This window comes from Bordetella genomosp. 5 (assembly GCF_002261475.1).
GTDB lineage: Bacteria > Pseudomonadota > Gammaproteobacteria > Burkholderiales > Burkholderiaceae_B > Bordetella.
In genome coordinates, this window is sequence record NZ_NEVN01000011.1 from 1 (window position 1) to 115,343 (window position 115,343).

Here is a 115,343-nt window from a genome sequence, read left to right on the forward strand (position 1 = left end):
TCAGCTCTGGCGGCTCGCAGAACGTGAGTTCTGGCGGTAACGCTTCCGGCACGCAAGTGTCGAGCGGCGGGCAGCAGACCGTCAGCTCTGGCGGCTCCGCGACAAGCACGGTTGTTAGCTCGGGCGGCACGCAAACCGTCAGCTCCGGCGGTAACGCCAATTCCACCGTGGTCAGCAGCGGCGGCAACCAAGACGTCAGCGGAAACGCCTCCAACACGCAGGTCTCCAGCGGTGGCCAGCAGAACGTGAGTTCCGGCGGTTCTGCGACCAGCACCACGGTGAGCTCGGGTGGTACGCAAACCGTCAGCTCCGGCGGCAACACCAACTCCACGACCGTCAGCAGCGGCGGTTCGCAGAACGTCAGCGGCAATGCCTCCAACACGCAGGTGTCCAGCGGCGGCCAGCAGAACGTGGGCGATGGTGGCACGGCCAGCAACACGACCGTCAGCTCTGGCGGCTCGCAGAACGTGAGTTCTGGCGGTAACGCTTCCGGCACGCAAGTGTCGAGCGGCGGGCAGCAGACCGTCAGCTCTGGCGGCTCCGCGACAAGCACGGTTGTTAGCTCGGGCGGTACACAAACCGTCAGCTCCGGCGGTAACGCCAATTCCACCGTGGTCAGCAGCGGCGGCAACCAAGACGTCAGCGGTAACGCCTCCAACACGCAGGTCTCCAGCGGTGGCCAGCAGAACGTCAGCAGTGGCGGTACGACTAGCAACACGACGGTCAGTTCGGGAGGTTCGCAGAACGTCAGTTCGGGCGGTAACGCTTCTGGCACGCAAGTGTCGAGCGGCGGGCAACAGAACGTCAGCTCCGGCGGCTCGGCGACGAGTACCACGGTGAGCTCCGGCGGTACCCAAACTGTCAGCTCCGGCGGTAACACCAACTCCACGACCGTCAGCAGCGGCGGTTCGCAGAACGTGAGCTCTGGCGGTAACGCTTCCGGCACGCAGGTGTCGAGCGGCGGGCAGCAGAATGTGAGCACTGGCGGCTCGGCCACCAACACGACGGTCAGTTCTGGCGGCTCGCAGAACGTGAGCTCCGGCGGTTCGGCCACGAGCACCACGGTGAGCTCCGGCGGCACGCAAACGGTCAGCTCCGGCGGTAACGCCAACTCCACGGTTGTCAGCTCCGGCGGCAATCAGGACGTTAGCGGCAATGCCTCCGACACGCAGGTCTCCAACGGTGGCCAGCAGAACGTGAGCAGTGGCGGTACGGCCAGCAACACGACGGTCAGTTCTGGCGGCTCGCAGAACGTCAGTTCGGGCGGTAACGCTTCTGGCACGCAAGTGTCGAGCGGCGGCTCGCAGAACGTCAGCTCTGGCGGTTCGGCCACGAGCACCGTCGTTAGCTCCGGCGGCAACCAAACCGTTAGCTCGGGCGGTAACGCCAACTCCACCGTCGTCAGCAGTGGCGGCAATCAAGACGTCAGCGGCAATGCCTCCGACACGCAGGTCTCCAACGGTGGCCAGCAGAACGTGAGCAGTGGCGGTACGGCCAGCAACACGACGGTCAGTTCTGGTGGCTCGCAGAACGTCAGTTCTGGCGGTTCGGCCACGAGCACGGTCGTCAGCTCCGGCGGCAACCAAACCGTCAGTTCGGGCGGCAATGCCAACTCCACCGTCGTCAGCAGTGGCGGCAATCAAGACGTCAGCGGCGACGCCTCCGACACGCAGGTCTCCAACGGTGGCCAGCAGAACGTGAGCAGTGGCGGCACGGCCAGCAACACGACGGTCAGTTCTGGCGGCTCGCAGAACGTCAGTTCGGGCGGTAACGCTTCTGGCACGCAAGTGTCGAGCGGTGGCTCGCAGAACGTCAGTTCTGGCGGTTCGGCCACGAGCACGGTCGTCAGCTCCGGCGGCAACCAAACCGTCAGTTCGGGCGGCAATGCCAACTCCACGGTCGTGAGCTCTGGCGGCAATCAAGACGTCAGCGGCAATGCGTCCAACACGCAGGTCTCCAATGGTGGCCAGCAGAACGTGAGCAGTGGCGGCACGGCCAGCAACACGACGGTCAGTTCCGGTGGTTCGCAGAACGTGAGTTCGGGCGGTAACGCTTCTGGCACGCAAGTGTCGAGTGGCGGGCGGCAGACCGTCAGCTCTGGCGGTTCGGCCACGAGCACCGTCGTTAGCTCCGGCGGCAACCAAACCGTTAGCTCGGGCGGTAACGCCAACTCCACCGTCGTCAGCAGTGGCGGCAATCAAGACGTCAGCGGCAATGCGTCCAACACGCAGGTCTCCGACGGTGGCCAGCAGAACGTCAGCAGTGGCGGTACGGCCAGCAACACGACGGTCAACTCCGGCGGCTCGCAGAACGTGAGTTCGGGCGGTAACGCTTCCGGCACGCAAGTGTCGAGTGGCGGGCGGCAGACCGTCAGCTCTGGCGGTTCGGCCACGAGCACCGTCGTTAGCTCCGGCGGCACGCAGACCGTTAGCTCGGGCGGTAACGCCAACTCCACCGTCGTCAGCAGTGGCGGCAATCAAGACGTCAGCGGCAATGCGTCCAACACGCAGGTCTCCGACGGTGGCCAGCAGAACGTCAGCAGTGGCGGTACGGCCAGCAACACGACGGTCAGCTCCGGCGGCTCGCAGAACGTGAGTTCGGGCGGTAACGCTTCCGGCACGCAAGTGTCGAGTGGCGGGCGGCAGACCGTCAGCTCTGGCGGTTCGGCCACGAGCACCGTCGTTAGCTCCGGCGGCAACCAAACCGTTAGCTCGGGCGGTAACGCCAACTCCACCGTCGTCAGCAGTGGCGGCAATCAGGACGTCAGTGGCAATGCGTCCAACACGCAGGTCTCCGATGGTGGCCAGCAGAACGTGAGCAGTGGCGGCACGGCCAGCAATACGACCGTCAGCTCCGGTGGTTCGCAGAACGTGAGTTCAGGCGGTAACGCTTCCGGAACGCAGGTGTCCAGCGGCGGGCGGCAGACCGTCAGCTCTGGCGGCTCGGCCACCAGCACCGTCGTTAGCTCCGGCGGCAACCAAACCGTCAGTTCGGGCGGCAATGCCAACTCCACCGTCGTCAGCAGTGGCGGCAATCAAGACGTCAGCGGCAATGCGTCCAACACGCAGGTCTCCGACGGTGGCCAGCAGAACGTCAGCAGTGGCGGTACGGCCAGCAACACGACGGTCAGTTCCGGCGGCTCGCAGAACGTGAGCTCGGGCGGTAACGCTTCCGGCACGCAGGTGTCGGATGGCGGTCAGCAGAGCGTCAGCTCTGGCGGCTCGGCGACGAGCACCACGGTGAGCTCCGGCGGTACACAAACCGTCAGTTCGGGCGGCAATGCCAACTCCACCGTTGTCAGCAGTGGCGGCAATCAAGACGTCAGCGGCAATGCGTCCAACACGCAGGTCTCCGATGGTGGTCAGCAGACCGTGAGCAGTGGCGGCACGGCCAGCAACACGGTGGTCAGCTCCGGCGGCTCGCAGAACGTGAGCTCGGGCGGTAACGCTTCCGGCACGCAAGTGTCGAATGGCGGGCAGCAGACCGTGAGTTCTGGCGGCTCCGCGACGAGCACCGTCGTCAGCTCCGGCGGCACGCAGACCGTCAGCTCCGGCGGCAGCGCGACCTCCACGGTCGTAAGCTCGGGCGGCACCCACAACGTCAGCGACGGTGGCAGCGCTTCGGACACCCACGTCTCGAACGGCGGCCAACAGAACGTCAGCTCTGGTGGTTCGACGACGAGCACGGTGGTGAGCTCGGGAGGCCGCCAGACCGTGGACTCCGGCGCAGCGGCAAGCGGGACCACCGTCACCGACGGCGGGTCGCTCAACGTGTCGTCGGGCGGCACGTTGGCAGGTCACACCCTCATTCAGGACGGGGGCCACCTGTCGGGCACGAACATCACCAATCACGGCAATCTCGAGTTCCATCGCGATGGCACGGATAGCTTTGGCGGTGACATCTCGGGCTCCGGCGGCATCACCAAGACGGGCGGCGGCACGCAGACCCTGACCGGCACGATCGATCAGGCGAAGGGCTTCACCGTCGAAGACGGCACGCTCGACCTCAACGGCGGCCGGTACTCGGCGGACGGCGACCTGGTCACGCTCCGCGGCTCCAGCGGGGTCCGCACGGTGCTGTTCCGTAACGGCGCCAGCGCAAGCACGGGAGGCGCCTACTTTGTGGCGGATGCCACCAAGACGGGCCACATTGTCTTCGATCAGGTCAGCCTCGATGCAACGTCCAAGGTGTTGGTCGAAGCCAAGAACGGCAGCGAGCTCAATGTCGATGTGATCGACTCCACGCTCGCCGGCAACCTGCTCTATCGCGACACCAGCACCGGTCTCATCCGCTTGACGCGCAGCCGTCTCACCGGCGTCATCGATCCCGCCGACATGAGCATCGACCGCAGCAGCACGTGGACGATGACGGGCAACTCTGAACTGCGCGACCTGTTCCTGTCGGGCACGATCGACTTCCAGGCGCCGGCTAGCACCTTCGCGCCCAAGAACCTGACCGTTCGCTCACTCGCCGGCGACGGCGGCACCCTCATCCTCAACCAGGTGCTCTCCGACGGCAGCGTGCAAGGGGATCGCCTGACCGTGGATGGCGGCAAGGTCACCGGCAAGACGTTCCTGGCCATTCGCAACTACGCAGGCCTGGGCGCACAGACGCAGGGCGACGGCCTGCTGGTTGTCGAAGCCAAGAACGGCGCCGATACGACGGCGGGCACCACCCGCGACGGCTTCGCACTCAAAGACCCGGTGTACGCCGGCGCCTATGAGTACCGTCTCAAGGCCCAGGATGCCAAGGGAACCGGTCAGAACTGGTACCTGACGTCCTCGTCCGAGAAGGCTCCGGGCACGCTCATGTATCGCCCGGCCGCGGCCTCGCTGGCGTCCACCCTCGACCTGACCTCGATCATGACGCGCGAAGCCATGCTGCGTGCCACCGATCGTCCCGGGCTGGGGGCTGCACCCTCGCTCGATCAGCCGCGCGGCTGGATGAGCGTGATGCATCGCAGCGTCGACGCCAGCGGGTCAGGTGAGACCGCGCCGCAATACAAGGCTTCCATGAGCGGCATCACTGGCGGTGTCGACATCTGGCGCCATCAGAACCGTGACGGCGGCCTCACGCGTGCCGGCCTCTATGGCGCCCTGCTGTCCGGAGACGGTGACGCGCATGGCAAGGCTGGCGGCATCGACGATGCCCTCACCGCCCGCCTGCGGCAGAACGTATCGGTCGCGGGTGCGCACGTTGAGCACCGCGCGCCGTCGGGCGCCTACGTCAAGGCCGCGGCACAGGCGAGCCTGAACAAGGGCAAGGTCAGTGGTTCCGACTCCGCCACCGTGCGCGGATCGGGCACGGCTGCCAGCGTCGAAGTCGGCAAGACCTTCCTGCTCAGCCCCACGGTGTCGATCGAACCGCAGGCGCAAGTGATCTACCAGAACCAGCAATACAAGTCCGTGGGCCTGGCGGGTGACACCAAGGCGCGACTCAACTCTGACGACAACGTCAGTGCGCGCCTGGGCATGAAGTTCGGCTGGTCGCCCCAAGGTCAGCAAGGCGCCACGCAGGTCACCTTCTCGACAGACCTCTGGCATCGAAACGGCAAGCAGAACGTCGAGTTCAGCAAGCCGGGCGTTACCAACAGCCGGACAGCCGCCGACTTCGGTGGAACGTCCGTCGCAGTCGGCGTGGGCCTCGAAACCCGCATCGACGAAAAGTGGAGCCTGAATGGAGCGGTGGGCTACCAGCGCTCTATCGATGGTGCCAAATCAGAAGGAGTGACGGCGCGGATCGGCATCAAGATCAAGTTCTGAACTCCTGACAAACCCTTTTATTCACTTGACTTAGAAACACCATGAATCGACTCAAATCACTCCATATCGGTGCCCTGGCAGTCGTCCTCGCGGCGATCGGATCGAATGCGGCGGCGGCGCCCTCGTCAACGAAAGAGGCTGCCACGCCCGAGGCGATGTACCAGCCGCAATGTGCAGACCAACCGGTGCTGCAGATGCTTGCCAACACCATCCGGTCGGCCAACTCGCTCGACAACGCGATTCGCATGGGTTTCCACGACGTCAAGTCGGCCGACGGCCAAAACAAGAGCAAGGCGAAGGCCGCGAAACCGGCGCTGACCTGCGAAGCGAGCGTGACGCTGGTGGATGAGCAAACGCTGATGCGCACGGATGCGCTCACGGTGCGCTACACCCTCGTGCCGACCGCCCAGCCGAACACGTACGCGCTGAACTTCCAGCCGGTGCGTAATCGCAAATAGGCGCGTCGAGCGTAACGCCTGGCGCGTGTTGCGGCCTCCCGCGACACGCGCCACCGGCGCGGGCATCGCTATGCCTCGATGTCTCAACCGCAGAGGTGCTGGACCAGCCCCGTCATCAGGCGATCGCAGGCCTCGATCTGGGATATCTCGACGTACTCGTCGGCCTTGTGCGCCACTTCGATGCTGCCCGGGCCGCACACCAGCACGGCGGTCTCGTTCCATTGTTGACGAAACAGGCCCCCCTCGGTGCCGAACGCAACTTTGGTCAGCGTGGTGTCCGGTGGCAGCAGCGAGGCGAGCAACTGCACGGCCGGCGCGTCGTCGGGCGTCGACAGGCCCGGATAGGTATTGACCACCTGCACTTCCGGCAGCGCCGCCTCGGGCGAGGCATTCGCGTCAAGCATGCGGGACTGCGTGCGTTCCAGCACCCGCGCCAGGATCTCCGCGGGTTCGTCCTGAGCGACGTTGCGGATCTCGAAGTCGAGCTCGCATTCGGCGGGCACGATGTTGAGCGCCGTGCCGCCGCGGATCGTGCCCACGTGCACCGTGGAATACGGAATCGCGTAGCCCTCCTCGCGCGCGCCGTGCGCGGCCAGGTCTTGCTGTACATCGCGCAGTGCCGCGACAAAGTCGGCCGCGGTCTGGATGGCGTTCACGAAGTTGGGCGCGAGGCCTGAATGCCCTGCCTGTCCGCAGCACAGTGCGCGATAGGCCGCCTTGCCCTTGTGACCGGTGCCGATCTTCATCAGCGTAGGTTCGCCGACCACGCAGAGCGACGGCGCGGGGTTCAGGCCTTCGAGCGCGCGCAGCAGGTGCCGCACGCCCACGCAGCCGATTTCTTCATCGAACGACAGCGCCAACTGCAGCGGCCGCTTCAACGGCTGCTGCGCGGCGTGCACCATGGCCATCACGGCGCAGGCAACGAAGCCCTTCATGTCGGCCGCGCCACGGCCATAGATCCGCCCATCGCGCTCGGTCGCCTCGAAGGCGGGCGAGGTCCACGGCTGGCCCACGACAGGTACGACGTCGGTGTGGCCGGACAGCATGATGCCCGGCTGATCGCCCGGCCCAACACTGGCGAAGAGATTGCAGCGATTGGGGTCCTGGGGATCCGGCACGAGCCGCGACGCGATGCCGGCGGCCGCCAACACCTCCTGCAAGCGCGCCATGAGACCGGCGTTCGGCGTGAGCGAGACAGACGGAAAGGCGATCAACTCGCGCAGCAGGTCCAGGCTGGTCGAAGGAATGGGTTGCGACATGAAGGTCTCTTCAAGAAAGACGGCGAGCGCGGCGGCGGAAGGCGGGTTGGCGTAAGCAGGTGGGCTGCAGTGTAATGCCGCCAGCGCATGCACATGCGACGTCTTCCGCATGATCGAGGCGCCCGGACCGTCGCCACACAGCAAGCGGTGCCCTACTCCACCCGCAGCAGGTTGGGCGACGCGCCCGGGACCGGCTTGGCGTGGATCTTGGGCGCGCGATAAACGAGATTGCGTAACGCGGCTTCGGTCTTCGTCATGCCGTAGGCCTTGAGCCCCGTGGCCTGGCGAAACGACTTCAAGCTCGCCGGGAGGCGCTCGACGGTCAACGAGTCCAGCGAACACATCAGGTCATTCGCGAGGACCTGGCATGTGTCTTCCGCGAGTTTGGGTTGATCGGCCGGCAGCACAAACCCGTCGGTCAGCACCACGTCGCCTTCGGCCAGGGTGATCTCCGCGACGGGCGAGAACGTGAGTTCCGCATCGATGGCGGGGATCTCGATGACCTCGGCCGCGCCGCCCTTGACGGCGCTGCGCGCGCTCATGCCCCAGCGAAACTCGCGCGCTTCTTCCGTGCATCCGTCGCCCACCCGGAGCACCAGCGGGCAACCGGTCCCCATCCCGTCATCGCGCTTCATGGCCTGAGACCAGTGGCCTGTCTTGCGGTAATCCTTCATGTCGAACTCATTGAGGACGGCAACGCCGGCCTTATCCAGGGAGAGGCTGGCCGGCTTGTCATGAGGCGCGGGCTCTCGCATCCCTGGCTGGATGTACGTGATGCGCGCGAGCCGATATCGGCCCGGCTGCACAGCGATCATTTGGTATGTAATGGCGCCGTCGGTCATCTGGAACAGCGGGCCGGTATCCCAGGCTTCGCGTTTGTGCTTGCCGTAGCCGACCGAGATGGCATTGTGCTCGTTCACGTGATGAAGCCAGCGCATCTTCATGCTGCGCTGGCGCACAAAGTCCGCGCGCACGGAAGGATCATCGAAGTTGCGTGGCCCTTGCGCATCAAGATTGATGGTGGGGATCACGAGCAACGCCATGCCCATCTCGCGGGTATCGCCCAGAAACTCGTCGGCCCAGGCCCTTTGGCGCTCCGTACCTTCATCCCATAGCTCGGCGCGTGACTTGTTTTGTTCAGCTTCGGCTGGCGCCTCGGTCTGGGCATGCACGGCGCCATGGACGCAAAGGCTGATCAGGCAAGCGCGCATCAGCGCGGAGGTAAGCGGCATCGTTCGTTCCTTGTGGACTGGCAGAGGGACGGGCGTGTCGCCCCGGAGGCTGCGCGCGTCGGGTCTCGCAAGACCGGGGCGCCTGGGCTGCGGCCGGGACAGCCGACATCTTATCGTCATCTGCTGTCCTGCCTCGCCCACGCCCCACCCGATACGAACCGGCGCGCCATGCTGCACAGCTTGTCCGCTTTGGTAAAAAACGCTCACGACCTTGTGATTGCGGCGCGTCGAGCCGCGGATACACTACGGCCACTTTTTTCAGCCTGTAGCCAAAGAGGGCGCGAGCCGTGCAAAAAGCCGTGATCAGGGTCGGCGACAAGACAAGCCATGGCGGCACGGTCGTGACCGGCGACCCGACGCTCAACGTTTTTGGCCAGCTGGCCGCGCGCAAGGGCGACATGACGTCGTGCCCCAAATGCAAAGGCTCTTACCCCATCGTCGAGGGCACGCAGTCCACGGGCAGCGCGCAATGGCTCGCGCTCGAGGGCATGCGCACCGCCTGCGGCGCCACCCTCATCGCGAGCCAGCACTTCTGGACCGAGGCGCCCTCCGCGGGCGCGGGCGGCGGCGCGTCGAACGCGGGGCCGGGTACCGAGTACCAAGCCGGCGAAGACGAGACCGCCCCCTACCGCGGGCGCTTTCAGGTGATCGACGACAGCAGCCGCGAGCCGGTGGCTGGCCGCGCGTATCGAATCAGCTCAATGAACGGCGCCACGGTCGAGGGCGAGACAGATGCCAACGGCCATACGAGCTGGGTGACGGGCGACTCGCCGGACATGCTCTCGCTGACATTGCTGCCCCCGCCGAAGGAAGATGAAGCATGAGTGACGGCGCACCCAACGCCAGTGGCGGGACCTCGGGCGGACCCGGCACGACCACGCCCGCGGGCACCGGACTGAGCCAGCTATCGCCCACCGATCAATCGGTGCTGTGCAGTGCCATTTGCAAATGTCAGGCCGCGCCGGGTATCGGCAAGGATGGCCGCAGTCTCAATCAGGTCTGCTGCTCGGGCCGGCTCAAGCTGCTCGACGAGACGCTGTATGGCACGAGCCCGTACAAGCCCGAGGTGAACTACGACATGTCGCAGGAGCCGCCCGAGCCCATCATGGACGCCACCGATCCCTCGCGTGCGCACAACTGGCTGCCCGGCTGGATCCGCAAGTATTGGGACGACCCCGAGAAAGAGCGGCCGCCCTTCAAGCCCAACCGCGGCATGATCCGGCGTCCGGACGTGGTGATCGTGAACGATCCGAAGGCGCCACCCACGCAGGACAACATCCGCATGGTGGTGGAGATCAAGTTTCCGAACGACACGCCCGGCGAAGGCCAGATGGCCGCGTACACCCGTATTGCCGGCAACCCCGAAAAAGTGGTGCTGCTCGAGTCATCGGAGTGCGACTGCGGCGAAGTCGAACGGCGCGAAGCGGAGGCCGCGGAAAAGACCAAGTATGCTGCGCCTATCGCCGAAGCCCTCTATGAAATGCTGAGGATGTACACGCGTGGCCGAGTTCCGCCGCTGCCCGGACGCCGCGGCCCCAGCCCTGCCCCGGTGCCTGCCACCCCTTGAGCCCGACGCCATGACCGAATTCGATCCCAACATGAGTCCCGAAGCCTATGCCGCCGCGCTGCGCGAGAACGCGCAGGCGCAGCAGTTTCCGGGCGCGATGCTGATGTCCAAGGGCCCGCGCGATTACGTCGGCGCCGTCATCGCCATCACGGGCACGCTGTTCTTCAGTGGTGGCCATACCAAGGAGCGCCGCGAGGCCATCGCGCAGTGTTTCGACGCGTACCTGAAGCTCGCGACCGATAAGCTCACCTGGCTGTGGCGCAGCGAGCCGCCTTCGGGCCCGCCGTGCATGCCCTATGCCAAGGCCCCGGCGGTGCGCGATCTGCTCAAGGCGCTCGATAGCGACGAGGCCATCGATCTGCACTACAGCAGCGGCGTGAAGCGTCCCGACGCAGGCCCGTATTCGTTTTACGTGAACGCCGCGCCCGACTGGATGGCCAAGAAGGGCCTGCAGCTCGACGTGATGCGTTTCTCGCTGCCGCTCGCGGACGTGATCGAGCATCCCAAGGCATTCCAGGCGCTGTTCGTCATGTGCGCCGACCGGCTCGACGCCCATCACGGTCAGGGCGGCTTCGGCTTCGTGCTGTCGCCGTCCGAGTGGAATAGCGATCAGCCGACCGAGGCCTTCGTGTCGGAGCAGGCGCGCGGCGTGGACGTCGGCTCGCCCGCGTTCTCGGCGGCGCGCCTCAAGCCCAATCGCTTCAAGACCGTGTCGTGGCTCACCGCGATCAATCTCGACATGCTGACCGAAGCGGGCGGACTGACCGCGCTGCGCTCGGAACTCCCGCCCGACTGGTATGCGTTTTACGACTACGGCACCGGCATCGTGATCCAGGCGGGCAACGAACCCGACATCGCCGCCGTGGCGCTGGACGGGCAACCGCCGCAGTACGTGCTGACCAACGCGGCGCTGAAGGCCGTGCGCAGCGAAGACTTCTGGCTGCATCTGGCGGCCAGCGCGGCGGGCGAACCGCGCCTCACCGGTCTGAAGGGCGAAGCGTGGATTCAGCGCTTCGATGTGCCTGACGATGCCTTGCTCGACGTGAAGGCGCGCCTGCTGGATACGCCCAAGCTCGACGCGGCGCACCGGCTCGACAAGGCGCTGTAGACACGCGCGGCCCGGTCGGGCCAGGCCAAGCCAAGCCAGGCCAGGCCCGCACCGCGCTCAACGCAGCAGGTCGAACTCCAGCTTCACGAACTTGGTGGGAAACTCCAGCCGCGCGAAGTAGATCAGCCGCGACGCGTCGCAGGCATAGCGGCGCACTTCCGCAACGCTGTCACCGACGGTCATGTTGAGGGCCCGCGCCGACGCGATACCCGCGCCGGCAATCGTGATCTTCTGCCGCGCCGCGTGCAGGGCGAGATCCGGAATCCGCGCGATCACCGAGGCGGCCGCCGACTTCAGAAATGCCGATCGGTGAGCCTTGAACAAATCCTCGGCCACGAACACGTCGCTATAGCAGACCGGCACGCCGTCCTTCACATGCAGGCGGCACATATGACGGTATGCGCGAGCGAAGGCGCCGTCGTAGTGCATGCCCAGCTCGGGCAGCTCGGCCAGGGCATCGGCGCGTTCGAAGATGCTCTCGGTGCCCAGCACATCGCTGAGCGCCACCGTCTCGTCCCAGTTGGACGGGATCTGCAGCTCGGCCACGGTGGGAATCTTGGCCTGCACGAAGGTGCCGATGCCGCGCCCGCGCCGGATGTAGCCTTCGTCTTCGAGGATGCCGATCGCGTTGCGGATGGTCATGCGCGCCACGCGATACTGCGCCATCAGCTCCTCCAGCGAGGGGATCTGCGCGCCCGGCGCCCATTTTCCTTGTGCGATATTGCTGCGGAACTCGGCCACCAGCTGCAGATAGATGGGCTGCTTGCTGCGTGACAGCACCTCGGAGGCGTGGGCCTTGGGCAGGGCCGGGGATTTCGGGCGATTGGGCATGTGCGGGATTCTACGGCCTGGCGCGCGCCGCCTCGTCGAGCAGGGCCTGCGCTTTCTCTCGCAAGGCGTGCTTTTGCACCTTGTTGGAATTGGCACTCTGCACCATCGGGAACTGCGCCACCAGAACGACCCGCTCCGGCACCTTGAATTTGGCCATCGCGGCACGGCAGGTCTGGATGATCTCCGCTTCGTGCAGCGTCGCATCGGGCTGCGGGATGACGAAGGCCACCGGCACCATCTTGCCCCCGAGCTGCGCGCCCACGACCTGCACCGCCTGCACGCCCGCGATCGATCGGATGAACGCCTCGATCTCCATCGGATTGACCAGGAACCCCGCCAGGCGCAGGTGCTCGCCATCGCGCCCCTGGAAGATGAATGCGTGCTCCGACAAGGTGAAACCGAGGTCACCGGTACGGAAATAGCCGTCCGCCCGTATCGCCTTGCGGGTGGCGTCGGGGTCGTCCAGATACTCGCTCATGAGACTGGGCGCCTTGATCTCGATTTGCCCGATGGCGCCGTGCGGCAGCACCGCCCCCGAGTCCGGGTCGACCGCACGCACGCGGGCGTCGCCTGCGGCCAGCGTGCCCCCCGCGACCCGGCGATACTGCCAGTCCGCGTCCAGCCGCTGGCCGGCCACCAGCGCCTGGAGCTCGCTCGAGCCATACAGCCCGGCAATCGGAATCCCCGCCTGCAGCGCGCGCTCGGGCAGATCGTCCATCGAAGGCGAGAAGCTGGCGTAGCCCACATAGCGCAGCGACGGAAACGGGCGCTGCTCGGCGGGCGCGGCTTGCAGCAGCAGGCCGATGAGCTCGTTGTTGGCGAAGGTGTGCGTGACGCCATACTCGCGGATCTGCCGAACGGTTGTGTCCGCATCGAACACTGCCAGCGACACCAGCGTGGCGCCCGGCACCAGACCGGCCAGCATGGTGGAGAACCCGAACGCGCCGCACAGAGGGGCAGCCAGCAGCACCACGCTGTCGGCCGAGGTGCCATAGGCCTCGGCCGCAATCCTGCCGTGCTGCGTGAGCCCGCGCTGCCGATGCAGCACCAGCTTGGGTGCCGAGGTGGTGCCCGACGTCGTGTACACCAGTGCTCCGTCGTCGCCCTGGCCAGGATCCGGGATCGCCGCGCCGCCCGGCACCACATCCTCGTTGCACAGCGCCGTCAGGCACAGGCCAGGCCACTCGGCGCGCAGCGGCTCCAGATCCGGCGCCTGGCCCGCCACGAACACGCCGGACAGGCGGGAGATTGCCGCGGGGTCTACGCGCTTCAGGATGTCGACGAAGGGCAGGCCCTTGAACGCCGGCCAGAACGCGAGCCACCGGCATTGCCCGCGCGTGAGCAATTGGCCGACCTCATGCTCCTTGAAGCGTGTGTTGACGGCCACCACGATGATGCCCAGCCGGGCGCAAGCGAGGAACGTCACCAGCCAGGCAAGGCAGTTGGGCATCCACAGCGCCAGGCGATCGCCGCGCACCGCGCCTTGCGAGGCCATCAAGGCAGCCACGCGGTCGACCTCGCGCCGCAAGCCGGCGTAATCGATCGTTTGCTCGGGATCGCGGAAGGCGATACGCCCGGGCGCCGACTCGGCATGACGTGAAAGCAGCGAGTAGAAGTCCACGCGTATCTCCTCAGATCGTGGCCACCGGCGTGACGGGCGAGCCGACCGCACCCGGCAGACGCAGCGGTGGCGCGGTCAGCAGGAAGCGGTGCCGCCCGTCTGCATGGAGCGCCTGCGCCAGGTCCTTCAGGTACCAGAGTTCGGCTAGCGGCAATCCGAGCTTGAAGAGGCAATGGTGGTGCAGCGGCAGAAGGGATTTCTTGCCCGGACGTTCGCGCGCGGGATAGGCCTCGACGGCGTAGTTGTCGGCGCAGATGGCGGCGATACCGCTCTCGGTGATCCAGTTCAGCAGTTTCTCGTCGGCGCCGTCCAGGACGCAGCACGCCTGATGCAGCCGCTCGGCGTCGGGTTGCCCGCCCATCTCGGTAATGAGCTCGGCGAAGCCCGTGCGCAGCACGAGCATGTCGCCACGCTCGATGGTGATGCCCTCCTGTGTCAGGATATGTGCCAGCTCGGCATAGCCGATCAGCTTGCGCTCGCGGCCGTAGTAACGCGTGAAGTCGACCAGCACGCCGCGGCCCTGCATGCCGTTCACCGCGAAGTTCTCGATGCCCAGCTTGAGCGCGCCCATGGCGTGCCCGCCGCCGCAGCAGTCCTCGTGCTCGGCGCCCTGCCCGGCATCCAGAATGTCCGTACCCGCCGCAAAGCCGTTGTAGTAGACCTTGCGCGGCTCGCCTGCGCCATCCACATCGAACATCGCGCCCACATGCGCCAGCGCATCCCATTGAGTGGAATACTGCAGCGACATCACCACCTGGTCGTCGCTCAGGATATCGATCGACGACGGATCCAGCTGCTCCATCGGGAAGTTCATATACGGCACCCCGTCTCGCTCGGTGCCGGACAGGCGCGGCGGCTTGCGGCGCGGATTCAGCGCCATGCCGCCGGGCAGGTCCAGCGGCAGCGAGAGGCAGAATGCACGCCCCTGCTTCACCTCCTGCACACCCTTGAGCACCTGCTCGGGCCCCAGCAGATTGATGCGGCCGAGCTGATCGTTCTCACCGAAATCGCCCCAGGTCGACCCTTCGGGCCGCTTCGTCCAACGTTTCATCGCGTGTCTCTCTGTCTCGTGTTTTGCGGGGATAGCGGGACTACGCGGCCCCGATGGAAAGACCGCCGCACACATAGTGCGTCTGCCCGGTCACGAAGCCGCAGCGCGGGTCCATGAAATAGGCGGCCGCGTGCGCCACCTCGTCGGGCCGGCCCACTCTGCGCAAGGGAATGCCGGCAAGCAGGGTCTGGGTGTGGACGTCCGAGGGATCGTTCACGCCCGCGAAAAACTCGGTCTGAATCGGGCCCGGCGCGATCGCATTGACGGTGATGCCGTGCTCGGCCAGCTCCAGCGCCCACGTCCGCGTCATGCCGATCAGCCCTGCCTTGGTCATGCTGTAGACCGAGCGGCCACGCTTGCCCAGCGCCGCGCGCGAGGCGATGTTGATCACGCGCCCTGCCCGCGCCGCCCGCATTCCCGGCGCCAGGGCCTGGGTGAAGCGGATGGCGGTCTCCACGTTGAGCTGCACGGCCTCGTGCAGGTCGGCAAGGCTGATGTCTTCGAGATTGGCGATCGGGACGATGCCGACGTTGTTGACCAGCCCATAGAACGGCTGGTCGCTCAACGCGCTCAGCGCACGCTCGATCGCGCTGTTGTCGGCCAGGTCGGCCGTAATGAATTCGATCCCGGGCGGCAGATCGTCGGGCCGCGTGCGGGCCACGCCCACCACGGCATAGCCATCGCCCGACAGGCGTTCGCAGATGGCGCGGCCGATGCCTTTGCTGGCGCCGGTGACCAGTACCCGTCGTTGCTCTTTCATCGTGTCTCCTCGGCCTTTTCTACGGGAAGGCCATGACGGCGAGCGTAAGCCGCGCGCCGCGCCGCGACCATTAGTACAAACATCTATATATATGAACTATTGCCCGTGACACAGTGGCTCCGACCGGAAAAGGTCCGCGTCGGGCCGGCTTTGCATCGCAACGCCGGCCCCGGCGATGAAAAACCTAGGAGACAAACTCATGAAACTGGCATCCGTATGGCGCCTGGCCGCGTTGTTGAGCGCCGCCCATGTCCTGACCCCGGCAGTGGCCGCCGACTACCCGCAGCATCCGATCTCGCTGGTGGTAGGCTACGGCGCGGGCGGCGGCACCGACGTCTGCAACCGCACGCTCGCCATGGACGTGGCCAAGCACGTCGGCCAGCCTCTCGTAATCGAGAATCGACCCGGCGCGGGATCCTCGCTCTCGGTGAGCTACATCATTCGGCAGCGCCCCGACGGCTACAGCATCGCCTCGCTCTCGACGGGCGGACTGTTGAATCAGGTCCTGACGCCCAGCCTCAAGTACGACGTGACCACGGATCTCACGCCCATTGCCCTGGTGGCGCAGTATCAGGTCGGTCTGCTGGTGCGCGCCGACTCGCCGCACAAGTCCTTCGCGGATCTGGTGGCCGCGTCCAAGCGCAAGCGTGGTCTGAGCTACAGCACGGCCGGTATCGGCACGCCGCAGCACCTCACCTCGGAGCGGCTGGCGCAGGAGATCGGCACGCAATGGACGCACGTACCTTACAAGAGCGGTCCGGAGGCCATCACGGCGCTGATGCGGGGCGACGTGGAATTCATGGCGCAGACGGCCGAGTGGGTGCCCTATGTGCGCGACGGCCGCCTGAGACTGCTGGCGGTTTATACCGAAGAACGCATGAAGGGATTCGACGCGCCCACGCTCAAGGAGCTCGGCCATGATCTGGTCGCACCCAGCATTCTCGGCATTGCCGGGCCCAAGAATATGGAGCCGGCCGTCGTCACCCAGCTGCAGAATGCGTTCAGGCTCGCCACGCAGACGCCGGCGTTCGAGAACTGTGCGGATCAGTTCGGCCTGAAGGTGGACTACCGCGACGCCAAGGCGTTCGGCGCCTACCTCGACGACACGCTCACCACGTGGCGGCCTTTGCTCGAGAAATTTGCCGTGAAGGAGTAAGCCGCGCGGCAAGGTGCGCGGCAGTCGGGAGTCACGCCCCGGGGCACATGCCGTTATTCGGCGGATTGACCCCGCGGGCGCGCTCCTACACTGGGTTTTTCTGGCGGTGCAGACCGCCTCGAGTGCCCGAGAATCGCATGCAGTCCTTGCCGCAACAGCCGCCCACCGACACGCCCCGCGCTCGCACCGACGCCGGCGCGCTGACCAGCATGATGATCCTGGCGATCGTCAGCCTGTTGCTGATTCAGCCCTTCTTCGGCCTGGCCTTCGGGCTCCAGACCGCCCGGGCGCTGATCGCGATCACGCCGGATGCCGCGACGTTGAGCAGTGTCGCGATGGCGCTCGCAGTACTCGCCGCCGGACTGAGCGTCGGGGCTGGTGTGATGATGATCGTGTGGCGCAAGCCCGTCACGCCCCGCGTGATCCTGGCCGCGGCCTGGCTGGGCGGGCCGCTTCTGACGGCGACGCTGCAACTGTTCCTGCTGGGGCACCTGGGCCAACCCTGGACCGGCATTTTCGAGGGCGACATGGCATCGGCAAGCGTGCACATGCTGGTTCAGGCCGTCGTGATCACGCTGTATGTCGTGTACTCGCGCGACATGCGGGCCAGGTTCTGTATGCCGCAAGCGGCATCACGCGCGCCGGGCGAGCAGGCGGGCGAGCCGCCGATCCGATCGACGGCCACCCCCGCGACACTCGACGATCAATAGTAGATATCGACGTAGTCGGTCAGACGATCGCATTCGGTCATCTGCTGCAGGCGCCAGTACTTGCGCTTGCCGGCGGCACGGAACTCATAGTCGCCGGTGCGCTCGCAGCGACGACCCTTGTCAGGCACGTCCACGATCAGGATCGTGCCGCGGAAGGTGAAGCGGTCCGCCGAGATCGACAGCACTTCGCCCTTGAGCTTGAGCGAGCCCTTGTCGGTGGCATAGCCGCCATCCAGACGGACCACGCCATTGTCATCCACCGCGTTGAGCTTGCCGCGCGCATCCGTCCAGAACCATTGCAGGCCGATGCCGCTGTTGTTCAGCAGGCGCTCGTAGGCCGCGTCGTCCTTGACCACCGTGCGCTGGCCCGACTGACCGGCGGGCGCCTGGGTTCGCGGTTGGGCCTGGGGTTGGGCTGGGGGCTGGCCTTGTGCAGGGGCCTGGCCCGAGCTCTGCGTCGGGGCACGCGAGGGCAGCCGATCGGGACTCGGCGCGCTGGCCGGCGCCGCGGTACCCGCGCCGCCACGCGGCGGCAGATCGGCCTGGGCCGAGACCGTGCCCGTCGCCGTCAGGGCAATGCCGAGGGCCAGCGCCTGAAGGCCGGCCGTCCACGTCTTTCCGGGTCGAGCTAACGCGCGATGTGGATTCTTTTGCATGATGAGTAAAAAAGAGAGGAGAAAAGGCACCGCCATCGGAGCTCACTGAGGCAGTCCGCCATGCCGGCGCCATGACCGGGCGCCAGCGCGGGGCTAACTTAGCATGCATCGCGCGCGCCTGGGCGCGCGGCGGTTGCAGTCTGAAGCATCAGACACAACCTTCACGACGACACCAAGCCCTCCGGTCTGCACCCCATGGTTTCAGCCGGTAGTCAGCAACTGCAAAATCCGTTAGACTTTTGCCTGGGTTTCGGTCTCATGTTGAGGCCGGGAGGTTCTTAGCGTTGGTCGGGCCGCCAATGTGGGCTGTTGACGACCCATGAACCTTCGATGCCTCCGGCGTCTGCCGGCTGTTACTCCTTTTGCCCTCCGCATGCCTTCCCGCGATCGACGATCCGGAAGCGCGTCGCATTTCTCCCGTTCCCCCTTCTGTCATTTCGCCAGCAACGCCGCCATCCTGATCGCTCAGGGATTGGCCGGGCGTCGCGCCGTGTCGTCTGAGCGACCCACGCGCGCGCGCTGCGTGCGCTTCGGAGAGTTCCTTTGCATCTAGCCACCGCACTGCTCCTCGCATGGGCGGGCGCACTGGTGGGCTGGCGCGCCGCCACGCTGTCGGGCGCCGTCACCCGCTACCTTCCCGCCCTTCTGCCGTTCCTCCTGTTCGTGTATTTCGCACAGCATGCGCCCGGCATCGCGGCTGGCGCCGTCGTCCACGAAACCTGGGCGTGGGTGCCCGCGGTCGACGTCGACCTCGCGCTCAGACTGGACGGGTTCTCCCTGCTGTTCGCGCTGCTCATCACGGGCATCGGCACGCTGGTGTCGATCTACGCAACCGCCTATTTTTCCGACGCGCCGCGGCGTGAGAACGCGCGGTTCATGTTCCTCATCCTCGCGTTCATGGCGGCGATGCTGGGCACCGTACTGTCCGACAACTTGATCGTCATGTTCGTGTTCTGGGAAGCCACGAGCCTGCTGTCGTTCATGCTCATCGGCTTCGAGCGCCATCGGGCCGACGCACGCAAGGCGGCCCTGCAATCGCTGCTCGTGACGGGCGCGGGCGGCCTGGCGCTGTTCGGCGGGATCCTGCTCATCGGCCTGGCGGTCGACACGTACTCGCTGTCGCTGATCGCCGAGCGCATCGAGACACTGGTGGCCAGTCCGCTGCTGGTGCCCGCGATCGTGCTGGTCATGCTCGGCTGCTTCACCAAGTCGGCGCAGTTTCCGTTCCATTTCTGGCTGCCGCAGGCCATGGCCGCGCCCACGCCCGCGTCGGCATACCTGCATTCGGCCACGATGGTGAAGCTGGGCGTGTATCTGCTCGCCCGCTTCGACAGCCTGCTCCAGAGTGTGCATTGGTATGGCGACACGCTGACGGTCGTCGGCATGGCGACCATGCTGGTTGCCGCGCTGCATGCCGTGCGGGCCACCGGATACAAGGCGGTGCTGGCGCAGTCCACGGTGGCCTCGCTCGGCATTCTGGTGATGCTGATCGGCTTGCGCGGTCCGGTGCCCGCCATGGCCGTCTGCGGCTTCATCATCGCGCACGCCTTCTACAAGGCAGCGCTGTTCTTCTGTGCGGGCACGGCCATTCACGCCACGCACATCAGCGAGCTGCGCAAGCTGGGCGGCCTGGCGCGGTTCCTGCCCTACACGGCCTGCGCGGTCGTGCTGGCCAGCATGTCGATGGCGGGCTTTCCCCCGTTCGTCGGCTTCATCTCCAAGGAGTATTTGTTCGAGGCGCAGCTGGGCAGCGACTGGAACGCGATTCCGGTGATCGTTGCCGTGATCGTCAACAGCGTCATGGTGGCGACCGCCGCGGTCGTGTCGCTGCGCCCGTTCTTCCTGTCGCGTAATCGGCCGAAGTCGATCCACCACGGCGAAACGCCGGGGCTCCTGGCGGGCCCGCTCACGCTGGGCGTGCTGGGCATCTGCGCCGGTCTGGCGCCGGGGTTCTTCTCTTACTACGTGCTCAACCCCGCCGCGTCGGCCTTGCACGGCGCGGCCACCACGCTACCCTTCTCTCTCTGGCACGGCCTCACGCCCATGCTGGCACTGAGCGGGCTGGTCATCACGCTGGGCGCACTGCTCGCCTGGCAGTGGGACCGCCTGCACCATGCGCTCGAGCGCTCGCCGCTGTTCGGCCGGTTCAACGCCGGCAAGACCTACCAGCGCACCGTTGATGGCATCCTCTCGGTCGCCCGGGCCTCGACGGCGCAACTGCAGAACGGCGACATGCGCCGGTACACGCTGATCACCGTCATCGCGCTGCTCGGCATCATGGCGTGGGCGATGGTGCGTTCCGGCGGTGCCTGGACGCTGTCGCCTGCCGGCACCGTGCTGGTGCTACCGACCGCGCTGCTGCTTTTCGGCGTCGTTGGCGGCCTCGTGGCGGCCCGGACGCAGAAGATTCTCGTGGGGCTGGTCGGCGTCGGCATCGTCGGCTATGGCTCGGCGCTTTTCTTCCTGCTGCACGGCGCGCCGGACCTCGCACTCACGCAGTTTGCGGTCGAGACCCTCGTCCTGATCGTGCTGATGGCGGTGATGGTGCGCCTGCCCGAGCGGGCGGAAGGCCGCCGCGAACCCCGCGAGCGACGCACGGACGCTGTCCTCGCCATCGTCTTCGGCGTGGTGGTGTTCGTGGCGCTGTTCAGCATGCTGTCCTTGCCCTTCGACACGCGCCTCTCCGACTTCTTCGGCGCCACGAGCCTGCTCGAGGCCCATGGACGCAATGTCGTAAACGTCATCATCGTCGACTACCGGGCGCTGGATACCTTGGGCGAGATCGCCGTCGTGGGCTTCGCCACACTCGGCGTGTGGGGCCTGTTGCGGGGAATCAATCGCAAGCCCACCAGTGCGTCCCGTAGCCACGGAGGCCCGCAGAAATGAAGTCTTTGATTTTTTCCGCGACCGCCCGGCTGCTGTTCTGGGCAATGTTGACGGCGTCGGTCGTCATTCTCTGGCGTGGCCACAACGAGCCCGGCGGCGGATTCGTGGGCGGCCTGGTCGCCGCGATGGCGTTCTCGCTGGTTGCGCTCTCGGATGGCGCAGCCGCCGCCCGCAGACGGCTGCGGGTGCATCCCGCCGTGCTGGCGGGCGCGGGCGTCTTCATGGCCGTATTGAGCGGCTTGCCGGGCATCGCGGCGGGCGCCGGATTCCTGACGCATCAGTGGCTCATCTTCGACAACGGCTTCAAGCTCGGCACCACGCTGCTTTTCGACATCGGGGTGTATTGCACAGTGATGGGCGGCATGCTGTGCCTGGTCCTGCGCCTCTATGACGAATAAGGGGAAACAATGAATCTTATCTATGCCGGTGGCGTCGCCGCCATCATGGCGATCGGCCTCTACCTCATGCTGTCTCGCAACGTCGTGCGCGTGATCTACGGTGTCATGCTGATCTCCGCCGCCGTGAACCTCGTGATATTCCTGGCGGGCCGGATCGGCGAATTCGCGCCGCCCGTGATGGCGCTCGACCAGACCGCATTGGGCGACGCGTCGGCGAATCCGCTGCCGCAAGCGCTCGTGCTAACGGCCATCGTCATCGGGTTTTCGCTCGTGTCGTTCGCGATCGCGCTGGCGCTGCGCATCCACCGCCGCTTCGGCACGCTGGACGGCCGGGCGCTGACCGCCGCCGAAGCGCTCGGCAGCGCCGCCACCGAGCGCACGCCCGCGCACCGACGCGCGCGGGGGGCCGACGCGTGAAAGACATGCTGTTCAATCACCTCGTTCTCTGGCCGGTCTTCATTCCGCTGATCGGCGCGGCGCTCTGCATGATGCTCTGGCGCAGGCCGGCTGCGCAGCGCCTCGTCCAGCTCATTGCGCTGGCCCTCATGCTGCTGGCGTCGCTCGCGCTGCTGCGCGCCGTCATGGCCGAGGGTGTCATCTCGCTCACTTTCGGCGGCTGGAACGCGCCGTTCGGCATCAGCTTCGTCGCCGACCGGCTAGGCGCGGCGATGGTCACCGTAACGGGCATTCTCGCGGTCGCGGTCGGCGTCTTCGGCATGGCGGCCACTCACCGCAGGCACGTGCACAACGGCGTCTATCCCTTGCTGCTGGGCCTGCTCACCGCCGTCAATGGCGCCTTCCTGACGGGCGACATCTTCAACCTGTACGTCTGGTTTGAGATCATGCTGATCACGGCGATGGGGCTGCTCGTGATCGACAAGAGCCGTGCACAGCTGGACGGCGCGCTCAAATACGCCGCGCTGAATCTGCTGAGCACGCTGCTGTTTCTGCTGGCGATCGCCATCCTGTACGGCGTGACGGGCACGCTGAACATGGCGGACCTCGCGCGCGTGCTGCCGAACACGGACAACAGCCTTGCCCTGGCCGCGTCCTCGGCCTTGTTTCTGGTGGGCTTCGGCATCAAGGCCGGCTACTTTCCGATGTTCTTCTGGCTGCCCGCGTCGTATCACACGATGTCGATCGGCATCCTGGCCATCTTTGCCGGCCTGCTGACCAAAGTCGGCGTGTATGCCTGTTTCCGGGTCTTCACGCTGCTCTTCGCCGGCGGCGAGGCCATGCGTGAAATCATCGCGATCATGGCGGCCGGCACCATGCTGTTCGGCGTTTTCGGCGCCGCCGTGCAATGGGATGTGCGACGCATTCTGTCGTTTCACATCATCAGCCAGATCGGCTACATCCTGCTGGGGCTGGCGCTCGGCACCGCGGCCGCCATGGCCGGTGCGATCTTCTACGTAATCCACCACATCATCGTCAAGGCGAACCTGTTCCTGATCGCTGGCGCCATGCATCGTGTGTCGGGCACCTACGATCTCCGCCGCTCTGGCAGCCTGCAGCGGCGGTTCCCGTTGCTCGCCCTGCTGTTCGCCATTCCGGCGCTGTCGCTGGCCGGCATCCCTCCGCTGTCGGGGTTCTGGGCCAAGTTTCTGGTCATCGACGCGGCATTCGAAGCCAGTTCCGGATGGCTTGCCGCGACGGGCCTGTTCGTCGGCCTGCTCACCATCTTCTCGATGAGCAAGATCTGGATCGAAGCCTTCTGGAAGAACGCGCCCATCGAGCGAACGCGCGAGCGACGTGTGCCGACGGCCATGATCTGCGCCATCTCGGCGCTGGCGCTCATCACGCTGACGATCGGGCTGATGCCCGAGCCCTTGATCGCGTTCTCGCAGCGCGCCGCCGATGCCTTGATGAACCCTGCCGGCTACATCGACGCGACGCTCGCGGGCGCGTCGATGAGTCTGTCCAATCCAGGAGGCGCGCTTTGATGTCGAACCTGCCTCGTCGAATGCTGGCCTGCCTGAAGCTGTCCGGCATCTTCATCCGGGAGTTACTGCTGTCCTCCTGGTCCGTCGCGCGCGCTGCCTTCGCCAAGGAGCAGCGCCTGCAACCGGCCGTCATCCGCTATCCGCTGCGCGTGCGTTCCGATCTCGGCATCGCGACGCTCGCGAACCTGATCTCGCTCACGCCCGGCACGACCTCCCTGCAAGTGAGCGAGGACCGCACGGGCCTGTTTATTCACTGCCTGGATGCCGCCTCGCCCGACGAGATCATCGAGGGCATACGCAAGGCTTTCGAGAACACCATTCTGGAGATCGAACGATGATGGACCTGCTCGATCAGCTGGATCACGCTCGCCAATGGATGTCGCAGGCGTTGCTGATTCTGCTCTGCATTCCGTTGGGCCTGACGCTCTACCGGCTGCTCTCTGGCCCCAGTCACGCCGACCGCTTCGTGGCGCTGGACATGCTGACAGGCGTGGCCGTCACCGGCGCGGCGCTGGCCATGGGCGCGCTGGGCTACCGCGAGTACCTGGATGTGGCCCTGGGACTGGCTGTGTTCGGCTTCCTGGGCACATGCGCACTTGCCGCATTCATCGAACGCAGGGGGAAACAGGCATGCTAGAGCTGGTCATGAAACTGGCCGGGATGCTTTTGCAGATCGCGGGCTTCATATTCCTGATCGCGGCCGCGGTGGGCTTGCTGCGCTTCAGCGATCCGCTGCAGCGCATGCATGCGTCCACCAAGGCAGGAACCATCGGCGCGGGGCTGACCGTGGCCGGCGTGGCGCTGGGCAGCGGCAACGGGCTGGCCATCGCGATCGCGGCACTGACCGTGCTGTTCCTGATCTTCACGGTGCCGGTCGCGGGCCATCTGCTCGGACGCGCCATTTATTTCTCCGGCGAACCGCTGCTCGGGCTGGAGGGCCGTGATGCCCTGCACGACGACGGCGCAACGCTGAAAGAGGATCGCGGCGCGTAGCCATCATGCCGCCGCTGCGCGGAAGGCGCAGTCCAAGATCCGATCACAACGACGACGAGGGGGTCGACGATGGTTGAGTCCGTAGTGGATGTATCCCGCAGCACCTTGGGTCTGGTAACGCCGGGGGCCAACGCCGCCAGCGCCCCGCTCTCGCAGGCCTGGCATTACGTCAGTGTCATCTACGGCGTGGTGGCGGTCGCGGTGCTGCTTGCCGTTCTGGCAATCCGCTACGTTTGGGCCCGCGGCACCATGGACGGCGAGCAACGTGTCGGCCTCGGCCGGCTGTGCGCCACCACGGCCCTCTCGACCTCGCTGGGTGCGTGTGTTCTGCTGAGCCTGCACGGCGTCGAGCCGGTGATCACGCTGGAAGCCGGCGCGGCCGGCGGAGCGAACCGCGAACGGGGCGCCGCGGTGCTGGCACCCTTCATCGCAACGATGATGTGTGTCGTGCTTTGGGCGAAAGCCACATTTGCGCAACGCGGAATGCTTCTGATCTATGGCGGTATCGGCGCGCTGGGCAGCCTTCTCGCCGGACCTGGCCCGCTGTGGACCATTTTCTTGGCGCTGGTGTTGGGCGCGCTCAGCGTCCCCTGCGTCAGCTGGATACTGAGCAAAGCGGAACGTGTGGCCAAGCCCTGAACGCTCCCCCGGACGCATGCACGGTCCGCGGCCCGCTCACACGCGGGCGACTTCGACCCAGAGCCGCGACACGACGACGTGCTTGATGAGTTCGAAGAGGTGGGCAGGGGCATGCGCCGGCACCAGCACCTTGCTGATCAGGGCCTGCACGTCCACACGCAGGCTGGTCGGGCGCGACGCGCCGCTGGCCGCATCGGACTTGAGCGCACGCAGTTTGATTCCTTTTTTGGACGACACGTCGATCTGCAACTGCGTGTCCTCGGGCGGAAGTACCGCCTTCTGAATCGCGTCCAGCGTCGAACACACGTACACCCCATCGGGGTGGGACTGCTCGTCGCGCAAGTCGCAGGTCCATTCCTGAACCCCGAGCAGGGGACTGCGCTGACTGCTGCCGACGACGTCGAAACGCAGCCGGTTGAACTCGAGGAGTTCGACGAGCTCGACAAAGGGTATCTTGCGCACCACCGCCACATCGCGAGTGGCTGACTTATTACCGTTCTCCGGTTTCTTGCGGGCCATGGATGTACCTCTTGTGCAGAGCGCCGAAGCCTCGAGCCAGGCTTCGGCGCCATGATGTTGCAGTGATTACGCCTCGCCGTGAGCCTCGGTCATTGCCTTGACTTTCTTCCGGTTGCGAATCGTGGAGTACGCCAGCCAGATCACGAGTGCGAAGATGGCATAAATGAAACCCGCACTGATCGGACGCGACAGGAACACGCCCATGTCACCCCGCGACAACAGCAGGGCGCGGCGGAAGTTTTCCTCGACCATGGGCCCGAGCACGAAGCCGAGCAGCAGGGGCGCAGGCGAGAACCGCAGTTTCAGGAAGACGTAGCCGATCACACCGATCACGAGCACCATGCCCACGTCGAACAGGCTGTTCTGCGTGCTGTAGACCCCCACGCACACGAAGAACAAAGCCGATGGGAACAGATACTTGTAGGGCACGCGCAGCAGCTTGGCCCACATGCCGATGAGCGGCAGGTTCATGATGACCAGCATGATGTTGCCGATCCAGAAGCTGGCGATCAGGCCCCAGAACAGGTCGGCATGCTCGGTCACCATCTGCGGACCAGGCTGGATGCCGTGGATGATCAGGGCGCCAAGCATGAGCGCCATCACCGAGTCACCCGGAATGCCCAGGCTCATCGTCGGGATGAAGCTGGTCTGCGCCGCCGAATTGTTGGCCGCTTCCGGACCCGCGATACCTTCGATCGCGCCATTGCCGAATCGGTTGGGCGTCTTGGAAACACGCTTTTCCACGGCATACGACATGAAGGAGGCGATCGTTGCACCCGTGCCAGGCAGAATGCCGAGCACGGCGCCGATGGCGCTGCCGCGTGCGATCGGGGCGGCCGATTGGCGGATGTCACCCTGTTCCGGGCGCACCGACATCTTCTTGCCCTCTTCGACCGTGGTCGCCTTGCCGATCCGATTCACGTTGGCAAAGAAGTCGGCCAGGCCGAACAGGCCCATCGCCAGTGCCACCAGCTGGATGCCGTCGCTCAGTTCGATCACGCCAAAACCGTAGCGAATGGTGCCGGTGTTGACGTCGGTGCCCACCACGCCGCACAGCAGCCCCAGGAACACCATGGCGACGCCCTTGATGGCCGAGCCCTTCGCGAGCGTGGCGCCAGCGACCAGGCCGAGCATCATCATGGAGAAGTATTCCGCCGGGCCAAACTTGAAGGCGACCTCCACGAGCAGCGGCGAGAACAGGATCATGATGATGATGCCGACGCTGGCCCCGATGAACGAGGCCAGGATCAGCATGAACAGCGCCGAGCCCGACTTTCCTTTGCGCGCCAGCGGATTGCCGTCAAGGCAGGTCACCGCGTGCGACGGGGTACCGGGCAGGTTCAGCAGAATGCAGGTGATGCCCCCGCCGTACTGAGCGCCGTAATAGATGCCCGCCAGCATCATCAGTGCCGCGACAGGCGTCATGGCATAGGTGAGCGGCAACAGGATCGAGATCGCGGCGAGCACGCCCATGCCCGGCAGCACGCCGATCATGTTGCCCATGAACACGCCGAAGAAGGACCACCAGAGGTTTTCCCACTGGAATGCAACGGTGAACCCGTGCAGTACGTTATCAAGCAGATCCATCACCACCCCCAGCGGAACATCGGAAACTGCAGCTGCAGCGCCCAGGAAAACACCACGGCGCCGAACACAGTCATTGCGAGCGCCAGAATCGCGGCGGACCGCACGCTGTTGGAGGTATCGCCCAGGGCGGACAGGAACACCAGCGCGAACGTGGCGGGCAGGAAGCCGAACAGGCTGCCGATCACGATGAAGGCTGCGAGGCCCGCGGCGATGCATGCCATACCGCGGATGCGCTCGTTGCGCGAGGGCTGCGGCAGGTGTTCGTCGATCATGTCCTCCTGCACTTCGTCAGGATCAGGACTCAGCGGAACCAGAAGGCCCAGGACGACAAGAAAGCAACCCACGAGGAGCGGGAAGTAACCGGGACCCATGCGGGCAAGTTCGCCGACCTGATATGACGAGGCTTCGAGGATGGTGAGCGCGCCGCAGAGTGCAATGAACGCACCTCCCCACAGATCGCGCTTTCTAGAGATTATGGTGCTGCTCAAGGCGTGCTCCCCCTATTTGTTGATGACGCCCTCGGCCCGCGCAGGCGCGCCGAAGGAGGGGGCACTTTAAGGAGGGGCGCTTCCATTCCGCTTTCACGGTCTGGCGCCTCTTCTGCGGGATAACCACTAGCCAATGGCGAGCGGCTCGCCGACGTGATTCGAATGCTGAACATCGTTCACCCACCGATGTTCACAAAAGTGAACAAATGCGGGTGCTAGGCCCTGAAAACAGGCCCTGGCATGTATTTTTCCGTCGGATTTGGCGTTTTCCAAAACTTGCAAAGTTCCGCTGCCGAATGGACGGGCATAATTCGCTTTTGCCGTCTGCTTTCGTATGCTGCGTCTGCCGCTGACCGCGCGGATTCCGCTCGCGGTTTCCCTCCTGTTCCTGCTGATATCCGCGGCGCTGACTTCGTTGGCGCTGCACGGGCTGTCGCGCCAGTTCGACCGGCAGATCACGAATCTCGGGCAGGTGTATCTCGATGGCCTGTCCGCGGCCATCCTGCCGGCGGTGCGCGCCAACGATGAAGCACAGATGGTCGACGTGCTGAACCGCGCGCTCGACACCCATCTGGGGGTCGTCGACCGGACCTTGGCCGTCGTCAGTCCCGCCGGACGTCTGGTCGCGCACGTCGCGCGTTATCCCGACGTGGAGCCGATTCCCGTCGAACGCATCGCAACACCGGCCGGCACGGTGGTGAGCCTGCGCGAAGACGGCGTCTGGACCTGGCGTCTGCTGGACGCCGAGCGGCCTGAGCTCGGCAAGCTGGTCGCCAATCTCGATGTCGCTGACTTTCTGCGCCAACGCACCGAGCTCGGCGTGGAGCTCGTGCTGGTCGGTCTCGCGGTCAGCCTGCTCGGCGCATTGATCTGCTACGGCATGGCGCGGCGCCTGCAGCGTCCCATCATTTCCTTGACGCAGGCGTTGCGCGCCGCCCGCAAGGACCGGCCACGCGCGATGACCGCGCACACCACCGACCCCGAGCTCGGCGAACTCATCGCCGCCTACAACTGGATGGCCGAGAGCGCCTCCGAGCGCGAGGCGCTGTCCGAGCGGCATGCGCGCATCGAAAGAGAGGCGCTGCTGGGCCGCATGTCCGCCACGCTGGCCCATGAGGTGCGCAATCCGCTCGGCGGGCTGCGCACCGCCGTGCAGACGCTGCGGCAGTTCGGCGATCGGCCGCAGGCCCGTGCGGAATCGCTCGACTTCATCGAACGCGGCGTGCAGGCGCTGCAGGGTGTCGTGGACGCCAGCCTGCGCACGTTTCGACCGGGCGACGCCCGCTTGCACGAGGCCGACATCGCCGACGTGCGGCTGTTGGTCAGCGCGCAGGCCGGCAAGCGCGGCATTTCCGTGACGGTGCATTGCGAAGGCGTGGAGGGCGATGGCCTACCGCTACCCGCGGTGAGCGTGCGCCAGTTGTTGTTGAATCTGATGCTCAATGCCATCGAGGCCTCTCCCTCGGGCTCGCAGATTTTTCTGTTCGCGCGTGCCCGCCGCGACGGCTTGATGCTGCATGTCGCGGATGCCGGCCCCGGTCTGCCGGTGCAGGCCAGACGCGCGCTGGCAGGTGAGCAGGCCGAGGGCGACGGTATCGGACTCCGCGTGGTGTTCGATCTGGTGCGGAGTATGGCAGGCCGGCTGCGTGTATCCCGGCCGGCCCTGGGAACCCGCATATCCGTGCGGCTTCCTTTTGATCGATCGGAGCCCATAGCGTGAGCGACATCCAGGTTTTACTCGTCGAAGATGACACCGTGCTGGGCGGCGCGCTGCTGCAGCGTCTTCGATTGGAGGGCATATCCACGCAGTGGGTGCAGAGCTGCGCGCAGGCCGTGGAGCTGTTTCGACGCGCACGCATCCGGCCGATCTTTCTGCTGGCCGACATCAGGCTTCCCGACGGCTCGGGCGAAGACCTCTATCGGCGGTTGATCCCGCATCTCGCCGACACGACCGTGGTGTTCGCGACCGCCTACGGCGACATTGCACAGGCGGTCCGGCTCGTATCGGCGGGCGCCAACGACTACCTGACCAAGCCGTACGACGCGGACGCGCTGGTCTCGCGCATCCGAACGCTGCTCGCACGCCGCCAGAGCCATCTCGGCCCCACCACGATCGAGAATCCATTCGACCTGGATGCGTCGGAAGCCCCGCGTGCGCGTGAGCTCGAGCGCCTCGCCGCCAGCGCGCTGCCGCTGCTCATCGAGGGTGAGACAGGAACGGGCAAAGATCGCGCGGCGCGCTACTGTCATTCGCGGTCCACGCGTGCGGGCGGTGCGTTTGTCGCGGTGAACTGCGCGACGCTCGCCAACGATCTCGCGGAAATCGAGCTGTTCGGTCATGCGAAAGCGGCCTTCAGCGGCGCCGGCGCGGCGCGCGATGGCCTGTTTGCGCAGGCGGAAGGCGGAACCCTCTATTTCGACGAGATCGCGGAGCTGGGTCCGAAGGCCCAGGCCTTGCTCCTGCGCGTGCTCGAAGACGGCGAGTACCGGCCCGTGGGCTCATCGCAAAGCCACCATGCCAATTGCAGAGTGCTGGCCAGTACCAGCGCCGACCTCGAAGCCGCCTGCGCCGCCGGACGCTTCCGGACGGATCTTTTCTTTCGGGTTTCCGTGGCACGCGTCACGATGCCCCCGCTCAAGGAGCGGCAGTCGTCCACCGCAACGCTGGCCCGCACGCTCCTGGACGAGCTGGAAGGCACGCACCTGAGCCTGTCAGGCGAAGCGCTGCAAGCCATGGCCGCGCACGACTGGCCCGGCAACGTGCGCGAGCTGCGCAACCGGCTGGCTCGTGCCATCGTGATGAGCGAAGGCGAGGCGCTGTCCGCACCCGACATCTTTCCGGAACGGCGATTGGTCGACAAGGTCGACCTTGCCGCGGCGCGCACCGACGCCGAACAACGCGCCATCCAGCAGGCCATCCAGGAATCCGGCGGGCACATGGGCCTGGCGGCCAAGAAGCTCGGGATATCGCGCACTACGCTGTGGAAGAAGTTGCGCGCGCAACGGTCTGACTGAGGGTTGCGGCAACGGCCTTGCCACATGTGAAATCCGCGACATCCGCGGACCTTGCCGTGCAGCTCCCTCACTTCTGGCGATGCCCTAGGTCACGACTGCGCTCCGCGCAGGCCCCATGCAGGGGCCCGGCATCCTGTTAAATGACATATGAATCCGGGGGATCAGCGCGCCGAGTGTGCCGCGTTTCGGGTATCCGATGGCGACTCACCGAAAATGGCGCGATAGCGCGCGAGGGAATGGGCCGAATATGCGTAGCCTTCCGCTTCGAACAGTTCGGCGACGGAGTTTCTCGCATTCGATGATGCGCGCAAGGCATCATGCACCGCATGCAGTCTGCGTAGTTTGAGATACCGCGCAGGCGTTAAACCGAAGCAGCGCTGGAAAAAATCATTGCGCGCGCGCTCGCGTAGCGCCAGATCCACCAGTCGATACTCCCGTGGCGAGAGCCCGCGATCATAGGCGCGAAACATCTGGACGGCGGCGGCGCTCAGTTCATGAGGTGACACCTGCGGGCGACCAACAGTGAGCGGGCGAGGCCGCCTCGTCGCGACCAACCCTGCGATGGCGGCCTCGATTCGCGCTCGGCCGAGTGCCCTTTCAAGCGGCTCCCTGGAGGCGCCGAAGAGGGCGGCAACGCGCAGGGTCTGGATCGCGGAGGGACAACATGGAACGATATCCGTCGACCGGCACCACCTCTGAAGCACGTGACCGACATCGTCCGCCGATGAAAACAGGCGAGAGGACAGCGGCACCGCGATGGTCACCCAACCGTTCGGGCCGGCGGCGCGAAAAACAAACTCTTTGTTTGGTGCCAGTATTCCCAGCTTTCCCGGCCCGAATTCTTCGCCGTTAAGCCATGTCGGCACCGGATAGCCATCCGAAATCAGAAAAATGAGGTGGGTGGGCGAGCCCGAGGCCTCGCAGAGGTTTGCCACGGCCTCCGCCCCAACCTGCACGGTAATGCCTTCCACGTCAGCGTGGCCGATATGCCATAGGCCGTCAGCCGGCCCCAATAATCGCACTTTGAGATCTACATCGACTACAGCAGCTTCGAACTCCTCAAATGACTCAAAGCGATGCAGGTCCATGGAGAAATACCCCCAAGTTTCTGACTATATATTGCCGAAATTAGCATGGACTAATTACATTGGCGCGGCAAAAATGAATCGCTTTCTTTCGAAAGTGATCGCGCGGTGTGCAGCAAAAACGGGGACGACATGTCGCAATCGGCGGCTTGCCCGAAAGAGGTGGCCCTGCCGGCTGCCCTGCCTAAGTGTTCTGTCATTTCACGAAGGTGCTGGATGGCAAACTTGCTGGAATCGGGTAAGGATGTTCCGTTCTCGCTCGTCGACGGCGATGCGCTTTCGCGAATTCAACGCCGCCTGGGCGTCATTCCATCCTCCGGACTGGGCCTGAAGCGACGCGCACTGCTTTACGCCATGGTCGCGTGGCTGCCGCTGGTCATCGCTGCCGTCCTGTCTGGAACGAGCCTGCGTGCCGAGCCGCCCGGAGAACCCCTGTTCGGCCATTTCGGCATCCACATCCGTTGCCTTGTCGCCATCCCGCTGCTTGTGCTCGCAGAAGGCGTGGCGCGAGACAACGTCGCGCTTTGCCTGCGGCAGTTCAAGCAGTCGGGCCTCGTCGATGCCGCGCTGGCGCCGAAGTTCGACGCAATCGTGCAAGACATCGTCGCCATCAAGCAGCGCATGCTGCCGTGGGTGATCATCCTTGGGGTGGTACTTACGTGGACCGCGGCATTTCTCGTGTCGCCCAATCCCGACGAAATGCGTTGGTCGGCGACCGACAACGCCGCCATGCAGCTAGGGACGTGGTGGTTTTTGCTGGTGACGCGGCCGATCTTTTCCACGCTGCTGCTTGCCTGGGCCTGGCGGCTGATCCTGCTGGGGCTGCTCCTTTGGCGGATTGCCCGTCTGCCGTTGCGGCTCGCCGTGCAGCACCCCGATAGAATGGGCGGCCTGGGCTTTCTCGAGCGCCTGCCCAAAGTGTATGGCCCGGTTCTCTTTTCGCTGTCCGCTGTCATGGCCGGCGCGTGGGCCCACCAGGTTTTCTATCACGACGTGCCGGTGCCGGCGTTGTATGTGCAGATCGGCACATTGCTGGCCGTGCTGGTGTGCATCGGCATGGCGCCCCTGATGGTGTTCTCTCCGCTGCTGCTGCGTGCCCGGCGCCAGGCGTTGCTCGACTACGGCGCGCTGTTGGCCGCGCACGGCCGGGCGGTGCACGGTCGCTGGATCGAGCGTAAGCCTATTACCGACGAACCGCTGCTCGATGCGCCGGAACTCGGCCCCGTGGCCGACATCCGCGTGCTGTATGAATCGGTCGCGAACATGCGCGCCGCGGTGATCAGCAAGACCGTCCTGTTGAAGATCGTCGTGCCCGCCGCGCTGCCGCTGCTGATCCTGATCGCGACGCAATGGCCCGTTCAGACGACCCTGACCAAATTACTGTTCACGCTGCTTTGACACGCATGCGCTGAATGCGCGAGTCCCCAGGGCGTCCTGCACGTCGTCCTGAAGAATGAAAAGCATCATCGCGAAGTTTCACCAATCGTCGGTTAGGCATGGGAGAGACGCATGAAGCGAATATGGGTGTTTCTGATCGCAGTCCTTGCGCTGGCGCACGCCCCGGCGCATGCGCAGTCCGCGGCGCTCGGCAAGGAACAGCTCGATCAGATGCTCGCGCCGGTCGCGCTTTACCCTGATGCGTTGCTGTCGCAGCTTTTGATGGCGTCGACCTACCCCGACGACGTCAAGGCTGCCGCCGCCTGGGCCGGCGAGCACAGTACGCTACAAGGTGATGCTGCCGTGAAGGCGGCCCAGGACCAGCCCTGGGATCCCAGCGTGATCTCACTGGTCGGCTTCCCCTCGGTGATCGACATGATGGGACGCCAGCCGGACTGGGTGCTATCGCTGGGCAACGCCTTTCTCGATCAACCCGATGACGTCATGGCTTCCGTGCAGCGGCTGCGGCGGCAGGCGCAGAGTGCCGGCAATCTTGCGAGCAACGCGCAGCAGAAGGTCAATACGAGCACCGAGGGCGGCAATACCTACATCACCGTCGAGCCCGCCTCGCCGCAAACCGTCTACGTGCCGACCTACAACCCCGGCACGGTCTACGGCGCCTGGCCCTATCCCGCGTATCCGCCCGCCTACTATCCACCGCCGCCCGGCTCCGCGTTCGCTTCCGCGTTGATGGGCGGCCTGGCATTCGGCACCGGCATTGCCATCGCTGATTCGCTATGGGGTGGCTTCGACTGGGGGCACAACGATGTGGACATCGACGTCAACCGCTACAACAACATCAACGTCAATCGCCGCATCGACGCGAACCGTGCGAACGTGAACTGGAGCCACGACCCGGCCCGGCGCGGCAGCCAGCCCTATCGTGGCGGCGCGACACAGCAACGCTTCGACGCCCAACGGCGGACGGTCCAGGGCGCATCGCGGCCCGCCGACACTCAGCAGGCTCGGCGCGACCATGCGCAGCAAGTCATGCGCGAGCGCAAGACGCCGGACGGCGCTCGACGGGCGGGGCAGTCGCCGGGGCGACAGAACGCGCAGCGTCCCGCCCAGCATCACGCCGCGCCGGACCGGGCGACCCGACCGCAGGCAAATCGCAATGAAGCCCGCAGTGCCGCTGCGGCGCGCTCACGCGACCTCAACCGCGATAACGCATTGCGCGGCGCGGGCGGCCCGCGTCAGGCGGGCTCGGCACCGCACGCGCGTCCGGCCCAGCACGCCCCGCGTGCCACGCCGCATCGCGATGGCGGCGCACGCCACATCGAACGCAGCCACGGGAGAATATGATGCGACGACTCAAGCGTATGGGACTGGCATTGGCGCTTGCCACGGCCCTGGCACCGAGCGCCGCTCAGGCGCAGGCGCGCTACGACAGCCCCGCCGCTGCGGCGGACGCGCTGGTGACGGCGATCGCGACCGGCGACGAAGATGGCTTGAAGCGCAGCCTGGGGCCGCAGTTCCGCCGTTTCGTGCCGCAAGACAGCATCTCGCGCGAGGACGTCTACACCTTCCTGGCCGCGTGGCACGACCATCACGAGGTAGCCGAAACGTCACCAGGCAGGGCCGCGCTGTTCGTCGGCCGGCAGGACTGGACTTTTCCTGCGCCGCTCGTGGAACGCAACGGACGCTGGTCGTTCGACCTGCGCGCGGGTGTCGAAGAGATGCGGGTGCGCCGCATCGCGCGGAACGAGTCGGCCGCTATCGAAACGCTGGTCGCGCTGTGCACCGCGCAGGATCGTTACCGTGCACGCTACGGCCATCCGGCCGCGCGCATCGTCAGCCGGGAGGGCGAAACGGATGGCCTGTACTGGGACGCCGGCAGCGATCCCGAACCCAGCCCGCTCGGAGACGAAGCGCTGGTGATGACGTCCGACACGCCCGCGCCCGACGCTTGGCACGGCTACCACTACGGCGTGACATCGCCGCGGAATGACAGTGGCTGTGCCTTCCGAGCCTGGCCTGCGGCGCCGGGCCAGTCTGGGCAGCGAATGTTCACGATCGATGCGGACCGGACGGTCAAGGAGGCTCGACGCGCCCGGTAGGCCATCGCATCCCCTCATCGACGGCCGCCCTCCGGCGCCGATCCCGCTGCATCATCAAGGAGATTTTCAATGAAGAGCCGATTGGTCGCCTTCTCTCTGGGCTGCTCGATGCTTCTCGCCGGCGTTCCGGCCGCACTGCACGCAGCCTCCGCTTCCCACGCCGCCCTGACGATGCCAGCGCCAGGAATCATCATGCATCCCGAGTATGCCGAAACTATCGGCCGGATGGCTTATGTGTGGGCCTGGCCGATGGTGAACATGCTGAACCGGCGCGACCGCATCACGAAAGCGCCCCATCCCGGCCTGCTGGGGGGCATCCTGCCGGCCGCGCCGCGCGGCCAGATCGGCATGCTGCACGACTACATCACGCCGAGCGAAACATTCGTTACCTGCCCGAACCAGGACGTGGTCTACGGGCTGGGCTTCTTCTCGCTGGACGAAGAGCCGGTGATCGCCCAGGTGCCGGACTTCGGCGACCGCTTCTGGGTCTATGCCCTCTACGACCAGCGCACCAACCAGTTCGGTGAGCTCGGCAAACCCTACGGCTCCAAACCCGGCTTCTATCTACTCGTCGGGCCGAACTGGAAGGGCGAGATGCCCAAGGGCGTCGAGGGCATCATCCGCAGCCCGACGATGCTCGCCAATGCCATCCCGCGGATCTTCATGGATGACACGGACGCGGATCGCGCGGCGATTCAGAGCAAGATCAATCAGGTGGTCTTCTATCCACTCAAGCAGTTCGACGGGAAGATGAAAACCATCGACTGGAAGACCACGTCAGACATCCCCAACCCCAACGCCGACAGCGCGAGCGGCGGCGAGACCCGCTGGGTCATCCCCGAAAAGTTCTTCGACCAATTGCCGCACGTGCTGGAGATGGTGCCGCCGCTGCCTGGCGAAGAGGCCATGTATGCGCAATTCCGTGCCGTTCTCGATGCGGCCGAGAAGGATCCCGCCATCAAGGACGCCTTGCTGGGGGTTGCAAAGGAAACGGAGGAAGAGGTGATCGGGCCGTTTTTCCGCTGGAAGCACAACGGCAAGCCTGCCGGGAACCAGTGGAACCGCTCGGTCAACAACGCGCAGACTGGGCTGGACTACTTCAATCGTACCGGCACGGCCAAGTCCAACATGTTCGACAACCGGCCGAACGAGACCCAGTACTTCTACACCGACTTCGACGGCACCGGTGCACAGCTCGATGGCAGTCAGCGCTACGAGATCACCTTCCCGGCGGGACAGCTGCCGCCGGTCAAGGGCTTCTGGTCCCTGACGCTCTACAACAAGCATCACCTTTTCAGCGAGAACGCGCTGAAAAGGTACTCGCTCGGCACGAAGAACCGCAACCTCGTGCGCGGGCAGGACGGCTCGTTGACGCTGTATGTCGGTCCGACATCGCCGGGCAAGGACAAGGAGGCCAACTGGCTGCCGTCGCCCTCGGAGCCGATCTCGCTCTATCTGCGCGCCTATTGGGGCGAACAGGCAATTCTGGACGGCTCGTGGAAGCCACCCGTCATCAAGAAAGTGCAGTGACCGATTTCGCTCGAGGGGATTCGGACACGAAACGTCCGGCCCCCTTCCGGACGCACGGCAACCTGATTCGAGGACACCATGAACACTCGACTGACTCTCGCGACGGCATTGCTCGCGGCCTGCGCTTCCACCGCCGTGGCCCAGAACGCGACGTCGCCCATGTCGCCGCTGGTACGACAACTCAACGGCGGAAACTGGCTCGACACCAAGGAGGCCGAGAGCCTGCGCGACGAGCTCTTCTATCAGCGCGCCATTTACGCCTACATGACCATGCTACCCGCGCTCAATGTGATCGGGATGCGCGACGGCTCGGAAAAGGCATTCGGGGCAGGCTACCACGTGCTGCCGATCTGGAAGGAGCGCATGGACGCGCGAGCGATGGTGCCCACGCCGAATGCGGACGTGATCTATTCCATGAGCTATCTGGACTTGAAGAAGACCGGTCCGCTGGTCGTCAATGCGCCTGCCAACGTTATCGGCATGTTTACTGATTTCTTCCAACGCACGCTTACCGATGTCGGGGCGGTCGGGCCCGACCGGGCCCGCGGCGGCCTGTATCTGCTGCTGCCGCCCGACTATGACGGCCACGTCCCGAGTGGATACTTCGTGTTCAAGTCGCCCACTTATAACGTGTTTCTCTTCTTCCGCACGATTATGGGCAAGGGTCAGGGCAAGCCGGATCCCGAGCCGGCGGTCAAGGCTGCCGAGTCCACGCGCATCTATCCGTTGTGGGCCGCCGAGAAAGATGTGAAACCCATGGAGTTTCCTGACGGCACCGGCAAGCGCATCGACATGATGTATCCGATCGACCAGGAGTATTGGAACAAGCTCAAGGCGTTCGTCGACTACGAACCCATCGCGGCCATCGATCCGGAGCTGCGCGGCGTGCTGGCCTCGATCGGGATCGTGAAAGGCCAGCCTTTCAAGCCCACGCCCAAACAGCAGGAGCTGTTGAAGAAAGCCGTTGACACCGCGCCGAAGATGATTCTGGCGAACCGGCAGCTCGGCCGCGAGGACAAGCGCAATCTCTATTACAAAGACAGGCAATGGGAGACCACCTGGGCCGGGGCCACCGCGGAATGGTTCCAGGATAGTTATCTGGACGTGGACCAGCGGGCGAGCTTCTTCCAGGTCGCCTACTCGTCGGCACCGGCCATGGTGATGCGCACAACGGGCGCGGGTTCCAAATATCCTCTCACGGTGCGCGATGCGGATGGCGCGTTTCTGAACGGCTCCCATACCTACAAGCTGCGTATTCCCGAGGGCGTGCCCGCCGCCTTGTTCTGGGCCGTGACCGCTTACAACGTGACCGACGGCACCATGCCCGAGACGGACCAGCTCATGCCGTCGACCAACGGCTACTACGACATCCCCAAACAGAAGGACGGGTCGATCGAGATCTGGTTCGGCCCGGAGAAGCCGAACGATGTAGCCGACGCCGCGTTCATCAAGACGGTGCCCGACCGCGCGCTGCTCATCACGTTGCGTCTGTATGGCGCGGAGCACGCGTTCTACGACCAAAGCTGGAAGCCGGACGATGTCGTCAAGGTGAAGTGATGAACCGCGCATGAAGAACAAGCGCTCAACCCATCCGCCGCACGCCGCCCGCCTGCCGGGCCTGCTTCCGATTCTGATCGCGTTCACCATCCTGAGCGTGGGCGTCGGTTTCTTCAACGCGCTGCATGCAAGCCATGCGGTGCAGAAGGAACGTGCGCTGACCCACGCGCTGGACGAGGCGCTCGAGGCCTGGTCGCGTGGCAATAGCAGCGGCGCGATCCTGGCGCTGGATCTGGACCATTTCAAGCGCGTCAACGATACGTATGGCCACGTGGCCGGCGATCGCGTTCTGGTCGAGGTGTCCGGACTGATCAGACGTTCGTTGCGCGAGCGCGACCAGCCCTTTCGGGTCGGTGGCGAGGAATTCATTGTGCTGCTGCCCGGGGCCTCGCAGGACGCGGCCATGGACGTGGCGCAGCGCTTGCGCGCCGCTGTCGCGCAGACAGACATCGAGGGCGTGGGCCACGTTTCGATATCGGGCGGGATCGCCCTTTGGACGCCCGGGCAGTGCAGCGCCGAGTCGGCGTTGGCCCGGGCGGACGAGGCCTTGTACGCATCGAAGGCGCAAGGACGAATCGCATTACGCGCTGGGCCGGCGCTCCCTGAAGATTGATCTGGCGGCGTGACGACCTGGTTTTGCAGTCTTCAACGATCAACGAAGTCGGTCCGGAAACATCGATGAACTATTCCGTGATTCTCTTTGCGCTGGCCGCGGGCTTTTTTCTCTTGCTGCTGCTGGCGCTGCAAATCGGCAAACGACTGGGCCGCGACGCGGACGAGAAAGGCCGCGCGGGCGCCGCCGCGATCGAGGCATCGGTGTTTGCGCTGCTGGGACTGCTCCTGGCATTCACCTTCTCGGGCGCCGCGCAGCGCATGTCGGATCGGCGCGCGGTGCTGGTGCAGGAGGTCAATGCCATCGGCACGGCGTGGCTGCGCATCGATCTTCTCGCTCCATCGGCCCAGCCGGCGTTGCGCGAAGACTTCCGCCGTTACGTGGACGGTCGGATCCTGTACTACCAGCGCGTGGCCGATCTGGACGCGCGTGATGGCATCGCGAACGACGTAGCCAAACTGCAGCAGGCCATCTGGCGCAGATCGATCCAGGCGACGCAGGACAGCGTACCGCCGTATGCCGCTTCGTATATCGCGGCGGTCAACGAGATGTTCGATGTGTCGACGACGCAGACCGTGGCGCAGAAAATCCATCCGCCGCTGATGACCTACATCTTCCTCGGGCTGCTGGCCCTGGTGAGCGCGGGCCTTGCCGGCTTCAATCTCGGGGCGGCCAAGCGCACCGGGCTGGGCCATCAACTCGTTTATGCGCTCGTGATGACTTCCGCCCTTTACATCATCATCGACTATGAGTTCCCGCGTATCGGCACGATCCGCATCGACCAGAGCGATACCTTGCTCATCGCGCAGCGGCAATCGATGGTCGATCCGTGAGGCCTCACCCCAAGGGCAGCGAACATGGTCAAGATCGCGTTGGGCACAGGAACGGGACTCGGGGGTCTGGCTATGCCGGCCCTGGTGGGTCTGCTCATGTTTTCATTGTCGTTCGAGGCCTGGGGGCAAGGCCTGCGATTGGTCAAGAACGACCTGCAAAAGCGCGCGAACGGTGTGCTGGCGCTGATGTCGTTTTCGATCGTGCCCGACATCACCACGAGCTCGCTCAACATCGGGGGAGGCAGCGCGTCCACGTCGGGGGCCAACGAGTTTTTCATGACCCAGCTGGGCGGCGGCGACACCATATCCAAGTCGGTACCGATTTACCTCGAAGGCGTACTGGCCTTCAGCCGCTACGACCCCACCTTCGTGGCGACGCAGGGCGCGGAAACCCGCCGTCTGCCCACCAAGTGGAACAGCGTCTCGGCCACCGGAGGCGTCGGTTGGGACTTCAAACTGACCGACGAGCTCAAGCTGCGGCCCATTTTCAATTTTGCGTTGGGCAACGTGACCAGCGACCTGCGCGCGGCGAGCTGGTATGTGGGCCGGCAAACCGGCACTGACGTCAATTTCCTGGACCGCGGGTCGCTCAATGCATATGGCCTCGGCGGGTCGATCATGCTCGACTACGAACACTATCGCCCGGGCTACGAGGTCGACGTGGAGCTCAGATACTCCGATATTCGTCTGCAGAGTTTCGACAGCTCGGCTGCGGTAAAGGGTCGTGCGACGGCACAGTCCGCCAACCTGTGGGCCCGGTATCGCGCGCCCACCGGCCTGGTCGCGCTGCAGCGGCCGGTGCGCTACGTTCTCGAGCTTACCCATTCGGAGTTTCTGGGCGATCAGCGCGGCATTCTCGGCTTCGACCGGCTGACTTCGCTCGGCGCCGGGCTGGAACTCGATTCGAGCGCATACGAGGTCATCGTCACGCGCACGCGCCTGGTGGGCAGATATGTATTCGGCCAGAATGTGCGCGGCTTTTCGGTCGGGCTCGCCGTCAGCTTTTGACGAATGTCCAGAAGCAGCCTTGCCTTCCGTTGATCATCGTTGCGGACCAGCACGACACGAAAGTCATGAGGCGTCTTCACGGCGCCCGCATCGGCGCCCTTATTACGGCCGCTACGGCCACGCATCCCTCCGCGTTCACACGAACCTGTCTCGCACCTGAAAACGAACACAAAACGAACATTTCGAACAAAACGCGAAAATAAACACAGGGGATTTCCCAGGTTTATTGCGCGTTTTTTTGTGTTTGAATAGCAAGCAAACATCAAATACTTGTCACCAAAGAGACACAGGAGACTACCCATGCAAGCCAAGCGCCTGCTCGCAACCGCCGCATTCACCACGTTCGCCCTGAGCGCGCACTCCGCGTTCGCCGCCGACACGTGCAGCAACCGCGGCGATCTGGACACGATGTTCTGCGATGCCAACAACGATCTGGTCGCCGATCCCCCGACGGACGCCTCCAAGCTCAAGACGCCGTCGACGCTGGTGTTCACCTACACCCCGGTCGAAGATCCGGCGGTCTACGAAGACATCTTCAAGCCCTTCACCAAGCATCTGGCGCAGTGCACGGGCAAGCGCGTGGTGTTCTATCAAGTGCAAAGCAACGCGGCTGAAATCGAAGCCATGCGCTCGGGTCGTCTGCATGTCGGCGGCTTCTCCACCGGCCCCACCGCCTTCGCGGTGAACATCGCCGGCGCGGTGCCGTTCGCGGTCAAGGGCTACGCCGATGGCTTCCAGGGCTACAACCTGATCGTCATCGTCAAGAAAGACAGCCCCTACCAGAAGCTCACCGACCTGAAGGGCAAGAAGCTCGCGCACACGGCGCCGTCGTCGAACTCGGGTCACATGGCGCCGGTCGCCCTGTTCCCGCGTGAAGGCCTCACGCCCGACAAGGACTACAAGGTGCTGTTCTCGGGCAAACACGATCAATCGGTCATGGGCGTGAACTCCGGCGACTACGACGCCGCCGCCGTGGCATCGGACGTGTTCCACCGCATGGCGTCGCGTGGCCAGATCAAGGAAGAAGATTTCCGCATCATCTACACCAGCGAGAAATTCCCCACCTCGTCGTTCGCCTACGCGCACGACCTGGAGCCGAAGTTCCGCGACCAGATGCTCAAGTGCTTCTACGACTACCGCTTCCCCGATGAAATGAAGAAGGCGTTCGATGGCGCCGACCGTTTCTACCCGGTCACCTACCAAAAGGACTGGGCCATCGTGCGCGAAGTCGCCGAATCCGGCGGCGAGAAGTTCAACCGCGCGGCCTACGATCGTGAGTCCGCCAAGAGCAAGGGCAAGCAGTAAGCATGGCAACGTCTCTTCGCATTTCCGGCCTGGTTAAGGAATACCGGGCCGGCACGCCGGTGCTCAATGGCATCGATATTCATGTGGCGGGCCAGGGCCTGACCGCGATCATCGGGCCTTCGGGCACCGGCAAGAGCACGCTGCTGCGCTGCGTTAACCGCCTGATCGAACCCACCCGCGGTGAGATCGTGCTGGAAGGCGCCGACGGCACGGTCGACCTGGCCCGCGTACGCGGCCAGGCGCTGCGCCGTGCGCGTCGCCGCATCGGCATGGTGTTCCAGGAATACAACCTGGTCGAACGCCTGACCGTGATGGAAAACCTGCTCACCGGCCGGCTCGGCTATACCTCGGCGCTCAGCGCCTGGATGCGCCGCTTCGAGGCCGCCGACATCGAGCGCGCCTACCAGTTGCTCGACACCGTGGGTCTGGCCGGCTTTGCCGATCAGCGCGCCGACGCGCTGTCGGGCGGCCAGCGCCAGCGCGTGGGCATCGCCCGCGCCCTGATGCAAGGTCCGCAGCTGCTGCTGGCCGACGAGCCCACCTCGTCGCTCGATCCCAAGACCTCCGTCGAGATCATGGAGCTGCTCACCGCACAGGGCAGCGCCAACGGCATTCCGGTGCTGGTCAACATCCACGACGTCGAACTCGCACGCCGCTATGCCACGCGCATCATCGGCATGTCGGGCGGCCGCGTGGTGTACGACGGCGATGGACAAGGGCTGGACGCCAACATGCTCAAGTCCATCTACGGAGGCGAGTCATGGCTGCAGTGATACCGGCCGGCGCCCGCCGGCCGTTCGCGCTGTCGTGGCAAACGCGCACGATCGCGCTGCTGGTCTTTCTGTATGCGGTGTATGCCGCGCTGCAGCTCGATGTCAGTCCCGCGCGCGTTCGCGCCGGTCTCGATCATGCCGGCACGTTCCTCGCGCGGATGTTCCCGCCGAACTTCGAAAAGCCCGACACGCTGATCAAAGGCATCGTAGAGAGCCTCGAGATCGCCGTGCTGGCCTCGGTGCTGGGCATCTTCCTGGCCCTGCCCGTGGGCCTGCTGGGCGCGCGCAACCTGATGCCCGCCTGGGTGTCGTGGCCGGCCCGCGCCATCGTCGCACTGTGCCGCTCGCTGCATCCGGTGATCGTGGCCATCCTGTTCGTCAAGGCCGTGGGCTTTGGCGCGCTGGCCGGCATTCTCGCGCTCACCGTCGCGTCGATCGGCTTCATCGGCAAGCTCTTCACCGAATCGATCGAAGAAATCTCGCTCAAGCAGGTCGAGGCCGTGCGCGCCACCGGCGCCTCGTTCGTCAACGTGATCACGTTCGGCGTGCTGCCGCAGGTGTTCGCGCGCTTCGTCGGCTTCGCCACCTATCAATTCGACTCGAACCTGCGCAACTCCACCATGGTGGGGATCGTGGGCGCGGGCGGTGTGGGCGGCACGCTGTTCTCGGCGTTCCAGCGATTCGACTACGACTTCGTGTCGGCCATCCTGCTCACGCTGATCGCCATCATCATGCTGGGTGAAATCCTGGCGGGTGTCGTGCGCGCCGTGCTGCTGGACAACCTGGGCTTCGACCGCATCCTGCAACGCCGCATGGCCGCCGCACGCGGCCTCGGCAGCAGCAACGGAGGCAAGCCATGACCGCGAGCACCGCAATGCCCGCGGCCGGCACGCCGCGCACCTGGGAACGCTATACGTTCGGTCAGCGCATGCTGCGATTCGCACTGTATCTGGTGCTGGTCGTGGCCGTGGTGCAGGCCGCGCGTGGGGTGGAGATCATCCCCGAGTTCCTGTACGACGCCCCCGAACAGATGGGCGACCTGCTGTCGCGCATGTGGCCGGTGGATTGGGGCTATTACTGGGAAGGCGTGCACGCGCCGCTGGTCGAAACCCTGCACATCGCCACGCTCGGTACGCTGTTGTCGATCGTGCTGGCCGTGCCGGTGGGCCTGCTCGCCGCGCACAACCTCACGCCCAGCCGCACCATCAACCAGCTCGCGCGCCTGATCCTGGTGTCGAGCCGGTCGGTCAACTCGCTGGTGTGGGCGCTGCTCTTCATCGCCATCTTCGGACCCGGCGCACTGGCGGGCACGCTCGCCATCGCGTTCCGGTCGATCGGCTTCGTGGGCAAGCTGGTGGGCGAAGCGATCGAGGGCGCCTCGCGCGGCCCGATCGAAGCGCTCACGGCCACGGGGGCCAGCAAGGGCGCGGTGATCTGGTACGGCTACTGGCCGCAGATCCGGCCGGCGTTCTGGTCCATCGTGCTGCTGCGCTGGGACATCAACGTGCGCGAGTCCGCGGTGCTGGGTCTCGTGGGCGCGGGGGGTATCGGCATGGCGCTCGATACGGCGCTGAACCTGTTCCAGTGGGATCGTGTCGCACTGGTGCTCGCGGCGATCTTCGCCGTGGTGGTGGTCGCCGAGATCGTCATCACCCAGGCTCGCCGACGCATCTTGTAACCAAATCGCGATATCGTCCGGACGACAAGGCCGCCCTCTGGGGCGGCCTTGTTTTTTGCGGCGATTTAAGCGCGCGCAAGGCCCGAGACCCGTATTTCGGATTTATGACAGGTCATCACTGATCTGGCATGGCACCATTACTATCCCTGGTTTTGTCTGTGGGCAGTGCCGTCATGTCAGAACAAGAGTTGAAGCTACACGTCCCGGCCTCGGCCATCGCGGCGATACGCCGTGAGCTCGGTCAGCGCCAATCCAGCCGTATCCGGCTACGGGCCTTGTACTTCGACACGCCCGAACGCGAACTGGTCCACGCACGCATCGCGCTGCGGCTGCGCCAGGAAGGCCGCCAATGGGTGCAGACGGTCAAGATGCCGGGCGCCAACGCCATCACGCGCATCGAGCTCAACCACCCTCGCCCCGGCCCGGTGCTGGACCTGTCGCTGTACGCCGGCACCGAAGTCGGCGACGCGCTGGCCCGCATCCAGGGCGAGCTCGGCGTGCGCTACGAAACCGATGTGTCGCGCCAGCTCTGTAAGCTTCGCAGCCGCTACGGCACGGTCGAAGTCGCGCTCGATACCGGCCTGCTGCGCGCGGGCGCGCTGGAGCTGCCGATCTCCGAAATCGAATTCGAGCTGGTCTCGGGCCGCCCCGAAGCGATCTTCGCCGTGGGCCGGCAATGGCAGAAGCGCCATGGCCTGGTCCTCGACGTGCGCAGCAAATCCGAACGCGGCGACGCGCTGGCCGAAATGGCGCAGACGCTCGCCAACCTGCCCGACGGCGACGAGGCCGAGGCGGCGCGCAAAGAGGCCGTGAGCCGCTTCTGGGCGCCGCGGGGAGCACGCAGCGTGAAGCTGCGCCCGGAGCAGGACGCCGTGCAGGCGCTCACGACGATCGCGGGCGAATGCCTCGAACAGATCGTGCGCAACGCCGCGGCACTGGCCGAGGTCGACACCGCCGGCGTGTACGCCGCCGGTTCGCCCGAACACGTGCACCAGCTGCGCGTGGGCATGCGACGCCTGCGCTCCGCCTGGAAGCTGTTCGAAGGGTGGGTCGCGCCGCCTGCCGCCACGCTCGATGCCGGCATCCGCGAATACTTCGGCGCCTTCGGCGCGAGCCGCGACCAGGACGTGCTGGCCGATACGGTCGTGCCGCTGCTCGAGCGCGCGGGCATGCCACCGATCCCGGCCGAGCCTGTCGCGCGCGGCGCCGACGCCCATGCGCTGGCCGCAAGCCCCGCCTTCCAGGCCTGGCTGCTGGAGCTGTTCGAATGGAGCATGAATATCGCGCCGCCGCCCGCCGCCGAAAGTGAAGCCTCGCAGCCGGCGGCCGCCGACGGTGCAGCCCGCTCAGCCTCGGTGCCGGCCGATGACGAGCACGGCGCCAGCGAGCGCATCGTGCCCACCATCATCGGCCTGAATGCAGGCAGCACCGAGGCCGAGGCGCCCGCCGCGCCGGCGCTGTCGCGGCTGCTCGCCAAGCGTCTGCGCCGCTGGCACAAGTCGGTCGCCAAGGATGGCCAGCGCTTCAGCGAACTCGATCTCGAAAGCCGGCACGAACTGCGCAAGCGCGGCAAGCGCCTGCGCTACAGCCTGTCGTTCGCCGAATCGTTGTTGCCGGCCACGCGTCTGCGCACCTACCGCAAGCAGCTGGCCCATGTGCAGGAGCTGCTGGGCGAGATCAACGATCTGGCGGTGGCTGCCGAGCATTACCGCACCCAGACCGACGCACATCCGCAGGCCTGGTTTGCGCTCGGCTGGATCGCGGCGCGCCTCGAAACGCTGGTGGCGCAGGCCCAGCCCTCGTTCGACGCGCTGGCCCACGCCAAGCCGTTCTGGAAGTGAACAGGACGCCAGCGCGCCGCGCTGGCGTCCAAAGCAAAACAGGCCGTCAATCTGCATTGACGGCCTGTTTTGCTTGATCGGTACGCGCGGGGTCAGTCGGCCAGCAAGGCGGCGGCAAACTCGGACGCGACGAAGGGCTGCAGGTCTTCGAGGCCTTCGCCCACGCCGATCCAGTAGACCGGCACGGGGCGCACGCCCTGGCTGCCGGCGGCCACCGCGGCCAGCGTGCCGCCCTTGGCGGTGCCGTCGAGCTTGGTCACGACCAGGCCGGTGACATTGATCGCGGCGTCGAATGCGCGAATCTGCGTGAGCACGTTCTGCCCCGTGTTGCCGTCGACGACGAGGATCACCTCGTGCGGCGCCTCGGCGTCGGCCTTGCCGATCACGCGGCGGATCTTCTTGAGCTCTTCCATCAGGTGCAGCTGCGTGGGCAGACGGCCGGCCGTGTCGACCATGACCACGCCCGTGCCACGCGCGCGGCCCGCATTGACGGCGTCGAAAGCCACGGCGGCGGGGTCACCGCCCTCCTGCGCGATCACGGTGACGTTATTGCGGCTGCCCCACTCCATCAATTGCTCGCGGGCGGCGGCGCGGAAGGTGTCGCCGGCGGCCAGCAGCACGCTGGCGCCCTGGCGCTGGAAGGCATTGGCCAGCTTGCCGATCGAGGTGGTCTTGCCGGCGCCGTTCACGCCCGCGATCATCACCACCAGCGGCGTTTTGCGCTTGAGATCGAAACCACGCTCGAGCGGACGCAGGTGCTCGGTCAGCAGATCGCGCAGCGCGTCCTTGACCTTGGCGGGGTCTTCGATGCGCTCTTTCTTGACCCGCGCGCGCAGCGCGGTGAGCAGCTCTTCGGTGGCCTCGATGCCCGCGTCGGCCATGATCAACGCCGACTCGAGCTCTTCGAACAGGTTTTCGTCGACCTTCACGCCGACGAACAGGCCGCCCAGGCTCTGGCCGGTGCGCGACAGGCCCTGCTTCAGGCGCGACAGCCACGACGCCTTCTTGGGGGCCGCGGCGGGCTCCGCCACGGGTTCGGGCTGCGGCGCGACTGCGGCCGGGACAGGGGCCAGCGCCGGTGCCGGCGTCGGCACAGGCATCGGCGGCACCGGGATCGGCGGCACCGGGATCGGCGGCACGGGCTCGGGCGCCGGCGGCGCGGGCGGGGGCTTGGGCGTGGGCGTGGGGACCGGCACCGGCTCGGGCGCCGGCGCGATGGGCGGCGCCACCTGCACCGGCGCGGCGGGCGCGGGGGCGGGGGCGGCCGGCACAGGTGCGGGCGTCGGCGCGAAGGCGGCAGGGGCAGCCGGCGCAGGTGCGGCCTGCACAGGCGCGGGTGTCGGCGCGAAGGCGGTGGGCGCAGCCGGCGCGGGTGCCGCCGGCACGGGCGCGGGTGTCGGCGCGAAGGCGGTCGGCGCAGGCGCGGCGGCAGGCAGCGGCGTGACGTGCACGCCCGCCACTTCCTGGGGCCGGACTTCCGGCACCGGATGCGCGCCTTCGAGCGGCAGCGGCGGCACGGCAGGGTCGGCAACGGCGGTCTGGCCGGCGCTCACCTGCACGGGCGCTTCTGGCGCGACCACGGGCACCTCGGCCGGTTTCGGCGCGGGCGGCGGGGATTTTTTCTTGAAGAAGCTGAACATGGTCGAAAGTATATTCGGAACCGCCGCGCCCCGCCCCGGCGGAGCCCACCCGTTTCATGACGCCGCGTAACCGCGCGGCGCCGGCGCCGTCCCTGTCAGAGGCGGCAAAGGACGGTGCTACGCAGTGCCGACGCCTTCCACCCGCGAGCCAGCCTGCGACGGCGCGACGCGGTGCTGGTGCCTTCCGCCTCCGAGCCGGCGCGCGACGGCACGACTCGGCACCGGTGCCCCCCCGCCTCCGAGCCGGCGGGCGACGGCGCTACTATTCGTTCAGCCTTACAAAAATTCTGCCTGGATCTCGATGAAACCCAACCCGAAAGCCGCGTCCTCGGGCTCGCGCACCATCCGCATCGTGGGCGGCGACTTCCGCCGCACGCCGATCGTGGTGCCCGACGTGGCCGGTTTGCGCCCCACCCCCGACCGCGTCCGCGAAACCCTGTTCAACTGGCTCAATCATCTGTGGGCCAACGAGTTCGCCGACAAACGCGTCCTGGATCTGTTCGCGGGCAGCGGCGCCCTGGGACTGGAAGCCGCCTCGCGCGGCGCCGGTCTGGTGCAGATGGTGGAGCAGGACCGGGGCGCCGTGTCCGCGCTGCGGACGCTGCGAGACAAGCTCAAAGCCGACGCCGTCCGCATTCATTCGGGGGACGCGCTGCACGCGCTGTCGCGCATGGACGCGTCGCGCTTCGAGCTGGTGTTGCTCGATCCGCCCTTCGGCCAGGGCTGGCTGGAGCGCCTGTGGCCCTTGCTGCCGCCCTTGCTGGCCCCGGATGCCCTGATCTACATCGAGTCGGAAAGCGCGCTCGCGCCGCCCCCCGAATACGAGATCGTGCGCGAGGACAAGGCCGGCGCCGTGCACTACGGCCTCGTGCAATTTGCTGCATTGCGCAATTAGATCAATAATCCGGTTTCGGAGGATGGTGTTAAACCATATAACAACGGTTCGGAGCTCGCATGATCATCGCTGTATACCCTGGCACATTCGACCCGCTCACCCGCGGTCACGAAGACCTGGTGCGGCGCGCCGCCGCCCTCTTCGACAAAGTGGTGGTGGGCATCGCATACAGCCGCAACAAAAAGCCCTTCTTCAGCATCGAAGAGCGCGTCGAGATCGCGCGTGAGGTGCTGGGACACTACCCCAACGTCGAAGTGCAGAGTTTCGGCGGCCTGCTCAAGGATTTCGTGCGCGAGCAGAACGGCCGTGTGATCGTGCGCGGTCTGCGCGCGGTCTCCGACTTCGAATACGAATTCCAGATGGCCGGCATGAACCGCCATCTGCTGCCCGACGTCGAGACGCTCTTCATGACGCCTTCGGACCAGTACCAGTTCATCTCGGGCACCATCGTGCGCGAGATCGCTCAGCTGGGCGGCGACGTCAGCAAGTTCGTCTTTCCGTCGGTCGAGCGCTGGCTGCACGAAAAGGCCAAAGAGCGCCGCGAGCAGAGCTGGCCCTCGGGCGTCTGAACGCGCCACGCGCGGGCTCGTCTCGAGCCGCCTGGCCGTCACGGCGGCCCCGCGGCCGACGGCGCTACAATCTGACGGCTTGCCCATGCTGGGCAGGCCGTTTTCCATTTGGCGTCCGCGCCCGCCTCTCCCATGGCCCTCCGAATCACCGACGAATGCATCAACTGTGACGTTTGCGAGCCCCAGTGCCCGAACGAGGCCATTTCCATGGGCGCGGAGTTTTACGTCATCGATCCCGACCTGTGCACCGAATGCGTGGGCCACCACGAAGAGCCGCAGTGCAAGGTGGTCTGCCCGGTCGAGTGCATCGAGTTGCACCCACAGTGGCAAGAGGGACAGGAGTCCCTGTTGGCCAAGTATCGCCGCCTCACGGGTGCGGCATGAGCGGCGGGGATCCCGCCGCTTTTACGTCCGACCACCGCCGCAGCGCCAGCGATTTCTCCGTCTCCGCGCTGGTCGCGGGCCTCGTGGCCGTCCTGGTGAGTTTCGGCGGCACGGCGGTACTGATGGTGCAGGCCGGCCACGCCGCGGGGCTCGACGCTGCGCATATCGGTTCATGGCTCGGTTCCATCTGCCTGGCACTGGGCGCGGGCGGCGCGCTGGTCAGCCTGCGTACCGGCGTGCCGGTCGTTTTCGCCTGGTCCACGCCCGGCGCGGCACTGCTGGTCACCGCGCTCATCGGCGTGCCGTTCGATCAGGCCGTGGCCGCGTTCGTGCTGGCGGCGCTGCTCACCATCGCCTGCGGCGTGTTCGGCTGGATCGATCCCATCGTGCGCCGCATTCCGGCCGAGATCGCGGGGGCCATGCTGGCCGGCGTGCTGCTCAATTTCGGCCTGGGCGTGTTCCGCAGCATCGGCGCGCAGCCGGTCCTGGTGCTGGGCATGTGCGTGGCGTATCTGCTGTGCAAGCGCTGGGTGCCCCGCTACGCGGTGCTGGCGGTGCTCGCAGCCGGCATGGTGCTGGCCGCGGCGCTCGGCCTTCTCGATCTGCGCGGCGTGGAATGGGGCTTCACGGAGTTTGTCTGGACGACGCCGCACTTCACCTGGCAGGCCGCGATCAGCCTCGGCATCCCGATCTTCGTCGTGGCGATGGCCTCGCAGAATCTGCCCGGCCTGGCCATCCTGCAGGCCGCCGGCTATCGCCCGCCTGCCTCGCGCCTCATTACCCTGACGGGAGTGGTCGGCGTGCTGGCCGCGCCGTTCGGGGCGCATAGCATCACGCTGGGCGCGATCATCGCGGCCATCTGCGCCGGGCCCGAAGCGCACCCGGACCCCGCGCGCCGCTACGTGGCCGCGGCCACCTACGGCATCGTCTATGTGCTGCTGTCGGTCGTGGCGGGCGCCGTGGCCGTGTTCTTCCAGGCCTTGCCCGCGCCGCTCATCGCCACGCTCGCCGGCCTCGCACTGCTCGCACCGATCATGGGCGGCATGACCAACGCGATGGCCAACGCCGAGCGCCGCGAGGCCGCGCTGGTCACGCTGCTCGCCACCGCCTCCGGCATGAGCTTCTTTGGCATCGGATCGGCGTTCTGGGGCCTGCTCGCGGGCCTCACGGTGCACGCCGTGGTCACCTGGCGCCGCCCGGCAAGCGCCTAATCACCTCGAGGCCATCCCAGAGGGGCACGATCGAGGGCAGGCCGACGGCGCCAAAGCAAAATGGCCATCCCGAGGGATGGCCATCGTCATTAACGGCGCTGAAAACCCGGCCGTCAGGCACTCGCCCCGGGCCATTGCACCGGCGCCGTGTCGGGATGCAGCTTGAGCAGCCGCGCGGGAATGCCGAGGTGATTGGACAGCCACGCCGCCGCCAGCTCGCCCTCGTCGACCACGTCGACGGTCTGCTCACCGACCAGCATCTGGTAGCGCACGCTGTCGTCGTCTTCGATGACATCCAGCGGCACGTCGAGTCGCAGCATGCCGGGCGCGCGGATGACCAGATAGCCGAGCCGCAGCTCGACCGTCACGTCGGCAAGACGCGGCGAGAGCTCGCGCGTGAGCCACTGACCCGCGTCGTTGGCCACGAGCCAGCGGCGGTGATAATCGGCCGCGCGGGCATCGTCGATGACGCCGCATTCGGCAATGGGCTGATATGGCGTGCTCATCGGCCGAGAATACCCTTGATGGCTTGATCGATCGGTGCCGCAACGCCCGAGCCGCTCTTCACGCCGATGGCTTCCTTGAGCTTGTTTTCGAGCGTCTTGCGCAGCGCGCCGGTCACGGCCTGGCGCCACTGCAACGTGTACACCGGCGCATCGAACGCGCCCGTGACCAGCACCGGCACCGTCACGTTCTGCAGGTCGGCGAGGTCTTTGCCGTCCTGGCCCGTGCTGGTGTTGACCACGCGCACGCGGGCCAGCACGTTGAAGGTGCTGTTGGTGAAGTCGATCGTGGCCGGGTCGCCCTGGCTGATGCGCAGCAGCGGCGCGGCGATGTCGAGACGCTTGATCGTGCCGATGCCCTTGGCAATCTGCAGATCGCCTTCCATCGAGCTGAAGTCGGTCTGGCGCTCGGGGCTCGAGGCCACGACCGCGTCATTGGCCTCGCCGCTGAAGGTGGCCTTCAGATCGCGCAGGATCTGCGCGATATTGATGCCCTTGATCGCCCCGTCGCGCAGGCGCACCTGCGCCGTGCCCGCGAGATTGTTCTTGAGCGCGTAGGTATTGGCGCCCACCGTCTTGAGATCGAGCGCGAGATTGCCGGTGCCCGACAGCGTGTGCTGCTTTGCCGCATCGGCCAGCAGCGGCTCGATGGCGATGCCCGTGAGATTCAGTTTGCCAACCATGGCGTTGTTTTCGGCCGCATCGACCGAGAACGAACCGCCCAGCTTGCCGCCGTAGAGCGCCGCGCTGAGGCCGCCGAGCTCGAGCTTGCCCTTGGCGAGCTTGACGTTGGCGCCGACTTCTTCGGCCTTCATGCCGCGCACCACGAGCTGGCCGATCTTGATCGTGCCATTGGCGGACTTGTTCAGCAGACCCGACAGATTCAGCGTGTCATCGGCGGGCTTGGCCGGGGTGGCAGGCTTGGCGGGCGGCTTGGACTCGTCCTGCTTGCCGTCGGCCGGCGGCTTGGCCACCGTCGCGCCCACGGCAGGCGCCAGCTTGTCGAGATCGAGGATGTCGACCGCCAGCGCGAACTTCATTTCGGGCTGGGCCATCAGACGCGTGATGTCGGCGGTGAGGTCGAACTTGCCGCCCTCGAGCACCGCGTTGATGCGGGCGCTGGCCTGATCCTTGAGCAGATTGGCGTTGAGGCTGCCGATCACCGGAATGGCCAGGCTGCCCTTGGGCAGCGCCGGATCGGTGATGTTGACGTCGCCCTTGAGCGCCGAGAGGCCGGCGCTGCGCTGGATCAGATTGAGCGCCACCGGCGAGGCGAACACGGTCTTGACGACGCGCTCGCCCTGCTTGAAGGTGCCGTCGAACTTGGCTTCTTTGGCGTCGAGCTCGTAGGCGTTGCCGCCGATGCCGTTCAGGCCGAAGCTGGCGTCGATACCCTGGGCGCGCACGCGGCCCGTGAGGCCGTCGCCGCTCGCCGCGGACGGCGAGATCGCCAGGCCGGGGGCGTCGAGCGCGAGCTCGAACGGGCCGTCGGGCAGCGCGCCCTTGGCGCGCACGGCGGCCTTCTCGAGCTGGAGCTGGGTCTTGTGCGGATCGATGGACAGACGCGGCACCAGCAAGCTGGCCTCCACGCCGCTCATCTTCGAAGGCTCGGTGACGTCGCCCTGGAAGAACATTTCCAGGCCGGCCACGTCGAGCGACGAGGTCGCGCCATTGAAGGCGACGTTGCCGCGGGCGGTGAGCACCTTGGCCTGCGCGCCGGGGATCTGGCCTTCCATGCGCAGATCGAGCTTCTGGGCCGAATAGCGCTTGGCCGAGGGGTTCAGGCGCAACAGGCCCTGCCCCGTCAGCCCCGCGTCGAAGCGCGGATTGCCGCCTTCGACCCGCGCCGACATGCTGACGTCGAACGGCTGATCGAACGTGACACGGCCGGTATTGGCGTTGAGCCGGCTCACGGTGACCGCCATGCCCGTCATCGCATCCTGCATCTGCAGCTCGCCGTCTTTCAGGTCGAGCCCGGCGATGTCGATCTGCATGTTGCGCGGCGTGTTGGGCGTGCCGCTGACCAGGGCCTGGGCCGCGCCGGCGATGGCGCCCGCGCCGGCTTCCGCCGCGTTGGCGGGCACCGCGGTGCTCTGCACCGAGCCGCCCACGAGGTCTTCGAAGTTGAAGTGGCCGTCTTTGTGGCGCATCACGCGCGCCTTGAAGCCATTGATCGTGACGTGATCGACCACGAAGCTGTTGGACAGCAACGGCCAGACCGCGACGGCCAGCCGCATGCTGTCGATGGAGGCAAAGACGTCGGTGCTGTCCGGCTCGGACAGCGACACGCCCTGCACGGCCAGACCGATGCGAGGAAAGAGCGACAGCTCGATTTCACCGTCGATGCTCAGCGTGCGCTGGTAGCGCTCCTGAACGATCTCCTCAAGCTTGTACTTGTAGGCGTTGGGGTCGAACGTCAGCAGGAAGATGGCCAGGCCGACGACAGCCGCCACCACCAGTACCACCAAGCCGATCAATATGCGCTTGAACCACGTCTTCATTGCTGCCCCGTCGATACCTCGACTTGGATAGAACCTATAAACCCTGCCGGCGGCGCCTGGCAGGCGGGATCGGCGCTGAACACCGAGACGCTACGCGGGCGGCGCGAGGCTGCCTTGCCGACGAAGGCCGCAAGCCCTGGCGCCAGCGTTGCGAATAAAAGTTGGGAGCGTCCGTGCATTGACGAACCGGGCAAACCGGCCCGAGATAGCGCTATCGTAACAAATCAGTGGCAATCGAAGGCGCCCGGTGTGCCCCGATTGGCGTATGAGTCGCAACAGCATGCATCACGAACGTTGCGAAGGCCAGCGCGAGCGGGGCATCGTCACTCATCGAAAGCGCCGGGGCCGATCTGTTCGGCCAGATAGTCCACAAACGACGCAATCCGCGACGAGAGGGCCGTGTTGCGATAGTAGACCGCGTTGATCGGCTGCCGCACATCGAGCGTCTGGCGCGTCAGGATCGGTACCAGACGCCCCGATTGACGGTCCGCCCGTGTCATGAAATCTGACAGACAGACGATTCCCGCGCCCTCGAGCGCGAGGTGGCGCAGGGTCTCGCCGCTGGATGCGCGGATGGTGGGCTTGATGTGCAGCTGCCCGGCATCCGCGTCGCGCAACGGCCATTCGTTCAGGGATTCGGGCTGCGTGAAGCCCAGCAGGTTGTGGCCCGCCAGCTCCTCGACACGCCGGGGCTTGCCGGCGCGCTCGAGATAGGCAGGGCTGGCCAGCACGCGGATGCGGCTGCCGCTGATCAAACGCGCGTGCAGCGTGGAATCCTTGAGGCGGCCGATACGAATGGCCACGTCGGTGCGCCGTTCGATGAGATCGATCACCCCTTCGCTGCTGACCAGCTCCAGTTCGACTTCGGGGTGGCGCTCGCGGTAGCCGTTCACGAGCGGCGCCACCACATGCAGCATGAAGGGAGAGGCCGCGTCCACCCGCAACCGACCGGCAGGTCGCTCGCGGCGCGCCGCCATCTGTTCTTCCGCCCCTTCCACCAGGTTCACGACTTCGCGCGCCTGCTCCAGAAAGGCCGCGCCCTCGCCCGTGAGCTCGAGACGGCGCGTGGTCCGCCGCAGCAGCGTGGTGCGCAGCTTCTCTTCGAGACGCGACAGCGTGCGGCTCGCACCCGAGACGGTCTGGCCCAGCTGCTCCGCCGCTTTCGAGATCGACCCCGCGTCCACCACGGCGATGAACGTCATGAGTTCGTCCAGCGTGGTCTTCATTGTTGACTCCGTGGCAAATGTATTTGGCTTATAGACGACTGTTTCCGCAAATGTAAAGCCCGCATACTGGCCGCCAATCGAATCAAGGAGCGTTTCATGAATCTTCCCGCCATCGGCCTGGGCACCTTCCGACTGCAGGGCCAACCCGTCATCGACTCGGTGCGCAACGCGCTCGAGGTCGGCTACCGCGCGATCGACACCGCGCAGATCTACGGCAACGAAGCCGACATCGGCGAGGCCATCAGCGCCAGCGGAATCGCACGCGGCGAACTCACGCTCACGACCAAGATCTGGACCGACAACCTCGCCGGCGACAAGCTCATCGACAGCCTGAAAGACAGCCTGACGCGCCTGCGCACCGATCACGTCGACCTCACGCTGATCCACTGGCCCTCGCCCGGCGGCGCCGTGCCGCTCGCCGAAAGCCTGCAGGCCCTGGCCGAAGCCCGCCAACAGGGGCTGACGCGCGCGATCGGGATTTCGAACTTCACGATCGCGCTGAGCCGTCAGGCCCGCGAGCTTGCCGGTGCCGACGCAATCGCCACCAACCAGGTCGAGATCAGCCCCTACCTGCAGAACCGCAAGCTGGCCGCGTACGCCCGCGAGACGGGCCTGCACCTGACCTCTTACATGACGCTGGCGTACGGCAAGGTGTTGTCCGACCCGGTGCTCGTGGACATCGCACGCAAGCACAACGCCACGCCGGCACAGGTGGCGCTGGCCTGGGCACTGCAGCTCGGCTACGCCGTCATCCCGTCGTCCACCAAGCGCGAGAACCTCGCCAGTAATCTGAAGGCGGTCGCCCTGACGCTGGACGAGGACGACATGGCCGCCATCGCCGCGCTCGATCGGGGCGAACGCCAGGCCAACCCGGAAGGGCTGGCGCCGGTTTGGGATTGAACGAGGCGTTGTGGCGCGCCGCTGCCCGCGCGTATAGTGTGGGCATGCGCACGCCACGTCACACCGCCCGAATTATTCGCACCATTCTCTGAGTGGTGGGTGCGTGTGCAAGATCAACCCGCCAGAAGGCGGGTTTTTCATTCGTGCTTCTGGCTGTTTTCACCTGGAGCCAGCATGACCGATCACCCCCTGCGTCACATCATCGAAGCCTGCGACCGCGCCATCACCGCGCGGGACTACGACAGCCTGATGCACCACTACGCCGACGACGCCGCGCTCGTCATCCGGCCCGGCCAGATCGTGCGCGGCAAGGACCGCATCCGCCAGGCCTTCGCCGCGATCGCCGCCCACTTCGACCACAAGCTCGTGGTCACGCAGGGTGAGATGCAGGTGATCGAAGGGGCCGGCACCGCGTTGGTCATCATGGAAACCCACCTGGACATTCCCGCCGGCGACACCACGCAGCAGATCACGCGGCGCGCGACCTATGTGTTCCGTCATGATCCGGACGGACAATGGCGCTGCACCGTCGACAATTCGTACGGCACCGATCTGCTGAACCCCGCCTAGCACGTCGCTCCAACAGCCCGGCCACGCGCACATCGACGAAATCGTGCCGCGTCCGACGAAGCAGAAATTCCGCTCGCGCGTGATGGCGTGCGCTGAATGACGAAGGCCTGGGTCCGGTGCGGTACCGGAACCAGGCCTTCGATCTTGTGCGCAGCCGCCCGGTGATCGGACGGCGTCGTTGCGTCAGACGTTGAACAGGAAGTTCATTACGTCGCCATCCTGCACGACGTATTCCTTGCCTTCGGCGCGCATCTTGCCGGCTTCCTTGGCGCCCTGCTCGCCCTTGCAGGCGATGTAGTCGTCGTAGGAGATCGTTTGCGCGCGGATGAAGCCGCGTTCGAAGTCGGTGTGGATCACGCCGGCGGCTTGCGGGCCGGTGGCGCCGATCGGGATGGTCCAGGCGCGGACTTCTTTCACGCCTGCCGTGAAGTAGGTCTGCAGACCCAGCAGCTTGAAGGCGGCGCGGATCAGGCGGTTCAGGCCCGGCTCTTCCATGCCCATGTCGGCCAGGAAGGCCTGGCGGTCTTCGTCGGGCAGATCGACGATCTCGGATTCGATCGAGGCGCAGATGGCCACGACCGGGGCGCCGCGCTCGTTGGCGAATGCGGTCAGGCGGTCGAGCAGCGGGTTGTCGGTGAAGCCGTCGTCGCTCACGTTGCCCACGTACATCGCGGGCTTGGCGGTGATGAAGCACAGCTGCTGGATCACGGCGAGGTCTTCGGGCGACAGGCCCAGCGAACGGATCGGCTTGGCCTGGTTCAGGTGCGCGATGCAGGTCTCGAGCACGCCGACCAGACGTTGCGCTTCCTTGTCGCCGGAGCGCGCGGTCTTGTTGTGGCGGTGCAGGGCCTTCTCGGCCGTTTGCAGATCGGCCAGCGCGAGCTCGGTCTCGATCACTTCGATGTCGGCGATCGGGTCGACCTTGCCGGCCACGTGGATCACGTTGGGATCTTCGAAGCAGCGCACCACGTTCACGATGGCGTTGGTTTCGCGGATGTGCGAGAGGAACTGGTTACCCAGGCCTTCGCCCTGGCTCGCGCCCGCCACCAGACCGGCGATGTCGACGAACTCGACCGTGGCCGGCAGGATGCGCTCGGGCTTCACGATCTCGGCCAGCTTGGCCAGGCGCGGATCCGGCACCTCGACCACGCCCACGTTGGGCTCGATGGTGCAGAACGGGTAGTTCTCGGCCGCGATACCGGCGCGGGTCAGAGCGTTGAAGAGCGTCGATTTGCCCACGTTGGGCAGGCCAACGATGCCGCATTGCAGAGCCATGGAAATCCTGTGTCAGTACGATATTTGCGCGCTGTTGCGCGATTCAGGGTGCAGTTTACCGCCTGTACCCGGGTCGTGCTGGCGTGGCGGCATCCGCCGGCCGGCCGGTCGAACCGGCGCGGCCTGCCCGGCCAGCGGCGGGCAAATCAGGTGGCTGCCTCGGGCAGCCAGCGCATCAGGGCCCAGATCAGCAGGATCGGGCCGGCATTGAACATGGCGTGCAGCAAGACCGCCGCGCCGATGCCGCGGCGCACGCGCATCCAGCCCAGCACCAGGCCGGTCAGATACTGCGGCAAGACCAGCGCGGGCATCAGCCACCAGGGCATGGCGCTGAACTTGAAATTGCTCAGGTGTACCGCGGCGAAACTCAGCGCGCTGATGTGGAACACCCAGAAAAAATGCCGGATATAGAAACGGCGCCAGCGCGTGTTCCAGCCACGCAGACGAGCCGGCGCGTCGCGCAGGCCCCAGCCGGCAAGCAACACCAGCGCGGTCGCCGTGGCGATCACCCAGGTCTTGGGACCGTTGATCACCACCGCCACCATCAGCGGCACGAGCCACAGCGCCTGCAGCGGACGCCGCAGGCCGTAGCGGAACAGCATCTCTTCGACCAGCGGAGCCCAGACCACCGCGGCGAGCCACGGTAGATTGCTCGGATCGAGGCGGTGCATCGCGCCGCCCGCCCCGGCAGCCGCGACCGCGATCGGCCCCAGCACGAACAGATTGATGACCCACAGCAGCGCCGCCCAGGCCAGCACGCGGCCGGGCCGCACGCTCGGCCAGATGTCGCGCTCGAGACCACTGCCCTGGCTGCGCGGACCGATGCGGCCACGCAGGGTGGGCGCACGCAGGAAGCGCCACCAGTCGGCGATCTCCTCACGCAGCGTGAGCGGGCCGGGAGCCGGCAGCGGCGCGCGGCGCGTCACGCCGGATTACCGCCGTGCAGTTGGCGCGTGGCCTGCGCAAAATCGCCGCGCAACATCGCGGGCACGACCGCACGCGAACGGGTGATGACGTCGTCGATGCCGCCCTGCTCTTCGCGGCGCGGCGGATGCAGCACGAAATCCGCGACCTGCTGCTGCAGGTTGAGCGTGCGCGGATGGCCGATGCCGATGCGGAGGCGCCAGAAATTGGGGCTGCCCAGCGCGGCCTGAATGTCTTTGAGGCCGTTATGGCCCGCGTGTCCGCCGCCCTGCTTGAGCTTGGCCTGGCCCGGCAGCAAATCGAGCTCGTCATGCAGCACCAGCACTTCTTCGGGCGTGACCTTGAAGAAACGCGCGAGCGCGCCCACGGCCTGGCCGGAGCGGTTCATGTAGGTGATGGGTTTGAGCAGCAGCACGTTCTCGCCGTCGACGCGCGCCTTCGCCACGAATCCGGAGAAACCTTTCTCGAGATTGAAGGTGGCGCGCAGGTCGTCGGCCAGATGGTCGGCCAGCCAGAATCCGGCGTTGTGACGGGTGGCTTCGTACTCGGGGCCAGGATTTCCCAGCCCGACGATCAAACGTATGGGTGCGGACATGATGCGTGTGTTTAGAACACAAAAAACCCTGCGCATGCAAACGCAGGCGCAGGGTCTGTGCGGGGCGCGACCCCGCGTGCCTGGAACGAGTCCGGGAGAGCCTTAGGCGGCCGGCGCCTCGGCGTCGCCTTCGTCGGCAGCAGCGCCCTTGGGAGCGACAGCCGAAGCGATGACGGGGTCATCCGAACCGTGCACAGCGAAGGTCACGCCCAGCGGCAGCTTGACTTCCGACAGGTGCACCACGCCGCCACCCAGCAGATCCTTCAGATCCACTTCGATGAACTGGGGCAGGTTCTTCGGCAGGCAGGTAACTTCGACTTCGGTCACGATGTGCGAAATGATGTTGCCCGACAGCTTCACAGCCGGCGAACCTTCAGCGTTGATGTAGTGCAGGGGCACCTTGGTGTGCAGAGCCTGGTTGGCATCCACGCGCTGGAAGTCGATGTGCAGGACTTGTTGCTTGTAGGCGTGCCATTGAACCGAGCGCAGCAGAACTTGTTCGTTCTTGCCGCCTTCGATCGCCATGGTCAGGATCGAAGCGTGGAACTCTTCCTTGCGCAGGGCGTGGAAGATTTCGTTGTGGTCGAGCTCGATGTTCAGGGGGGCAGCCGTACCGCCGTAAACGATGGCGGGAACGCGGCCCGCGCGGCGCAGGCGGCGGCTCGCACTCGTACCCTGGACGCTACGCGAAGTGGCATTGAATTTCATGGAAAAACTCCAAACAATCTGGCGAAAAAAAATCCGCCGGTCGATTTCACGCCGCGCAACATGCGCGGCGTGTGATCCGCCTGCTGCCGCGACCAGCAACAGGCAAATGGGGTAATGAGGCCGGAGACCGCGATCGGATCAGTCGATCCGCTCAGCGAGGCACGCCGGCCTGGGGGTGTCTGCCTCAGTCGGCAAACAGCGAGCTGACCGACTCGGCGTTGGAAATACGCAGAATGGTCTCGCCCAGCAGCGCCGCGCACGACAGCTGGCGGATCTTGCCGCAAGCCTGGCCCTCGGACGAGAGCGGAATCGTGTCGGTCACCACGAGCTCGTCGAGCGACGAAGCTTCGATGCGTTCGATGGCACCACCCGACAGCACGGGGTGCGTGCAGTAGGCGTACACGGCGCCGGCGCCGCGTTCCTTGAGGGCCTGGGCCGCCTTGCACAGCGTGCCTGCCGTATCCACCATGTCGTCCATGATGATACAGGTGCGTCCGTCGACCTCACCGATGATGTTCATCACTTCGGAGACGTTGGCGCGCGGGCGGCGCTTGTCGATGATGGCCAGGTCGGCTTCGAGCTGCTTGGCCAGCGCACGGGCGCGAACCACGCCACCGATGTCGGGCGACACCACGACCAGGTTCGAGAAATTGCGGCGCCAGATGTCGCCCAGCAAGATCGGACCTGCGTAGATGTTGTCGACCGGGATGTCGAAGAAACCCTGGATCTGGTCGGCGTGGAGGTCCATCGTGAGGACGCGATCGACGCCGGCCACTTGCAGCATGTTGGCCACGACCTTGGCCGAGATCGACACACGCGCCGAGCGCGGGCGGCGATCCTGGCGAGCGTAGCCGAAATACGGAATCGCGGCGGTGATGCGGCCAGCCGAGGCACGGCGCAGGGCATCGACCATCACCATGATTTCCATCAGGTTGTCGTTGGTCGGCGCGCACGTGGGCTGGAGCACGAAGACGTCTTTGCCGCGGACGTTTTCGTTGATCTCGACCATCACCTCACCATCCGAGAAGCGGCCGACGGTCATCTTGCCGAGCGACATATCGAGATGGTTGACTACGTCCACGGCCAGGCGGGTGTTCGCCGTGCCCGTGAAAATCATGAAGCTATCGTTTGCCATGATGCAGGTGATGGTCGTTTTGAAACAACGAGGCACAAGGCCAGGGGTGGCATTCGCCCGTCCCGCTTGCGCAGACCCCGAAAAACAAAAAAGCCGCTGAACTGGTGCCGGTGTCTGACGGGCTCACGTTCAACAGCTTTTTTATGTATTGGTTTGGCTGGGGAGGAAGGATTCGAACCTTCGCATGCCGGAATCAAAATCCGGTGCCTTAACCAGCTTGGCGACTCCCCAACTAGCTTTCAATCCAGTGCCGCAACGGGTGCTCTGTTAATCCGGCCGAAGCCTTCACCAACCGAAACCCGGGATGCGTTTGGCTGATTGTTTTATCAGCGCCGCGCATTGTAGCGGTAATTTTCTTTTCTGCCAAAATCGCCGATTCGTTTACCGATTCGACAGCTTCTGATTCGGTACCGGGACCCGGGTATTCGGCGTAAAGACACGCACCAGACCCTGACATGCGAACCCGGATTCCCAGGTTTGCCAGCCATCGGACAGCCTCGAAAACCTGAGGAAACTGCCGAAAGACCACCGGCTCCAGATCGTTCTTTCCGAAGAAAGAAGTAGGCGAAGCAAGAAAGTCCGTTATTGTGACGTGTTCGGAATCCCTTGTCAAATCGGGTGCCGAAAAAACTGCGGGTGTGGGCACGCTCGCGTCGGGTTGGGCGATCAGATAGCTCGCCGGCGGCAGGCTGATCGGGCGCAAGGCCTCGCCCACGCCCTCGGCAAATGCCGACTGGCCGAACACAAACACGGGCACGTCGGCGCCCAGCGGCAAGGCCAATGCCATCAGCGCTTCGCGCGACAGACCGGTGTTCCAGAGACGATTGAGCGCGATCAGCGTGGTGGCGGCATCACTCGAGCCGCCGCCCAGCCCGCCCCCTTGCGGAATGCGCTTTTCGAGCCCGATGCGGGCGCCCTGCCGCGCGCCGGTGGCCTGCTGCAAGGCGCGGGCCGCGCGCACGATCAGGTCTTGCTCGGGCGGCACGCCCCGCAGCTCGTAGGCGCGCTCGATCACGCCATCCGGACGCGCCTCGAAGTGAAGCGTGTCGGCGATGTCGATGAAGCGGAACGCCGTCTGGAGCAGGTGATAGCCGTCGGCGCGACGGCCGACGACGTGCAGGAACAGATTGATCTTGGCGGGCGCCGGTACGTCGTAGAGCGTCACGAGCGTATCAGGGCTGATTGACCACCAGCCGCACGATGATGCGGCGGCCCGGCTCCTGGCGCTCGAGCACCAGCAATTGCGGGCCGAGCGTGTCGTAGCGCGAGAGCCGCGCGTTCCAGCCGTTTTGCTCGAACGAGGCCGGACGGCCGAGATCGTCGCGCTGGACGTTTTGGGCGGCGTCGGTATCGCTGGCGAGCTGGCCGCGCAGCCAACTGCGCAGACCGGACACCGGCACGGGGCTGCCGAGGGCGTCTTCGGCCAGCGCATCCGGATTGGGCGCCTGCAGCGTGGTGCCGTTGGCGCGCGTGAGCGTGGCGACGCCGGGGCCGCCCTCGACACGCGCCTCGATGGAGCCCAGCGGATTGGTCAGGTCGAGCACGTACTCACGACCCGTATCACGCCACGTAAACCCGCCCTGCACGGCCTGTTGCTTGCCGTCGGACTCGGTGGCGGTGATCGCGAAGCGGCCATTGCGCGAGAAGGCATCGCCCGCCGGGGCTTTGACTTCGGGCAGCGAGGTACACCCTGCGATCACGCCCAGGGCCAGGACGGCGACGGCACCGCGCATGCGCGCGAACACCGCCATCACGGCTGGACTCCGAGGCGCTCGAAGGTTTCGAGGACCGTGCGGTTTTTGGGATCTTTTTTGTAGCCCGTGCGCAGCAGCTCCATGGCGCGCTCGCGCTGACCCTGCTTCCAGAGCACCTCGGCCAGGTGGGCCGCGATGTCGGCCTCGGGCCGCTGCGCGTAGGCGCGCTTGAGGTACTCGGCCGCCGCGGGCAGCTCGCCCATGCGGTACTTGACCCAGCCCATGCTGTCGAGAATGAAGGGATCATCGGGCGCGAGGTCGAGCGCCTGCGTGATCAGATCGAGCGCTTCGGGCAGGCGCTGGCCGCGATCGGCGAGCGTATAACCCAGCGCGTTGTAGGCGTGGGCATGCTCGGGATCGAGCGCGATCACCTGACGCAGCAGGCGTTCGAGCTGATCGATCTTGCCGACGCGCTCGTACAGCATCGCGAGCTCGTATTTGATCTCGACGGTATCGGGCATCTGCTGATCGGCCTTGGCCAGCATCGCGATGGCCTGATCGACGCGATCGGCGTCGCGCAGGATCTGCGCCTTGGTGAGGATGCCCAACACCTGCTCTTCTTCGTCTTGCGGACCCGCGGCATTGATCAAGGCCAGCGCGTCGTCGACACGGCCCTGACGCGCGCGCAGCGAGGCCTGGCGCATGTGCGCCGAGAACCGCATGGAGGGGTCGTCGATACGGCCGAGCTCGGCGATCGCGTCGTCGAAGCGGCCTTGATCCTCGGCGATGCGAGAGAGCATCACGCGCGCATCGGCCGCGGCGGCGCCCGCATCGGTGGCGCCCGGCACGGTGGCCTGCTGGCGCTGGTTCTGCACGTCCAGATATTGCTGCAGCAGCGTGCGCGCCTGATCCAGGTGACCCGCCTTGTAGGCGAGCTGCGCCTGCATGAACAGCAGATCGAAATCTTCGGGCGAGCGGCGCGACATGGCCTGCAACTCGGCCTGGGCCGCGTCGTAATCGCCGCGCTCGGCCAATTGGCCGGCCAGCATCAGACGCACCTTGCGGGCGTTGGGATTGCGGGCGATATAGGCGCGGGCCTGCTCTTCGGCGCGCTGCGGGTCGACCTTTTCGCCATACTCGAGCACACGCTGGGCAGCCGGCTCGGAACGCGGGTCGGCGGCGAGCGCGGCGCGCGCTTCGGTGAAGGCGCGGCCGTAGTCGCCGGCCGCCTGGGCCACGTCGGCCAGGGCCAGACGCGCGACCGGCTGCTTGCGCACGCTGTCGGAGAGGGCTTCGTCGAGGATGCGCAGCGCGAGACGACGGTCGTTCAGGCGGCTGAGCACGCCCATGGCCTGGGCAATGGCGCCGGCCTTGTCGGGCGTGGCGTCGATACGCTTGCGCAGGGCCTCGGCCAGACCCTTGGTCTGACCATTGGCCGCGGCCAGGGCCAGCTCGGTGGAGCTGGCTTCGATGTCGTTCGGGGCGAGGCGCGACCAGGTGCGGGCCGCCTCGAGCGCGCCCGGCAGATTGCCGCCGGCGAGCTGGAACTCGAGCCCGCGGCGCGCCAGGCGCGGATCGCTGGTTTCGCGCGACAGATTGACGAGCGTGGTGGCGGCGCTGCCGTACATGCCACGCTGCGCGGCGATTTCGGCGGCCAGCACGCGATAGAAAATGTCACCGGTGAGGCTCACCAGCGGCAGTTGACCCGGCCGCAGGTGGATCACTTCGGTTTCGGGCGCACGCTGCTGGGGTACGAGGCGCGGCCCGGTGGCGTCTTTGGGACGCACTTCGGCGGCGAGGGCGGGGACCGCCTGGATACCCGCCAGCACCAAGGCCAGCGAGGCCAATCGGAGATTAATGTGTTTGAGCGACAACTTCACGCGGCCCGTCCGGTTGGTGGCACAATCTTCGTACACGTAATTGATCATCTTACACTGGCTCATGCCGGAACTGCCTGAAGTAGAAACCACGCGTCGGGGAATCGACGCGGTCATCACCGGCCAGACGCTGCGCCGCCTCGTGGTCCGCGAACCCCGCATGCGCTGGCCCGTTCCGCCCGACCTCCCCGCCCTGCTGACCGACCGCGTGGTGCTCGAATGCGCCCGCCGGGGCAAATATCTGCTGCTGCGTTTCGAGCACGGTGTGCAACTGGTGCATCTCGGCATGTCCGGCTCGCTGCGCCGGGTGCCTCAAGACGAAGCGCCGCGCAAGCACGATCACGTCGACTGGGTATTCGACCACGCCATCCTGCGCCTGCACGATCCGCGCCGTTTTGGTGCGGTGCTGTGGCATCCCGCCGAGGCGGGCCCGATCGACACCCATCCGCTTTTGACCACGCTCGGCATCGAACCGTTCGATCCGCGTTTCGACGGCAAGTGGCTGCATGACCAGTTCCGCGGCCGGGCCATGGCGGTCAAGCAGGCCCTGCTGGCCGGCAGCGCCGTGGTGGGCGTGGGCAATATCTACGCCTCCGAGAGCCTGTTCCGGGCCGGCATCGACCCGCGCCTGGCGGCCGGCAAAGTGTCCCGCCCGCGCTGCGACAAGCTCGCGGCGGCCATCCGCCTCACCCTGACCGACGCCCTCGACTCGGGCGGCAGCACCCTGCGCGACTACGTGGGTGCGAGCGGCGAGCCGGGCGCCTACTTCACCATTCACGCGGCCGTCTATGAGCGGGCCGGGCTGCCCTGCCGCCTGTGCGGCACGCCGATCCGCCGCATCGTCCAGGGGCAGCGGGCCACCTATTTCTGCCCGCGTTGTCAGAAGCGGTGAGGGGTCGGAACCCTAGGGAATTCGTTTATAGCGAACGTATTGCACAAAGACTAACGCCGGGATATATTGCCTCCACACCCAGAACAATGTGGCAGGAGACTCCATGAGCAAGCAATTCGCGTCGCACGGCGACCTGCAGGACAAAGTCGTTTCGTTCGAAAAGCTGTCCGACAACGCCTATGCCTATACGGCCGAAGGCGATCCCAACACCGGCATCATCATCGGCGACGACGCCGTGATGGTGGTCGACACCCAGGCCACGCCGGTCATGGCGCAAGACGTGATCGCTCGCGTGCGCGAAGTGACCGACAAGCCGATCAAGTACATCCTGCTGTCGCACTATCACGCCGTGCGCGTGTTCGGCGCCTCGGCCTACAACGCCCAGGAAATCCTCGCCAGCCGCGACACCTATGACCTGATCGCCGAGCGCGGCGAGCAGGACAAGGCCAGCGAGATCGGCCGCTTCCCCCGCCTGTTCCGCAACGCCGAGTCGATTCCGGCCGGCCTGGTCTGGCCGACCATGACCTTCAAGGGCGAGATGACGGTCAACCTCGGCAACCTCGAGGTCAAGCTGCTGCAGATCGGCCGCGGCCACACCAAGGGCGACACCATCGCCTGGCTGCCCGAGCAGAAGATCCTGTTCGCGGGCGATCTGGTCGAGTACCAGTCCACGCCGTATTGCGGCGACGCCTACTTCCGTCAATGGCCGGTCACGCTCGACGCGCTGGCCGCCTTCGGCGCCGAGAAGATGGTGCCGGGCCGGGGGCCGGCGCTCAAGAGCGCCACCGAAGTGCGCCAGGGTCTGGCCGGTACGCGCGCGTTCCTGACCGACCTGTACGCCGTGGTCAACCGCGGCGTGGCCGAAGGCCTCGACCTCAAGACCATCTATCGCCAGGCCTACGACTTCATGAAGCCGCGCTACAGCGACTGGGTGATCTTCGATCACTGCATGCCGTTCAACGTGTCGCGCGCCTACGACGAGGCCACCGGCCACGACGATCCGCGCATCTGGACCGACAAGCGCGACATCGAAATGTGGAAGCAGCTCGAAGGCTGATGCATGCCGGCGCCGCGCTCTGCGCGGCGTCTTGTTTGACCGATACCTATATGAGCAGTCCGCAGGCGGCCCCACCGGGCGCGCCGGGATGACTGCCGTCCGGCCGCGGCCGCGCGCGATGCGCCAGCTCCGGCCCAAGACAAACACACCACGCAGGAGACACTCGTGGGAGACATCGATTACCAGGCGCTGGAGTTCGCCTACCATGCGCACGTCCGTGATACCGCGCCGGCCACGCACCCCGTGGTCATCGTGGGCGCGGGCCCTGTCGGGCTGACCACCGCGATCGACCTGGCGCGCCAGGGCGTACCCGTGCTGGTGCTCGACGACGACTTCCGGCTGTCGACCGGTTCGCGCGCGATCTGTTTTGCCAAACGCACCCTCGAAATCTGGGACCGCCTGGGCATCGGCCAGCGCATGGTCGACAAGGGCGTGTCGTGGAACGTGGGCAAGGTGTTCTTCCGCGACCAGGAGGTGTGGCGCTTCGATCTGCTGCCCGAGTCGGGGCATCGCCGCCCGGCCTTCATCAATCTGCAGCAGTATTACGCCGAAGGCTATCTGCACGAGCAGGCCTGCGCCGAGCCCAACATCGAGCTGCGCTGGAAAAACCGCGTGACCGGCATCGAGCCGCAGGACGACCACACGCTCGTCACCGTCGAAACGCCGGACGGTCCCTATACGCTGGCGGCGCAATGGGTGATCGCGTGCGACGGCGCCCGCTCGCCGGTGCGCAAGCTGCTGGGCCAGGAGGCCCATGGCCGCATCTTCAAAGACCGCTTCCTGATCGCGGACGTGAAGATGAGCGCGCCCTTCCCGGCCGAACGCTGGTTCTGGTTCGATCCGCCGTTTCATCCCAACCAATCGGTGCTGCTGCACATGCAGCCCGACAATGTCTGGCGCATCGATTTCCAGCTGGGCTGGAATGCCGACCCCGTGGAGGCGGTCAAGCCCGAGAACGTGCTGCCGCGCATCCGCGCGCTGCTCGGCGCCGATACCGAATTCGAGCTGGAATGGGTCAGCGTGTACACGTTTGCCTGCGAACGCATGGACACGTTCCGCCACGGCCGCGTGCTGTTCGCCGGCGACGCGGCGCACCGTGTCTCGCCGTTCGGCGCCCGCGGCGCCAACAGCGGCGTGCAGGATGCCGAAAACCTCGCCTGGAAGCTGCGACTCGTGCTGGCCGGGCATGCGCCCGAGGCCCTGCTCGACACCTATGCGACCGAACGCGAGTACGCCGCCGACGAGAACATTCTCAACTCGTCGCGCTCTACCGACTTCATCACGCCCAAGAGCGAGGTGAGCCGGACGTTCCGCAACGCGGTGCTGAATCTGGCGCGCGATCACGCCTTCGCGCGCACGCTCGTCAACAGCGGCCGTCTGTCCTTGCCGGCCACCTATCGCGACTCGCCGCTCAACACGCCGGACGCCGACGCGTTCGCCGGCACGATGGCGCCCGGCGCCGTTGCCGCCGATGCGCCGGTCGCGGGCGGCAATGGCCAGCCCTGGTGGCTGGGTCAGCTCGATACCGCGTTCAATGTGGTGCTGTTCGGCGGCGCCGAGGCGCCCTCTTCCGAGCTCGTGCAGACCTTGCAACGCCAGACCGACCGGCCCGTGCCGGTGCGCGCGATCGTGGTCGCCCCGGCGGGCGCGACGTGGACGGCGCCACCCGGCGTGCTGCGCGTGGAGGACACCGAGGGATTGCTGGCCCGCCGCTACGACGCGCAACCGGGCACCTGCTACCTGATCCGCCCCGACCAGCACATCGCCGCGCGCTGGCGTGGCCACGATGCCGCCACGCTCGACGCCGCGCTCGACCAGGCGCTGGCACGCGCCACCTGCACGCACTGAGGACCGCCATGCCGCTCATCACCACGCCCAACCTGCCTTCGGCCGACGGTTTCTACGAGGCCCTGATCGAGACCCACCGCGACCTCAGCGATGCGCAGAGCCGCGAACTCAACGCCGCGCTGATCCTGCTGCTGGCCAATCACATCGGCGACATGAGCGTGATTGCCGAAGCCCTGGCCCACGCACGCGCCTCGGTCGCCACCGGGGCGGCTTCCGCCTGAGACGACCGCGCTGCCCCGCCGGGCCCGTCGCCCGGCGGACCAAAAGCGGACATGCGCCCCTACAATGGGGCGCATGAGTTCCTGCCCCCTGCTGCACGATCTGCTGCGCGGTGTGCCACGCCCTTATGCGGTGCCAGCCACCCCGGCCGCACTGGCGGACGACGACACCGCCGAGACGGCGCTCGCCCTGGCGCTGGAGCGCACGCGGGCCTGCGTCGACGCGGGCATGGCACCGGGGCCGGAAGAAAAACGCGCCTTCGTCGGCGCGCTGGCCCGCGTCGTGGACGAGGCATGGCAACAGGACCCGGTGTTCCAGGCGCTTCTGTTGCGACAGCGTTCCGCGGAAGTGGCCGAATACGTGAGCCTCGCGGGCGGCGTCAAACAGGACCGGCGCACCGTGCGAGCCATCGTGAACGCCGCGGCCCATCCGGCGCGGCTGCAGCGCATGGCGGACGACGCGGGCCGCGCGGCGCTCTCCCGCCTGCACGCGGCGGCCAGCGAAGAAAACTGGCCCGCGTTGCATCACGCGCTGGCGGCCGTGCTCGCGATGCCGGCCAGCGAAGCGAGCGCGCCGGCGCTGACCGCGCTGCAAAACCTGCCGCAAGACGCCGCGTTTGCCCGCTTGCGCCGCTACGCCGCGCTGGCCGCCCATCCGCGGGTTCAGGCCTATCTGGCGCTGTGCGCCCAACACGGTCCGCAATCCGGCAGCGCCGACGCCTATGCACAGGGCGCCGCATCGCGCCGCCGTGGCAATGTGGCCGAAGCCGCCGCCGCCGACGCGCTCGCCACGCTCGCGCGCGGTCTGACCGCGGCCACCGCCACGCACGTGTATCGCACCGTGCGATCGGCACGCATGCCCGGCTCGCTGGTGGCCAGCACCGATCGCGCCAAGGGCGAGTGGGACGTGCTGGTGCTGCGGCAAGCCGCGGACGCCGGCCCGGATACCGCATGGGAGGTATGCCTGGTGGTGGAGGTCAAGGCCTCGCCCGACGCGGCGGCCACCGACCTCTTTCGGCTGCTGCGCGGCCTGAATCTGCTCGCCGCGGCCGATACGAGCCTCGACTATGCGTTCCAGAGTGCCGACGGCCCCGTGCGCCTGAGCGGCGCGTCGCTGGCCGCGCTGTCGGCGCAGACCGGCAGCCCCGCGCCGCCCATTCTGTACTGCTGCGACTCGCCGCCCGAGCCGGCGGTGCGGCTGCTGACGGCGGCGAGCCGCATGCAATTGCTGTCGGCGCCCGCGACGGTGGCTTACGCCCAGCGGCTCGATGCCGGGCTCTACGCCGACCCGCGTGAACTGGATGCCGTGTGGCGCGACGTGGTCGCCGAGCCGCGCTGGCGTCATGTGTTGCGTCAGTATCTCGAACTGCGGCAGGCGCGCGGCCTGATGGTCTACACCCCGGACCTTGCCGTAACCGTCGGGCATGCCGCGGCGCCAGCCAGCCTGGCCGCGACGTCGAAATGAATGCCGGGCGCGGCGGCGCCGGGCGCAGTTGCGCCGGGCGCCGATGCGCCGGGCGCCGCTGCGCGGCCCAGCCGCCGGCCACCATTCAGACTCGATCGGCGAAGGTCTCGATGATCAATCCGCGCAGCCATTGATTGCCGCCGTCGCGCTGAAAGCGGCGGTGCCAGTACAGATTGGTCTGTAGCGCCGGCACGCGGATCGGCGGCGTCAGGACCTGCAAGCCGAAATGCGGCGCCGCGCTGGCGGCCAGCTTCTGCGGCACGGTGGCGAGCAGATCGGTGGTGCTGACGATGTAGGGCACCGCCGCGAAGTGCGGCACGCTGAAGTGCGCCTCGAGCCGCACGCCTGCGCGCTCGAGCGACTGATTCACCTGCCCGTAGGGCGCGGCCCGCGACACCACCAGATGGCGCTCGGCGCGAAAGGCCTTCAGGCTCATGCCGGCGCGCGCGCTCGGATGCCCGGCACGGAACAGGGTCGCGTAGCCCTGACGGAACAGCATGCGTTGCACCACGCCGCCCGCCAACTCCGCGAAGGCGCCCACGGCCAGATCGACGCGCCCCGCGTCGAGTTCGCGCTGCAGATCCGCGCCCTGCAGCCGCAGCGAGTCGATGCGGACCTCCGGCGCGACGCGCGCGCACGCTTCCATCAGCGAGGGCATGAAATGAATCTCGCCCACGTCGGTCATGGCGATGCGAAAGCGCCGCGTGCTGTGCGCGGGATCGAAAGCCTCGTCGGACTCGTCGACCATATGCGAGAGCAGATCGAGCGCCTCACTCACCGGCCCCGCCATGCGTTCGGCGCGCGGGGTGGGCTGCATGCCCTGCCCGGTGCGCACGAAGAGCTCGTCGCCGAAAGCCGTGCGCAAACGCCGCAGCGCGTTGCTCACGGCGGGCTGCGACAGATCGAGGCGGCGCGCCACGGCGGAGATGCTGCGCTCCTGCAGCAGATGCTGCAGGATCACGAGCAGATTGAGATCGAGCGTGCGCAGGTCGGTCACGGGGCCACTATTCATGATGTGAATAATCTGTATTTATACATTCCCGTATCCAACGATGGGGAATTTGCGCAGAATGACGCATGGTCCGGCGCCACGTCCGGCCACCTCATAACAACCCCGGCCCGCCCCCTCGCGCGGCGCCGCCAGGAGACAACCATGCCCCTGCAATACCAGTCCGGCTTCGGCAATGCCTGCGCCACCGAGGCGCTGCCCGGCGCGCTGCCGCACGGCCGCAACTCGCCACAGCAGTGCCCTTACGGCCTTTACGCCGAACAGCTGTCGGGCTCGGCCTTCACCGCGCCGCGCGCCGAGAATCGCCGCTCCTGGCTGTATCGCATCCGTCCGGGCGTGGTGCACAAGCCCTTCGCGCCGTTCGAGGGCGCGCCGCAGTGGCGCTCGACGTTCGGCGAAGGCCCCGTCACGCCCAATCAGCTGCGCTGGAGCCCGCTGCCGATCCCCGACGCGCCGACCGATTTCGTGGCCGGCGTGCAGACCTGGGGCGGCAACGGCAGCCCCGACGAACAGGCGGGCGTGGGCATTCATCTGTATGCCGCCAACCGCTCGATGGACGGCCGCTTCTTCTATAACGCCGACGCCGAGATGCTGATCGTGCCGCAGCTCGGCCGCCTGCGCCTGGCCACCGAGCTCGGCCTGATCGAGCTCGAGCCCTGCGAGATCGCCGTGATCCCGCGCGGCGTGCGCCTGCGCGTGGAGCTGCTCGACGGCCAGGCGCGCGGATATCTGCTCGAAAACTTCGGCGCGCCGCTGCGCCTGCCGGAACTGGGCCCGATCGGCTCCAACGGCTTGGCCAACGCACGCGACTTCCTGGCGCCGGTCGCCTGGTACGAAGACATCGAAGGCGACTTCGAACTCATCGCCAAATTCACCGGTGGCTTCTGGCGCGCGCCGCTCACGCATTCGCCGCTGAACGTCGTGGCCTGGCACGGCACGCACGCCCCCTACAAGTACGATCTGCGCCTGTTCAACACGGTGGGCTCGATCAGCTACGACCACCCGGATCCCTCGATCTTCACGGTGCTGACCTCGCCGTCGGACACCCCGGGCACGGCCAATCTGGATTTCGCGATCTTCCCGCCGCGCATCCTCGCCATGGAAAACACCTTCCGTCCGCCCTGGTTCCACCGCAACGTGGCCAGCGAGTTCATGGGCCTGGTGCAGGGCGTGTACGACGCCAAGGCCGAGGGCTTCGCGCCGGGTGGCGCCAGCCTGCACAACTGCATGAGCGGCCATGGTCCCGACGCCGACACCTTCGAGAAGGCGAGCGTGGCCGACACCAGCAAGCCGCATTACATCCGCGATACCATGGCCTTCATGTTCGAGACGCGCCGGGTGATCCGCCCGACCGCGCACGCGCTGGCATCGCCGCAGTTGCAGGGCGACTACTACCAGTGCTGGCAAGGCCTGAAGAAGCATTTCAATCCCGAACGGGCATAAGCGCCGGCCTCGCCGCCGGCCCGCGCCCGATGGCTGCGCGGCAATGGTGCGCCATTGCCGCGTTGTCATTGGCAGCGCGCACGACCCCCTCCCTCCTCCTGGAACCGAGACACCGCGACCCATGACTACCCTGAACGAAACCCACGATCCCGCCCTGACCAGCTGGGTCAGCAGCGCCAACACCCCGGCCAACGGCTTTCCGCTGCAGAACCTGCCCTACGCCGCGTTCCGCCGCAAGGGCACGCAGGAAGCCTTCCGCGTCGGTGTCGCGATCGGCGACGCCATCGTCGATCTGGCCGCGCTGGCGGACGCGAATCCGGGCGCACCGTTCGATGGCGACGCCCGGGCCGCGCTGCAGGCCGGCCGCGAAACGCGCGTCAATGCGCTGATGGCGCTGGGCCAGCCGGCCTGGCAGGCGCTGCGCCTGGCGCTCTCGCGCGCGCTGCGCACCGGATCGCCGCTGCAGGGCCTGATCGAGCCGCTGCTGGTGCCGCAGGCCGACGCCGAGTTCACCACGCCCGCCCAGATCGGCGACTACACCGACTTCTATATCTCGGTGCACCACGCCACCGCGATCGGCAAGCAATTCCGGCCCGACAATCCGCTGCTGCCCAACTACAAGTGGGTGCCGATCGGCTACCACGGCCGGGCCTCCAGCATCGGCGTGAACCAGCAATTCCCGCGTCCGGTGGGCCAGCAACGCCCGGCCGCCGAAGGCGAGGCGCCGCAGTTCGGTCCGTGCAAGCGCCTGGACTACGAGCTCGAGCTCGGCGTGTTCCTCGGCAGCGCCAACCCGCTGGGCGAGCGTGTGCCGCTGGATCAGGCGGAGTCGCATGTGTTCGGCATGTGCATTCTGAACGACTGGTCGGCCCGCGATCTGCAGGCCTGGGAATACCAGCCGCTCGGCCCCTTCCTGTCGAAGAACTTCGCCTCGACCATTTCGCCCTGGATCGTCACGCTCGAGGCGCTCGCGCCCTTCCGCGTCGCCTACAGCCGCGACGCCGCCGATCCGCAGCCGCTGCCCTACCTGAGCTCCGACGCGAACCGCGCCGAGGGCGCCATCGACGTGCAGATGGAAGTGCTGCTCACCACCGAGCAATCGCGTGGCGCGAAGCAGGCGCCGGCCAAGTTGTCGTCGAGCAACTTCCGCGATGCCTACTGGAACGTCGCCCAGCTGGTCGCGCATCACACGGTCAACGGCTGCAATCTGCAACCCGGCGACCTGCTCGGCACCGGCACGCTGTCGGGTCCGCAGCCCGACGAGGCCGGCTCGCTGATGGAATTGAGCAACGGCGGCAAGACCGCGGTCGCGCTGCCCTGGGGCGAGTCGCGCACCTTCCTGCAGGACGGCGACGAGATCATCATCCGCGCGCACTGCGAAAAACCCGGCTACCCGCGCATCGCCTTCGGGCAGGCCGCGGGCACGGTGTTGCCGGCACGCGTCTGATCCCGACCGGTCAGGCATGACAAAGCCCCGGGTGGCGCGCCTTGCGAAGGCGCCTCACCCGGGGCTTTTTTGTCGCCGGGCCGCCCCAAAACAAAAAGCCCCCTCGGGGGGCAGCAAGCCGAAGGCGCAGCGTGGGGGCATTTTTTGTCGCCGGGCCGCCCCAAGACAAAGAGCCCCCTCGGGGGGCAGCAAGCCGAAGGCGCAGCGTGGGGGCATTTTTTGTCGCCGGGCCGCCCCAAGACAAAAACGCCCCCCCGGGGGGCAGCAAGCCGAAGGCGCAGCGTGGGGGCAATTTTTGTCGCCGGGCCGCCCCAAGACAAGAAAACCCCGCGCCTGGGCTCAGCGCCGCGCGGCGTCCTGAGGCGGCAGGCGATAGCGTTCCTCGCGATAGGCCCAGCTCGGCCACAGCGCGTGCGCCAGCGCCTCGTCGGCCAGCGCCGGATTGGCCGGCAGCTCGTCGTAGCCTTCTTCGTCCGAGAGCGGCGCGCGGCGGTAGTTGTAGATATGGACCGGCTTGCGCGGCTCGATCACGGCCAGCGTGTCACCCTTGAGATAAGCGAAGTTGTCGCCGTACTGCATGATGGCGCGGTTCGGATCGCGCTGCGTCAGGTCGGCGCCCAGCAGCGGATTGACGTTGTCCAGGCCCATGAGCGAGAGCAGCGTGGGCGCCATGTCGATCTGGCTCACGATGCGGTCATCGCGGCGCGGCGCGATGCTGCCCCCCAGGATCAGCGCCGGGATCTGGAAATGCCGCACCGGCACGAGGTTGGCGCCATACACGCGCGAATCATGGTCGGCGATCACCAGGAACACCGTGTTGTCCCAGTACGGCGCCTGGCGGGCGCGCTCGAAGAACTTGCCCAACGCCCAGTCCGCGTAGCGCACGGTGTTCTCAACCGTGGCGGGATCGCCCTGCGGTTCGATCCGGCCCGCCGGGTACTCCCACGGCGAGTGATTGGTCACCGAAAACGCCAGCGTGAACACGGGCTTGTCGCCATCGGCGCGCAGCAGCCGGTCGACCTGATTGAACATGTCTTCGTCGGAGGCGCCCCACGAGCCCACGAACACCGGATCGACAAACGCCTTGCGATCGACGATCTCGTTGAAGCCGTTGCCCAGGAAAAATCCGCGCATGTTGTCGAAGTGCGATTCGCCGCCGTACACGAAGCGGGAACGGTAGCCATGCGCGCCAAGCACGCCAGCCAGCGTGAAGAAGTTGCTCTGCGAGCGCGGCAGCTTCACCACCGCTTCGGCGACCGTGGGCAGGAAGCCCGCCGTCACGGCCTCGATGCCCCGCACCGAGCGCGTGCCGGTGGCATAGGCGCGGCCGAACATCCAGCCCTGCTGACCGAGCGCGTCGATATTCGGCGTCAGGTCGCGTCCGCCCAGGCTGCCCACGTATTGGGCGCCGAGGCTCTCCTGCAGGATGATCACCAGATTGAGCGGCTTGTCGCGGCGTGTCGTGGCACGCTGCACGTGTTCGCTCGGATAGGCCGGATCCAGCGCCGGGCCGGTGAGGCCGGCGGCCTCGCGCACCAGCGCGTTCATGCGGTCGGTCTCCATCAGCGGATACAGCGCGGCCGATGAGCGTTCGTCGCGCATGCGGTAGGCCGCATCGAAGACGTTATAGAGCGAGTTCAGCGGCAGCGTGTTGACCATGGCGTCGCTGGAGAACGCGACCACCGACGGATTGATCGGCCGGTGCTGCAGCGTGCCGCGCCCGGCCAGCACGCAGACGGCAATGACGGCCAGCGTGACCAAGGGTCGTTTCCACCAGCGCATGAAGCCATCGGCGCGGCCCACCGGGAAAAGCCGGAACCCCAGCCACGCCGCCGCCAGCAGCAAGACCGCCGAGGCGAACAGCACGCCCTTGTAGCCCTCCCAGAGCATGGCCGCCACTTCGCGCGGATGCACCAGGTACTCGAAGTAGAGCCGGTTCGGCCGCGTGTCGTACTCGGAGATGAACTGGGGCGTGGACACCTCGAGCAGCACGAACAGCATCCACCAGATGCGATACCACCAGGCCGTCAGCCGGGCGGCGAGCGGACGATGACCGAACCACGGCGACAGCGCCGCCGGCAGCCCGATCACCATGGCGATCAGGCAGAGGTCGATACGCCAGCCCCCGATGAGGATGGGCCAGAGTCCGCCGGCGTCCTGCACACGCTCCCAAAGCCAGAACGACAGCGCCAGCCGGCTCAGGGTGAGCATGACCAGCACGGAGATGACAAAGCGAACGGTAAGACGGCGCAAAAGCGGCTCCGGGAGTGGCGCCGATGGGGGGTGGCTCAAGCGGCCGATACCAGCGCCCGTTTCAGGGACGCGCAAGCATACCGGCAAGCCGTCAAATTATTGTCAAAAAATGCCCCCACGCTGCGCCTTCGGCTTGCTGCCCCCCGAGGGGGCGCTTTTTGTCTTGGGGCGGCCCAAGACAAAAAAAAACGGCCCGCCGGATCAACGGCGGGCCGCGAGCAGACCGGGCGCTGTTCGCGCCCGGGCAAGGGGAAGATGGTTTTAGCGGGCCAGGGCTTCGGGCTCGACGCCCTTGATCAGGCCAGCCAGGATTTCGACTTCGGCGTCGGTCAGCTCGGTCAGCGGGCTGCGCACCGGGCCGGCCGAGTGGCCCACCAGGGTGGCGCCGGCCTTGATCATGCTGACGGCGTAACCGGACTTGCGGTTGCGCAGCGCGATCAGCGGGAAGTAGAAGCGCTTGAGCAGGTCGTTGACCGTGGCGTGATCGTTGGCGCGGATGGCTTCGTAGAAGCGCACGGCGGTGGCGGGCACGAAGTTGAAGACGGCCGACGAGTACGTGTTCACGCCCATCGCCAGGTAGGCGGGTGCGAAGATTTCGGCGGTGGGCAGGCCGCCCACGTAGACCAGACGATCGCCGATGCGGTTGTGGACCGACATCATCAGTTCGATGTTGCCCACGCCGTCCTTGAAGCCGATCAGGTTCGGGCAGCGGTCGACCAGACGCTCGAGCGCGTCGGCATTGAGCTGCGAGTTGGCACGGTTGTAGACCACGACGCCGAGCTTGGTCGATTTGCAGACCGCTTCGACGTGATCGACGATGCCGTCCAGGCTGGCTTCGGTCAGGTAGTGCGGCATCAGCAGAATGCCGCTCGCGCCGTTGGCCTCGGCGGCCTGCGCGTAGCGGATGGCGGCGCGCGTGCCCTGGCCTACGCCAGCGACGATCGGGGTGTCTTTCTTGCAGGTGTCGGTGGCGGTCTTCACGACCTTGGCGTATTCGTCGACTTCCAGCGAGAAGAACTCACCGGTGCCGCCGGCCGCGAACAGCACCGAGGCGCCGTAGGGCATCAGCCATTCGAGGCGTTGACGGTAGGTCTGCTCATTGAAGTCGCCGTTGGCGGTGAAATCGGTCACCGGGAACGACAGCAGGCCATTGCCCAGGAGGTGTTTGAGGGCGGCGTGGTCGAAATACATGGAATTCTGCTCCGTGGTGTCAAAGCGCCGCGGGCTCCCCCGGAACCGGATGGCGGCGTTCATCGTGTTGGGTCGTGCCACCGGGTCACCCGACCCGGCCTGCATGCAACCAGACGGTGGAACTGCTCGTCGCCGCCTAGTTGTACGACATCGTATATCTAATTTCGGCGCAAGACAAGCGTTGGGCCTGCCGGCGAAAAAATCAGCGGTCCTGGGCGCGGCGCAGGCGCTCGCGGCTGTTGCTCAGGTGCATGCGCATGGCGGCGCGGGCCGCCTCGGGATCCTGGCGCGAGATCGCCTGCCAGATGTCCTCGTGCTCCTGGTTGACCCGCGCCAGGTACTGCTCACGGTCTTCGTGGGCGATGCGGGCCGAATTAATGCGGGTACGCGGAATGATGGCCGAGCCCAGATGCGACATCAGATCGGCGAAGTAGCGGTTTTCGGTGGCCTGCGCGATCAGCAGATGGAAGCGGAAATCCGGGGTGACGGTGTCGCCCCCTTGCGCCAGACAGCCCTTGAACTCGTCGAGGGCGCGCCGCATCTCGCTCAGCTGCGTGTCGCTGCGACGCAACGCGGCCAGGCCGGCCGCCTCGCTTTCGAGGCAGATCCGCAGCTCGAGCAGCACCAGCACGTCGCGCACGGTGGCGATGTCGGCCGGATCCACCCGGAAATCGGTGCCGCCCGAGGGCTCGAGCGCGTAGGTGCCCACGCCGTGGTGCGTCTCGACCAGCCCCGCCGCCTGCAGCCGGGACAAGGCTTCGCGCACCACGGTCCGGCTCACGCCGAACTGGCGCATGATCTCCGACTCAGTGGGCAGCTTCTGCCCCGGCGCGATCTCCCCGCCCCGAATACGCTCGGTGATCGATTCGACCAGGCCCTGCGCCAGATTACGCGGACGACGCTGCGGCACCGCTGCGGTTTGGGAGGCATTGCTCATCGAGGGGGTATCCCGGGGTGGTGTGATGCTGGAGGTTAAAACTTCGCGGCCGATTATACCGCCGGCACGTTGTACGATAACGTACCAGATACCGACCCGCCTCGGGACGCCCGGCGTGCCACTACGACACGCCTGCGACCGGCGCGGGCGTTTCTTCCAGGCACAGCACGAAGCGCGTGCCGCGGCCGGGCTCCGATTGCGACGATTCCACGTGCAGCGTCCAGCCCTGCATGTCGCAGACGCGCTTGGCGATCGCGAGGCCCAGGCCGCGCGGCACCGCGCCGGCGCCGGCCTCGGCGGAGTCGCGCAGCCGCCCGCTGTAATAGCGCTGGAACACGAACGGGAGCTCGTCGGGCGCGATGCCGCGGCCATTGTCGGCCAGCACCAGCGCGCCTCGCACGTCGAGCGAGGCCACCAGTTCCGCCGGCGCCGCGTGCTCCAGCGCATTGCGCACCAGATTGCGTAGTACCGTGAGCAGCGCGTAGCGGTCGAGCATGCGCTCGACGCCGTCCGGGATGGCATTCACGAACTGCAGCCCCGCCTGCTCGGCGTTGACCTCGAAGCCTTGCCAGGCGTCGCGCATGCAGCGCGACAGATCGACGGACTCGGCGGCGCGAGGCTCGTCGCGGGCGAGCGCGCGTGCGCTCTCGAGCGATGCCGACACGCTGTCGACGTGGTCCACGATGCGCTGCAAGCGCTTGCGGGACGCCGCCGGCAGGGTCTCGTCGAGCAACATCATCTCGCCGTCGGAGCGGATGCCCGCCAGCGGCGTGCGCACCTCATGGCTCAGATTGGCGGCAAACTCGCGCTCCCGGGCGATCGAACGGTCGACCTGATTCTGCACGCGATTGAAGGCCTCGATCAGGCGGCCCGCCTCGTCGTCGCGCTGCACGGCCAGGTCGGCCGACCCCGGCGCCCAGGTAGACAGCCGCTGGGTCAGGTCGAGCATGGGGCTCACCGCGATACCGGCCACGCGGCGCGACAGCCCATAGGCCAGCACCACGCAGATGGCGCCGATGCCCAGCACGAACAGACCGAAACTCTGCACGCGCTCCTCGTTGTCGGTGGCGTCGTACAGTAAATAGAGTTTGCCCTGCTGATTGCCGACCGAGGCCACCATGACGTGCCAGGTCTCGGCGCCCGGCTCCAGCAGATGCAGGCCGTTGTCGAGGCCGCGCAGCGGCTCGGGCAGCACCGCATCGCTCTGGTTCGGCTCGATCAGCCACGCGCGCATCGAGCCACCGAGCTCGCGCGGGCCCTGCCGCGCGTCGGGCAGAAAATACTCGCCCGTGCGCAGATGCTGGGCCAGGCGCTCGGTTTCGGTGGTGAGGATGTCGTTGACCAGATCGTCTTCCATCTGGTCGAACGTGAGATAGGACAGCAAGGCGAGGACGGTCACGAACACCGTGACCGTGCCGGTCAGCGCCCACACGACCCGCTGGGTCAACGCTCCGGAACGGCTCATGCCTCGATCCTCAGGCGGCCGGCGACACGAGGCGCCAGCCCGTGCCATGCACGGTCTCGATGCCGTCGAAACCGGCGTCCGCCAGCGCCCGGCGCAGCAGATGCATCTGGCTGCGCAAGGCATCGGAGGCGGGCGGCTCGTCGCCCCACAGCACCGACTCCATTTCTTCGCGCGACACCACCCGGCCCGGGTCGCGCAGCAGGGTCTCGAGGATCAGGGTGGACTTGCGCGCCAGATGCACCGGCGTGCCGGAAACGGTGACGTCGCGCGTGCGGGTATCGAGCGCGAGCGCGCCGCAGCTCAGCACGGCATCCACGACCGCGCCGCGGGCGCGCAGGATCAGCGCCTGCAGGCGCGCGTGCACCTCGGCCAGCGCGAAGGGCTTGGTCAGATAGTCGTCGGCACCATGGGCGAACCCGGCGAGCTTGTCGTCGAGCCCGTCGCGCGCCGTGAGGATGAGCACCGGCACCGGCAGGCGCCGCTCGATGCGCATCGCGTGCAGGACCGCATGGCCGTCCAGGCCAGGCAGGCCCACGTCGAGCACCACGGCGTCGAAGCTGTGTTCTCCCAGCATGGCGAGCGCCGTGCGGCCGTCGTAGGCGGCATCGGGCATGAAGCCCTTGCCCTGCAGATACTCGTAGAGATTGCCCGCGATGGTGAGATCGTCTTCGACGATCAGCACGCGGTAGTTCGGGCCCGCTGGCGCCATGATCCGCTCCTCGCCTGCGTCAGGCCGACGCCTGCAGCACCTTGCCCGGGTTCATCAGGCCATTGGGATCGAGCGCGTGCTTGATCCGCTTCATGAGATTGAGCTCGATCTCGCTCTTGTAGCGCGGCAGCTCGTCACGCTTGAGTTGCCCGACGCCGTGTTCGGCACTGATCGAGCCGGCGAAATCCATCACGCTGCGATGCACGATGTCGTAGACGCCCGGCTGCAGCGCCAGCAGGTCGGCCTCGGTCTGGCCGGGCGCGCGCGCCACGTTGTAATGCAGATTGCCGTCGCCCAGATGGCCGAAGATAACGTTGCGCACGCCCGGGAAACTCGCCTGCAGGGCCGCGTTGGTGGTGTGCACGAAACGCGCGATCGACGAGATCGGAATGGAAACGTCGTGCTTGACGGCCTTGCCGAGCTCCGCTTCGGCCAGCGGAATGCTTTCGCGCAGATGCCAGATGGCCTGGCTCTGCGCCAGATTGGCCGCGATCGCGGCATCGGTCACCAGGCCGTCTTCGATGGCGGCGCCCAGCACGGCCTCGAAGCGCTCGCGCGCGTGCGTCTCGCTCTCGCTGTCGGAGAGCTCCAGCAACGCGAACCAGGGCGAGCGCGTGGCATCGCCCTCGAACGGCAGGCGCTGCTGCGGAAACAGCTTGATCACGGCCTGCAGGCAATCGCCCGCCATCAGCTCGAAGCCCGTGAGCGACGCGCCAAAGCCGGCTCGGGCGCGCGACAGCAGCTCGACGGCGTCGTCAATGCTGTCGAGCGTCAGCAACGCGGTGCACGACGCGACGGGCAACGGAAAGAGTTTGAGCGTGGCCGCGGTGATGATGCCCAGCGTGCCCTCGCTGCCGACATACAGGTCGCGCAGGTCGTAGCCGGTGTTGTCCTTGCGCAGGCCGCGCAGTCCGTGCCAGACCTCGCCATCGGCGGTCACGACTTCGAGCCCGAGCACGAGCTCACGCGCATTGCCGTAGCGCAGCACCTGGGTGCCGCCGGCGTTGGTGGCGAGGTTGCCGCCGATGGTGCAGCTGCCTTCGGCCGCCAGACTGAGCGGAAACAGCCTGCCCGCCTGTTCGGCCGCCTCCTGCACGGCCTGCAGCACGCAGCCGGCCTCGACGGTCATGGTGTCGTTATCGGTATCGATGGCGCGCACCCGGTTGAGCCGGGCGGTGCTCACGATCACCGCATCGCCGCGGTCGTCGGGGGTGGCGCCGCCACACAGCCCCGTGTTGCCGCCCTGCGGCACGATCGGCGCGCCGTGCGCGAGGCAGGCCCGCACCACGGCGGCGACCTCGTCGGTGGAGCCCGGCCGTACCACCGCCAGTGCGCGGCCCCGGTAGCGGCGGCGCCAGTCCTGCTCATAGGGCTCGGCGTCGGCGCCGGTCAGGACGTGGCTCGGTCCCAGGAGGGACTGAAGATCGGTAAGCAGCGACATGATGTTCAGCTCGCACGGAGCCGACGGCGAGAGACCGGTCGGCGGGTCCAGGAATGCGGCCTATTGTAGTGTCAGCGGCGCTGCGACACCGGGGTTCAACTGGCGGCCCGGTGGTCGCTCCAGTCGGTGATGCGATCGAGCCGCGAGCCGGTCAGGCCCGAGCAAAAGGCGGGCGAGGCGATGCGGTTGAGCAGAAAGGCGCGCTCGGGCACCGCCAGGCCGGGCATGTCGCCGATGGCCTGATAGGCGCGCCGCAGCGCGTCGCCGCGGGTCGTGCCGCAAACGACCAGATGGGCATCCGGCCGTCCGGACGCCACGCAGGCGCCGATCCGGACGTCGAGCGTGTGAGCGGAAATCGGCTCGAGCACGCCGGCGCCTTCGTCGGTGTCGTGTTGGAGTGCCGCCTCGAGCACGCGGAACATGCCGGTCGCGTCATCGAGCGAAAAGGCCACGGTGCCCAGCCCGCGCCAGCCACGGTCGCGGGCGATGCCGCAGGCCGCGGCACGGAGTGCCTGCTCGATGCCATAGGCCAGGCGCGGCGCGGGGCACTCGGCGATCAGCACGCGCGCCTCGCGCCACACGCTGCGCTCCCAGGGCCGGCCGGCCTGGGTGACGCGGGCGTCGGAATACACCTGGATGTCGAGCCGGCGTTCGAGCCCGGGCGCGGGCGCGGATTGGCCGTTGGATCCGCCCGGCGGGCGACGCCGGCGGCTCGCGCCGTGCGCGATATCGACCAATGACACGTTGGCACCCATGCGCCACCTCCATTCAAATTCACCTAAAGCGTATCACTTCTCGCGTGACACCTTTGGACACTTGCAAGAAGCGTGCCCGACGCCCCTATGGCGGCGCGTTCGGGCATCCGCACGTCAGGTTTTACGCGCATGCACCAGGATGCGGCATGGCATGGTGCTTGCTTTGCACCGGGTTCGCCCCCCCTTACGCCCCGTGGCATGACGTCGATGCGTCGCCGTATTTCACAAACGCGCCGTGCCCGAATCGGGGATAATCACGTTCATGTACACCGGAGCGCCCAGGAAAATGACGCAGTGGCGCCTGGTGACAACGCATACACCAAGGAATAACCCACGTGTCCAGCAATCCGCAGTTCCCCGCCTCGGTCTATAAAGCCTACGACATCCGCGGTACGGTGCCCGACCTGATCGACGAGCGTTTTGCCCGCGCCCTGGGTGGCGCACTGGCGGCACGCGCGCGCGCGGCTGGCATCGGCGCCCTCGTGGTCGGGCGCGACGGCCGGCTCAGCAGCGAGTCGCTCTCGACCGCGCTTCAGGAAGGCATTCTCGAGGGCGGCGTCGATACGCTGGACATCGGCCAGGTGCCGACCCCGCTGGTCTACTACACGGCTTATGCCGAAAAGACCGGCTCGGGCGTGGCGATCACCGGCAGCCACAATCCGCCCAAGTACAACGGCTTCAAGATGATGATGGGCGGCAGCGCCCTGTATGGCGACGACGTACTCGCCCTGCGCGACGCGATGCACGCGCCCGAAGCCGTCCCGGCCGGCGGCCCCGGCAAGCGGCGCGTGCTCGACGTGGTGCCCGCCTACCTCGAACGCATCGTGTCCGACGTCAAGCTCGCCCGGCCCATGAAGATCGCGATCGACTGCGGCAACGGCGTGGCCGGCGCGATCGCCCCCGCCCTGTTCCGCGCGCTCGGCTGCGAGGTCACCGAGCTGTTCTGCGAGGTCGACGGCACCTTCCCGAACCACCATCCCGACCCCGCCGATCCGCATAACCTCGAAGACCTGATCCGCTGCCTGCGCGAGACCGACTGCGAAATCGGCCTGGCATTCGACGGTGACGGTGACCGTCTCGGCGTCGTCACGAAGTCCGGCCAGATCATCTGGCCCGATCGCCAGCTGATTCTGTTCGCGCGCGACGTGCTCGAGCGCTGCCCCGGCGAAACCATCATTTACGACGTCAAGTGCAGCCGCCACGTAGGCCTGGCCATCGAAGCCGCCGGCGGCAAGCCGCTCATGTGGCAGACCGGTCATTCGCTCGTGAAGGCCAAGCTCGCCGAGACCGGCGCCCCGCTGGCAGGCGAAATGAGCGGCCACATCTTCTTCAAGGAGCGCTGGTTCGGCTTCGACGACGGCCTCTACACCGGCGCGCGTCTGCTGGAGATCGTCTCGCGCCACGCCAATCCGTCCGAACCCCTCGAGGCCCTGCCGCAAGCGGTCAGCACGCCCGAACTCAAGCTCGAGATGGAAGAAGGCGAACCGCACGCGCTGATCGCCCGCCTGCAACGCGAAGGCCAGTTCGACGGCGTCACCAACCTCGTCACCATCGATGGCGTTCGTGCCGAGTACCCCGACGGCTTCGGTCTGGCCCGGGCCTCGAACACCACGCCTGTGATCGTGCTGCGCTTCGAAGCCGAAAACGCCGAAGCGCTGGCCCGCATCCAGCACGACTTCCGTCAACAACTGCTCAAGCTCGCCCCGCACGCGCGCCTGCCCTACTGATCTTCATCCCGGCGCAATGACTTCTTCACTTACCCAAGGGCCTGCCTGGGCCGCATACGTAGACACCGTCCAGTTGGCTCAGGTCCATGGAGAATCGTTGCGCGTGATCGAGGCCGGCGGCCTGCAGGTCGACCTGAGCGCGCAGCCTCAATCCGAGGCGCTCGACCAGGCCGGCCTTGCGCTGCTGGCCCAGCAGGACTTCACCCGCGCGCGCTCGGCATTGTTCGACGGCGGCCAGGCCAACTGGACCGAGCGCCGCGCGGCGTTGCACACCGCATTGCGCGCGTCCGAGCCGCCGCCGTCCGTCGCCCGCGCCATCCTGGGCGAGCGCGAGCGCATGCGCGCCTTCGTGGCGCAACTCGACGCCACCCAGTCGTACCGGCACGTGCTGCATCTCGGCATCGGCGGCAGCGATTGGGGTCCGCGCATGGTGCTGCGCGCCTTGCGGCACGGTGGCGTGAAGCGCGACATCCGCTTCGCCTCCAACGTCGATTCGCACGCGGTGGCGGATGCCATGACCGGTCTCGATCCCCATCAGACCCTGGTCATCATCGCCTCCAAGTCCTTCACCACCACCGAGCCGCTGGCCAACGCGGCCGTGGCCATGGACTGGCTGCGCGCAGCGGGCATCGAAGATCCGGTGCGCCAGGTCGTCGCGATTACCGCGAACACCGACGCCGCGCTGGACTTCGGCATCTCGCCCCAGCACGTGTTCCGGTTCTGGGACTGGGTCGGCGGCCGCTATTCCCTGTGGTCGGTGATCGGCCTGCCGATCGCACTGGGCCTGGGCTGTGACACGTTCGATGCCTTGCTGGCCGGCGCCGCCGATATGGATCAGCACTTCGCCAACGCGGAGCTCTCGCAGAACGCCCCGGTGCAGATGGCGCTCGCGGGGCTGGCCAACCGCAGCGTGCGCGGCTTCGATTCCCTGGCCATTACGCCGTACGATTCGCGCCTGGAGCATCTGGTGCCGTGGGCACAGCAGCTCGAGATGGAATCGCTGGGCAAGGTCGCCACGGCCGACGGCAGCGCCGTGGGCGTGCCGACGGGCCCCGCCGTCTGGGGCATGACCGGCACGGACTGTCAGCACACGTTCTTCCAGTGGCTGCACCAAGACAGCCTGGGCGCGCCGGTCGACTTCATCCTGAGCGCGCGTCCCGATCACGATTACGCTCAGCACCACCAGCTGCTGATCGCCAACTGCCTCGCGCAACGCGCGGCGCTGTTGCGCGGCAAGTCTTTCGAAGAGGCCTTGCGCGAGTCGCTCGAGGTCGAACCCGATCCCGACAGGGCGGAACAACTGGCCCGGCACAAGGTGCATCCCGGCGGCCGGCCGTCGACGCTGATCGTGTTGCCCTGCCTCGATGCGCGCTCGCTCGGCGCCCTGCTCGCCCTGTACGAACACAAAGTGTTCACGCAAGGCGTGCTGTGGGGCATCAATCCCTTCGATCAATGGGGGGTGGAGTTCGGCAAGGCGCTGGCGCGCAACATCCTCGGTGATCTGAACGGCTCGAACGAGGGTTCCGACCAGGACCCCTCGACCCGGCACTGGATCGCCACGCTGGCGGGACCGGGCACGCCTTCGTGCTGAAGCGGGCCCCGGCCCGCGTCGAAGGCCGCGCAACGCGGCCCGGACGGGTCCGGGCCGGCACCGCCCTCACGACTTCGCGATAAGACGCGCGTAAATCTCGAGATGCCGGCGGCAGACGTCGGCGATCGAAAACTCGCGTTCGGCCAGACGCCGCCCGGCGGCACCGAGGGCCTGGCGCCGCGTGGGATCCACCGCCAGGGCCGCGATGGCGCCGGCCAGCGCGGTGGCATTCTTGGGCGGCACCAGCAGGCCCGTTTCGCCGGGCTCGATGGCGTCGCGGCATCCCGGCACATCGGTCGTCACGACCGCACGACCGCAGGCGGCCGCCTCGATCAGCGACTTGGGCAGCCCTTCACGATACGAAGGCAACACGGCGATATGGCTCGCGGCATAGAGGTCGGCCACATCGCGGCGTTCGCCCAGCACCTCGACCAGACCCTCGTCCCGCCACCGCTGCAGTTCCTCCGGCGTGACCGACGCCGGATTGCCCGGATCGATACCGCCCGCCAGGCGCAGGCGCACCGGCAGGCCCTGTTCGCGCAGGAGGCGCGCGGCCTCCACGAACTCGAACACGCCCTTGTCGCGCAACAGGCGCGCGACCATCAGCGCCACCGCCGGTTCGGGGGGCTCCGGCTCGGCACGATACTCGGCCAGATCCACCCCTGAGCCACGAATCATTTCGACCTGGTCATCCCGCACCGCGCCGACCTTGCCGAGCAGTTCGCGATCGTTGGCGTTCTGGAACACGATCTTGCTGTTGCGGTGTCCGAGCGCGAGACGGTACAGCACGCTGACCACGCCACGCACCAGCGCGGCCTTGCCGCCGCGGGCCACGAACACGAAGCCCAGGCCGGAGATCGCCGCGACCATCGCCGGCACGCGCGCCAGCCGCGCCGCCAGCCCGCCGTAGAGCACCGGCTTGATCGTGACGAGGTGAACCAGATCGGGGCGCAGGCGCTTGAACAGGCGCACCAGCGCCATCAGCGTGCCCAGCTCCTGCAGCGGCTGCTTGCCGCTGCGCGTCATGGGAATCGCATGATGGGTGAGCCCCAGCGCCTGAATGTCGGCCACCGCGGGGCCGTCCATCGTGGCCACATGCACGTCATAGCCTTCGGCCTGCGCGGCAAGCGCCAACGGCGCGCGGTGCGACATGAAGAAGGCGGGATTATTGACAACGAAAAGCAGCGTCTTGCTCATGATGCGGCACGTCCTTGCGCGATCTGGCGCCAGACCTCGCCGTATGCCTGCACCATTCTTTCGAGGTCGAAGTGCGTCAGCACCCGCTCGCGGCCGGCGGCGCCGGCCGCCGTACGACCGACCTCGGCCACACGCAGCAACATGGTTTGAATGCCCTCGGCCAGCGCGCGCGCATCCTGGGCCGGCACCACACGGCCGGTGTCGCCCACGATGTGAGCGGCATCACCGACATCGGTCACCACGCAGGGCGTGCCGCAGGCCATGGCCTCGGCCACGACGTTGGGAAACCCTTCGGCGCAGCTCGACAACACATGCAGGTCCAGGCTGTTCATTACCGCGGGCACATCGTCGCTCGGCCCCGCCAGCAGCACGCGGCCGCGCAATCCTTCGCGATCGATCAACGCGCCCAGCTCGGCGTTACCCGGCGCCATGCCGCGGCCCACCAGCACGCAACGCAGGCCCGCGTCGCGGTGTTCGCGCACGAGGTGTCCCACCGCGCCCAGCAGGTTGGCGTGATCCTTGAGCGGATCCCAGCGCGCGACGCAGCCGATGAGCGGGACGTCGGGCGCGACGCCCCAGATCTCGCGCATGCGCGCGCCGGCGGCGGCGTCGGGCGCGTAACGCGAGAGGTCGTAGCCATTGGGAATGACCACCATCCGATCCGCGCGATATCCGAGCTGCTGATGCCGCCGCGCGGCATCGCGCGCGGCGCACACGATGGCCGCGGGCACGCGGCCGGACAGGCTGGCGCACATGCGCAGCACCAGCCGCGCCGAGCGGCTGCTGCGCGACAGGTGCTCGCCGGAATTACGGATGCCCCATGCGACGGCGCGGATGCCCGCCAGGCGGGCGGTGACGCCGCCGATCAGGTCGGCGTGGTACATCCACGTCTGCACGGCGTCGGGGGCCTCTTCGCCCAGCAGGCGGCGCAGGGCACGCACGCCTTCGAAGGTGACGCGCCCGCGCGGCATGTCGAGCACATGCACGGGCACGCCGGCCGCGCGCAGACGCGCGCCGTAAACGCCTTCGTCGGTGAGCGAGATCACGAAATGGCGATCGCGCTGGCCGGTGTGCGTGGCAAGGCGGAACAGCACCGATTCGGCGCCGCCCTGCCCCAGTCCCGTGATGATGTGTGCAATGCGCATGCGCTTTCCTGCTCTCAGGCGGTCACGCGCACTTGCGCGAACAGATCGTCCCATTCGGCCAGCACCGCGGCCAGCGAATACCGGCGGCGGACCGATTGCGCCCCCTGCTGACCCAGCCGGGCCCGCAGGTCGGGATCGCGCATGAGCGACGCCAGCGCCGTGCGCAGACCGTCGCGATCACCGGGCGGCACCAGCAAGGCATCCTGGCCATTGCGGGTGATCTCTTCGGGGCCGCTGGTGCAATCGAACGTCACGGCCGGCAGCCCCACGGCCATCGCTTCGAGCAGCACATTGGGAAAACCTTCGACGGCCGAGGTCAGCACGAAGGCCTCGCCGCGCGCCTGCTCGACCCAGGGCTCGGCGGTGCGGCCGGGCAGATGCACGCGTCCGGCCAGTCCGGCGGCCTCGACCTGCGCCTCCAGCTGCTCGCGCATCGGGCCTTCGCCCCAGATCCACAGATCCCAATCGGGGAAGTCCTGGGCCAGGCCGGCGTAGACATCGATCAACAGGTCGAACTGCTTGTCGGGCACGAGCCGGCCCATCGCGATCAGGCGCTTGCGTTCCTGGGCCGGCGCGCCGACCGTCGTGATCGGTGCGTCGAGCAATTCGGGGGGCAAGGGATTCGGAATGACCTCGAGCCGCTCGATGCCCGGCACATCGCGAGCAAAGGGCTTGGCGGTGGCGTGCGCCTGCACCGTCACCATCGCGGCGCGCGGATAGAACCAGCGGCGCAGCTTGCGCCAGCGCGAGCTCACGGTGCCTTCGGCCACGGGATTGGTGCGCTCGCAGGCGATCACGGGAACCTTGACGCCGAGGGTCGCGATGATCGCGGCCACGTTGACGTTGGTGAGGAAGGACACCACCACATCGGGCTTGCGCTCGCGGATGATGCGGCGCATGGCCCACAGGCGCCGCAGCGCGGTGATCGGGCCGGAAGAGCGCTCGCCGACGACGTCCGCCAGCCACAACAATTCCACCTTGTCCGACAGCGGATAGAAGCAGCTGCCCTTTTCCGAGTAGGTCGGCATGAGCGTCACGGCATCGCCGCGTTCGGCCCAGGCACTGACCAGGGTGGCGGCGACGCGTTCGGCGCCGCCCGCATGCATGGAACTCACCAGCATCAATATTTTCATCGTCCCGCGCCCTCGCTCAGGCGCGGGGCGGGGGGATCCACGGCATCGCCGCGTCGGTGTTGATCGAGCCAGGCCTGCATCATGAGTACTCCCCAGAGATGACTATTCCAGTTGCGATGGCCGCTCTTGTGCTCGCGCCACTTGCGCAGGATGGGTTCGGGCTCGAACCAACCTTCCTGGCGCAATCGCGCGGGGTCGAGCAGCGCCTCCGCCCAATCGCGCAAGGGGCCGCGCAGCCAGGAGGCCAGCGGCACCGCGAAACCGCGCTTGGGGCGATCCACCAATGTCTGCGGCACGTGGCGATACAGCAGCTGGCGCAACAGCCATTTGCCGGTGCCGCCACGCACCTTGTAGTTGAACGGCAGTTGCCAGGCGAATTCGAAGACCCGGTGATCGATGAGCGGCACGCGCGTCTCGAGACTCACGGCCATCGCCGCGCGGTCTACCTTGACCAGGATGTCGTCGGGCAGGTAGGTGACGGCGTCGAGCTTCATCATGGCCTCGAACAACGAGCCCTTGAGCGGATCCTCGAAGATCGAGCGGGGCTCGACGCCCCCCTTGACCACGCGGCCCGGGTCGGCCCAGTAGGACACGAACTGCCGATAGAATTCGCCCTCGTTGTTCGCGCTGAGCAACTCGCCCAGCTTGCCGACCTTGCCACGCCACGCGCCGGAGCCCGGCAACGCGGCCGAGCCGCGCATCACGGCGCCCCCGAGGTGGCGCAGCGGCGCGGGCACGCGCCCGAACTTGTGCCACCAGCTATTCACCCGGAAATAACGCGAATAGCCGCCGAACAGCTCGTCGCCGCCGTCGCCCGACAGCGCCACGGTCACGTGCTGGCGCGCCATGCGCGTCACCAGAGAGGTCGGGATCTGCGACGAGTCGGCGAAGGGTTCGTCGTACATCTCGGCCAGGTGCGGCACCACGGCCAGGCCATCGGCCGCCGTCACGTAGAGCTCGGTGTGATCCGTGCCCAGATGCGCGGCCACCGCCTTGGCGTGCTCGGCTTCGTTGTAGCCTTTTTCGTGAAAGCCGATCGCGAAGGTGCGCACCGGCTTGCTGCTCTGCGCCTGCATCAGCGCGACGATGGTCGAGGAATCGATGCCGCCCGACAGGAATGCGCCCAGACTCACATCGGACAGCATCTGTCCGCCCACGGCACGGCCCAGGACCTGTTCGAGCGCGTCGACCGCGTCGGCGTCTTTGGCAAACGACAGCGGATTGCGCTGGCCGGCCTCGGCGGCCTCCAGCGCGGACCAATAAGCCCGCGGCTGCGGCATCTCGCGGCCGCGCATCTGCGATTCTGAAAACTCGAGCCAGGTGCCTGGCGGCAGCTTGCGAATGCCCTCGTAGATCGATTGCGGCGCGGGGATGTAGTTGTGCCGCATGAACGACGCCAGGGCATTGCGATCGATGTCGCGCCCGAAGCCCGGCACCGGCGCGAAGGCTTTGAGCTCCGAGCCGAACAGCAGGTTCGCGCCGCTGAAACCGTAGTACAGCGGCTTCTCGCCCATGCGGTCACGCATGAGGCTGAGCGTGCGGCGCTCGCGGTCCCAGAGGGCGTTCGCGAACATGCCGGTGGCGGCCTTGAGCATCGCCTCCACGCCACGCGCCGCGATGTAGGCCAGCACCGTCTCGGTGTCGGAATGACCGCGCCACGCGGGCGCCTGCCCGGCCGCTTCGAGGTCGGCGCGCAGCTCGAGATGGTTGTAGATCTCGCCGTTGAGGATCAGCACATAGCGGCCGCACGGCGACACCATGGGCTGATGCCCGGCCTCGGTCAGGTCGAGAATCGCCAGCCGTACATGCGCCAGGGCCACGCCGGCGTCGCGATCTTCCCAGAAACCGTTGCTGTCCGGCCCACGATGCCGGATGCGCTGGCAGCTCTGCGCCAGGATGGTTTCCTTGCCCTCGAGGGGGCCCCAGATACCGACAATTCCACACATGATGTAGAGGATCTCACCTTCGTCGAACGAAGCATCGCGTCAGCCGCGGCGGCCGGCACCCAATGCGTCGTCGAAAACTTTCTGCCACAGACCGAGCACATGCTCGGCCGAAAAACGGTCGCGGACATCCTGTGCGAGCTCGCCCATGCGGGCGCGCCCGGCCGGATCATCCATCATGCTCGACAATGCCTTGGAGAGCGAAATGGCGTCGCCGACGGGCCGTACCAGCACGCCGTCGACCTGATCGCGAATGATCTCGCGCGGGCCGGTGTCACAGTCGAAGCTTACCGCCATCAGCCCGCTCGCCATCGATTCGAGCAGGGTGTTCGACAAGCCCTCGAAATGCGAAGACAGCGCGTACAGATGTGCCGCCGCGTACCAATCGCCGACGTTGCCGACGCGGCCGGGCATCTGAATGCGTTCGGCCAGGCCGGCCGCATCGATGCGAGCCTGCAGATCGGCGCGCTCGTTGCCCTCGCCCAGCAGGATCAGGTCCCACTCGGGATGCTGCTGCGCCAGACGCGCGAAGGCCTCGATCAGCACGTCGAACCCCTTGTCGGCATGCAGCCGTCCCACACCCAGCACGTACTTGCGGTCCGGACGAACGGTGGGCGCCACCACGGGCTCGCTGCGGGGCAGCGGCCAGTGCACCGGGTTGGGAATCACGGCCAGGCGGCAACCCGGCACATGGGTGTCGAGCCATTCGGCCGTGCCGCGCGTGAGCGCCACGACGCGGGCGGCGCGGGGATATGTGAGGCGGCGCAGGCGCTGCCACATGCCCGAGAGCGTCTGCGAGGGCGGGTGCGTGTGTTCGGTGGCGATGACGCGGCAGCGCAGCCCGCGGGCGGCCAGCACCGCCAGCACGGACGCCGTGGTCATCATGCCCAACACGATGTCCGGCCGGAACGACTTGATCAGGGCGCGCAGCGCGGCCACGCGCCGCAGATTGGCCAGCACCCCGCGCAGTCCGCCGCCCTCGCCCGCCGTGTTCAGAACACGGCGCTGCACGCGCGGGTCGAGGGTGTAGACATCACCCTCGGCGGGCGCCTGCGTCACCAGCATCACCTCGCGCCCCTGAGCCACCCAATGGGCGCTCAGGTCGGCGGCAACGCGCTCGGCGCCGCCGCCATGCAGCGAATGGATGAAGATCAGCACGCGAGGACCGGCGGCCAGCTCGGACATTCAGTTTTGCTCCTTGCCAGACTCGGTGGGCGGCGCATCCTGAACCGGACGCAACGCGACGACCACATAGCAGACGTACGACAAAAGATACATGAGGCTCGTGGCCAGCATGATGCCCTGCGTGCCCATGCGCGGCGCGAGCACCAGATTCATGCCGGCCTTGAGCAGAAAATTGGCGACCGCGATCGCGGCCATGATGCGATAGCGGTTCTGACTGGCCAGCAGCTGCACCAGGATCAGCACACCGAAATAGAACGGCAGCTGCAGCAGCCCCCAGCGGAAAACCTCCGCCACGGTCTGCGTGTTTTCGGCGGTGAAGGCGCCGCGTTCGAACAGAATGCGCACCCCCCACGGGGCCAGCCACCAGCCGATCAGCACGGCGACGGCGCCCGCCACCACCATGAGATACGACCACTTCAGCGCCATCGCGCGGGCCCGCACGCGGTCGCCGCGATGCTGGACATCGGCCAGCACCGGCAGCGCGGCGCGTCCCACCGACACCGCGCCGATGCCGAGCACCAGCGACAGCAGCCGGCTGGCATAGCCCAGGGTGGCGTTGGCGTTGGCGCCGAGATTGGCCGCCGCGTATTGATCGAGCGGATTCACGAAGCTCATCGCCACCTGGCCGATCAGCATCACGCCCGCGGCGCTCATCAGCTCGGGCCAATGCGGCGACCGCAACGACAGGCGCGGCGCGCCCCAGAAGCCCTGGTCGGCGCGCGCGGCGAGCCAGGCCAGCCACACCATCTGAATGACGTAGCCGACCAGCGTGCCCCACAGCAGCGGCCCGACCTGATCGGGGCTGAAGGTGGCCAGCATGACCCAGCCGAGGGTGGTGATCGCGGGTACGCTGTCGAGCAGCGTATTGACGTGACGCTCGTGCGAGCGCAGCCGCGCCGCGCTGATACCGGCCACGAGCAGGATGGCCGACACGGGCGCGAACGCCCACAACAGCTCGCCCGTCATGGCCGACACCGCCGGCGACAGCCCCTTGCCGAGCGAACCCAGCACGAAGGGCCATGCAAACCAGGTCAGCAGCCCCAGCAGGATGCCGCCCAGCAGCGTCCAGGCCTGGAGCTCGGAGACGAACAGGTCGCGTTCTGCGCCGCCTTCGCGCCGCAGCTTCACCAGCACCGGAATCAACACCACCGACAGCACACCGACGATCGTGACCGGCAGCCAGTTGGCCATGGTCATGGTGAACTGATAGGCGTCGACGGCGTCGCTCACGCCGTAGCGATAGGCGACCGCCATCTCTTTGATGGCGCCCGCGGCCTTGCCCAGAATGAGAAAGACGGCAACCCGGAACGCACCCCTGAAGATTCGCTGGTGGTCCGGATGGATGTTGCCGAGCTTGCGGATCAGGGCTTTCAAATCAGGTCAGGAATCGCACGTACCAGGGCATCGCGGCTTCCAGCCCGCCCAGGATGTCGAACTGCGGCGCATAGCCCAGCAGACGACCGCCCTTGCCGATGTCCGCCTGCGAGTGACGCACGTCACCGGCGCGGAAGTCGGCGTGCACGACGTCCTGCTCATAGCGCACGCCCTGACGGCCGAGGCTTTCCTTGAGCATGTCGAACAGCTGATTGAGCGTGGTGCGGCCGCTATAGGCCACGTTGTAGACCTGGTTGCGCGCTTCGCCGGTCGCCATGGCGGCCAGGATATTGGCCTGCACCGCGTTGTCGACGTAGCAGAAGTCGCGGCTGGTCTCGCCGTCGCCGTTGATCGTCACCGTCTGGTTCTTGATCATCGCGGCGGTCCACTTCGGGATCACCGCGGCGTAGGCGCCGTCCGGATCCTGGCGGCGGCCGAACACGTTGAAGTAGCGCAGGCCGATCGTCTCGAACCCGTACGACTTGGCGAAGACGTCGGCGTAAAGCTCATTGACGAGCTTGGTGACCGCGTAGGGCGAGAGCGGCTTGCCGATCTTGTCCTCGACCTTGGGCAGATCGGGATGATCGCCGTAGGTGGAGCTCGACGCGGCATACACGAACGCCGACACCTTGGCGTCGCGCGCGGCGACCAGCATGTTCAGGAAGCCACTGATGTTGACTTCGTTGCTCGTGATCGGATCGGCCAGCGAACGCGGCACCGAACCCAGCGCAGCCTGATGCAGCACGCGATCCACGCCCTCGACGGCGCGCTTGCACGCGTCCAGGTCGCGGATGTCGCCCTCGATGAACGAGAAGCGCGCCCACTGCTCGGCGCTCACGAGGCCGCGGACTTCGTCGAGATTGCGCTGATGGCCGGTCGCGAAGTTGTCCAGGCCGACCACGGTCTGGTCGAGCTTGAGCAGGGTTTCAATCAGGTTCGAGCCGATGAAGCCGGCGCAGCCGGTCACCAGCCATTTGCGCGGTGCGGCGCGCAGCTGTGCGCAGACCGATTCGTAACGGGTGCTCGTGGTCATCGTCGCGCCCCCGATCAAAGACGCAGGTCCGACGCATCGGCCGGCAGCACGTACTTGAGGTCGTACAGGATGTGCTTGGCCTTGCCGAGCTTGCGGATCTCGTCCGCGCCCATCTTGACGAACTCTTCGTGCGACACGGCCAGAATCACGGCGTCGTACTTGCCGGCCTGCGGCGATTCGATCGGCGTGATGCCGTATTCGTGCTCGGCCTCTTCCTTCTCGACCCAGGGGTCGTACACGTCGACGGCGACGTTGTACTCACCGAGCTCTTTCACGATGTCGACGATGCGCGTGTTGCGCAGGTCGGGGCAGTTTTCCTTGAAGGTCAGGCCCATCACCAGCACGCGCGCGCCTTCCACGTAGATGCGCTGCTTGGTCATGGCCTTGACGAGCTGCGACACCACATAGGCGCCCATCGAGTCGTTCAGGCGGCGGCCCGCGAGAATGATCTCGGGGTGGTAGCCGATGGCCTGCGCCTTGTGCGTGAGGTAGTACGGGTCCACGCCGATGCAGTGACCGCCCACCAGACCCGGACGGAACGGCAGGAAGTTCCACTTGGTGCCGGCGGCCTGCAGCACGGCTTCGGTGTCGATGCCCATCTTGTTGAAGATCAGGGCCAGCTCGTTGATCAGCGCGATGTTGACGTCGCGCTGGGTGTTCTCGATCACCTTGGCCGCTTCGGCCACGCGGATCGTCGGCGCCTTGTGCGTGCCGGCCACGATGATCTGCTTGTACAGCTGGTCGACCAGCTCGGCCACTTCGGGCGTCGAGCCCGAGGTCACCTTCTTGATGGTGCTGACGCGGTGCGCCTTGTCGCCCGGATTGATGCGCTCGGGGCTATAGCCGGCGTAGAAGTCTTCGTTGAACTTCAGGCCCGACACGCGCTCGAGCACCGGCACGCAGTCTTCTTCGGTGGCGCCCGGGTACACGGTGGACTCGTAGATCACGATGTCGCCGCGCTTGAGCACGGCGCCGATGGTCTCGCTCGCCTTGACCAGCGGCGTCAGGTCGGGCTGCTTGTATTCGTCGATCGGCGTGGGCACGGTGACGATGTACACGTTGGCCTTGCTCAGCTCGGCGCGGTCGGCCGTGTAGCTCAGCTTGGTGGCCGAGGCCAGTTCCTGATCGTCGACTTCGAGGGTGTGATCGTGACCGGCCTTGAGCGCGTCGATACGGCGGGTATTGATGTCGAAACCGATGACATCGCGCTTTTTGCCGAATTCGACCGCCAGAGGCAGACCCACATAGCCCAGGCCGACGACGGCCAGTTTCACATCATCAATACGCAAGATAAATCTCCCTGTTACCGGCAACGGTTACGGAATTCCAAGATAAGGTCGGGTGCGCGTGCCAGGCTGGTGGTAAGCCACACCAGCCTGAATCCCCAAGCGTTCAGGGGGTACGCAGCACGGACGGCAAGAGCAGCCACCCCGGACGGCGCCACGAAACCAGGCGCATGTACAGCCAGGTGTAGACGCCGGCGAACACGAGGAGACTGGCGCACAACGCCCAGGCGTTGTCCCACCAGATCGTGGCCGGCACCAGGCCGATGAGCGCCAGCACCCACATATAGGGCGAAGCCAGCGCGTTGCACAGCGCGGGGACGGCATGACGCCGGCCGCGCGAGAACGTCACGCGCACCAGCCGGCGGAAGACCAGTTGATGCAGATGCAACGCGTCGGGCTGATCGACCGGGACGCCGCGCTTGAAGCGGCGGCGCCAGATCGAAAAGCCGGTTTCGAAGACGGGATAGAACAGCACGGCGAGCGCGTAGAACGGCGACACCGACGGATTGCGGACCACCAGCAGCACGGCCAGCTCGGCCAGCATGAAGCCGAGGAAATAGGCGCCACCGTCACCGAGAAACACACGGCCGAACGGGAAGTTCCAGACCAGGAATCCCAGCGTGGCGGACGCCAGTGCGGCCGACACCATGAAGATGGGCATGTCGCCGACCTGCAGCGCCACGAGGCTGATCGAAATCGCCATCAGGGTGGCGACCATGCCGGCGAGGCCGTTCATGCCGTCGACGATGTTCAGGGCATGCGTACAGCCGCCCACGGCGAACATCGTGAACAGCAGCGAGACGGGCCAGTAGGCGAGGATCATGTCGACCCAGGGCATGCCCACGCGGCTCACGCCGCCGAGCAGCCACCAGGCGATGGCCGCCGACGCGAACGCGGCGAACAGGCGCTTGCTCGCGCCGATATCCTTGGTGATGTCTTCGAGCAGGCCCGCCACGAACACGGGCAGCGCCGACACGAACAGCGCGGGCCACAGCCAGGTCAGGGTCATGTTGCTGGGACCGAGCACCAGCAGACCGGCGAGCGAACCCGCGAGCACGGCCAGCCCGCCGACGCGCGGCGTGGCGCGCGAATGCGAGGCCTGGGGTTTGTTGAGATCGCTGTCGCCAGTGAATGCGCCATGCCAGCGCTCTGACGCCACGATGAGTCCCCCCACCATGAACGCGACCACGCATATGTACAGCCAGGTCACAGAATCACCTTTGGTTGGTCTATCGAGACAGGTCCGCCATTATCTGGCGCAGGTGTAACGACCATATATGGGACGAATGAACAAGTGCAAGTCGCAGGCACAGAACGTAACGCATCCGCGACCGCGGAATGAGGTCTCGCGAATGGCCGCGAAAACAAAACCGACAAGCGCAGGCCTGGAATCCCGGTGACGGCCATCGCCATTCGCCGCCCGCCAGAGGCCTGCCTTCGCAGATTGTAGAACTTTCCCAGGACGCACAGCCGACTATTTAGGGGAAAACGCGTAGATCCCCGCATGCTTCTCGCCGCAAAACAGGGACGCATTGCTCGGACTTAAAAAAAAGCCCGAGATCGTAAGATCTCGGGCTAAATCCACCAAAGGAGGAGGGTGGAGGAGACAACCGTGGCACACCGGGATGTGGGCTGGGAGCTAGGCTCTGGACCCCCTGGGGGGCAGCCCGGACATCCTTGCGAGGGGAGCGCTGCATCTTGCTTTGTCGCTCGGACCGCACTCGCGTTTCGGCATCCGTTGAATGAATAGTAGCGCAGCGTTTTGTGCAATGCAAGATTTTTTTGAGCGACCGCCCTTGCATCTTGTTGCTGTTGGGTCGACGCATCAGCTGGGCCGCTCACCGGCCGCAGAAGCGCAGCCAGCCTGCGTCTCGCGGACGCGGGGGTAATGCCTCAAAGGGAAAACCCTTGCGCACTTACCCTAGGAAATTCAAGCACTTGAGACGGGGCCGAGAATGAAAAACGGGCGCCAGGCGCCCGTTTTATCGCATTGCACCAATCTGGTACCGCCCGCAGGGCGATCCTGAATGGGTCGGTGGCGTCAGATCCGATAGGCCGCCGTGGTCATGACCTTGGACATGGCCCGCATGGCGGCCTTGACCGGACCAGGCAAGGGAACGGCGCCGGCGCGCTCGGCACTGGTGCGATGCCCGATCTCGTCGACCTTCATCTGCTGCACGACCTCGCGCGACCGTGCGTCGGCCGGCGGCAGGATGCGCAGATGCTCGTCGAGGTGCGCCTCGACCTGGCGCTCGGTCTCGGCCATGAAGCCGAGATTGCGCGGCACGCCGGCCACGCTGGCGAGCACGCCCAGCGCAAACGAGCCGGCATACCAGACAGGATTCAGCAGGCTGGGCCGGCTGCCGAGCTCGCGCAGCCGCGTGTCGCACCACGCCAGGTGATCGACCTCTTCGGCGGCGGCCTCGAGCAGGAGCTCGCGCGCGGCGGGCTCGCGGCAGACGGAGGCCTGGCCGCGATACAGCGCCTGCGCGCAGACCTCGCCGACGTGGTTGACCCGCATCAGACCGGCGGCGTGACGCTTGTCGGCCTCGGACAGCGACTGAGGCGCCTCGTCGGCCCGGGCCGGATACGGCCGGCCGGCCACCGCGCTGCGCGACAGCACCTGCAATGCGCAATCGATCTCGCCCAGGAGGCCATCGAGCGGCCCCGCGCGCCGGGTCAGGGGGGTGAAACCTGGGGCGGAACGGGCGTACGACATGGGCGACTCCTTGAGGCTGGCGTCCCTGGACCGTGGGACTCAGGATCAGATTGTAGTGCCGCCTTTGGGGGCCCCTCTTCCCCGGTTATGATTCCCCTTTGATAGTGCGCAAGCAAATACCTAGCGTCGAGGGATGCAGAACCATGGAATGCACAATTGATTGGGGCGGTCCGTCCGGCATGCTGTTTACCGCCAGCACGGGCAGCGGCCACGTCACCAACATGGACGGCGCCGTCGAAGGCGGCGGTCATAACCTGGCCCCGCGCCCGATGGAGATGCTGCTGGCCGGAACCGGCGGCTGCACGGCCTACGACGTGGTGCTGATCCTCAAGCGCGGCCGTCACGACGTGACCGGCTGCAGCGTGAAGCTCTCGGCCGAACGCGCCGATACCGACCCCAAGGTCTTCACCAAGATCCACTTCGCGTTCACCGTGACCGGACGCAATCTGCCGCAGGCCGCCGTCGAGCGCGCCGTGCAGCTGTCGCACGAAAAGTACTGCTCGGCTTCGGCCATGCTCGAGAAGACCGCCGAACTGACCTTCTCGGTGGAAATCGCCGATACGCAAGGCGCGGCCCAGCCCGCCTGATCGCCTTCCGGTCGACCCCGCGGTCGACCCACCAGGCCGGCCGCGCCGCGGCCGGATCCTACGCACCACCCGGCGCCCGCACGCGCCCGCTCTCATGAAACAGTATCTCGACCTCGTCCAGTCCATTCTCGACCAAGGCGCCTGGCAATCGAACCGCACCGGCATCCGCACGCTGTCGCTGCCCGGCGCGATGCTGCGCTTCGACCTGCAGCAAGGCTTCCCGGCCGTGACGACCAAGAAGCTGGCGTTCAAGTCGGCGATCGGCGAGCTGGTCGGCTTCCTGCGCGCCAACGACAGCGCCGCCGACTTCCGTGCGCTGGGCTGCAAGGTCTGGGACCAGAACGCCAACGAAAACGCGCAGTGGCTGGCGAACCCGTATCGCGACGGCCCCGATGACCTGGGCCCGGTGTACGGCGTGCAGTGGCGCAAATGGCCGGCCTACAAGCTGCTGCCGCGCGCCAACAGCGCGCAGATCGAGGACGCGCAGGGCCGCGGCTATCGCATCGTGTCCGAGCTCGACGAGGCCGGCGTGCCGCACGTGCTGCTCTACAAGGCGGTGGATCAGCTGCGCCAGTGCCTGGACGCGATCCACAACAATCCCAGCGATCGCCGCATTCTGTTCCATGGCTGGAACTGGGCGCAGATCGAAGAGATGGCGCTGCCGCCCTGCCATCTGCTGTACCAATTCCTGCCCAACGCCACCACGCGCGAAATCTCGCTGTGTCTGTACATCCGGTCCAACGACGTGGGCCTGGGCACGCCGTTCAACCTCACCGAAGGCGCCGCGCTGTTGCATCTGGTGGGCCGCCTGACGGGCTATACGCCGCGCTGGTTCACGTACTTCATCGGCGACGCGCACATCTACGAAAACCATCTGCCGATGCTGCGCGAACAGCTCACCCGCACGCCGTTCGAGGCGCCGCGGCTCACGCTGTCTTCGCGCATTCCGGATTTCAACCAGACCCAGCGGTATGAGCCCGAGTGGCTCGAGCAGGTGGAGCCGGGCGACTTCGCGCTCGAAGGCTATCAGCACCACGCCCCGCTCACCGCGCCGATGGCGGTCTGACGCCACGCCCCGCCGCATCCCGACCATGACCACGCCCGTTCTGAGCCTCGTCGTCGCCTACGCCGCCAACCGCGTCATCGGCCGCGACAACGCCCTGCCCTGGAAACTGCCAGGCGACCTCGCCCACTTCAAGCGCACCACGCTGGGCCGCCCCATCGTGATGGGGCGCAATACCTGGGAATCGCTGGGCCGCCCGCTGCCCGGCCGCCAGAATATCGTGGTGAGCCGCAACCCGGACTACCTCGCGGAAGGCGCGCAGGTCGTGGGCTCGCTTCCCGAGGCCGTGGCCGCGGCCCAGCCCGGCGGCGAAGTCTTCGTGATCGGAGGCGCGCAGATTTATGCGCAGGCGCTGCCGCTCGCGCAGCGTGTGATCGCCACCGAAATCCAGGCCCAGATTGAAGGCGACGCCTTCTTCCCGCCGTTGCCGGCGTCGTGGCGCGAGGTCTCGCGCCAGCCCCAACCCGAAGAAAACGGCCTGCGCTACGACATCGTCGTTTACGAACGCCAGGCCTGAAGGCGAGCGCCGGCCCGAACGTGGTCCGGCGCCTCGCGCATCAAGGCGCGCACACGCGCCGCATGAACCGCCACAGCTCGCCGCTGCCTGAATACGCCACGTTGAAGCGCAGCCAGGGCGTATCCGTTTCGGCCGCATCGAAGTAGCTGCCCGGCGCCAGCCAGATTCCGTCACGCAGCGCCTGCTCCGCCAGCGCCGCCGCGCCCTGGTCGCGCCAGCGGCCCGACGGGCGGGCCCACAGAAACAGACCGGCCTGCGGCCGCGCCGCGATCTCGAAACCCGAATCATCCATGTGCCGGCACACCTGCGCATGCGCCTGCGCGAGCCGCTCGCGGGTGCGCTGGATGTGCGCGCGCAGCCGGCCCTCGCGAATCACCTGATGCACCACGCGTTCCATGATCTCGGGCGAGGTCAGCCCCACCGCCATCTTGGTGCGCGCAATATCGCGGATGACATCGCGATGCGCGACGACATAGCCCACCCGCACCGACGGACTGATCACCTTGGAATAGCCACCGAGATAGACCACGCGCTGGCCGCCATCGAGCGCGGCGAGCAGCGGCCCGTGCGACGGCAGCAGGTCGCGCGAGATATCGTCTTCGATGATCCAGAATCCATGCTGCTCGGCCAGCTGCAGCAGGCGGAAGGCATTGGGCATGGTGAGGCTCATGCCCGAGGGGTTCTGCAAGACGGTGTTGACGAACAGCGCGCGCGGCGCGTGCGCCTGCACGAGCCGCTGCAGCTCGTCGATATCGAGGCCCGCCTCGGTGCGCGGCACCGCCACCACCCGCAGGCCGTTCAGACGCAACAGCTGCAGCAGGTTGGCATAACAGGGCTGCTCGACGATCACGGTCTCGCCGGGCCGCAGCAGCGTGCGAATGACCATGTCCAGACCGTGCGTCACGCCCTGCGTGAGCACCACCTGATCGGCCTCGGCCATGAGGCCATGCGCGCCGAGGGCGCCCGCCACGCTCTCGCGCAGCGGCGCGTAGCCGTAGGGATGCCCGTAGCCCGAGATGCGCAGCGCCGGCACGCGGCCCATGTGGCGCAAGGCCTGGTGCAGGCCTTCTTCGTTGAGCCACTCGCCCGGCAGCCAGCCGCAGCCCGCCTTGATCGGGATGGAGTGGTCGGCATAAATGTCCGACAGCAACCAGGCCGAGGTGAGCCGCGGCGGCGCCCACGCCGCGGCCGGGCCGGGGACACGCGCCGGGCGGCCGGGCGAGATCACGCGATAGCCGGCGCCCGGACGGGCCGCCAGCCAGCCCTGCGCCACCAGCCGGCTGTAGGCGCTGGCAACCGTAAAGGTGCTGACCCCGTGCTGGCGCGCGAACTCCCGCACCGAGGGTACGGACATACCCGCACGCAGCTCCTGCTGTTCGATCGCCCGCGCGAACGCCTGGATGACCTGCTCCACGAGGGTGGGGCCGCCGTCGCGGCGGCGCACGGGCTGGAAGTCGATCATGAATCTGTACGGTTATCCATTCTGAAGCAATACAGTTTGGGGCTTTTGCATGGATTGTATATTTTCATTCCAAATCGGCGGGGCCAGAATCGCTGACATTCCCTGGCGGCTCCGATGGCCGCCCAGGATTTCCCCCTGGAGTCACCATGAACGCCCCCGGCACGCCCGATCTGTCGCATCTCTGGATGCCCTTCACCGCCAACAAACAGTTCAAGGCGCAGCCGCGCCTGCTGACCAGCGCCAAGGGCATGTACTACACCTCGGGCGACGGCCGCCAGATCCTGGACGGCACCGCGGGGCTCTGGTGCGTGAACGCCGGGCACTGCCGCGAGGAGATCACGCAGGCGATCGCGCGCCAGGCGGGCGAGATGGACTACGCGCCCGGCTTCCAGCTCGGTCACCCGCTCGCCTTCGAGGCGGCCAGCGCGGTCGCCTCGTTCATGCCCAAGGAACTGGACCGCATCTTCTTCACCAACTCGGGCTCCGAGTCGGTGGACACCGCGCTCAAGATCGCGCTGGCCTATCACCGCATGCGCGGCGACGCGCAGCGCACCCGCCTGATCGGCCGCGAGCGCGGCTATCACGGCGTGGGCTTCGGTGGCATTTCGGTCGGCGGCATCATGGCCAACCGCAAGACCTTCTCGGGCGCCCTGCTCCCCTCGGTCGACCACCTGCCGCACACGCACAACCTCGAACACAACGCCTACACGCGCGGTCAGCCCGAATGGGGCGCGCACCTGGCCGACGAACTCGAGCGTCTGATCACCCTGCACGACGCATCGACCATCGCGGCGGTGATCGTCGAGCCCATGGCCGGCTCGACCGGCGTGCTGGTGCCGCCGCGCGGCTACCTCGAGCGGCTGCGCGAAATCACCTCGCGTCACGGCATCCTGCTGATTTTCGACGAAGTGATCACCGCCTTCGGACGCCTGGGCAAGGGCACGGCCGCCGAATACTTCGGCGTGACGCCCGACCTGATCACGATGGCCAAGGGCGTGAGCAACGCCGCGGTGCCGGCCGGCGCCGTCGCGGTACGCCGCGAGGTGCACGACGCCATCGTCAACAGCGCGCAGGGCGGCATCGAGTTCTTCCACGGCTACACGTACTCGGCGCATCCGCTGGCCGCGGCCGCCGTGATCGCCACGCTCGACATCTACAAGCGCGAGCAACTGTTCGAGCGCGCCGCCAGCCTGGCGCCCGCGTTCGAAGCCGCCGCGCATGCGCTGCGCGGCGCGCCGCACGTCATCGACGTGCGCAACATCGGGCTGGTGGCGGGCATCGAACTCAAGCCGCGCGACGGCGCGCCGGGCGCGCGCGCCGCCGAAATTTTCCACAAGGCCTTCGACAGCGGCCTGCTGGTGCGCTATACCGGAGATACGCTCGCCGTGTCGCCGCCGCTCATTATCGACGAGGCGCAGATCGGCGAGATGTTCGACCGCATCGGCAAGATCCTGAAAGAAGTCGCCTGACCCACGCCCTATCGGGCCACGACGCCGCGCCGCGAGGCGCGGCGTTCATGTTCCAAGCCTAGAAGCAGCACCGAACCATGAAACAGATTACGCACTACATCAACGGCCAGGCCTACGAAGGCCGCAGCGGCCGTTACACCGAAGGGTTCAACCCCGCCACGGGCGCCATCTCCAGCACCATTTCGCTCGCTTCCGCGGACGATGTCGGCCTGGCCGTCGCGGCCGCGCAAGCGGCCTTCCCGGCCTGGTCCGAAACGCCCGCGCTCAAGCGCGCGCGCATCCTGTTCAACTTCAAGGCCCTGCTCGACAAGCACCAGGACGAGCTCGCCGAACTGATCACGCTCGAACACGGCAAGGTGTTCTCCGACGCGAAGGGCGAAGTCACGCGCGGTATCGAAGTGGTCGAGTTCGCCTGCGGCATTCCGCATCTGCTCAAGGGCCAGTACACCGACCAGATCGGCGGCGGCATCGATAACTGGAGCATGCGCCAATCGCTGGGCGTGGTGGCCGGCATCACGCCGTTCAACTTCCCGATGATGGTGCCGTGCTGGATGTTCCCGGTGGCCCTGGCCTGCGGCAACACCTTCGTGCTCAAGCCTTCCGAACGCGATCCCTCGGTCTCGATCCGGCTGGCCGAACTGCTGAAAGAAGCCGGCCTGCCCGACGGCGTCTTCAACGTGGTTCAGGGCGACAAGACCGCCGTCGATGCGCTGATTCAGCATCCCGACGTGCAGGCCCTGTCGTTCGTGGGCTCGACCCCGATCGCCGAATACATTTACGCCGAAGGCACGCGCCGCGGCAAGCGCGTGCAGGCCCTGGGCGGCGCCAAGAATCACCTCGTGGTCATGCCCGACGCGGATCTGGATCAGGTCACCGACGCCCTCATGGGCGCGGCGTACGGTTCGGCCGGCGAGCGCTGCATGGCGATCTCGGTGGCGGTCGCGGTGGGCGACATCGCCGACAAGGTGGTCGAACGCCTGAAGCCGCGCGTCGAAGCCCTGATCGTGAAGGACGGCATGCAGCCCGACGCCGAAATGGGCCCGCTCGTGACGGCGCAGCACCGCAGCAAGGTGCTGGGTTACATCGAAGACGGCATCGCCACCGGCGCGACGCTGGTCGCCGACGGCCGCGGCCTGAAGGTGCCCGGCAACGAAAAGGGCTTCTTCCTGGGCGGCACGCTTTTCGATCACGTCACCCCGAAGATGAACATCTACCGCGAAGAGATCTTCGGCCCGGTGCTGTGCGTGGTGCGCGTGCCCGATTTCGCCTCGGCGGTGGAGCTCATCAACGCGCACGAGTTCGGCAACGGCGTGGCCTGCTACACCTCCGACGGCGGCATCGCCCGCGCCTTCGCGCGCCAGATCAAGGTGGGCATGGTCGGCATCAACGTGCCGATCCCGGTGCCGATGGCCTGGCACTCGTTCGGCGGCTGGAAGCGTTCGCTGTTCGGCGACCACCACGCCTACGGCGAAGAAGGCATCCGTTTCTACACGCGCTACAAGAGCGTGATGCAACGCTGGCCCGACAGCATCGCCAAGGGCGCCGAATTCACCATGCCGGTGGCCAAGTAAGCACGACGGCCCGCGCCGGGAGCGATCCCGGCGCGGGCTTTGCATTTTGCAGTCGCAATACCGCACTCGGAGACGCAGTACCGCAACAAGACCTCAGAACGCGCCCAACGCGTCGGCAGTCAGCAAGCTATCCAGAACAACTTTCACAAGGGGTTTTCCGATGCGCATCGGGATAGGCGGCTTTCAGCACGAAACCAATACGTTCGCGCCTTCGCGCGCGGCCTGGGAGGACTTCGCCGACAAGGGCGGAGGCTGGCCAAAACTGGTGAGCGGACAGGGCATGTTCGCCGCCGTGGCCGGCGCCAACATCCCGGTGGCGGGATTCATCGATGCCATGCGCCAGCACACGCTGGTGCCCACCACCTGGACGGCGGCCAGCCCATCGGGTCCGGTGACCCGCGACGCGTTCGAACGCATCTCCACACTCATTCTCGACGGCCTGCGCCAGGCGATGCCGCTGGACGCCGTGTACCTCGATCTGCACGGCGCGATGGTCACCGAGCATCTCGATGACGGCGAAGGCGAACTGCTGCGCCGCGTGCGCGAGCTCATCGGCCCGGACGTGCCGCTGGTCGCCAGCCTGGACCTGCATGCCAACGTCACGCGCGCGATGGTGCGCCATGCCGACGGCCTGGTCTGTTATCGCACCTACCCGCATGTGGACATGGCCGAAACCGGCGCCCGCGCGGCGGCGTTCCTGCAGCGCCGCCTCGACGGCATGCCGCGGCCCAGCGTGTGCCTGCGCCAGCTGCCCTATCTGATCTCACTCTGCTGGCAGTCCACCGACATCGAGCCGGCACGCGGCCTCTATCGCCTGGTCGACGACATCGAGGCCCGCTCGGCCATCAGCCTGTCGTTCGCCACCGGCTTTCCGGCGGCCGACTTCCCGGACTGCGCGCCCACTGTGTGGGCCTATGGCGAGACCCAACAGGATGCCGACCGCGCCGCCGACGAGATGACGCGCGCGGTGCTCGACGCCGAACACGAGTTCGGCGGCAAGATCTACACCCCCGACGAGGCCGTGCGCGAGGCCATGTCCATCGCACGCACGGCGAGCAAGCCCGTGGTGATCGCGGATGTCCAGGACAACCCCGGCGCCGGCGGCAGCTCGGACACCACCGGCGTGCTGCGCGCCCTGATCCGCAATCAGGCCAGACACGCCGCCATCGGACTCATCGTCGACCCCGAGGCGGCGCTGGCGGCGCATCGCGCGGGCGTCGGCAAGACGGTGCGGCTCTCGCTGGGTGGACACTCGGGTATTCCCGATGACGAGCCCTTGCAGGCCGATTTCGTCGTCGAGAAGCTCTCCGACGGCAAGTTCGATACACACGGCGCGTTCTACCGCGGATTCCATATGGATCTGGGCCCCTCGGCCTGCCTGCGCATCGACGATGTGCGCGTGATCGTCGCCTCTGTGAAGGTGCAGATGGCCGATCAGGAAATGTTCCGTTTCGCCGGCGTGGAGCCCACGCGCGCCGCCATTCTGGTGGTCAAGAGCACGGCGCATTTCCGCGCGGATTTCACCGACATCGCGCACGTGATCCTGGTGTGCGAAGCGCCCGGCTCGATGCTCATGGATGCGGCTAAACAACCATGGACACGGTTGCGCCACGGCATCAGAATGGCGCCATGCGGTCCGGTCTTCGCAAGCCGGACCGCATGACAGACCCCCGGGCCCGACGCGGCCCGGATGCTCAGCAGACTCACCCTATGGCCAGGCCGCCCGCGGCGGCGCTGGCTCATCCACAACGACGGCGGCGCGGTAACCGTGCGCCGCACGCTGCAAGAAAAAGGGGAACACCGATGCTCAAGTTTGTCCGTACGGCCGCGCTGGCCGGCGCCACGCTCCTGGCCGCCAACGCCGCCACCGCCGAGACCGTCATCAAGGCGGTCATGCATTCGCCGCTGCGCCTGACCGACCCGCACGCCACCACTGCATACATCACCACGTGGCACGGCTACATGATCTACGACACGTTGCTGGCCACCGATGCCGACAACAAGATCCAGCCGCAGATGCTCGAGAAATGGGATGTCTCGGGCGACGGCAAGACCTACACGATGACGCTGCGCGACGGCCTCAAGTGGCACGACGGCAAGCCCGTGACCGCCGATGACTGCGTGGCGTCGATCAAGCGCTGGGCCAACGGCGACGGCATGGGCCGCACCCTGCTCAAGTTCACCGACAAGATCGAAACGGTCGACGACAAGACCTTTCGCATCGTCATGAAAGAGCCGACCGACCTCGCGCTGCGCGCGCTGTCCAAGCCCACCGGTACGGCGGCCTTCATGATGCCCAAACGCGTGGCCGAAGTGCCGATCGGCAAACCGATCACCGACATGACGGGCTCGGGTCCGTTCAAGGTTGCCGACTTCAAACCGGGCGTGAAGACCATCTACGTGAAGAACGCCGACTACGTGCCGCGCAAAGAGGCCGTGAGCGGTCTGGCCGGCGGCAAGGTCGTCAACGTCGACCGCGTCGAATGGGACGTCATGCCCGACGGCCTCACCACCGCCAACGCGCTGCTGGGTGGCGAGATCGATTTCGTGGAGCAGTTCCCCTACGACCTGCTGCCCATGGTCGAGGGCAACCCCGAGCTGAAGGAAGAATCGCTCAGCCCGGTCGGCTACTTCACGATGTACCGCTTCAACTTCAAGTACCCGCCCTTCAACAACAAGAAGATCCGTCAGGCCGCGATGTACGCCATCGGCCAGGAAGACGTGATGAAGGCGCTGGTCGGCAACGACAAATACTGGCAGACCTGCGCTTCGCTGTGGGGCTGCGGCACGCCCTTCACGAGCGACATCGGCAAGGACATGACCGTGCCGAGCAACATCGAGAAGGCCAAGCAGCTGCTCAAGGAAGCGGGCTACGACAACACGCCCATTCTCGTCATGCACGCCACCGACGTGGGCACGCTCAGCGCCCAACCCGTGGTGATGGCGCAGGCGTTGCGCAAGGCGGGCTTCAACGTCAACCTCGCCGCGATGGACTGGCAGAGCGTGGCCACGCGCCGTGCCTCCAAGGCCGCGCCGACCGAGGGCGGCTGGAACATCCACAACACCAACTGGTACGCCACCGACATCATGGATCCGGTGCGCTCGGCGCCCGCGGCCGCCAACGGTGACAACGCCTGGTTCGGCTGGCCCGACATGCCCCAGATCGAAGCCCTGCGGACCAAGTTCGCACTGACCTCCGATCCGGCCGAGCAGAAGAAGATTGCCGACGAAGCGCAGAAGATCGGCATCGACGAGGGCCTGTATGTGCCGCTGGGTCAGATGTCCGTACCCACGGTGTATTCCACGAAGCTCAGCGGTCTGGTGCACGCCCCTGTGTTCGCCTTCTGGAACGTCAAGAAGGCGCCCTGAGCGCCGCGAGCCGGGCGTCCCTGACGCCCGGCCTCTAGACGCCCGGCAGGCCGGCGCCACGCGCGCTGGCCCATGCCGGGCTGGCCCGCCCGCCGGGCCCGCAACACAGCAGGGGGAAAACATATGCTGTCGTTTCTTTTGCGTCGTCTGCTCGCCACCATTCCCGTGCTCATCATGGTCGCGGTCGTGGTGTTCGCCATCCTGCGGTTCAGCCCCGGAGACCCGGCCGTCATCATGGCCGGCGACGCCGCCACGCCGGAACGCATCACGCAGATCCGCCAGGCCATGGGCCTGGATCAACCGCTCGCGAAGCAGTTCTTCATCTGGGGCGGCAAGTTGCTCCAGGGCGACATGGGCCAGTCGCTGATGTCGGGCGTGCCCGTCACCAAGCTGATCGCCCAACGCCTCGAGCCTTCGTTGAGCCTGGCCGTGATCACGCTGGTCTTCACGCTGCTGGTGGCCATCCCGCTCGGGGTACTGGCCGCGTGGCGCCGCGGCAAATTGCTCGACCGGGCCGTCATGGGCTTCTCGGTGCTGGGCTTCTCGGTGCCGGTGTTCGTGACGGGCTACGTGCTGATCTGGCTGTTCGCCATCAAGCTGGGCTGGTTCAACGTGCAGGGGTATACGCCGCTGGCCAAAGGCTTCTGGCCCTACCTGCACCGGCTCGTGCTGCCGGCGCTCGCGCTCTCCACGGTGTATGTGGCGCTGATCGCGCGCATCACCCGCACCAGCGTGATCGAGGTGATGGGCGAGGACTTCATCCGCACCGCGCGCGCCAAGGGGCTGGGCGAGACCGGCGTGCTGCTGGGCCACGCGCTGCGCAATGCGGCGGTGCCGATCGCGACCGTGGTCGGGGTGGGCGTGGCGCTGCTCATCAGCGGCGTGGTCGTCACCGAATCCGTGTTCAACATCCCCGGGCTGGGCCGCCTGGTGGTCGAAGCCGTGCTCGCACGCGACTATCCGGTGATACAGGGGCTGACGCTGTTCTTCGCGTTCGTCTATGTGTTCATCAACCTCGTCGTCGACTGGGCCTACACGATCTTCGACCCCCGTATCCGGTATTGAGGACATCGCAAATGCAGACTCCCACCGACGCCCTCGCCGACGGCCCCCTGCCCGGCGAAGGCAGCCCTAAATCCAGTGCCTGGACCCGCGTACGCCAGGAGCTCAAGAGCTGGCCGGTCCTGCTGGCGCTGATCGTGCTGCTGCTGGTGAGCGCCGGGGCGGTGTTCGCCCCCTGGCTCGGCACCACCGACCCCACCACGCTCAACCCCGGCGCCCGGCTCAAGCCGCCGTTCGGCGAGTTCCTGTTCGGCAGCGACGCGTTCGGCCGCGACGTCTGGTCGCGCGTGGTCTACGGCGCGCAGGTCTCGCTGGTGGCGGGCCTGGGCGCCGCGCTCGTGAGCGTGGGCCTGGGTCTCGTGATCGGCCTGCTGGCCGGCTGGTTCCGCGTGCTCGACGGCTTCATCATGCGCACGATGGACGCCATCATGGCCATCCCGGGCATCCTGCTCGCCATCGCGCTGGTATCGGTCAGCGGCGCCAGCCTCACCACCGTCTTGATCGCCATCACCATTCCGGAGATCCCGCGGGTGGTGCGGCTGGTGCGCGGACAGATCCTGAGCGTGCGCGGCGAGCCGTATGTCGAGGCGGCGCTGGCGCTGGGCACGCCGCTGCCCCTGCTGCTGTGGCGCCACATGGTGCCCAGCACGATCGCACCGCTCACCGTGCAGGGCACCTATGTGTTTGCCTCGGCCATGCTGACCGAAGCCATCCTGAGCTTCCTGGGCGCCGGCATCCCGCCCGAGATCCCCTCGTGGGGCAACATCATGTCCGAGGGCCGCATGTACTTCCGCATGCTGCCCGGCCTGATCCTGTTTCCCGGCCTGTTCCTGTCGTTGACGGTGCTGTCGGTCAACATCCTCGGCGACGCGCTGCGCGATGCCCTGGATCCCAAAATGGCCCGCAGGAGCTGACACCATGACCTACACCCCCACTCCCGCCGCCGGCGATACCGGTCATGCCGTGCTGGCGATCCGCAATCTGAGCGTCGAGGTCGAGGGCGCCGGCAATCGCGTGGTGCGCAACCTCAGCCTCGATGTGAACCCCGGCGAGACCGTCTGCGTCGTCGGCGAGTCCGGCTCCGGCAAGTCGGTCACGTCGCTGGCCGTGATGGGGCTGCTGCCGCAGGGCATGCTGCGCGTGGCCGGCGGCTCGGCCCGCGTGCTCGGCGAAGACGTGGTCACGGCCTCGCCCCGCCTGCTGCGCGAATGGCGCGCCACCCGCATGGCGATGGTGTTCCAGGAGCCCATGACCGCGCTCAATCCGGTGCATACGGTGGGCAAGCAGGTCGACGAGGTCCTGCGCCTGCATCGCCGCCTATCGGCGGCCGAGCGCCGCGACAAGGTGCTGGAGATGTTCCGTTCGGTACACCTGCCCGAGGTGGAGCGCATCTACGACTCCTACCCACATCAGCTGTCGGGCGGACAGCGCCAGCGCATCGTGATCGCGATGGCGCTCATCCTCGAGCCCAAGCTGCTGATCGCCGACGAGCCGACCACCGCGCTCGACGTCACGACCCAGAAGCAGATTCTGTCGCTCATCAAAGAGTTGCAGCAGAAGCACCAGACCGCCGTACTGTTCATCACCCACGATTTCGGCGTGGTGGCGGAGATCGCCGACCGCATCGTCGTGATGAACCGCGGCGACCTGATCGAAAGCGGCACGCGCGACGACATCCTGGCGCGCCCGCAGCAGACCTATACGCGCCGGCTGGTGTCCTCGGTGCCGAGCCTCGTGCCGAGCCAGCGCAGCGCGCTCGAGGGCGCGCCCGTGCTGACCGTCAAGGGCCTCGGCCGCACCTACGAGGGCGGCGGCGGCCTGCTGCGGCGAGGCATGCGACAGGTCGTGGCCGCCCAGAACGTCGACCTCACGCTGCACAAGGGCGAGATCCTCGGCATCGTGGGCGAATCGGGCTCGGGCAAATCCACCGTGGCGCGCTGCATCGTGCGGCTGATCGAGCCCACCGCGGGCCAGATGCGGCTGGGCTCGCAGGATATCGCCCAGCTGTCGGGCGCCGCGCTGCGGCCGCTGCGGCAACGCATCCAGATCGTGTTCCAGGACCCCTACCGGTCGCTCAACCCGCGGCGCACCGTGGGCGAATCCATCATTGAAGGCCTGTTGAACTTCGGCATGGCGCGCGCGCAGGCCGAAGCCAAGGCGGCCGAAACGCTGAGCGTGGTCGGCCTCGCGCCGGAGGTGATGCGGCGCTATCCGCACCAGTTCTCGGGGGGCCAGCGTCAGCGCATCTGCATCGCCCGCGCCCTGGTCATGGAACCGGAGGTGCTGGTGGCCGACGAGGCCGTGTCCGCGCTCGATGTCTCGGTGCAGGCCCAGGTGCTCGAGCTGCTCGAACAGGTGCGCGAACGCACCGGGGTCGGCGTGCTGTTCATCACGCACGACCTGCGCGTGGCGGCCCAGATCTGCGACACGATCGTGGTGATGCAGCGCGGGCTGGTCGTCGAGACCGGTAGCGCCGAGGCCGTCCTGACGCGGCCGACGCACGCCTATACCCGCGCGCTCATCGATGCCGCGCCCGGCCGCGACTGGGACTTCCAGAATTTCCGTCCGCTGCAGGCCGCCGCCTGAGGCCGCGAGACGCACGAACGATACGACGCGGCGCCCGGCGCCGCACCCCTCGACAAGGAGCAGCAAAATGCGTTGGCTGTTGGCAATGATCAAGCACGAGACGAACACGTTCTCTCCCGTGCCCACGCCGCTCGCGCGGTTCTTTCGCGGCAATCCCGAGATCCTGGCGGGCGAGCGCGCCATCCGCGCCTATGAAAACACCGACAGCGGCCTGGGCGGCTACATCGAAGTGGCCCGGCGCGAAGGCGCCGGGATGGTGGTGCCGGTGGCGGCCGAGGCCTGGCCCAGCTCGCCCACCGACACCGGCACCTACGAGACCCTGTGCGCGCTCATCCTCGACGAAGTCAGGAAGGGCGGCTATGACGCCATCCTGCTCGACCTGCATGGCGCCATGGTGGCCGAAGGCGTGGAAGACGCCGAAGGCGAGTTGCTGCGCCGGCTGCGCGAGATCGATCCGCATACGCCGGTGGGCGTCACGCTCGACATGCACGCCAATATCTACGACGACATCATCCGCAATGCCAACGTCGTGACCGGCTTCCATACCTACCCGCACGTCGACATCCGCGAGAGTGGCGTGCGCGCGGCCGACACGATCGCGCGCATGCTCAAGGGCGAGATCAAGCCGGTGATGGTCTGGGGCAACAAGCCCATGCTGCCCCACGTCATGTGCCAGGGCACGCACGCCGACCCGAACAAATCGCTGCAGGAGCGTTGCCGCCAGATGGAGGCCGACGGAGCGCTCGCGGCCTCGGTGTTCGTGGGATTCCCCCATGCGGATATCCGCGAGGCGGGGCTGTCGGCGGTGGTGTGCGTGGATGCCAACCGCGCGCAGGCCGAGCAATACCGCGACGAACTGCTCGACACGGCGTGGCGCCACCGCGAGAAGTGGGTGTTCCACCCGGAGCCGCTCGCGCCCACCATCGCCCGCGCCAAAACCCTGACCGAGGGCCCGGTGATCCTGCTCGACCACTTCGACAACACGGGCTCGGGCGGCACCATGGACACCACCACCGTGCTGGCGGAGGTGCTGCGCCAGGAGCTCGAGAACGTCGCGTTCTACGCGATCTGCGACCCGCAGGCCGCCGAAGAAGCAGCCGCGGCCGGCGTGGGCAAGACCATCACGATCAAGCTCGGCGGCAAGCTGCCCATGCCGGCGCTCAAGGTCCAGTCCGAACCGCTCACGCTCCAGGCGCGTGTCAAACTGGTATTCGATGGCGTGTACCTCAACCGCGGGCCCATGTACCGCGGCGTGCGCAACGACACCGGCCTTACGGTGGTGCTCGACACGGGCCGCGTCGAGATCGTGGTGGTGTCGCGCCACCAGGAGCCGTTCGACATCAACTGCCTGCTTTCGGCGGGCATCGACCCGCTGCAGAAGCGGTACGTGGTGCTGAAGTCGCGCGTGCACTGGCGTGCCGGGTTTTCCGACATGGCCTCCGAGATTATCGAGTGCACCGGGGTCGGCGTGACCACTTCCGACTATGGCCAGCTCGACTTCAAACATGTGCGCCGACCCATATATCCTCTCGATCAGATGTAGTTTGTAACGTCTGCGGCCCCACTAGCCGCTATACTCGCCTCGGGTTTACCCTTGCTTTCCCGGCCTGCGCGCCGGGAAAGCGCCTTCTGAACTGCACAAAAAAGGTAAGAACAACATGAAGAAAGGCGTAGCGATCACCGCTGGCGTGGTCATTGTGGGAGCGGGGCTCTGGCTGGGCGGCACCTGGTACACCGGTCAGCGCATCGAGGCAGAAGCGCCCCAGCGCCTGACCGAGGCCAATGAGGAGCTCGCGAAGGCGCTCCCTGGCTATAACGTCAAGATCGAACAGCTGAGCTTCGCGCGCAGCTTCTTCGGCAGCGACGCCCGCTACGCCGTCTCGCTCGCGTCCCCGCCCGAGCTCAAGGAAGACTTCCCGAACGGCCTGCGTTTCGAATTCGACACGCATTTCCAGCACGGCCCCTTCCCGGGCAAGGCGCTGGCATCCGGCCATTTCGCGCCCAGCCTCGCGTTCGTGCACAGCGAGCTGGTCAAGACGCCCGACGTCGAAGCCTGGTTCAAGGCCGCCGGCGACAAGACGCCGTTCTGGGCCGACACGATCGTGGGCTACAGCCGCAACGGCAAGATGCACGCCGAGTTCCTGCCGCTGAACTTCGCCAAGGACGACACCAAGCTGTCTTTCGGTGGCGCCACGTTCAAGGGTGACTACACCGACTCGAACAAGGGC

General features: G+C 66.7%; 99 protein-coding genes and 1 tRNA gene (1 of these 100 running past the window's edge). 57 read left to right on the forward strand and 43 right to left on the reverse strand.

Going from position 1 to position 115,343, the window contains the following annotated elements; all coding sequences use genetic code 11:
• Positions 1-5,762, forward strand: a 5,762-nt coding sequence (locus CEK29_RS19600) for an AIDA repeat-containing protein (RefSeq protein WP_094859078.1), incomplete at its 5' end; no start/stop codon positions are given.
• Between the two features lie 41 nt (positions 5,763-5,803).
• Positions 5,804-6,220: a hypothetical protein gene (locus CEK29_RS19605; RefSeq protein WP_141218363.1), complete on the forward strand. Its 417-nt coding sequence runs from the start codon at positions 5,804-5,806 to the stop codon at positions 6,218-6,220.
• 83 nt (positions 6,221-6,303) lie between these two features.
• Here the strand turns inward: CEK29_RS19605 and argE are convergent, their stop codons facing one another.
• Positions 6,304-7,479 (reverse strand): acetylornithine deacetylase, encoded by a 1,176-nt coding sequence (gene argE, locus CEK29_RS19610; RefSeq protein ID WP_094859186.1) that lies wholly within the window; start codon positions 7,477-7,479, stop codon positions 6,304-6,306.
• A gap of 152 nt (positions 7,480-7,631) precedes the next feature.
• A complete protein-coding gene (locus CEK29_RS19615; RefSeq protein WP_094859080.1) occupies positions 7,632-8,711 on the reverse strand; it encodes a hypothetical protein in 1,080 nt (359 codons plus the stop codon).
• 287 nt (positions 8,712-8,998) lie between these two features.
• Here CEK29_RS19615 and CEK29_RS19620 point away from each other — a divergent pair, with 287 nt between their 5' ends.
• Genes CEK29_RS19620 through CEK29_RS19630 form a run of 3 tightly spaced genes read left to right on the forward strand, consistent with a single transcriptional unit; the run spans position 8,999 to position 11,386 of the window.
• The gene (locus tag CEK29_RS19620; RefSeq protein WP_094859081.1) at positions 8,999-9,535 is read left to right on the forward strand and encodes a PAAR domain-containing protein; all 537 of its coding nucleotides are present in this window, start codon (positions 8,999-9,001) and stop codon (positions 9,533-9,535) included.
• The gene (locus CEK29_RS19625) at positions 9,532-10,278 is read left to right on the forward strand and encodes a VRR-NUC domain-containing protein (RefSeq protein ID WP_094803955.1); all 747 of its coding nucleotides are present in this window, start codon (positions 9,532-9,534) and stop codon (positions 10,276-10,278) included. Before CEK29_RS19620 ends, CEK29_RS19625 begins: the two co-directional genes overlap by 4 nt.
• A 10-nt stretch (positions 10,279-10,288) precedes the next feature.
• Entirely contained in the window at positions 10,289-11,386 is a 1,098-nt protein-coding gene (locus tag CEK29_RS19630) for a type VI immunity family protein (protein WP_094859082.1), read from the forward strand.
• 57 nt (positions 11,387-11,443) lie between these two features.
• Here CEK29_RS19630 and CEK29_RS19635 read toward each other — a convergent pair whose 3' ends face one another.
• Genes CEK29_RS19635 through CEK29_RS19650 form a run of 4 tightly spaced genes read right to left on the reverse strand, consistent with a single transcriptional unit; the run spans position 11,444 to position 15,649 of the window.
• Positions 11,444-12,217 (reverse strand): GntR family transcriptional regulator, encoded by a 774-nt coding sequence (locus tag CEK29_RS19635; RefSeq protein WP_094803959.1) that lies wholly within the window; start codon positions 12,215-12,217, stop codon positions 11,444-11,446.
• 10 nt (positions 12,218-12,227) lie between these two features.
• Entirely contained in the window at positions 12,228-13,838 is a 1,611-nt protein-coding gene (locus tag CEK29_RS19640; RefSeq protein WP_094859083.1) for an AMP-binding protein, read from the reverse strand.
• Positions 13,839-13,848: 10 nt separating this feature from the next.
• Positions 13,849-14,889 (reverse strand): cyclase family protein, encoded by a 1,041-nt coding sequence (locus CEK29_RS19645; RefSeq protein ID WP_094859084.1) that lies wholly within the window; start codon positions 14,887-14,889, stop codon positions 13,849-13,851.
• A 40-nt stretch (positions 14,890-14,929) separates the two neighbouring features.
• Positions 14,930-15,649 carry an SDR family oxidoreductase gene (locus CEK29_RS19650; RefSeq protein ID WP_094803964.1) on the reverse strand — a complete coding sequence of 240 codons (720 nt, stop codon included), beginning with the start codon at positions 15,647-15,649 and terminating at the stop codon, positions 14,930-14,932.
• A 199-nt stretch (positions 15,650-15,848) separates the two neighbouring features.
• Between CEK29_RS19650 and CEK29_RS19655 the strand changes: the two genes are divergently transcribed.
• Both CEK29_RS19655 and CEK29_RS19660 read left to right on the forward strand, forming a co-directional pair.
• Positions 15,849-16,805 (forward strand): Bug family tripartite tricarboxylate transporter substrate binding protein, encoded by a 957-nt coding sequence (locus CEK29_RS19655; protein ID WP_094859085.1) that lies wholly within the window; start codon positions 15,849-15,851, stop codon positions 16,803-16,805.
• Between the two features lie 137 nt (positions 16,806-16,942).
• Complete coding sequence (locus CEK29_RS19660; protein ID WP_094859086.1) at positions 16,943-17,515, forward strand: hypothetical protein; 573 nt, start codon at positions 16,943-16,945, stop codon at positions 17,513-17,515.
• On the opposite strand, the gene CEK29_RS19665 is transcribed toward CEK29_RS19660, so the two are convergent.
• The gene (locus CEK29_RS19665) at positions 17,509-18,171 is read right to left on the reverse strand and encodes a hypothetical protein (protein ID WP_094859187.1); all 663 of its coding nucleotides are present in this window, start codon (positions 18,169-18,171) and stop codon (positions 17,509-17,511) included. The two genes, CEK29_RS19660 and CEK29_RS19665, sit on opposite strands and share 7 nt — an antisense overlap.
• 543 nt (positions 18,172-18,714) lie before the next feature.
• Between CEK29_RS19665 and mbhE the strand changes: the two genes are divergently transcribed.
• The 8 genes from mbhE to CEK29_RS19705 all read left to right on the forward strand — a co-directional run bounded on the left by mbhE (position 18,715) and on the right by CEK29_RS19705 (position 25,030).
• Positions 18,715-21,057: a hydrogen gas-evolving membrane-bound hydrogenase subunit E gene (gene mbhE / locus CEK29_RS19670; protein WP_094859087.1), complete on the forward strand. Its 2,343-nt coding sequence runs from the start codon at positions 18,715-18,717 to the stop codon at positions 21,055-21,057.
• Complete coding sequence (locus CEK29_RS19675; RefSeq protein WP_094859088.1) at positions 21,054-21,455, forward strand: MnhB domain-containing protein; 402 nt, start codon at positions 21,054-21,056, stop codon at positions 21,453-21,455. The genes mbhE and CEK29_RS19675 overlap by 4 nt, the downstream gene beginning before the upstream one ends.
• A gap of 9 nt (positions 21,456-21,464) precedes the next feature.
• Positions 21,465-21,872, forward strand: coding sequence for a sodium:proton antiporter (locus CEK29_RS19680; RefSeq protein ID WP_094859089.1), 408 nt, complete (start codon positions 21,465-21,467; stop codon positions 21,870-21,872).
• 5 nt (positions 21,873-21,877) lie between these two features.
• Positions 21,878-23,398, forward strand: a complete 1,521-nt coding sequence (locus CEK29_RS19685) for a proton-conducting transporter transmembrane domain-containing protein (protein ID WP_094859090.1) — start codon at positions 21,878-21,880, stop codon at positions 23,396-23,398.
• Positions 23,398-23,736: a Na+/H+ antiporter subunit E gene (locus tag CEK29_RS19690; protein WP_094859091.1), complete on the forward strand. Its 339-nt coding sequence runs from the start codon at positions 23,398-23,400 to the stop codon at positions 23,734-23,736. Before CEK29_RS19685 ends, CEK29_RS19690 begins: the two co-directional genes overlap by 1 nt.
• Positions 23,733-24,035 (forward strand): monovalent cation/H+ antiporter complex subunit F, encoded by a 303-nt coding sequence (locus CEK29_RS19695; protein WP_249279200.1) that lies wholly within the window; start codon positions 23,733-23,735, stop codon positions 24,033-24,035. Before CEK29_RS19690 ends, CEK29_RS19695 begins: the two co-directional genes overlap by 4 nt.
• Positions 24,029-24,391, forward strand: coding sequence for a cation:proton antiporter (locus CEK29_RS19700; RefSeq protein ID WP_217903892.1), 363 nt, complete (start codon positions 24,029-24,031; stop codon positions 24,389-24,391). The genes CEK29_RS19695 and CEK29_RS19700 overlap by 7 nt, the downstream gene beginning before the upstream one ends.
• A gap of 69 nt (positions 24,392-24,460) precedes the next feature.
• A complete protein-coding gene (locus CEK29_RS19705) occupies positions 24,461-25,030 on the forward strand; it encodes a hypothetical protein (RefSeq protein ID WP_141218364.1) in 570 nt (189 codons plus the stop codon).
• A 36-nt stretch (positions 25,031-25,066) separates the two neighbouring features.
• Here CEK29_RS19705 and CEK29_RS19710 read toward each other — a convergent pair whose 3' ends face one another.
• The 3 genes from CEK29_RS19710 to CEK29_RS19720 all read right to left on the reverse strand — a co-directional run bounded on the left by CEK29_RS19710 (position 25,067) and on the right by CEK29_RS19720 (position 27,624).
• Entirely contained in the window at positions 25,067-25,549 is a 483-nt protein-coding gene (locus tag CEK29_RS19710; protein ID WP_094859093.1) for a hypothetical protein, read from the reverse strand.
• 66 nt (positions 25,550-25,615) lie between these two features.
• Complete coding sequence (locus CEK29_RS19715) at positions 25,616-27,136, reverse strand: tripartite tricarboxylate transporter permease (protein ID WP_094859094.1); 1,521 nt, start codon at positions 27,134-27,136, stop codon at positions 25,616-25,618.
• On the reverse strand, positions 27,136-27,624 hold the full coding sequence (locus CEK29_RS19720) for a tripartite tricarboxylate transporter TctB family protein (RefSeq protein WP_255176217.1): 489 nt from the start codon (positions 27,622-27,624) through the stop codon (positions 27,136-27,138). The genes CEK29_RS19715 and CEK29_RS19720 overlap by 1 nt, the downstream gene beginning before the upstream one ends.
• Positions 27,625-27,958: 334 nt before the next feature.
• Between CEK29_RS19720 and CEK29_RS19725 the strand changes: the two genes are divergently transcribed.
• Positions 27,959-29,344 (forward strand): sensor histidine kinase, encoded by a 1,386-nt coding sequence (locus CEK29_RS19725; protein WP_094859095.1) that lies wholly within the window; start codon positions 27,959-27,961, stop codon positions 29,342-29,344.
• On the forward strand, positions 29,341-30,639 hold the full coding sequence (locus tag CEK29_RS19730) for a sigma-54-dependent transcriptional regulator (protein ID WP_094859096.1): 1,299 nt from the start codon (positions 29,341-29,343) through the stop codon (positions 30,637-30,639). Before CEK29_RS19725 ends, CEK29_RS19730 begins: the two co-directional genes overlap by 4 nt.
• A gap of 161 nt (positions 30,640-30,800) precedes the next feature.
• Here CEK29_RS19730 and CEK29_RS19735 read toward each other — a convergent pair whose 3' ends face one another.
• Entirely contained in the window at positions 30,801-31,727 is a 927-nt protein-coding gene (locus CEK29_RS19735) for a helix-turn-helix domain-containing protein (protein ID WP_094859097.1), read from the reverse strand.
• A 213-nt stretch (positions 31,728-31,940) separates the two neighbouring features.
• Between CEK29_RS19735 and CEK29_RS19740 the strand changes: the two genes are divergently transcribed.
• The 13 genes from CEK29_RS19740 (at position 31,941) to CEK29_RS19800 (ending at position 46,359) form a co-directional block, all read left to right on the forward strand.
• Positions 31,941-33,122 (forward strand): hypothetical protein, encoded by a 1,182-nt coding sequence (locus CEK29_RS19740; protein ID WP_094859098.1) that lies wholly within the window; start codon positions 31,941-31,943, stop codon positions 33,120-33,122.
• A 111-nt stretch (positions 33,123-33,233) separates the two neighbouring features.
• Positions 33,234-34,466, forward strand: a complete 1,233-nt coding sequence (locus CEK29_RS19745; RefSeq protein WP_094859099.1) for a DUF3300 domain-containing protein — start codon at positions 33,234-33,236, stop codon at positions 34,464-34,466.
• A gap of 17 nt (positions 34,467-34,483) precedes the next feature.
• Entirely contained in the window at positions 34,484-35,221 is a 738-nt protein-coding gene (locus CEK29_RS19750; protein WP_176456940.1) for a DUF2950 family protein, read from the forward strand.
• Positions 35,222-35,290: 69 nt separating this feature from the next.
• Positions 35,291-36,751 (forward strand): DUF1254 domain-containing protein, encoded by a 1,461-nt coding sequence (locus tag CEK29_RS19755; protein ID WP_094859101.1) that lies wholly within the window; start codon positions 35,291-35,293, stop codon positions 36,749-36,751.
• Between the two features lie 78 nt (positions 36,752-36,829).
• Positions 36,830-38,308, forward strand: a complete 1,479-nt coding sequence (locus CEK29_RS19760; protein ID WP_094859102.1) for a DUF1254 domain-containing protein — start codon at positions 36,830-36,832, stop codon at positions 38,306-38,308.
• 10 nt (positions 38,309-38,318) lie between these two features.
• Entirely contained in the window at positions 38,319-38,921 is a 603-nt protein-coding gene (locus tag CEK29_RS19765) for a GGDEF domain-containing protein (RefSeq protein WP_094859103.1), read from the forward strand.
• Positions 38,922-38,986: 65 nt separating this feature from the next.
• Positions 38,987-39,754 (forward strand): hypothetical protein, encoded by a 768-nt coding sequence (locus tag CEK29_RS19770; protein ID WP_094859104.1) that lies wholly within the window; start codon positions 38,987-38,989, stop codon positions 39,752-39,754.
• A gap of 96 nt (positions 39,755-39,850) precedes the next feature.
• Entirely contained in the window at positions 39,851-40,762 is a 912-nt protein-coding gene (locus CEK29_RS19775) for a hypothetical protein (RefSeq protein ID WP_255176218.1), read from the forward strand.
• A gap of 300 nt (positions 40,763-41,062) precedes the next feature.
• On the forward strand, positions 41,063-42,067 hold the full coding sequence (gene phnD, locus CEK29_RS19780; RefSeq protein WP_094859106.1) for a phosphate/phosphite/phosphonate ABC transporter substrate-binding protein: 1,005 nt from the start codon (positions 41,063-41,065) through the stop codon (positions 42,065-42,067).
• A 2-nt stretch (positions 42,068-42,069) separates the two neighbouring features.
• Positions 42,070-42,840, forward strand: a complete 771-nt coding sequence (gene phnC / locus CEK29_RS19785) for a phosphonate ABC transporter ATP-binding protein (protein WP_094803982.1) — start codon at positions 42,070-42,072, stop codon at positions 42,838-42,840.
• Positions 42,828-43,700: a phosphonate ABC transporter, permease protein PhnE gene (phnE, locus tag CEK29_RS19790; protein ID WP_094803984.1), complete on the forward strand. Its 873-nt coding sequence runs from the start codon at positions 42,828-42,830 to the stop codon at positions 43,698-43,700. Before phnC ends, phnE (CEK29_RS19790) begins: the two co-directional genes overlap by 13 nt.
• Positions 43,697-44,518 carry a phosphonate ABC transporter, permease protein PhnE gene (phnE, locus tag CEK29_RS19795; protein WP_094803986.1) on the forward strand — a complete coding sequence of 274 codons (822 nt, stop codon included), beginning with the start codon at positions 43,697-43,699 and terminating at the stop codon, positions 44,516-44,518. Before phnE (CEK29_RS19790) ends, phnE (CEK29_RS19795) begins: the two co-directional genes overlap by 4 nt.
• Before the next feature lie 173 nt (positions 44,519-44,691).
• A complete protein-coding gene (locus tag CEK29_RS19800; RefSeq protein WP_094859190.1) occupies positions 44,692-46,359 on the forward strand; it encodes a CYTH and CHAD domain-containing protein in 1,668 nt (555 codons plus the stop codon).
• A gap of 92 nt (positions 46,360-46,451) precedes the next feature.
• On the opposite strand, the gene ftsY is transcribed toward CEK29_RS19800, so the two are convergent.
• Positions 46,452-47,459 (reverse strand): signal recognition particle-docking protein FtsY, encoded by a 1,008-nt coding sequence (ftsY, locus tag CEK29_RS19805; protein WP_094859191.1) that lies wholly within the window; start codon positions 47,457-47,459, stop codon positions 46,452-46,454.
• 841 nt (positions 47,460-48,300) lie between these two features.
• On the opposite strand from ftsY, the gene rsmD reads away from it, so the two are divergent.
• From rsmD to CEK29_RS19825, 4 genes are all read left to right on the forward strand, one after another.
• Complete coding sequence (gene rsmD / locus CEK29_RS19810; protein WP_094859107.1) at positions 48,301-48,894, forward strand: 16S rRNA (guanine(966)-N(2))-methyltransferase RsmD; 594 nt, start codon at positions 48,301-48,303, stop codon at positions 48,892-48,894.
• 59 nt (positions 48,895-48,953) lie between these two features.
• Entirely contained in the window at positions 48,954-49,463 is a 510-nt protein-coding gene (gene coaD / locus CEK29_RS19815) for a pantetheine-phosphate adenylyltransferase (protein ID WP_094803992.1), read from the forward strand.
• A 132-nt stretch (positions 49,464-49,595) separates the two neighbouring features.
• Positions 49,596-49,847, forward strand: a complete 252-nt coding sequence (locus CEK29_RS19820; protein ID WP_094859108.1) for a YfhL family 4Fe-4S dicluster ferredoxin — start codon at positions 49,596-49,598, stop codon at positions 49,845-49,847.
• Positions 49,844-51,058 (forward strand): benzoate/H(+) symporter BenE family transporter, encoded by a 1,215-nt coding sequence (locus tag CEK29_RS19825; RefSeq protein WP_094859109.1) that lies wholly within the window; start codon positions 49,844-49,846, stop codon positions 51,056-51,058. Before CEK29_RS19820 ends, CEK29_RS19825 begins: the two co-directional genes overlap by 4 nt.
• Before the next feature lie 113 nt (positions 51,059-51,171).
• Here the strand turns inward: CEK29_RS19825 and CEK29_RS19830 are convergent, their stop codons facing one another.
• From CEK29_RS19830 to CEK29_RS19840, 3 genes are all read right to left on the reverse strand, one after another.
• On the reverse strand, positions 51,172-51,564 hold the full coding sequence (locus tag CEK29_RS19830; RefSeq protein ID WP_094859110.1) for an MOSC N-terminal beta barrel domain-containing protein: 393 nt from the start codon (positions 51,562-51,564) through the stop codon (positions 51,172-51,174).
• Entirely contained in the window at positions 51,561-54,062 is a 2,502-nt protein-coding gene (locus tag CEK29_RS19835) for an AsmA family protein (protein ID WP_094804000.1), read from the reverse strand. Before CEK29_RS19835 ends, CEK29_RS19830 begins: the two co-directional genes overlap by 4 nt.
• 323 nt (positions 54,063-54,385) lie before the next feature.
• Positions 54,386-55,288, reverse strand: coding sequence for a LysR family transcriptional regulator (locus tag CEK29_RS19840; RefSeq protein WP_094859111.1), 903 nt, complete (start codon positions 55,286-55,288; stop codon positions 54,386-54,388).
• 96 nt (positions 55,289-55,384) lie between these two features.
• On the opposite strand from CEK29_RS19840, the gene dkgB reads away from it, so the two are divergent.
• Both dkgB and CEK29_RS19850 read left to right on the forward strand, forming a co-directional pair.
• Positions 55,385-56,188, forward strand: a complete 804-nt coding sequence (gene dkgB, locus CEK29_RS19845; protein WP_094859112.1) for a 2,5-didehydrogluconate reductase DkgB — start codon at positions 55,385-55,387, stop codon at positions 56,186-56,188.
• Positions 56,189-56,362: 174 nt separating this feature from the next.
• Complete coding sequence (locus CEK29_RS19850; protein WP_094859113.1) at positions 56,363-56,758, forward strand: YybH family protein; 396 nt, start codon at positions 56,363-56,365, stop codon at positions 56,756-56,758.
• 183 nt (positions 56,759-56,941) lie between these two features.
• Here the strand turns inward: CEK29_RS19850 and ychF are convergent, their stop codons facing one another.
• The 9 genes from ychF to CEK29_RS19895 all read right to left on the reverse strand — a co-directional run bounded on the left by ychF (position 56,942) and on the right by CEK29_RS19895 (position 65,032).
• The gene (gene ychF, locus CEK29_RS19855; protein ID WP_094804008.1) at positions 56,942-58,033 is read right to left on the reverse strand and encodes a redox-regulated ATPase YchF; all 1,092 of its coding nucleotides are present in this window, start codon (positions 58,031-58,033) and stop codon (positions 56,942-56,944) included.
• A gap of 146 nt (positions 58,034-58,179) precedes the next feature.
• The gene (locus tag CEK29_RS19860) at positions 58,180-58,959 is read right to left on the reverse strand and encodes a CPBP family glutamic-type intramembrane protease (protein ID WP_094804010.1); all 780 of its coding nucleotides are present in this window, start codon (positions 58,957-58,959) and stop codon (positions 58,180-58,182) included.
• A complete protein-coding gene (gene pth / locus CEK29_RS19865; protein ID WP_176456941.1) occupies positions 58,956-59,552 on the reverse strand; it encodes an aminoacyl-tRNA hydrolase in 597 nt (198 codons plus the stop codon). Before pth ends, CEK29_RS19860 begins: the two co-directional genes overlap by 4 nt.
• A 102-nt stretch (positions 59,553-59,654) precedes the next feature.
• Complete coding sequence (locus CEK29_RS19870) at positions 59,655-60,260, reverse strand: 50S ribosomal protein L25/general stress protein Ctc (protein WP_094804014.1); 606 nt, start codon at positions 60,258-60,260, stop codon at positions 59,655-59,657.
• Between the two features lie 184 nt (positions 60,261-60,444).
• Positions 60,445-61,395 carry a ribose-phosphate pyrophosphokinase gene (locus CEK29_RS19875; RefSeq protein ID WP_170948573.1) on the reverse strand — a complete coding sequence of 317 codons (951 nt, stop codon included), beginning with the start codon at positions 61,393-61,395 and terminating at the stop codon, positions 60,445-60,447.
• A gap of 154 nt (positions 61,396-61,549) precedes the next feature.
• A tRNA-Gln gene (locus CEK29_RS19880) sits at positions 61,550-61,626 on the reverse strand.
• 1 nt (position 61,627) lies between these two features.
• Entirely contained in the window at positions 61,628-62,560 is a 933-nt protein-coding gene (gene ispE / locus CEK29_RS19885) for a 4-(cytidine 5'-diphospho)-2-C-methyl-D-erythritol kinase (protein WP_094859115.1), read from the reverse strand.
• 7 nt (positions 62,561-62,567) lie between these two features.
• Positions 62,568-63,146, reverse strand: a complete 579-nt coding sequence (gene lolB, locus CEK29_RS19890; protein ID WP_094859116.1) for a lipoprotein insertase outer membrane protein LolB — start codon at positions 63,144-63,146, stop codon at positions 62,568-62,570.
• Positions 63,146-65,032, reverse strand: coding sequence for a tetratricopeptide repeat protein (locus CEK29_RS19895; RefSeq protein ID WP_094804021.1), 1,887 nt, complete (start codon positions 65,030-65,032; stop codon positions 63,146-63,148). The genes lolB and CEK29_RS19895 overlap by 1 nt, the downstream gene beginning before the upstream one ends.
• Here CEK29_RS19895 and mutM point away from each other — a divergent pair.
• From mutM to CEK29_RS19920, 5 genes are all read left to right on the forward strand, one after another.
• Positions 65,031-65,858: a bifunctional DNA-formamidopyrimidine glycosylase/DNA-(apurinic or apyrimidinic site) lyase gene (gene mutM / locus CEK29_RS19900; protein WP_094804023.1), complete on the forward strand. Its 828-nt coding sequence runs from the start codon at positions 65,031-65,033 to the stop codon at positions 65,856-65,858. The two genes, CEK29_RS19895 and mutM, sit on opposite strands and share 2 nt — an antisense overlap.
• 103 nt (positions 65,859-65,961) lie before the next feature.
• A complete protein-coding gene (locus CEK29_RS19905; RefSeq protein ID WP_094804025.1) occupies positions 65,962-66,915 on the forward strand; it encodes an MBL fold metallo-hydrolase in 954 nt (317 codons plus the stop codon).
• A 165-nt stretch (positions 66,916-67,080) separates the two neighbouring features.
• Entirely contained in the window at positions 67,081-68,763 is a 1,683-nt protein-coding gene (locus CEK29_RS19910; protein WP_094804027.1) for an FAD-dependent oxidoreductase, read from the forward strand.
• Between the two features lie 8 nt (positions 68,764-68,771).
• Complete coding sequence (locus CEK29_RS19915; protein ID WP_094859117.1) at positions 68,772-68,984, forward strand: DUF2783 domain-containing protein; 213 nt, start codon at positions 68,772-68,774, stop codon at positions 68,982-68,984.
• Between the two features lie 73 nt (positions 68,985-69,057).
• Positions 69,058-70,446, forward strand: a complete 1,389-nt coding sequence (locus CEK29_RS19920) for a 3-deoxy-D-arabino-heptulosonate 7-phosphate synthase (protein WP_141218365.1) — start codon at positions 69,058-69,060, stop codon at positions 70,444-70,446.
• An 85-nt stretch (positions 70,447-70,531) separates the two neighbouring features.
• On the opposite strand, the gene CEK29_RS19925 is transcribed toward CEK29_RS19920, so the two are convergent.
• Positions 70,532-71,458 carry a LysR family transcriptional regulator gene (locus tag CEK29_RS19925; protein WP_440588337.1) on the reverse strand — a complete coding sequence of 309 codons (927 nt, stop codon included), beginning with the start codon at positions 71,456-71,458 and terminating at the stop codon, positions 70,532-70,534.
• Between the two features lie 141 nt (positions 71,459-71,599).
• Between CEK29_RS19925 and hmgA the strand changes: the two genes are divergently transcribed.
• On the forward strand, positions 71,600-72,898 hold the full coding sequence (gene hmgA, locus CEK29_RS19930) for a homogentisate 1,2-dioxygenase (protein WP_094804033.1): 1,299 nt from the start codon (positions 71,600-71,602) through the stop codon (positions 72,896-72,898).
• 121 nt (positions 72,899-73,019) lie between these two features.
• Positions 73,020-74,345, forward strand: coding sequence for a fumarylacetoacetase (gene fahA / locus CEK29_RS19935; protein ID WP_094859119.1), 1,326 nt, complete (start codon positions 73,020-73,022; stop codon positions 74,343-74,345).
• 339 nt (positions 74,346-74,684) lie between these two features.
• Here fahA and CEK29_RS19940 read toward each other — a convergent pair whose 3' ends face one another.
• From CEK29_RS19940 to CEK29_RS19975, 7 genes are all read right to left on the reverse strand, one after another.
• Positions 74,685-76,598, reverse strand: coding sequence for an LTA synthase family protein (locus CEK29_RS19940; RefSeq protein ID WP_255176220.1), 1,914 nt, complete (start codon positions 76,596-76,598; stop codon positions 74,685-74,687).
• A gap of 261 nt (positions 76,599-76,859) precedes the next feature.
• Positions 76,860-77,789, reverse strand: a complete 930-nt coding sequence (gene kdgD, locus CEK29_RS19950; protein ID WP_094804049.1) for a 5-dehydro-4-deoxyglucarate dehydratase — start codon at positions 77,787-77,789, stop codon at positions 76,860-76,862.
• A gap of 202 nt (positions 77,790-77,991) precedes the next feature.
• A complete protein-coding gene (locus tag CEK29_RS19955; protein WP_094859121.1) occupies positions 77,992-78,726 on the reverse strand; it encodes a FadR/GntR family transcriptional regulator in 735 nt (244 codons plus the stop codon).
• A 121-nt stretch (positions 78,727-78,847) separates the two neighbouring features.
• Complete coding sequence (locus CEK29_RS19960; RefSeq protein ID WP_094859122.1) at positions 78,848-80,191, reverse strand: sensor histidine kinase; 1,344 nt, start codon at positions 80,189-80,191, stop codon at positions 78,848-78,850.
• A 10-nt stretch (positions 80,192-80,201) separates the two neighbouring features.
• Entirely contained in the window at positions 80,202-80,900 is a 699-nt protein-coding gene (locus tag CEK29_RS19965) for a response regulator transcription factor (RefSeq protein WP_094859123.1), read from the reverse strand.
• Between the two features lie 19 nt (positions 80,901-80,919).
• Positions 80,920-82,341, reverse strand: coding sequence for an FAD-binding oxidoreductase (locus CEK29_RS19970; protein WP_094804057.1), 1,422 nt, complete (start codon positions 82,339-82,341; stop codon positions 80,920-80,922).
• A gap of 95 nt (positions 82,342-82,436) precedes the next feature.
• Positions 82,437-83,096: a BPTD_3102 family carboxylase-like protein gene (locus CEK29_RS19975; protein ID WP_094804059.1), complete on the reverse strand. Its 660-nt coding sequence runs from the start codon at positions 83,094-83,096 to the stop codon at positions 82,437-82,439.
• A 335-nt stretch (positions 83,097-83,431) separates the two neighbouring features.
• Between CEK29_RS19975 and CEK29_RS19980 the strand changes: the two genes are divergently transcribed.
• Both CEK29_RS19980 and pgi read left to right on the forward strand, forming a co-directional pair.
• Entirely contained in the window at positions 83,432-84,823 is a 1,392-nt protein-coding gene (locus CEK29_RS19980; protein ID WP_094859124.1) for a phosphomannomutase/phosphoglucomutase, read from the forward strand.
• A 16-nt stretch (positions 84,824-84,839) separates the two neighbouring features.
• Entirely contained in the window at positions 84,840-86,414 is a 1,575-nt protein-coding gene (pgi, locus tag CEK29_RS19985; RefSeq protein ID WP_094859125.1) for a glucose-6-phosphate isomerase, read from the forward strand.
• Positions 86,415-86,480: 66 nt separating this feature from the next.
• On the opposite strand, the gene CEK29_RS19990 is transcribed toward pgi, so the two are convergent.
• The 10 genes from CEK29_RS19990 to coq7 form a co-directional block, all read right to left on the reverse strand.
• Positions 86,481-87,611 carry a glycosyltransferase family 4 protein gene (locus CEK29_RS19990; RefSeq protein ID WP_094804065.1) on the reverse strand — a complete coding sequence of 377 codons (1,131 nt, stop codon included), beginning with the start codon at positions 87,609-87,611 and terminating at the stop codon, positions 86,481-86,483.
• Positions 87,608-88,756 carry a glycosyltransferase family 4 protein gene (locus CEK29_RS19995; protein WP_094859126.1) on the reverse strand — a complete coding sequence of 383 codons (1,149 nt, stop codon included), beginning with the start codon at positions 88,754-88,756 and terminating at the stop codon, positions 87,608-87,610. Before CEK29_RS19995 ends, CEK29_RS19990 begins: the two co-directional genes overlap by 4 nt.
• A 14-nt stretch (positions 88,757-88,770) precedes the next feature.
• Positions 88,771-89,889 carry a glycosyltransferase family 4 protein gene (locus CEK29_RS20000; protein ID WP_094859127.1) on the reverse strand — a complete coding sequence of 373 codons (1,119 nt, stop codon included), beginning with the start codon at positions 89,887-89,889 and terminating at the stop codon, positions 88,771-88,773.
• Positions 89,886-91,835: an asparagine synthase (glutamine-hydrolyzing) gene (gene asnB / locus CEK29_RS20005; protein WP_094859128.1), complete on the reverse strand. Its 1,950-nt coding sequence runs from the start codon at positions 91,833-91,835 to the stop codon at positions 89,886-89,888. Before asnB ends, CEK29_RS20000 begins: the two co-directional genes overlap by 4 nt.
• 39 nt (positions 91,836-91,874) lie before the next feature.
• A complete protein-coding gene (locus CEK29_RS20010) occupies positions 91,875-93,017 on the reverse strand; it encodes a glycosyltransferase family 4 protein (RefSeq protein WP_094804073.1) in 1,143 nt (380 codons plus the stop codon).
• Complete coding sequence (gene murJ, locus CEK29_RS20015; RefSeq protein WP_094804075.1) at positions 93,018-94,391, reverse strand: murein biosynthesis integral membrane protein MurJ; 1,374 nt, start codon at positions 94,389-94,391, stop codon at positions 93,018-93,020. It abuts the gene before it with no gap.
• Position 94,392: 1 nt separating this feature from the next.
• Entirely contained in the window at positions 94,393-95,424 is a 1,032-nt protein-coding gene (locus CEK29_RS20020) for an SDR family oxidoreductase (RefSeq protein WP_094859129.1), read from the reverse strand.
• A 14-nt stretch (positions 95,425-95,438) separates the two neighbouring features.
• Positions 95,439-96,713, reverse strand: a complete 1,275-nt coding sequence (gene tviB / locus CEK29_RS20025) for a Vi polysaccharide biosynthesis UDP-N-acetylglucosamine C-6 dehydrogenase TviB (protein WP_094859130.1) — start codon at positions 96,711-96,713, stop codon at positions 95,439-95,441.
• 103 nt (positions 96,714-96,816) lie between these two features.
• The gene (locus tag CEK29_RS20030) at positions 96,817-97,920 is read right to left on the reverse strand and encodes an MraY family glycosyltransferase (RefSeq protein WP_094804079.1); all 1,104 of its coding nucleotides are present in this window, start codon (positions 97,918-97,920) and stop codon (positions 96,817-96,819) included.
• A gap of 831 nt (positions 97,921-98,751) precedes the next feature.
• Positions 98,752-99,429: a 2-polyprenyl-3-methyl-6-methoxy-1,4-benzoquinone monooxygenase gene (gene coq7, locus CEK29_RS20035; protein ID WP_094804081.1), complete on the reverse strand. Its 678-nt coding sequence runs from the start codon at positions 99,427-99,429 to the stop codon at positions 98,752-98,754.
• Positions 99,430-99,572: 143 nt separating this feature from the next.
• Here coq7 and CEK29_RS20040 point away from each other — a divergent pair, with 143 nt between their 5' ends.
• The 3 genes from CEK29_RS20040 (at position 99,573) to CEK29_RS20050 (ending at position 101,596) form a co-directional block, all read left to right on the forward strand.
• Entirely contained in the window at positions 99,573-100,016 is a 444-nt protein-coding gene (locus CEK29_RS20040; protein WP_094804083.1) for an OsmC family protein, read from the forward strand.
• A gap of 94 nt (positions 100,017-100,110) precedes the next feature.
• Positions 100,111-101,082 (forward strand): thymidylate synthase, encoded by a 972-nt coding sequence (locus tag CEK29_RS20045; protein WP_094804085.1) that lies wholly within the window; start codon positions 100,111-100,113, stop codon positions 101,080-101,082.
• A 25-nt stretch (positions 101,083-101,107) separates the two neighbouring features.
• A complete protein-coding gene (locus CEK29_RS20050; protein ID WP_176456942.1) occupies positions 101,108-101,596 on the forward strand; it encodes a dihydrofolate reductase in 489 nt (162 codons plus the stop codon).
• A gap of 40 nt (positions 101,597-101,636) precedes the next feature.
• On the opposite strand, the gene CEK29_RS20055 is transcribed toward CEK29_RS20050, so the two are convergent.
• Positions 101,637-103,058, reverse strand: coding sequence for an aminotransferase-like domain-containing protein (locus CEK29_RS20055; protein WP_094804087.1), 1,422 nt, complete (start codon positions 103,056-103,058; stop codon positions 101,637-101,639).
• Between the two features lie 146 nt (positions 103,059-103,204).
• Here CEK29_RS20055 and CEK29_RS20060 point away from each other — a divergent pair, with 146 nt between their 5' ends.
• From CEK29_RS20060 to CEK29_RS20100, 9 genes are all read left to right on the forward strand, one after another.
• Entirely contained in the window at positions 103,205-104,527 is a 1,323-nt protein-coding gene (locus tag CEK29_RS20060) for an aspartate aminotransferase family protein (protein ID WP_170948576.1), read from the forward strand.
• A 77-nt stretch (positions 104,528-104,604) separates the two neighbouring features.
• A complete protein-coding gene (locus CEK29_RS20065) occupies positions 104,605-106,098 on the forward strand; it encodes a CoA-acylating methylmalonate-semialdehyde dehydrogenase (protein ID WP_094804089.1) in 1,494 nt (497 codons plus the stop codon).
• A gap of 160 nt (positions 106,099-106,258) precedes the next feature.
• Positions 106,259-107,761 (forward strand): M81 family metallopeptidase, encoded by a 1,503-nt coding sequence (locus CEK29_RS20070; protein ID WP_094804091.1) that lies wholly within the window; start codon positions 106,259-106,261, stop codon positions 107,759-107,761.
• 140 nt (positions 107,762-107,901) lie between these two features.
• The gene (locus CEK29_RS20075; RefSeq protein WP_094859131.1) at positions 107,902-109,467 is read left to right on the forward strand and encodes an ABC transporter substrate-binding protein; all 1,566 of its coding nucleotides are present in this window, start codon (positions 107,902-107,904) and stop codon (positions 109,465-109,467) included.
• 123 nt (positions 109,468-109,590) lie between these two features.
• Complete coding sequence (locus CEK29_RS20080) at positions 109,591-110,532, forward strand: ABC transporter permease (protein ID WP_094804095.1); 942 nt, start codon at positions 109,591-109,593, stop codon at positions 110,530-110,532.
• An 11-nt stretch (positions 110,533-110,543) separates the two neighbouring features.
• Entirely contained in the window at positions 110,544-111,443 is a 900-nt protein-coding gene (locus CEK29_RS20085; RefSeq protein ID WP_094804097.1) for an ABC transporter permease, read from the forward strand.
• Positions 111,444-111,447: 4 nt separating this feature from the next.
• The gene (locus CEK29_RS20090) at positions 111,448-113,115 is read left to right on the forward strand and encodes a dipeptide ABC transporter ATP-binding protein (protein ID WP_094859132.1); all 1,668 of its coding nucleotides are present in this window, start codon (positions 111,448-111,450) and stop codon (positions 113,113-113,115) included.
• Positions 113,116-113,182: 67 nt separating this feature from the next.
• Positions 113,183-114,658 (forward strand): M81 family metallopeptidase, encoded by a 1,476-nt coding sequence (locus CEK29_RS20095; protein ID WP_094859133.1) that lies wholly within the window; start codon positions 113,183-113,185, stop codon positions 114,656-114,658.
• A gap of 115 nt (positions 114,659-114,773) precedes the next feature.
• Positions 114,774-115,343, forward strand: partial view of a YdgA family protein gene (locus tag CEK29_RS20100; RefSeq protein WP_094804103.1) — the 5' portion only. It continues 888 nt past the right edge of the window; 570 of the gene's 1,458 nt are visible here — the first part of the coding sequence; its start codon is at positions 114,774-114,776; its stop codon lies beyond the right edge, outside the window.

Coding starts and splice junctions, on each gene's coding strand:
- CEK29_RS19605 (WP_141218363.1), top strand. CDS start 5,804: ATGAATCGACTCAAATCACTCCATATCGGTGCCCTGGCAGTCGTCCTC.
- argE (WP_094859186.1), bottom strand. CDS start 7,479: ATGTCGCAACCCATTCCTTCGACCAGCCTGGACCTGCTGCGCGAGTTG.
- CEK29_RS19615 (WP_094859080.1), bottom strand. CDS start 8,711: ATGCCGCTTACCTCCGCGCTGATGCGCGCTTGCCTGATCAGCCTTTGC.
- CEK29_RS19625 (WP_094803955.1), top strand. CDS start 9,532: ATGAGTGACGGCGCACCCAACGCCAGTGGCGGGACCTCGGGCGGACCC.
- CEK29_RS19630 (WP_094859082.1), top strand. CDS start 10,289: ATGACCGAATTCGATCCCAACATGAGTCCCGAAGCCTATGCCGCCGCG.
- CEK29_RS19635 (WP_094803959.1), bottom strand. CDS start 12,217: ATGCCCAATCGCCCGAAATCCCCGGCCCTGCCCAAGGCCCACGCCTCC.
- CEK29_RS19645 (WP_094859084.1), bottom strand. CDS start 14,889: ATGAAACGTTGGACGAAGCGGCCCGAAGGGTCGACCTGGGGCGATTTC.
- CEK29_RS19650 (WP_094803964.1), bottom strand. CDS start 15,649: ATGAAAGAGCAACGACGGGTACTGGTCACCGGCGCCAGCAAAGGCATC.
- CEK29_RS19655 (WP_094859085.1), top strand. CDS start 15,849: ATGAAACTGGCATCCGTATGGCGCCTGGCCGCGTTGTTGAGCGCCGCC.
- CEK29_RS19660 (WP_094859086.1), top strand. CDS start 16,943: ATGCAGTCCTTGCCGCAACAGCCGCCCACCGACACGCCCCGCGCTCGC.
- CEK29_RS19665 (WP_094859187.1), bottom strand. CDS start 18,171: ATGCAAAAGAATCCACATCGCGCGTTAGCTCGACCCGGAAAGACGTGG.
- CEK29_RS19675 (WP_094859088.1), top strand. CDS start 21,054: ATGAAGTCTTTGATTTTTTCCGCGACCGCCCGGCTGCTGTTCTGGGCA.
- CEK29_RS19680 (WP_094859089.1), top strand. CDS start 21,465: ATGAATCTTATCTATGCCGGTGGCGTCGCCGCCATCATGGCGATCGGC.
- CEK29_RS19685 (WP_094859090.1), top strand. CDS start 21,878: ATGCTGTTCAATCACCTCGTTCTCTGGCCGGTCTTCATTCCGCTGATC.
- CEK29_RS19690 (WP_094859091.1), top strand. CDS start 23,398: ATGTCGAACCTGCCTCGTCGAATGCTGGCCTGCCTGAAGCTGTCCGGC.
- CEK29_RS19695 (WP_249279200.1), top strand. CDS start 23,733: ATGATGGACCTGCTCGATCAGCTGGATCACGCTCGCCAATGGATGTCG.
- CEK29_RS19700 (WP_217903892.1), top strand. CDS start 24,029: ATGCTAGAGCTGGTCATGAAACTGGCCGGGATGCTTTTGCAGATCGCG.
- CEK29_RS19705 (WP_141218364.1), top strand. CDS start 24,461: ATGGTTGAGTCCGTAGTGGATGTATCCCGCAGCACCTTGGGTCTGGTA.
- CEK29_RS19710 (WP_094859093.1), bottom strand. CDS start 25,549: ATGGCCCGCAAGAAACCGGAGAACGGTAATAAGTCAGCCACTCGCGAT.
- CEK29_RS19715 (WP_094859094.1), bottom strand. CDS start 27,136: ATGGATCTGCTTGATAACGTACTGCACGGGTTCACCGTTGCATTCCAG.
- CEK29_RS19725 (WP_094859095.1), top strand. CDS start 27,959: ATGCTGCGTCTGCCGCTGACCGCGCGGATTCCGCTCGCGGTTTCCCTC.
- CEK29_RS19735 (WP_094859097.1), bottom strand. CDS start 31,727: ATGGACCTGCATCGCTTTGAGTCATTTGAGGAGTTCGAAGCTGCTGTA.
- CEK29_RS19740 (WP_094859098.1), top strand. CDS start 31,941: ATGGCAAACTTGCTGGAATCGGGTAAGGATGTTCCGTTCTCGCTCGTC.
- CEK29_RS19745 (WP_094859099.1), top strand. CDS start 33,234: ATGAAGCGAATATGGGTGTTTCTGATCGCAGTCCTTGCGCTGGCGCAC.
- CEK29_RS19750 (WP_176456940.1), top strand. CDS start 34,484: ATGGGACTGGCATTGGCGCTTGCCACGGCCCTGGCACCGAGCGCCGCT.
- CEK29_RS19755 (WP_094859101.1), top strand. CDS start 35,291: ATGAAGAGCCGATTGGTCGCCTTCTCTCTGGGCTGCTCGATGCTTCTC.
- CEK29_RS19760 (WP_094859102.1), top strand. CDS start 36,830: ATGAACACTCGACTGACTCTCGCGACGGCATTGCTCGCGGCCTGCGCT.
- CEK29_RS19765 (WP_094859103.1), top strand. CDS start 38,319: ATGAAGAACAAGCGCTCAACCCATCCGCCGCACGCCGCCCGCCTGCCG.
- CEK29_RS19770 (WP_094859104.1), top strand. CDS start 38,987: ATGAACTATTCCGTGATTCTCTTTGCGCTGGCCGCGGGCTTTTTTCTC.
- CEK29_RS19775 (WP_255176218.1), top strand. CDS start 39,851: ATGTTTTCATTGTCGTTCGAGGCCTGGGGGCAAGGCCTGCGATTGGTC.
- phnD (WP_094859106.1), top strand. CDS start 41,063: ATGCAAGCCAAGCGCCTGCTCGCAACCGCCGCATTCACCACGTTCGCC.
- phnC (WP_094803982.1), top strand. CDS start 42,070: ATGGCAACGTCTCTTCGCATTTCCGGCCTGGTTAAGGAATACCGGGCC.
- phnE (WP_094803984.1), top strand. CDS start 42,828: ATGGCTGCAGTGATACCGGCCGGCGCCCGCCGGCCGTTCGCGCTGTCG.
- phnE (WP_094803986.1), top strand. CDS start 43,697: ATGACCGCGAGCACCGCAATGCCCGCGGCCGGCACGCCGCGCACCTGG.
- CEK29_RS19800 (WP_094859190.1), top strand. CDS start 44,692: ATGTCAGAACAAGAGTTGAAGCTACACGTCCCGGCCTCGGCCATCGCG.
- ftsY (WP_094859191.1), bottom strand. CDS start 47,459: ATGCCTGTGCCGACGCCGGCACCGGCGCTGGCCCCTGTCCCGGCCGCA.
- rsmD (WP_094859107.1), top strand. CDS start 48,301: ATGAAACCCAACCCGAAAGCCGCGTCCTCGGGCTCGCGCACCATCCGC.
- coaD (WP_094803992.1), top strand. CDS start 48,954: ATGATCATCGCTGTATACCCTGGCACATTCGACCCGCTCACCCGCGGT.
- CEK29_RS19820 (WP_094859108.1), top strand. CDS start 49,596: ATGGCCCTCCGAATCACCGACGAATGCATCAACTGTGACGTTTGCGAG.
- CEK29_RS19825 (WP_094859109.1), top strand. CDS start 49,844: ATGAGCGGCGGGGATCCCGCCGCTTTTACGTCCGACCACCGCCGCAGC.
- CEK29_RS19830 (WP_094859110.1), bottom strand. CDS start 51,564: ATGAGCACGCCATATCAGCCCATTGCCGAATGCGGCGTCATCGACGAT.
- CEK29_RS19835 (WP_094804000.1), bottom strand. CDS start 54,062: ATGAAGACGTGGTTCAAGCGCATATTGATCGGCTTGGTGGTACTGGTG.
- CEK29_RS19840 (WP_094859111.1), bottom strand. CDS start 55,288: ATGAAGACCACGCTGGACGAACTCATGACGTTCATCGCCGTGGTGGAC.
- dkgB (WP_094859112.1), top strand. CDS start 55,385: ATGAATCTTCCCGCCATCGGCCTGGGCACCTTCCGACTGCAGGGCCAA.
- CEK29_RS19850 (WP_094859113.1), top strand. CDS start 56,363: ATGACCGATCACCCCCTGCGTCACATCATCGAAGCCTGCGACCGCGCC.
- ychF (WP_094804008.1), bottom strand. CDS start 58,033: ATGGCTCTGCAATGCGGCATCGTTGGCCTGCCCAACGTGGGCAAATCG.
- pth (WP_176456941.1), bottom strand. CDS start 59,552: ATGTCCGCACCCATACGTTTGATCGTCGGGCTGGGAAATCCTGGCCCC.
- CEK29_RS19870 (WP_094804014.1), bottom strand. CDS start 60,260: ATGAAATTCAATGCCACTTCGCGTAGCGTCCAGGGTACGAGTGCGAGC.
- CEK29_RS19875 (WP_170948573.1), bottom strand. CDS start 61,395: ATGGCAAACGATAGCTTCATGATTTTCACGGGCACGGCGAACACCCGC.
- lolB (WP_094859116.1), bottom strand. CDS start 63,146: ATGGCGGTGTTCGCGCGCATGCGCGGTGCCGTCGCCGTCCTGGCCCTG.
- mutM (WP_094804023.1), top strand. CDS start 65,031: ATGCCGGAACTGCCTGAAGTAGAAACCACGCGTCGGGGAATCGACGCG.
- CEK29_RS19895 (WP_094804021.1), bottom strand. CDS start 65,032: ATGAGCCAGTGTAAGATGATCAATTACGTGTACGAAGATTGTGCCACC.
- CEK29_RS19905 (WP_094804025.1), top strand. CDS start 65,962: ATGAGCAAGCAATTCGCGTCGCACGGCGACCTGCAGGACAAAGTCGTT.
- CEK29_RS19915 (WP_094859117.1), top strand. CDS start 68,772: ATGCCGCTCATCACCACGCCCAACCTGCCTTCGGCCGACGGTTTCTAC.
- CEK29_RS19920 (WP_141218365.1), top strand. CDS start 69,058: ATGAGTTCCTGCCCCCTGCTGCACGATCTGCTGCGCGGTGTGCCACGC.
- CEK29_RS19925 (WP_440588337.1), bottom strand. CDS start 71,458: ATGAATAGTGGCCCCGTGACCGACCTGCGCACGCTCGATCTCAATCTG.
- hmgA (WP_094804033.1), top strand. CDS start 71,600: ATGCCCCTGCAATACCAGTCCGGCTTCGGCAATGCCTGCGCCACCGAG.
- fahA (WP_094859119.1), top strand. CDS start 73,020: ATGACTACCCTGAACGAAACCCACGATCCCGCCCTGACCAGCTGGGTC.
- kdgD (WP_094804049.1), bottom strand. CDS start 77,789: ATGTATTTCGACCACGCCGCCCTCAAACACCTCCTGGGCAATGGCCTG.
- CEK29_RS19955 (WP_094859121.1), bottom strand. CDS start 78,726: ATGAGCAATGCCTCCCAAACCGCAGCGGTGCCGCAGCGTCGTCCGCGT.
- CEK29_RS19960 (WP_094859122.1), bottom strand. CDS start 80,191: ATGAGCCGTTCCGGAGCGTTGACCCAGCGGGTCGTGTGGGCGCTGACC.
- CEK29_RS19965 (WP_094859123.1), bottom strand. CDS start 80,900: ATGGCGCCAGCGGGCCCGAACTACCGCGTGCTGATCGTCGAAGACGAT.
- CEK29_RS19970 (WP_094804057.1), bottom strand. CDS start 82,341: ATGTCGCTGCTTACCGATCTTCAGTCCCTCCTGGGACCGAGCCACGTC.
- CEK29_RS19975 (WP_094804059.1), bottom strand. CDS start 83,096: ATGGGTGCCAACGTGTCATTGGTCGATATCGCGCACGGCGCGAGCCGC.
- pgi (WP_094859125.1), top strand. CDS start 84,840: ATGACTTCTTCACTTACCCAAGGGCCTGCCTGGGCCGCATACGTAGAC.
- CEK29_RS19990 (WP_094804065.1), bottom strand. CDS start 87,611: ATGAGCAAGACGCTGCTTTTCGTTGTCAATAATCCCGCCTTCTTCATG.
- CEK29_RS19995 (WP_094859126.1), bottom strand. CDS start 88,756: ATGCGCATTGCACACATCATCACGGGACTGGGGCAGGGCGGCGCCGAA.
- CEK29_RS20000 (WP_094859127.1), bottom strand. CDS start 89,889: ATGAAAATATTGATGCTGGTGAGTTCCATGCATGCGGGCGGCGCCGAA.
- asnB (WP_094859128.1), bottom strand. CDS start 91,835: ATGTGTGGAATTGTCGGTATCTGGGGCCCCCTCGAGGGCAAGGAAACC.
- CEK29_RS20010 (WP_094804073.1), bottom strand. CDS start 93,017: ATGTCCGAGCTGGCCGCCGGTCCTCGCGTGCTGATCTTCATCCATTCG.
- CEK29_RS20020 (WP_094859129.1), bottom strand. CDS start 95,424: ATGACCACGAGCACCCGTTACGAATCGGTCTGCGCACAGCTGCGCGCC.
- coq7 (WP_094804081.1), bottom strand. CDS start 99,429: ATGTCGTACGCCCGTTCCGCCCCAGGTTTCACCCCCCTGACCCGGCGC.
- CEK29_RS20040 (WP_094804083.1), top strand. CDS start 99,573: ATGGAATGCACAATTGATTGGGGCGGTCCGTCCGGCATGCTGTTTACC.
- CEK29_RS20045 (WP_094804085.1), top strand. CDS start 100,111: ATGAAACAGTATCTCGACCTCGTCCAGTCCATTCTCGACCAAGGCGCC.
- CEK29_RS20050 (WP_176456942.1), top strand. CDS start 101,108: ATGACCACGCCCGTTCTGAGCCTCGTCGTCGCCTACGCCGCCAACCGC.
- CEK29_RS20055 (WP_094804087.1), bottom strand. CDS start 103,058: ATGATCGACTTCCAGCCCGTGCGCCGCCGCGACGGCGGCCCCACCCTC.
- CEK29_RS20060 (WP_170948576.1), top strand. CDS start 103,205: ATGAACGCCCCCGGCACGCCCGATCTGTCGCATCTCTGGATGCCCTTC.
- CEK29_RS20065 (WP_094804089.1), top strand. CDS start 104,605: ATGAAACAGATTACGCACTACATCAACGGCCAGGCCTACGAAGGCCGC.
- CEK29_RS20070 (WP_094804091.1), top strand. CDS start 106,259: ATGCGCATCGGGATAGGCGGCTTTCAGCACGAAACCAATACGTTCGCG.
- CEK29_RS20075 (WP_094859131.1), top strand. CDS start 107,902: ATGCTCAAGTTTGTCCGTACGGCCGCGCTGGCCGGCGCCACGCTCCTG.
- CEK29_RS20080 (WP_094804095.1), top strand. CDS start 109,591: ATGCTGTCGTTTCTTTTGCGTCGTCTGCTCGCCACCATTCCCGTGCTC.
- CEK29_RS20085 (WP_094804097.1), top strand. CDS start 110,544: ATGCAGACTCCCACCGACGCCCTCGCCGACGGCCCCCTGCCCGGCGAA.
- CEK29_RS20090 (WP_094859132.1), top strand. CDS start 111,448: ATGACCTACACCCCCACTCCCGCCGCCGGCGATACCGGTCATGCCGTG.
- CEK29_RS20095 (WP_094859133.1), top strand. CDS start 113,183: ATGCGTTGGCTGTTGGCAATGATCAAGCACGAGACGAACACGTTCTCT.